Origin of the sequence: Salmonella sp. K21076, from assembly GCF_039650795.1 — a bacterium.
Lineage (GTDB): Bacteria > Pseudomonadota > Gammaproteobacteria > Enterobacterales > Enterobacteriaceae > Salmonella > Salmonella enterica.
On sequence record NZ_JBCLYA010000024.1, the window covers coordinates 115,344 to 230,686 of the forward strand.

Below are 115,343 nucleotides of genomic sequence, written 5' to 3' on the forward strand. Positions count from 1 at the left end.
TTCGCGGACGCGGAACACGTTAACCAGCTCTTTTAAATGTAACGCCTGTTCGTTCAGCGACGCTGCGGCGGCAACAGACTCTTCCACAAGGCAGGAGTTTTGTTGCGTGGCGGCGTCAATCAGGCCAATCGCGCTGTTAATCTGCGAAATACCGTCAGTTTGCTCGCGGCTGGCCTGCCCAATCTCACGTAATATCACATCCATCTCTTCGACGTTGTCCACCATGCCATTAATCAGGGCGCTGGCTTTCTCCACCAGGTGCATCCCTTCCTGAGTCTGACTGGTTGAATCTTCAATCAAATTACGGATTTCACTGGCCGACGAGGCGCTCTTTTGCGCCAACTGGCGAACCTCTCCGGCGACAACGGCAAAACCGCGCCCATGTTCGCCCGCGCGCGCCGCTTCAACCGCCGCGTTCAGCGCCAGAATATTGGTCTGAAAGGCAATGGAATCAATGATATTGATGATATCCGACATACGATTTGCCGTATCGTTAATGACGCGCATTTTCTGCGTCACTTGATTCATCATCTCCCCATTGTTTTTCACTACGCTGGCGGCGCCAGCAGAGAGTTTGGTCGCTTCACTGGTATGATCGGCTGTGTTTTTAACCGTGGCGGTAATCTGTTCCATCGACGCCGCCGTTTCTTCAACCGAGCTGGCCTGCTCTTCCGTACGCGCCGCCAAATCCTGGTTACCGGCGACAATTTGCGCCGCCGCCGTGGAGATACTCTCCGAACCGTTTTGCACTTCCTGTACGATATCCAGCAGACGCGTTTTCATCGCCATTAACGCTTGCAGTAGTACGCCTGTTTCATCTTTATAGTCGGTGGTGATATGGCGAGTCAGATCGCCATCGGCAATCGCCTCGGCAAAGCGTACCGCGTCATCAAGCGGTCGGGTAATAGAACGCACAATATACCATCCTATTACGCCTCCGGCGGCGATGCTTATCAGCGCCAAAGTGATTAACAACGTCCGATTATTTTTAAAATCCTCTTTGACCTGCACGCTCGCTTCATGCATCAGCGCGTCCTGAACAGCGATAAGTTCCTGGACTTTGTCCTTATAGACTTTTTGCACCTGCACCGTTCTGGTCATCATCTCCTGAATGGCCGCCTGACGATTATTGCTTTGAATATCTTTCAAAATACGGAATCTGGACTCCAGGTATTGCTGGCGCGCTTCACGGATTTCATTAATGATTTTCTGTGAATCCGCATCGTGACTATTTTCCCTGGAAAGCTCATCCAGTAACGCCGAAATGCGCTGGCTTATCTCACTGAGTTCTTTCTGCGAGCTCTGGCTCCAGCGCCCCTCTTCATCCAGTAACATGAGCTGCTGCGCGATGATGAAATCATTAAAATTATCGATTAACAGATTGGCTTTTACCGTGGTGGGATAATCATTGGTAATAATGTCCTGCATACCCGTATTAGCCCGATCAAGGCTAAACAAAGACAGAGCGGAACTCACCACCATGAGAACAATGAATAAGCCAAAGGCCATAAATAATTTTGAACGTATTTTAATGTTATGCAAAAACATATTTTCTCCCTGGGATCGCATATCCTCATACAGGAAGATTTATCGGCAATAATGTTACTAACTTTATGATATTGATCGCTTTTTATTTCGGAACATTATTAGTAATTAATATTTATTGTTCACAGAAAGATGAACCAAAAGTGACATAAATTGGCACTAATAATGAAAGAAATACGCTAAAAGGTTAACCATTTCTTATTTATCAACTGAGTTTATACCTATTAATAGGTAGACAAGGGAGAAGGAATAAATATCACATTATTTTTAACATCACAGGCCACTGGTACTCTCTATGATGGCAGGCACCGCCTTCTATCAGAGCACATCCGCCCGGTAAGCTTGTTGCTACCGGGCGGATGTCATTACCGTTGCTACCTACAAATAAACTTAATGCAGTACCGTGACCGCATCCTCCAGCCGGCTGGCACGGTGTTTTACCATCGCGGAGACTTGTGCGCTCTCTTCCACCAGCGCCGCATTCTTCTGGGTTATGCGGTTCAACTCGTCCACGGCGCGAGTCAGGCTGGAAAGCCCATCTGTCTGTTCCTGCGTCGACTGGCTGATCCGTGCGATAAGCAGGGTGACATTTTGCACCTGGGCTACAATGTCATCCATGGTACGGCCTGCGGCGTGAACCTGCTCGGAGCCTGACTGCACCTTTGTTGCGCTGGCATCAATTAATTTACGAATATCGTTCGCCGCGTTAGCGCTGCGGCTGGCAAGATGGCGTACCTCGCCAGCAACCACGGCAAACCCTTTCCCCTGCTCGCCCGCTCTCGCCGCTTCTACCGCCGCATTCAGCGCCAGGATATTCGTCTGAAAAGCGATATCGTTAATTAGCGTGGTGATCGTCCCGATACGTTGCGTACTGTGAGCGATATCATCCATCGTTTTAATCACCGTATCCATCGCCTCACCTCCCTGAGTCGCCGCGCTACTGGCCGCCATGGAAAGCTTATCCGCAGCGGAAGCCGTCTCGGAATTGAGCTTCACGGACTCCGCCATCTGGTTCATGGTCGTTACCGTTTCCTGAACATTCTCCACGGTCTGACGGGTGTGTTCGTTCAGATCATTGTTACCCTTCGCCAGCCTTTCACTGCCGTTTCTGACGCTGGACACCTGACTTGATACGTCATTGATCAGCCAACGGCACATCAAGCCAAGCTGCCCCACGGCCCTCAGCGTCAGCCCCAACTCATCGCTACGATTAAGGTGTTGTACGCTGTTGCGTTCGCCGGTCGCCACTTTCAGCGCCTGCGTCGCCACATTTTCAATGGGACGCACAATTTGCCATTCAAATAGCGCCGTACCTGCCAGCATCGCCAACGCGCCCAACAACAACGCCTGCCATGAGGCATCCGTACCGAACAGCGCCAACGCCAGCATTACGGCCATTAGCCCCATAATGCTACGCACTCGCCAGCGAACAGGCATCGCGGGCAGTTTGCCCAGCAAGCCCTGACGAACCACCAGGCCTTTATGAATACGTTTACTACACCGCCCTTCATTTAGCGCCTGATATAAAGGCTCGACGGCGGCAATCTCATCATCCGTGGCGCGGGTACGGATCGACATATATCCCGTCACACGCCCTTCACGTATCATCGGTACCGCGTTGGCCCGCACCCAATAATGATCGCCGTTTTTACGCCGGTTTTTCACAATGCCGCTCCACGGTTCGCCCTGTTTTAGGGTGTACCACATATCTGCGAAGGCAGCTTTCGGCATATCCGGATGACGCACCAGATTATGTGGCCGCGCCAGTAACTCGTTTAACTGATAGCCGCTCACCTGGACAAAAGTGTCATTGGCGTGAGTGATATAGCTTTCCAGGTCGGTCGTAGACATCAGAGTGGTATCATCATCCAGCGGGGTATTTAGCTGGCTGACGTAGGGATGAGAAGACATGATAGCGTCCTGTGCAGGTTATCTGGATGTTAATTTTTCGCTCAGATGTTATTTCGGCGCTAATCTATTTATCTTTAGTTGTTAAAATTGCTCTGGATCGCAATTTGCGATTAATCCTTAATATTTGTACGATTTTCACCTTATCCTGCGCCTTATTTTCATTATGAAATTGTTTAGCGTGGACAACCTTTTTCTTTAAAATCTGCCCTGGCTCACCTTTTTCTCACGCCGCCGCTAACGCAACACACCGTAAACCGTAAAACAAGATCTGCTCAAAATGCATCCAATTGTTAACGTATAACATTAAATGTTGTGTAAATGTGATTATTCCTGGTGTTTATCCCGATTTTCACTATGGGCTTAGACCCCCGCTAATCCCTGCAATACTTAATTCAGTATCATGTGATACACGGCCCTCTGGAGCTCATTTTGAACAGGTTACCTTCCAGCGCATCGGCTTTGGCCTGTAGCGCGCACGCACTGAATCTCATCGAGAAGCGAACGCTAAACCATGAGGAAATGAAAGCACTAAACCGAGAGGTCATTGACTACTTTAAAGAGCATGTAAATCCAGGATTTCTGGAATACCGGAAATCTGTTACCGCCGGCGGGGATTACGGAGCCGTAGAGTGGCAAGCGGGCAGTTTGAATACGCTTGTCGACACCCAGGGGCAGGAGTTTATCGATTGTCTTGGGGGGTTTGGCATCTTTAACGTGGGGCACCGTAATCCTGTTGTGGTATCCGCCGTCCAGAATCAACTCGCAAAACAACCTCTCCACAGCCAGGAGTTACTTGACCCCTTGCGGGCGATGCTGGCAAAAACGCTGGCGGCGCTAACACCGGGGAAACTCAAGTACAGCTTTTTCTGTAACAGCGGCACCGAATCCGTCGAAGCGGCGCTAAAACTGGCAAAAGCGTATCAGTCGCCGCGCGGCAAGTTTACCTTTATCGCCACCAGCGGCGCATTTCACGGCAAATCATTGGGCGCGCTCTCCGCCACGGCCAAATCCACCTTCCGCAGACCCTTTATGCCTTTACTGCCGGGCTTCCGCCATGTGCCGTTTGGCAATATCGACGCGATGAGCATGGCATTTAGCGAAGGCAAAAAAACGGGCGACGAGATAGCAGCCGTGATTCTGGAGCCTATTCAGGGTGAAGGCGGCGTGATCCTGCCGCCGCAGGGATACCTGACAGAGGTACGTAAGCTCTGTGATGAATTCGGCGCGCTGATGATTCTGGATGAAGTACAAACCGGCATGGGGCGTACCGGCAAGATGTTTGCCTGCGAGCACGAAAATGTGCAGCCTGATATTCTGTGTCTGGCGAAAGCCCTGGGCGGCGGCGTGATGCCAATTGGCGCCACCATCGCGACTGAGGAGGTGTTTTCGGTTCTGTTCGACAATCCCTTCCTGCATACCACCACTTTTGGCGGTAACCCGCTGGCTTGTGCTGCCGCGCTGGCGACCATTAACGTCCTGCTGGAACAAAACCTCCCGGCCCAGGCGGAACAAAAAGGCGATACGCTCCTGGATGGTTTTCGACAACTTGCGCGTGAATATCCCAATCTGGTACACGAGGCGCGCGGCAAAGGTATGTTGATGGCCATTGAATTTGTCGATAACGAAACGGGCTACCGTTTTGCCAGTGAGATGTTCCGTCAACGCGTGCTGGTCGCTGGTACGCTGAATAATGCGAAAACAATTCGTATCGAGCCACCGCTCACGCTAACCATTGAACTGTGCGAACAGGTATTGAAATCAGCGCGTAATGCGCTGGCGGCAATGCAGGTGAGCGTTGAAGAGGTTTAAAAACGATGCCGGATGGCGCTGTGCTTATCCGGCCTGTTTTCCCCGGGTCGCGGCCTCTTTTTTGAATCCCATCACAATCACCACATTCCCCTTTTCCCTTTTACCTCGCGACGGCTACAGTAGTAACTCATCCGACCACATAACAATAATTTTACATACTGGATACGCTTATGAGCTACCCGTCGCTGTTCGCCCCGCTCGATCTGGGCTTTACTACTCTCAGAAACCGTGTGCTGATGGGATCGATGCACACGGGTCTGGAAGAACATCCTGATGGCGCTGAGCGCCTGGCGGCATTTTATGCCGAGCGCGCGCGACACGGCGTAGCGTTAATCGTCACCGGCGGTATTGCGCCCGTTCCCTCCGGGGTCGTGATGACCGGCGGCGCGATGCTGAACGATGCCAGCCAGTTAAAGCCTCACCGCGTGGTGACCGATGCCGTACATGCGCAAGGCGGTAAAATCGCGCTGCAAATTCTGCACACCGGACGTTACAGCTATCAGCCGCACCTGGTCGCGCCGTCGGCAATTCAGGCGCCAATCAACCGCTTTATGCCACATGAACTGACGCATGATGAAATCTTGCAGTTAATCGACGACTTCGCACATTGCGCGCAGCTGGCGCGGGAAGCAGGCTACGACGGCGTAGAGGTGATGGGATCAGAGGGCTATCTGATTAATGAATTTCTCACGCGGCGAACTAACCATCGCGATGACGAATGGGGCGGCGACTATACCAGTCGTATGCGCTTCGCGGTTGAGGTAGTACGCGCGGTACGCCAGCGGGTAGGGAACGACTTTATTATTATCTATCGCCTGTCGATGCTCGATCTGGTGGAAAATGGCGGCACGTTCGACGAAACGGTACAACTGGCGCAAGCCATTGAAGCCGCAGGCGCAAGCCTAATTAATACCGGCATTGGCTGGCATGAGGCGCGAATCCCGACCATCGCCACGCCAGTACCGCGTGGCGCCTTTAGCTGGGTGACACGGAAACTCAAAGGTCATGTGTCGGTTCCGCTGATCGCGACCAATCGCATTAACGATCCGCAGGTCGCCGAGACGATCCTGACGCGCGGCGATGCCGATATGGTGTCGATGGCGCGTCCCTTCCTTGCCGATGCTGAATTCCTGACTAAAGCGCAATCCGGACGCGCAGATGAGATCAATACCTGTATCGGCTGTAATCAGGCCTGTCTGGATCGGATCTTCATCGGCAAAGTGACCTCCTGTCTGGTGACCCACGCGCCTGTCACGAAACCCACATGCCGATAACGCCGGCCATACGCAAAAAGAATCTGGCCGTTGTCGGCGCAGGCCCGGCGGGGCTGGCTTTCGCGATTAACGCCGCGTCGCGCGGCCATCATGTCACGCTGTTTGACGCCCAGAGTGAAATTGGCGGTCAGTTTACTATCGCCAGGCAGATCCCGGGTAAAGAAGAGTTTTACGAAACGCTGCGCTACTACCGTCGAATGATCGATGTTACTGGCGTTACGCTGAAACTGAACCAACGGGTGAACGCAGAGGATCTTCAGCCGTTTGACGAAGCGATCCTCGCCTGTGGAATAGTACCGCGCCGCCCGCCGATAGACGGTATCGATCATCCAAAAGTATTGACCTACCTGGAGGTATTGCGCGATAAAGCGCCGGTTGGTAAGCGAGTGGCGATCATCGGCTGCGGCGGGATCGGTTTTGACACGGCCATGTATCTGAGCCAGCACGGCGAATCCACCAGCCAAAATATTGCTGAATTTTGTACGGAATGGGGAATTGATACCAGCCTGCAACAGGCAGGCGGTCTGCGCCCGGAAGGCCCGCGCCTGGCACGTAGTCCACGGCAAATCGTCATGCTGCAACGCAAAGCCAGCAAGCCGGGCGAAGGGTTAGGTAAAACCACCGGCTGGATCCATCGCGCGACGTTACTGGCGCGCGGCGTGAAGATGATCCCGGCGGTCAGTTACTAGAAGATCGACGACGACGGATTACATCTCTTGATCGGCGGCGAACCGCAGTTGCTGGAAGTGGATCATGTGGTGATCTGCGCCGGACAGGAACCCCGCCGTGAACTGGCGGACCCGTTACGCGCCGCAGGTAAAACGGTACATCTTATCGGCGGATGCGATGTCGCGATGGAACTGGATGCCCGACGGGCGATTGCCCAGGGCACCCGACTGGCGCTGGAGATTTAACGACTTTGCCTGATGGCGCTGCGCTTATCGGGCCTATGCCGTCATACCGGTTTTATAGGCCGGTATGACGCTTGAGTGCCTTATCGACGGCGTCCCTGCTTCACCGCTTTCAGAATAACAAATTTATTGTTGGTTGCTATCGTCGCGCAATTACCGAAAATCTTCTTCAGCTTGTGGAAATAGTCCAGATGGCGGTTCGCCACAATATACAGTTCGCCGTTGATTTTCAGGCAGCGGCGGGCATGATGGAACATCTCCCAGGCGATATTATCCGTCAGCGCATGTTTCTGGTGGAACGGCGGATTGCAGAACACCGCGTTAAAACGGAACGGCTCCACGCCGGAGAGCGCGTTGTTGATCATAAATTCGCAGCGTTCGAACGCTTCCGGCAGGTTCGTTTCTACATTCAAACGGCTGGAATCTACCGCCATCGGCGATTCATCGACAAATACCACGTTCGCCTGCGGATTTTTCGCCAGTAAGCTCAGGCCAATCACCCCATTGCCGCAGCCGAGATCGACAATCTCCCCGTCGAGGTTTTCCGGCAAATGCTGCATAAAGAAGCGCGCGCCGATATCCAATCCGGTACGAGAAAACACATTCGCGTGGTTGTGAATCGTCCAGCCTGTATCTTCCAGTTTCCAGCTTAGCGTTTGCGGCGCGTTGGCCAGTTGCGGATGACTGAAGGTACAGTTAATCAGGCGCGCTTTCTTCCACGCCAGCGTCGTCGTGGTTGGGCCCAGCACTTTTTCAAACAGTTCCAGCGTAGAGGTATGAATATCACGCGCTTTCGCGCCGGCGATAATACGCGTTTGCGCCGTAACGACCTTACGCAAAGCGCGTAACTGCTGTTCCAGCAACGCCAGTGTTTTCGGTACTTTAATCAATACCACGCCCGGTGCCTGCGGGTAGTCAGCGGTACTGTCGAGAAACGTTACGCTGGACTCCGCGATGCCGTTATGGCGTAAATTCTCTCGCGTACCCAGTTCGCTTAAATATGAATCGCCAATACTGTATGGCGAATGCTCCGCCAGCGCACAGCTTAGCGCGCCAAACGTATCATTCAGGATCAGCACCGGGCCGCGAATTTCCGTCTCATCCAACTGTTGCAGCAGATACTCATCGGCCGCCTCCCACGCCAGAAGCGGGTTAACATCATCCGTTTGCGGAAAACGTTTCAGCGTCAGTGAACGGAAACCGTCGTCTACGTGGCTCATTAGGCCTCCTGAATGGTAAAATTGCGGCGTTATCCCTGAAAAGGGTGCGTGAGTATACACTTTTTATCGGCAACATGGAGCTTTGATGACCTCACTAACTTACCTTCAGGGGTATCCGGAACATCTCCTTGCCCAGGTGCGCGCCTTAATCGCCGAGCAGCGCCTGGGGGCGGTGCTGGAAAAACGTTATCCCGGCGCGCATGATTACGCTACTGACAAAGCGCTATATCACTATACTCAGGAACTGAAAAGTCAGTTTCTGCGCAATGCGCCGCCCATCAATAAAGTGATGTATGACAGCAAGATCCATGTGCTGAAAAATGCGCTGGGACTGCATACCGCTGTCTCGCGCGTTCAGGGCGGCAAGCTCAAGGCCAAGGCGGAGATCCGCGTCGCCACCGTGTTTCGCAACGCCCCGGAGCCATTCTTACGAATGATTGTGGTTCACGAACTGGCGCACCTGAAAGAGAAAGATCATAACAAAGCGTTTTATCAGCTCTGCTGCCATATGGAGCCGCAGTACCATCAACTGGAATTTGATACGCGCCTGTGGCTGACGCATCAGGCGCTGTCGGCACAATAAATTCTGAAAATGCCCCTTCCCCCGTATCTTTTTAACGGCGTGGGCATAAAATCGACGCGTTCACATTTCGCTCATTGCCTGCCGCCACCTCAAGGATGACGATCTGTAGAGGGTATTTTTTATCCACCGCCAACGGAACCGCGCAACAACCATGCTCTCACAATGTGCCCGTTTTATCCGCCGCCTCTGTTTTACACGCCGGGCGTTAACAGTGGCGTGTTTTCTGCTTGTCGCAGCAGGCGTCGCGCTTTTCTATTCCAACTGGCTTATCGTCAACGCCTCACAGCATCTGACATGGAATGACATTCAGACCGTTCCCGCCCGCAATGTCGGGCTGGTATTAGGCGCCAAACCCGGCAATCGGTATTTTACCCGGCGGATTAATACTGCCGCCGCGTTGTACCACGCCGGTAAAGTGAAGTGGCTGTTAGTCAGCGGCGATAACGGCAAAAAAGAGTACGATGAACCTTCGGCGATGCAGCAGGCGCTGATAGCGAAAGGTGTGCCGGAAGCGGCCATTTTTTGTGATTATGCCGGATTCTCCACGCTGGACTCCGTGGTTCGCGCCCGGAAAGTGTTTGGCGAAAGCCGCATTACGATTATCTCGCAAGCATTTCATAATCAACGGGCGATCTGGCTGGCGCAACAATATGGCATTGACGCTATCGGCGTTAACGCGCCGGATCTGAATAAAAGGCACGGAACCTACACACGACTTCGGGAAAAGCTGGCGCGGGTTAGCGCAGTGCTGGATGCCAAAATTTTGCATCGTCAGCCTAAATATCTGGGCGCTGGCGTCACTATTGGGGCTGATAGCGCACACGGGTGCCCTTCTCGCCAGTAAAATGCCAGAGTGCGTCGCAGCGCACTGGCAAGGGCGGAAAGGCGTGCTACATTGACGAAAATCCCTTTCTGGAGTCCGCTGACGTTTATGATACGTTTCGCTGTAATTGGGACTAACTGGATCACGCGCCAGTTTGTCGACGCCGCCCATGAAACCGGCAAATTCAGGCTCGCCGCCGTTTACTCCCGTAGACTTGAACAGGCGCAGTCTTTCGCAAATGATTATCCCGTCGAGCATCTGTTTACCTCGCTGGAAGCGATGGCGCAAAGCGACGCGATTGAGGCGGTTTATATCGCCAGCCCGAATTCCCTGCATTTCTCCCAGACGCAGCGCTTTTTGCAGCATAAAAAACATGTCATGTGCGAAAAGCCGCTGGCTTCTAACCTGGCGGAGGTTGATGCCGCTATCGCCTGCGCGCGCGATAATCAGCGGGTACTGTTTGAAGCCTTTAAAACCGCCTGCCTGCCCAATTTCCTGCTGCTGCGGGAATCGTTGCCGAAAATCGGCAGAATGCATAAAGCATTACTAAATTACTGCCAGTACTCTTCACGTTATCAGCGCTATCTGAACGGTGAAAATCCGAATACGTTTAATCCGGCCTTCTCCAATGGTTCGATTATGGATATCGGGTATTACTGTCTGGCGTCGGCGATCGCGCTATGGGGCGAGCCGCGCAGCGTTCAGGCGTCGGCGAATTTATTGGAAAGCGGAGTAGATGCACACGGCGTCGTGGTTATGGATTACGGCGATTTTAGCGTCACGCTACAGCATTCCAAAGTCAGCGACTCGGTACTGGCCAGTGAAATTCAGGGCGAGAGGGGATCGCTGGTCATTGAAAAGCTGTCGGAATGCCAGAAAGTGTGTTTTGCGCCGCGCGGCGCGCTGATGCAGGATCTGACCCAGCCTCAGCATATTAATACCATGCTGTATGAAGCCGGGGCGTTTGCCCAGCTTATTGAAAACCACGCCGTGGAACATCCGGGGTTGTCGCTAAGTCGCGCCACGGCAAAATGGCTGACAGAAATACGCCGTCAAACCGGGGTCATCTTCCCGGCGGACGATCTGACTCATCCCCCTACTGCGTAAAATTATGTAAATCGTATGTTACAGGTCATTGACTCTACGCGTGGCCTGTCATACTTTGTTACGCGCAAAGGGGAGTAACTTCATTGCCGGTCGATCGTCATTACGATGTGTGCAAAACCACATCCGGTCACCGGGCAGCCATAAAGGAATGCGTCAGCGTATTCCTTTATTGTTGTAAGTGAGACCTTGCCGAATGGCAAGGTCTATGCATAAAAGCAGCGGCTAATGCCATTCGGCATTAGCCGTTTTTTTGCATGGGGAGAAATAATGAATACTGTTGGTACGCCATTATTATGGGGTGGATTCGCGGTTGTTGTGGTGATAATGCTATCCATCGACTTGTTGTTGCAGGGACGCCGTGGCGCACATGCGATGTCGATGAAACAAGCGGCAGGATGGTCAATCCTGTGGGTAACGCTCTCGCTACTGTTTAACGCCGCTTTCTGGTGGTATCTGGCTGAAACGCAAGGGCGCGAAGTTGCTGACCCGCAGGCATTAGCGTTCCTTACCGGCTATCTGATTGAAAAGTCGCTGGCCGTAGATAACGTCTTTGTCTGGCTGATGCTGTTTAGCTATTTCTCCGTCCCTCCGGCTCTGCAACGCCGGGTGCTGGTGTATGGGGTTCTTGGCGCGATCGTGTTGCGTACTATCATGATTTTCGCCGGTACCTGGCTTATCACTCAGTTCGAATGGCTGCTGTATGTGTTCGGCGCCTTCTTGCTGTTTACCGGCGTAAAAATGGCGCTGGCGAAGGAAGACGAATCCGGCATTGGCGAAAAACCGATGGTGCGTTGGCTGCGCGGGCATCTGCGCATGACTGATACGATCGAGAACGAGCACTTTTTCGTACGTAAAAACGGCCTGCTATATGCCACGCCGCTGCTGCTGGTGCTGATTATGGTTGAGTTCAGCGATGTGATCTTCGCCGTTGACAGTATTCCGGCGATCTTTGCGGTCACCACCGACCCGTTCATCGTACTGACCTCTAACCTGTTTGCCATCTTAGGACTGCGCGCGATGTACTTCCTGCTGTCCGGCGTGGCGGAACGCTTCTCGATGCTGAAATATGGTCTGGCGGTCATTCTGGTCTTTATCGGCATTAAGATGCTGATCGTCGACTTCTACCATATTCCTATCGCGATTTCGCTGGGCGTAGTGTTTGGCATTCTGACCATTACGCTGGTGATTAACACCTGGGTTAACCATCAGCGCGATAAGAAACTACGAGCGCAATAATCTTTTATCGGGGTAAACCTGCCCCATCAAAAACGCCCGGCAGCGTACACCTGCCGGGCGTTTTTGTTTAACATGTCACAATACTGTTAATATAAAGTTATAAAACATGATCACAGCAAAAAATCCAGGATATTTCGCTTCCCGAACCTTCAACTTTCCTTATACTCAACCAGGCAAACACTTTGTTACATCCTGAAAGATGCGCCGTAAGAGCGTGCAGGGGATGACCAGCAACACAATACAAGGAATATGAAATGGCTACGCAACGAGCATCAGGGCTACTGCAGCGTTTAGCGCAAGGCAGTCTGGTTAAACAAATTTTAGTGGGTCTGGTACTGGGGATTTTACTGGCATGGATTTCTAAGCCTGTGGCAGAAGCGGTTGGCTTGCTTGGCACCCTGTTCGTCGGCGCCTTAAAAGCGGTCGCCCCCGTTCTGGTGCTGATGCTGGTAATGGCCTCGATCGCCAACCACCAGCACGGCCAAAAAACCAATATTCGCCCTATTCTCTTTCTTTACCTGCTAGGCACCTTTTCAGCCGCGCTGGCGGCCGTTGTGTTCAGCTTCGCCTTCCCTTCAACGCTGCATCTGTCCAGTAGCGCCCAGGATATCGTGCCGCCGTCCGGCATTGTAGAAGTCCTGCGCGGTCTGCTGATGAGCATGGTGTCGAACCCCATCGACGCACTGCTGAACGCTAACTATATCGGGATTCTGGTGTGGGCCGTCGGTCTGGGATTTGCCCTGCGTCATGGCAATGAAACCACCAAAAACCTCGTGAACGATATGTCTAACGCCGTGACCTTTATGGTGAAACTGGTGATCCGTTTCGCGCCAGTCGGTATTTTTGGTCTGGTTTCATCAACGCTTGCAACCACCGGCTTCTCCACCCTGTGGGGCTATGCGCACCTGCTGGTCGTCTTGATTGGCTGTATGCTGCTGGTCGCGCTGGTGGTCAACCCGCTGTTGGTATTCTGGAAAATTCGTCGCAACCCTTATCCGCTGGTGTTCGCCTGCCTGCGTGAAAGCGGTGTTTATGCCTTCTTTACCCGCAGTTCTGCCGCCAATATTCCAGTGAATATGGCGCTGTGCGAAAAACTGAATCTGGACAGGGATACTTACTCCGTTTCCATTCCGCTGGGTGCCACTATCAATATGGCCGGCGCGGCAATTACCATTACGGTTCTGACGTTGGCGGCAGTTCATACGTTAGGCGTCCCGGTGGATCTGCCTACAGCGCTGCTGCTGAGCGTGGTGGCCTCGCTGTGTGCTTGCGGCGCCTCCGGCGTGGCAGGCGGTTCATTGCTGCTGATCCCGCTGGCGTGCAACATGTTTGGCATCCCGAACGATATCGCGATGCAGGTAGTAGCGGTCGGCTTTATTATCGGAGTATTGCAGGATTCGTGTGAAACGGCGCTGAACTCATCTACCGATGTTCTGTTCACTGCGGCAGCCTGCCAGGCAGAGGACGAACGTCTGGCGAATAACGCCTTGCGTAGCTAAGTGATTATCAATGCCGGATGGCGCGTGCCATCCGGCGTGACGATAAATCAGAATCTCCCAATCCATAGGCTGTGACGGAAAGCGAATTGATGTTCACGCGCGACATCCTCGCGTAACGTTATATGTAGATGGCGTCTGCCGCAGCGCTCGGTCAGCGTAAAGTATAAAGTGTCAGCCTGTGTAAATCCTCTCGCCACCCTCCTTTGCGATAAGCAAAATCAAAGCTCAACGACGCGTAATTTCTATAACGGACTTCGTTGACCTTTGTTACAATTAGATGCATTTTGAATTTTTGTGTGTTAGTGCTTGCTTACTTCACAACTTAACAAGGAATAGTTCAGGCCGCGAATTTGCCGTTTCCGCAACGCTGATAAAAACTCCAACTCTGTTGCGGCAGTGCAAACCTCAGATCACCGGCGTGACGTTAACCGATTCTCCAGGAATACTGAATGGAACTACTGACTCAATTGCTGAATGCCCTGTGGGCTCAGGACTTTGAAACACTGGCCAATCCTTCCATGATTGGCATGTTATATTTTGTGTTATTTATGATTTTGTTTCTGGAAAATGGGCTGCTCCCTGCCGCCTTTTTGCCTGGCGACAGCCTGTTGATACTGGTCGGCGTGCTGATCGCCAAAGGCGCGATGGGTTTTCCACAAACCATTTTGCTGCTTACCGTCGCGGCCAGCCTGGGTTGCTGGGTCAGCTATATACAGGGCCGCTGGCTGGGGAATACCCGCACCGTGCAGAATTGGCTCTCTCATCTCCCCGCACATTATCATCAACGCGCCCATCACCTTTTCCATAAACACGGCCTGTCGGCATTATTGATAGGCCGTTTTATCGCGTTTGTCAGAACGCTGCTACCCACCATTGCCGGCATATCCGGCCTGAATAACGCGCGCTTTCAGTTTTTCAACTGGATGAGTGGCTTGTTGTGGGTGCTTATCCTGACGTCGCTGGGCTATCTGCTGGGCAAAACGCCCGTCTTTATGAAGTATGAAGATCAGCTAATGTCATGCCTGATGCTGCTGCCCGTGGTGCTGCTCTTTTTTGGCCTGGCGGGTTCACTGGTCATGCTGTGGAAAAAGAAGTATGGGAGCCGGGGATAACTTATGCTTAAACCACGCATAACTGCCCGACAACTCATTTGGATCAGCGCTTTTCTGCTGATGCTGACCATACTCATGATGACGTGGTCAACGCTGCGTCAGCAAGAGTCGACGCTGGCCATTCGCGCGGTTAATCAGGGCGCCAGTATGCCAGACGGCTTCTCAGTTCTGCATCATCTGGATGCGAACGGCATTCATTTTAAAAGCATTACGCCTAAAAATGACATGTTGCTCATTACCTTCGATTCCCCTGCGCAAAGCGCCGCAGCAAAAACAGTGCTTGATCAAACGTTACCACACGGTTATGTCGTCGCTCAGCAGGACGATGACAACGAAACGGTACAGTGGTTGTCCCGCTTACGGGAAAGCTCACACCGCTTTGGCTAATCTCCAGGAATCCGAATCATATCACTCACTTTGGTGATTTCATTGTTTAATGACTATGATTAATAAAGCGGTGCTTAACCCACCGCGTTATTATCGGGATCACCGCCCCGGACAACGGGTCCGAACATAAGGGAAAGTTCAGGAATGAAATACCGCATCGCTTTGGCTATCACGCTTTTTACGCTTAGCGCCGGCAGCTACGCTAATTCGCTTTGTCAGGAAAAAGAGCAGGATATACAAAAGGAAATTAGCTACGCTGAAAAGCACAACAATCAGCGCCGTATTGAGGGTCTGAACAAGGCGCTCAGCGAAGTACGCGCCAATTGTACTGACAGCAAGCTGCGCGCCGAGCATCAGAAAAAGATCGCTGAGCAAAAAGAAGAGGTAGCCGAACGCCAACGTGATTTAGCCGAGGCAAAAGCAAAAGGCGATGCGGATAAAATAGACAAACGTGAACGTAAGCTGGCCGAGGCTCAGGATGAGCTAAAAAAACTTGAGGCCAGAGACTACTAAATTAACGCCGAATGTAAATACTCACTCACCTGGAGAAAACTATGTCGAAAGATAACACTACGGAACATCTGCGCGCTGAGTTGAAATCCCTGACCGATACGCTCGAAGAAGTGCTGAGCTCTTCGGGCGAAAAGTCGAAAGAAGAGTTGAGTAAGATTCGTAGCAAAGCCGAGCGCGCGCTGAAAGAGAGCCGTTACCGCCTGGGCGAAACGGGTGATGTGATTGCCAAACAGACTCGCGTCGCCGCCGCCCGTGCCGATGATTATGTGCGCGAAAACCCCTGGACAGGCGTAGGCATTGGCGCCGCTGTCGGTCTGGTGTTGGGCGTACTGCTGACGCGTCGTTAATTATGGCGGACTCTCGACAGGCACAAGGACCAGGCAAAAGCGTACTGGGTATCGGGCAGCGGATTGTCACCATTATCGTTGAGATGGTGGAAACCCGGCTGCGACTGGCGGTAGTAGAACTGGAAGAAGAGAAAGCGAACCTCTTTCAGCTTTTGCTGATGGTAGGTCTTACCATGCTCTTCGCGGCGTTTGGCTTAATGAGCCTGATGGTTCTGGTCATCTGGGCTATCGATCCTCAGTACCGTTTGAACGCGATGATCGCTACCACAGTTGTACTGTTAGTGCTTGCGCTAATCGGCGGCATCTGGACTTTGCGCAAAGCGCGTCAGTCCACGCTATTGCGCCATACGCGGCACGAACTGGCTAACGATCGGCAAATTCTGGAGGACGATCAGTCGTGAGCAGCAAAGGCGAACGCGAAAAACGTAAAGCGCTGCTTCTCAGTCAGATCCAGCAGCAACGGCTGGATCTGTCCGCCAGCCGTCGCGACTGGCTGGAGACCACCGGCGCGTACGATCGCGGCTGGAATACGGTGTTAAGCCTGCGCTCCTGGGCGCTGGTCGGTAGCAGCGTAATGGCCATCTGGACCATCCGTCATCCTAATATGTTGGTACGCTGGGCGAAACGCGGCCTGGGTATCTGGAGCGCCTGGCGCCTGGTAAAAACTACCCTCCGTCAACAACAGCTCCGCGGTTAATATCTTTTCTTTTATAGCATCGCGCCATCAGGTTATCACCCGATTACACCTGGTGGCGCGATACTTTTATGCATATCGTCTCTTTATCAATCACTCAAATTTTTTGAAAAAATTTGGCAATTTTCCTTGCTAACAATTCCTGTACGCCACGTTTATGATTCTCTCCAGCGATAACAATGACGCGCTAAACCGCGCCATTGCTCATGAAAATAGCAGCAGCCGCCGAATCGGCCTCCTGGAGAATAAAATGAAAAAATTAGAAGATATTGGTGTACTGATAGCGCGTATTTTAATGCCAGTTCTGTTTATTACCGCAGGATGGGGAAAAATTAGCGGCTATGCGGGCACACAGCAGTATATGGAAGCGATGGGCGTACCAGGATTCCTGCTGCCGCTCACCATACTGCTTGAGTTCGGCGGCGGTCTGGCGATTCTGCTGGGGTTCCTCACCCGCACCACTGCGCTTTTCACCGCTGGTTTTACGTTGCTGACGGCATTGATCTTCCATAGCAATTTTGCAGAAGGTGTAAACTCGCTGATGTTTATGAAAAACCTGACCATTGCCGGAGGATTCTTATTACTGGCGTTAACCGGGCCTGGCGCGTTCAGCCTTGACCGTCTGCTGAATAAAAAGTGGTAAGCAATCTATACTCAATTAAAAAAGCGAGGGAATAGCGCCTCGCTTTTGTTATCTGAAGGAGAGAGACATGGGACAACTGATCGATGGCGTCTGGCACGATACCTGGTATGACACCAAATCTTCCGGGGGGAAATTTCAGCGTTCAGCGTCGGCTTTCCGCAACTGGCTTACCGCTGACGGCGCGCCCGGACCTTCCGGCGAAGGCGGATTCGCCGCAGAAAAAGATCGTTACCATCTGTACGTTTCCCTTGCCTGCCCCTGGGCGCATCGCACGCTCATTTTCCGTAAACTGAAAGGTCTGGAGCCGTTTATTCCGGTTTCTGTCGTGAATCCATTGATGCTGGAAAACGGCTGGACGTTTGATGATACTTTTCCGGCGGCCACCGGCGATACCCTCTATCAGCATGAATTTCTCTACCAGTTGTATCTGCACGCCGATCCACACTACAGCGGCCGCGTCACCGTGCCGGTCTTATGGGATAAAAAAAATCATACTATCGTCAGCAACGAGTCCGCCGAAATCATTCGTATGTTTAACTCCGCTTTCGATGGGCTGGGCGCTAAAGCCGGGGATTACTATCCCCCCGCGCTGCAAAGCAAAATTGACGAGTTAAACGGCTGGATTTATGACAACGTTAATAACGGCGTTTATAAAGCAGGCTTCGCCACTAGCCAGCAAGCGTATGATGAAGCGGTAGAAAAGGTGTTTACTGCGCTGGCGCGCCTGGAACAGATTCTCGGACAGCACCGCTATCTGACGGGCAACCAGTTGACCGAGGCGGATATCCGCTTATGGACGACCCTGGTACGCTTTGATCCGGTTTACGTGACTCATTTCAAATGCGACAAATACCGAATCAGCGACTACCTGAATCTGTACGGTTTCCTGCGCGATATCTATCAAATACCGGGCATTGCTGAAACCGTCAATATGGACCATATTCGTCACCACTATTTCCGTAGCCATAAAACGATTAACCCCACGGGTATCATTTCTGTCGGACCGTGGCAGGATCTGCTCGAACCTCACGGGCACGACGTGCGCTTTGGCTAATTTCAGGCGTCCTCCGGGACGCCTTATTAATAAATGCCACAAATATTTACCAGCATTTCATTCGCAGCTATTCTTAGTTTGATTACTTTAAAAACAAGTGATTGAACCATTATTGAGGCGAAAATGGATTGGTATTTAAAGGTTTTAAAAAATTATCTGGGATTTGGCGGCCGCGCGCGACGCAAAGAGTACTGGATGTTTATTCTGGTCAATATCATCTTTACCTTTGTGTTGGGCCTGCTGGACGCCATGCTTGGCTGGCAACGCGCCGGGGGTGAAGGCGTTCTGACCACCATTTACGGCGTTCTGATCTTTTTACCGTGGTGGGCCGTGCAGTTCCGTCGTCTGCATGACACTGACCGCTCCGCATGGTGGCTACTGTTGCTACTTATCCCCATTATCGGCTGGCTTATCATCATCGCGTTCAACTGCCAGAATGGTACACCGGGCGACAACCGCTTCGGCCCCGATCCGAAACGTTTTTCCTGAGGGCGGCGCGGCGCCGCTTTTAAAGCGCCGCGCGCTATTTATTTTCCGGCGAATAGCTTAGGTATTTCCCGCAGGCACCAGGCTTTTGCCTCCCCCATACTGTCGCGCCGCCAGGCCATAATAATATCGATTTCGCTGGTCGATTCCGGGCTGACTACGCGTAGCCGCCCTTCGGCAATATCCTGTTCCACCATCGAATATGGCATCGTCGCGACGCCAAGCCCGGCCAGCAGCGCCTGACGTTTATCTTCAATCGTGCTTACCGTCAGACGTGGCTGCTTATCCAGCAGTTGCACCGTTAATACCGGCCGCTCGCGCGCGGTATCCGCTACCGCTACGCCGCGGTATTTAACCCGCGTCACTTCCGAAAGCGGCTCCGGCTCCTGATGAATAGAGTGGTCAGGCGCGGCGACATACACATTCATTAACGTATACAACTTACGGGAGTTAATTTCCGACGACGATCGAAAATGCATATCCGGGGCGATAACGATATCCGCCCGTCCCTGCTCAAGCCGCTCCCATGCGCCAGCCAGTACTTCGGTAATCAATGAAAGCTGCGTATTGGCTTTAGCGGCCAGCCGGTCGATCAGCGGAAAAAAAGCAGGCGTCGGTACCAGAGCTTCAGTGACCAGCGTCAGATGCGTTTCCCAACCGCGGGCCAACGCTTCAGCATCCGTCGTTAACTTGTCTGCCGCTTCCAGCAATACCCGCCCGCGTTCCAGCAGCATACGTCCGACGTTGGTGAATTTTGTACGATGGCCGGAGCGATCGAACAGTACAACGTCCAACTCTTCTTCCAGCTTCTGCATGGTGTAACTCAGCGCGGAGGGCACCCGCCCCAACTCATCAGCCGCTGCGGCAAAACTGCCCCGGCGGTCAATGGCGTCCATCACACGCAATGCTTCAAGCGTCAGCGCTCTCTCTTTAGCCATAACGTTCTCATTCAGGAAATTTGAACATACCGGGCAGAATATCTGGCTAACAATGCAGCGTCCAGCCCCTTAACATAAAAGGAAGTAAAGAGAGGTTAATAACGATGATTACGACCCGAACCGCCAAACAATGTGGACAGGCAGACTACGGATGGCTACAGGCCCGCTATACCTTCTCCTTTGGACACTACTTCGACCCTACACTGCTGGGCTACGCGTCGTTGCGCGTACTGAACCAGGAAGTGCTGGCGCCGGGCGCCTCTTTTCAGCCTCGAACTTATCCAAAGGTGGATATTTTAAACCTGATTCTGGACGGCGAAGCGGAATACCGCGACAGCGACGGCAACCATGTACAGGCTAAAGCGGGCGAAGCGTTGCTGCTCGCCGCGCAGCCGGGCATTAGCTACAGCGAACATAATCTCAGCAAAGTTAAGCCGTTAACCCGAATGCAACTGTGGCTTGACGCCTGTCCTGAACGGGAAAACGCGCTGGTACAAAAAATCCCACTCTCGACGGCGCAACAACAGCTTCTTGCCTCGCCCGACGGTGAGCAAAACAGCTTACAACTGCGCCAACAGGTCTGGGTACATCATATTACGCTGGAGAAAGGCGAATCGCTTAACTTCCAGCTTCACGGGCCGCGCGCCTATTTGCAGTCGATTCACGGTACGTTCCACGCGATGACGCACAACGAAGAACGCGAGGCGTTAACCTGCGGAGATGGCGCATTTATTCGTGATGAACCTAACATTACGCTGGTTGCCGATACGCCGCTGCGCGCATTACTGGTAGATTTACCGGTGTAGCCAGCCAGAAAAGGAGTCGCAAGATGAGCAAAAAATCGGCGAAGAAACGTCAGCCCGTGGTAAAACCTGCCGTACAGGAGGCGATGAGCGCCGCTGTGCCGCTGGGCTATGAAGAGATGCTAACCGAACTGGAAGCCATCGTGGCGGACGCCGAAGCCCGGCTGGCAGAAGAAGAGGCCGCAGCCTGAAATCATGCCGGATGGCGGCGCAAGCGCCCGATCCGGCTGATAACGGGTAGACCCGATAAGCGCAGCGCCATCGGGCAACACGCTGCCCCGACGTCATGCCGGGGCGTTATTATTAATGCGCTTTACTGGCCATAATCTCGATGATCTGCTTGTCTGTCTGCTGCATTGAGCGACACGCCAGCGAACACAAATTCGAAATAGATTGTTCGACATTGTGCGCCACAATCCCTTCGTTTCCGGTCACCGCCGTATCATCCAACGCCATCAGTACGGCTTTCCACGCCGCCGACGCGCTGGTAGAGACTTTCATCGCGCAGCTATTCGACGCGCCATCGCAAATCATCCCGCTGACATCACCAATCATACTGCTGATAGCCATTGCGATAGTGTCGTAACGACCATCTATCAGCCACGCCATACCCGCTGCCGCGCCCATTGCCGCCGTAGTTGCCGCGCACAGCGCCGACAAACGCGGAAGCTGATGGTGAATATAGATAGCGCTCAAATGCGATAACATTAGCGCGCGCGCCAGGCACTCGTCATCGGCGCCGACATGTTCAGCAACCACCATGACTGGCACCGTGGCGGTAATCCCCTGGTTGCCGGAGCCGGAGTTGCTCATCGCGGGCAACGTGGCACCGCCCATTCTGGCGTCTGACGCCGCGCTGGTACGGATCAAAATCGCCGTGGAGAGATCTTTCGCCAGCAGACCGCGATCGCACTGTTTGGCCAGCGTCGAACCAATATGCAGCCCCCAGGAACCACGCAAGCCCTCCTGCGACAACGCGCCGTTTAGCCTGGCCGCATCGAGAATAAAGCGGATAGCGTCAAAGGGCACCGCATTCACAAACGCCAGGATCTCTTCCAGCGAGGTATGAGACAGCACTCCCAGTGGCGAGGTTTTTTCTTCTTCCTGCGCATTATCGGCTTGGGTAAATACCACGCCCTTGTCGGTTTCTATCCGCACAATATTTGTATGATCGCCGACGATCGTGACACATGCCCAGCTATCGCCGCTATACACTTTCGCCCGTGAAAACAGGATATCGTTACATGGCTCCTGCAACATCACTGCAACATGTCCGGCGGCCAGCATCGCTTTTGCATCGGCAACGGCTTTAGCGGAAGCGTCTTTTAACACCTCCAACCCGGCTTTCGCATCACCGCCCAACGCGCCAAGCGCCGCGGCGATCGGTAGCCCTACCATTCCCGTTCCTGGAACGGTAACGCCCATACCATTTTTCATCAGATTAGGCGAAACCCACGCGTCAATGCGTTCAACTGTGCCGTCAAGTTCAGCCGCCGCCGCCGCTGCTGCCAGCGCCAGTGAAATTGGCTCAGTACACCCCAGCGCCGGTTTTACTTCTTCCTGTACGGCCAGGATAAAACTTTGCCACAATGGATTTATTTTAGATTCAAACATAACAACAACCTTAATCTCAGGTATATCAAGAGAATGCCAGGAACGGAGAAACGCATAGCAGCAGACCGGTAATAATAATCAGGTACAACGAAGCGCCTTTATATTTGTGCAATGCGGGAACCTTGTAGACCAACCATGCCGGAATTAAACAGCCCACCATACCGAAGATAGGGCTACAAATAGAGGTGAAGCTCAGTACCGGCGCGTTGAGCACAATGGCGCTCCAGGCCAGCAAAATAGCGAAAATCATAATGCCGCGCTGTACCAGATTTTCCTTAATCTTCTCGGCGGGCATTTTGCGGCGCAGGATATTCATCACAATGCCTTGCGTCGCTTCGCGGAATCCTAAATAAACGCCAAAGAAGGCGGTCATGACGGCAAAGATGTTCAGAATTACGCTAACCACTTTGACCCAGCTAGCGCCATCGCCGCTAATAAATTGCGCGGCGATCGCCAGGGCGGAAATATTCTGCTCGTAGGCTTTCACCGCTTCGTCATGCCCCATCGCCAGGGTGAAGGAAACCGCATAGAAAAAGACGGTAACGAACAGGATGCCAAACGCGATATTCATGGCGCGCAGCGCTTATGGCGTGCGACCTCAATAGATTTTTCGCGTGAACGGTAAGAGATCACCATTGGGCTTAACGTCTGGATAAATAAAATCGAGGTCAGCGTAAATGGCAGGGTAATAATGGCGTTTTTAATCAGCAGGGCCATCGGCGGCAGCGCGCCAATGTTATACAGATGCCACATACCCACCATAGAGACGCCCAGCGCCGCCACTACCAGTAGCTTGGTCAGCACCATGCCGGTGGAAATTTTGAACAGTAATTTTTCACCGCGTGAGGAAATCGCCACCAGGATGCAGATCAGCACCAGACCATAAAATGGACTATCGGAAAGTAATCCTTCCGTTACGCCGAAAGTATGCAGATAAGAGGCGCTGTCGTTAGTAATCGCCGTAGAATAGACGAACATCCAGATGACGAGCATCACAAAGTACAGCGCGCCTAATAAAATACCCCAGTTTTTGCCCAGATAGCCGCTGATCACGCTGGGGTAGTCTTTACATTCCGGGGATTCCGCCAGCGTATTAATAAACAGCCGCTGGAACAGGTACATGGCCGGATAACCAATAATAGAAGAGAGTAAAAAGACCCAAAGTCCCATCAGGCCAACCTAGACAGGAAGAAAAACGATCCCTGCGCCGATCGCCATCCCGATACTCATAATGACCCAGCCGGTGTCGGTACTATCAAATTTGATGGCTTCACGCCATTCGCTTTCTGTCATCCCTGCCCGACGCGCCGGGGCTGATGCGTCGAGGATTACGCTGGTATTACTAGCCGATTCCATAAAATTCTCGCTCAATGTGTAGGTAGAGGTTTTTTTATTTTTCGTGCCGCAGCAAGGCGATATGCAGAACGTGAGGTGCAGGTACTTTCTTGTAATAAGAAAATCATACGCGCACGATAAGAGAAAAACTTACCAATAAAACGCCTGCATTTCTTGTGGGTTAAGAATTATTTTCTATTTACTATTTATTTAATATTGTTATTTTCTCTATTTGACGCGTATCACAACAAAAAAGGGCGCACTTTGGTGCGCCCTTTTCTCAGCTTCTGTCTTCTGCGTTATCCCATAGCCTGCTCACTCTGCGCCTGTCGGGCCTATCCACAAACGACTTTAATCGCCAGACCGCCGCGCGACGTCTCGCGATATTTGTCGTTCATGTCTTTACCCGTTTCGTACATGGTTTCGATCACTTTATCGAGCGAAACCCGCGGCTCAGAGGTACGGCGTAGCGCCATTCGCGCCGCATTTACCGCTTTAACGGCGTTAATCGCATTACGTTCAATACAAGGGATTTGCACCTGACCCGCCACCGGGTCACAGGTGAGGCCAAGGTTATGCTCCATCGCAATTTCCGCCGCAATACAGACCTGCGCCGGGCTGCCGCCCAGCAGTTCTGTCAGCCCCGCCGCCGCCATCGAACACGCGACGCCAACCTCGCCCTGACACCCCACTTCCGCGCCGGATATCGAGGCGTTCATCTTGTACAGCATGCCAATTGCCCCCGCCGACAGCAGATAACGGGCGATAGAGTTGGCATTGACCGGACGACGGAATTTGTCGTAATAGGCCAGCACCGCGGGAATAATGCCGCACGCGCCGTTGGTCAGCGCGGTGACCACTCGCCCGCCCGCCGCGTTCTCTTCGCTCACGGCCAGGGCGAACATGTTAATCCAGTCGATGACGTTCATCGGATCGCGGGAGAGATTATCGCTGGAGACCAGCAGACGCCGTAACGCTACCGCGCGGCGTGGGACGTTCAGCGGCCCCGGCAGCACGCCCTCAGTATTCATGCCACGTTCAATTCCGGTCGCCATCACCTGCCAAATGCGGGCAAAGCCAGCGTCAATCTGCTCTTTGCTCCGCAACGCCAGTTCATTTTGCATCATCAGGCCGGAAACCGAGAGCCCCTGCCTTTCACACAGCGTCAGCAGTTCGCTGGCGGAATGAAAATCATACGGCACCGATTTTTCTACGTCGTGCGACTGACCAAAACGTTCCTCTTCGACAATAAAGCCGCCGCCAATAGAGTAATACGTTTTGTGTAAAAGCGGCGTTTGCCCGTGCCAGGCGGTAATTCGCATACCGTTTTCATGGCGCGCCAGGGTTTCAGCGTGAAAGAGAATACTGTCGGCGACGGGAAAATCCACCACATGCGCGCCACCCGCCACCGATAAACGGCTGCTGCGGGCAACCTCCTGGATAAACGCCGGAATGCTATCAATATTGACATCCTGCGGCGTATTGCCCGCAAGACCCATAATGATGGCGGTATCGGTCGCGTGGCCTTTGCCCGTCAGCGATAGCGATCCGTAAAGATCAACCGTGATGCGCGTCGTTCGCGGCAGGTCGCCGCTGTCGATCAGCCGATCGATAAAACATTTTCCTGCATTCATTGGCCCTACGGTATGGGAGCTTGAAGGTCCAATGCCAATCTTAAAAATATCAAATGCGCTAATCATATCTCCCCCTAAGATTACCGTTCAGTGAAGATCCGTCGCGGGGCGATCCACACGATCGCCCCGTTCACGTTACATCGCCTGAGTAAAGGTGCGCGAAATAACGTCCTGTTGCTGCTCACGAGTCAGCGCATTGAAGCGCACGGCATAGCCGGAAACGCGGATCGTCAGGTTCGGGTAGTTTTCCGGATGTTCAATCGCATCCAGCAACATTTCACGGTTCATGACATTGACGTTCAGATGCTGCCCGCCTTCTACCTGTGCTTCATGATGGAAATAGCCGTCCAGCAGGCCGACAAGATTGGTTTTCCGCACCGCATCTTCTTTCCCGAGCGCCGCAGGCACAATCGAGAAGGTGTACGAAATACCGTCTTTGGCGTAGGTAAACGGCAGTTTCGCCACCGACGTCAGCGAGGCCACCGCCCCTTTGCGGTCACGACCGTGCATCGGGTTCGCCCCCGGCGCGAACGGCGTTCCGGCGCGGCGTCCATCCGGCGTATTGCCGGTCTTCTGCCCGTACACGACGTTCGAGGTGATGGTCAAAATGGACTGCGTCGGCACCGCATTGCGATACGTCGGCAACACGCTAATTTTTTGCATAAAGCGTTTCACCAGGTCGCAGGCGATGCTGTCCACGCGCTCATCGTTGTTGCCGTACTGCGGATACTCGCCTTCAATAGCAAAGTCGATGGCAAGGCCATTTTCGTCGCGAATCGGCTTCACCTGAGCGTACCTGATGGCGGATAGGGAATCCGCCGCCACCGACAGTCCGGCGATGCCGCACGCCATCGTCCGATACACATCACGGTCGTGCAGCGCCATCAGCGAAGCTTCATAGCTGTACTTATCGTGCATATAGTGAATGATGTTCAGCGCGCTAATGTACTGCACCGCCAGCCAGTCCATAAAATGGTCGAGGCTCTCCATTACTGCGTCATAATCCAGCACCTCATCCGTTAACGGCGCGGTTTTCGGCCCAACCTGGATTTTCAGTTTCTCGTCAACGCCGCCATTGATAGCGTACAGCAACGTTTTGGCAAGGTTGGCGCGCGCGCCGAAGAACTGCATCTGCTTACCGATGACCATCGGGCTGACGCAACAAGCGATGGCGTAATCGTCGCTGTTAAAGTCGGTACGCATTAAATCGTCGTTTTCATACTGCAAAGATGAGGTCACGATGGAGACCTGCGCAGCATATTTCTTGAATGCCACCGGCAACGCTTCTGACCACAGTATGGTCAGGTTCGGCTCCGGCGCTGGCCCCATCGTGTGCAGGGTATGCAGATAACGGAAAGAGTTCTTCGTCACCAGCGTGCGGCCATCAAGCCCCATCCCGCCAATAACTTCGGTGGCCCAGATCGGATCGCCGGAAAAGAGCGAATCAAATTCCGGCGTGCGCAGGAAGCGCACCATGCGGATCTTCATGATGAAATGGTCGATCAGCTCCTGCGCCTGCTGCTCTGTCAGAAGACCCGCGTTGAAATCGCGCTCAATGTAGATATCAAGGAACGAGGCGGTTCTTCCCAGCGACATTGCACCGCCATTTTGCGATTTTACCGCCGCCAGATAAGCGAAGTAGAGCCACTGTACCGCTTCCTGCGCGTTCCGCGCCGGGCGGGAGATATCATAGCCGTATTTCGCCGCCATCTCCTGCATTTGCAGCAGCGCGCGACGGTGCTCCGCCAACTCCTCACGCAGGCGAATCGTCGCCTCAAGATTCTGTCCCCGCTCCAGATTCGACTGCAGGTCGGCGAATTGCAGCTCGCGTTCGCGCACCAGATAACGGATGCCATACAGCGCGACGCGGCGATAATCGCCAATAATGCGCCCGCGACCATAACCATCCGGCAAACCGGTTAATACGCTGGATTTACGGCAGCGCAGCATATCCGGCGAGTAAACATCGAATACGCCCTGATTATGGGTTTTCCGCAGGTCGGTAAAGGTATATTCAAAATCGGCGTCCATTTCCCGGCCATAAGCGTGGAATGAACTTTTGATCATGTTAACGCCGCCAAACGGATGCAAAGCGCGTTTAAGCGGCTTATCCGTTTGTAAACCGACGATTTTTTCCAGCTCTTTTTCAATATACCCCGCATCGTGCGCGGTAATCGTCGTCGCGATGTTGGTATCGAAATCCACCGGCGCATGGGTCGCGTTCTCGATACGTATTCCCGCCATCACCTTTTCCCACAACGCTGTGGTCGCTGGCGTCGCGTCGGCGAGAAAAGATTCATCCCCCTCATAGGGCGTATAGTTATGCTGAATAAAATCACAGACATTAATTTCTTCTTTCCAGTCCGTACCTTTAAAATCACGCCATGCTTCGGCATACAGCATATCGCTGGTATCGATATTTACCTTCATGAAAAATAATCTCTCTACAGAACAGCCGTTAAGTTATGCAAATTCCACTGGTGCTTTCACGTTGCCTAAATGAATGGCATCAAGGGCAATCATTTTCTCTTCATTCGTGGGAATAACAGCGCAAATAACCTGAGAAGGGTTAACGGAAATAATGCGCTCGCCGTGAGAATTCGGCTGCTTATTCATTTCAACGTCTAACGTAAGCCCCAGTACGCCCAAATGTTCAATGACCAACTGGCGAATTAATACTGAATTTTCACCAATACCGCCGGTAAAAATAATGCCATCCAGCCGATGTAACGATGCCGCGTGTCCGGCAATGTGACGGGCGATACGGTGGACAAACGTTTTTATCGCTAACCGGGCGCGCTCATGTCCTTCGTGCCAGGCTTTTTCCAGGACTCTAAGGTCGGATGACAACCCGGAGATGCCGAGCAAACCGGACTCTTTATTCACCACTCGCTCCAGATCGCTCAACGTCTGCCCGGTTTCTTTGGCTATCCACGCCATCGCGCCGAAATCAACGTCGCCGCTGCGAGTGCCCATCATCAGCCCCTCAAGCGGCGTCATCCCCATTGAGGTGTCCACGCTCTGACCATTGCGTACCGCGCAGATAGACGCCCCATTGCCCAGATGCGCGACAATCAGACCCGAGTTTTTTTCATCGAGGTCAAGCAGTTCATACGCGCGCCGCGAAACATAGCGATGCGACGTACCGTGAAAGCCGTAGCGACGCACACCCAGGCTGGAAAAATATTCCCACGGCAATCCGTATAAATAGGCTTCCGGCGCCAGCGTCTGGTGGAAACTGGTATCAAATACCGCCACCTGACGCACGGCCGGGAAAAGGCGCCGCGCCGCGTCAATGCCGCTTAAATTAGCGTAATTATGCAGCGGCGCTAAAGGTGATACCCGACGAATATTATCGATAATCTCATCGGTAATAATGACGGACTGCGTAAATAGCTCTCCATCGTGCGCGATACGGTGACCAATTAATGCCACGCTATCCGTTAAATCACGTTTTTCCAGCTCAAAGGCAATGGCTTTTAACGCGTCCTCATAATTAGAGTGCGAGAGGTTTATCGGCTTATCGCCATTAATAGATAAAAAGGCGTTTTCAGTATTCATTCCATCTGCTATTCCCGCCATTAAAACATCACAGGTAGCGACATCCAGTACAGAGAATTTGATAGAAGATGATCCGCAATTAATGACCAGAACGACCGGAAATTCATTCATGTAGTGCCTCCGTCGATGTCAGCCTGCGTCCACGCCCTGGGGCGGAACGCAGGCTAAACGTGAGGATTAGAACAATTTGTAGACAATATTCAGGATGGTCAGCAGACCAATCAGGGTGACGAACACGTTATCCAGACGACCACGGTACTTCGCCAGCGACGGCGCTTTACGAATGGCGTACATCGGCAGCAGGCATAACAGTGAGGCGATAATCGGCGCGCCCATCGCTTCAATCAGGTCCAGAATGTTCGGGTTTGCGTAAGCTACGACCCAGGTAGATCCCATAATGAAGATCATGCTGATGGTATTAAGCTTGCCCATAGAGACTTTGGTTTTATCGCCTTTATAACCGAATTTCAGCACCAGGCCGTTCAGCCCTTCCAGCGTCCCCAGGTAGTGGCCGAAGAAAGATTTGAAAATAGCAACCAGCGCGATGATAGACGCGCCATACTCCAGCACCGTTGCAAAAGTGGATTTTGTCCCCGACAAAGAGGCGAAATGGTTGGCCAGGTAGGAAAGTACCGGAATGTTCTGCGCTTTCGCATCCGCCATGTTCTGCGGGGAGAGCGTAAACAGACAGCTAAAGGCGAAGAACATCACCACGGCGACCATCAGCATATGGCGCGCGAGATGATCTGTGAACATTTACGCTCGGTAAATTCGCGGCCAAACTCTTTCTCATACTCTTCACGCTTAGACACCACGAAGGAAGAGACGATGGGCGAAAAGTTAAAGGAGAACACCATAATAGAGATGCCCAGCCACACCGTAACCAGTATGCCATCGTGCCCGGTCAGCGCGATATTACTGAGATCAACCTGATCGATAACCGCCGAGTTCCAGTAAGGAATCAGCGATAATGAGATTAGCACCAGACTGGCGATAAACGGCCATACCAGGTAACTCATCACCTTAACCATCAGATCTTTACCAAACCAGATCACAAAGGCCATCAGCAGCAGCAAGAACAGCGCCACGAAACCGCGATTCAACGCTGGTATCTGCAACTGGTTTTCCCAAAACGTCATGAACGTGTTAGTAATGGTGACGCCATAAATCCACAGCAGCGGACAAATCGCAAAGAAGTAAAGGAACGTGATAACTACCCCGCCCGTTTTACCAAAGTGCTCTTCGACCGTTTCCGTAATATTGCCGGACGGATTAGACCCGGATAAACACAGACGCGCCAGCGCCCGGTGACAATAGAACGCAATGGGATAAGCTAAAACCAGCATCAGCAGAATGGGGATAAGCCCGCCAAACCCGGCGCGGATAGGGAAGAACAGCACCCCGGCGCCGATGGCGGTACCAAATAAACCCAGCGTCCACGTCGTGTCCGATTTACGCCATGACGACTGTTTTGCCTGGCTGGATACAATGCTATCAGTAGTACTCATATCCTATCCTCACGAAAAGATTAAGCGTCAACTAAACCCGTAATTTGTGATACACGAGAAAGATCGATATTGCCGCCAGAAATAATACTGACCGTTTTTCTGTTCTGAATATGGCTATCTAATTTCCCGCTTAATAGTGCGGCGCAGGCCAGTGCGCCAGCGCCTTCAGTAATAACCTTATTGCGCTGAATTAAAGCGATCATGCTGTTACGAATTTCATCTTCGCTAACCAGAACAATGTCATCGACTAATTCACGAACAATTTCATAGGTTAAATTACCCGGGCGGGAGACATCACAACCATCCGCCAGGGTGCCGGTCGTTCGGTGCGCGGTTATTTCGCCAGCGTAATAAGACGCCGCCATACCGTGAACATTTTCGGCCTGTACGCCGATAACTTTAATGGTCGGGTTAATCGATTTAATCGCAATGGCAATACCTGCAATTAAACCGCCGCCGCCAATAGGCACGATGACATTATCGACATCGTACAGATCTTCCATAATTTCCAGACCAATAGTACCCTGCCCGGCAATGACTTTTGGATCGTCGTAAGGCGGAATAAAAATGCGGCCTTCGGTTTCGACAATTTCACTCACCTTAGCAATGGTGTCATTGAAGTTGTCACCGTGGAGCACCACTTCCGCCGAATAATCACAGGTGGCCGCCACTTTTGACTTTGGCGCGCCCTTCGGCATCACGACTTTGCCGTCAATACCCAGCATTGCGCAAGAAAGAGAAACGCCCTGTGCATGATTACCTGTGGAACAGGCCACGACGCCTTTACGTTTTTCCGCCTCCGTTAACGAGCTAAGTTTGTTAAAAGCGCCACGAATTTTAAATGAACCCGTACGCTGCATATTTTCAAACTTGAGAAATATTTCGCCTTTGCAACGTTCACTAAAATAGTTAGAGCGAGGCATTCCCGTTTTATATATCTTCCCCGCCAGTCTTTTTTTCGCTTCGAGGATATCTTCAATTGCAACCGGGAGATCGTATGTAATGTGCATTATAACCTCTTAACCTGGGTATTAAAAATAAGTTACCGTTGCCCACTGTTCAAAAGAAACAGGTGGCGTCAATTTCGCTAAATATGTTTATTCCATATCATTCAATTTCTATTAACTGCCTGCGTCTGCATCCATTATATGATGAATATTGCTTAGCCAATTCTACTAATACTGAAGCGGCTTTTTTGATACGATAATTTTTAGACCATACCGCCGCATAACGTGCGACGGGTAATGTGTCTTTGATTGGTATCGTGATAAATTGATTAGAGCCAAAAGGCGTGGTCATATCGCAGGGAATAACAGTTAAGAAATCAGCATTGAGAACAAGATTATATATTGTGACAACGGAATCTGTTTTAACAATGTTTTCGATGCTGATGCCATTTCGTTGTAGAGTGGTGAGTAATTCGCTGTAGTAGCCCATATTCGTTTGCGGCAACGCCCACTGTTCGTCCTTTAACGATTCCAGTGTGATGGTGCCGGTGCATGTTCGGGACTTGCTGGCTACCAGGACAAACTCTGATTCAAACAGCGGCTCGACATGCAGATCCTGTAGCTGCATTTCATTACTGAGCGTACCGATAGCAAAGTCCAGCCGCCCGTCGCGCAGGGCCGGCAGGAATGAAGAGAGCTGGGCTTCGTACATGGATACCTGCGCTTTTGGAAATACCTCTTTGAACTTATGAATCATATCGGACATGAAGGTAAAGCCAATCAGCGAAGGAAAACCAAACGAGACGTCGACAACGGTATTGCACGTCATACTGTTCATCTCGTTGATCATGTTTTTCATTTCGCGGGTGATAGATTCAGACCAGGAAAGCAGTACCTGTCCCGCTTCGGTCAACGTAACGCCGGTATTTTTGCGTACAATTAGCTCAACGCCAAAATAGGCCTCAACATCGCTAATGATTTTACTGACGGCGGGTTGGGTTAACCCTAACGATTTTGCGGCAGAACCGATAGAACCACTTCTAATGACTTCCTGAAAGACCACCAAATGCTGTGTTTTAGGGAGAACAAGAGTATTCATATCTACCGCTCTGAAATAACATTGTGAACGGCAGGAAGTGTAGCAAATTAAATCTTAAAGGTTATGTGCGACCACTCACAAATTAACTTACCGCAATTTTTACATGGTCTTTATTAAATAAAGAAAACCTATTACTTCAATGAGTTACAAAAACAAGACAGTAACTTAGCCTGATTTCAATCAAAAAAAATGGTCGGGATAACGATATATTATGGCGATAACCAGCCTATTTTATCTCCTATTTTCGACATCCCATGAAGACGATATTTCAATCAATTACGGGACATTTTATCGACAATTCCAGCGTTAAATTTAAAACGTAATTTCTCAAATTTAAGTATAAACCGAAGGTAAATGCGCTTAAAAACCGTTACGCGTCACATTTTTTTACCTTATTTGTTTGTAAAGAAACATTTAATAAAATTTTAACCAAAATATTTCATACATTTAATTTTCATTTGCAACAAATAATTTACACCGTTTTCTTGCTGTTTTTCAGGATGTAATTTTGTGAAAGAAATCGATTGCTTTTCACTTCAACTAAAAAGAGCGCAATCCATAGCGTTTTGTGTTTCTCATCACAAAAACGAATAATATTATGTCACCACGGCTGTCAATTAATTGCCGGATGGTGACACTGGCGTCTTCTGCAACCTCTATACCCTTCACCGGCCTGATAAGCAAAAACCCGCCGAAGCGGATTTTATGAAGAGGTGAAACTGACCGATAAGCCGCTTTCTTTCGGGTATAGCGTCGTGGACAGTCATTCATCCTGCCGCCCTGTAAAAGCAAAAACCCGCCAGCTTACACTGACGGGGTTTATGAAGAGGTGAAACTGACCGATAAGCCGCTTTCTTTTGGGTATAGTGTTGTGGACAGTCATTCATCCTGTCGCCCTGTAAAAGCAAAAACCCGCCGAAGCGGGTTTTATGAAGAAGTGAAACTGACCGATAAGCCGCTTTCTTTTGGGTATAGCGTCGTGGACAGTCATTCATCCTGCCGCCCTGTAAAAGCAAAAACCCGCCGAAGCGGGTTTTATGAAGAAGTGAAACTGACCGATAAGCCGGGTTCTGTCGTGGACAGTCATTCATCTAGGCCAGCAATCGCTCACTGGCTCAAGCAGCCTACCCGGGTTCAGTACGGGCCGTACCTTATGAACCCCTATTTGGCCTTGCTCCGGGTGGAGTTTACCGTGCCACGGACTGTTACCAGCCGCGCGGTGCGCTCTTACCGCACCCTTTCACCCTTACCTGATCCCACTTGCGTGGGCCATCGGCGGTTTGCTCTCTGTTGCACTGGTCGTGGGTTTCCCCCCCCAGGCGTTACCTGGCACCCTGCCCTATGGAGCCCGGACTTTCCTCCCCTCCGCCCGTCTCCCCGAAAGGACGACGACGAAGCGGCGACTGTCTGGTCAGCTTCGGCGCGCAGTATAGAGGGTTCGCGCGACTTTGTCACCCTGCGCTGCGCATTCCTATCGCCAGAGCGGCAGCAACATTTCTGGATGCCCGATAAATATTGTCAAAAGCGCCCCGAAAAGCCTCCTCCAGCGTCACGATGCGCGTGAGTACGCTAAAGACAGCGTCGATGCCATAATGATGTACTATTCCTACATCGTGCGTCAGGCTGCCGGCAATGCCAATCACTGGCTTATGATATTTTTTCGCCACATTCGCGACGCCAATCGGCACTTTACCGCGAATGCTTTGGCTATCAATCCGCCCTTCTCCCGTCACCACCAGCGTACAGTCGTGGATATGCTCCTCCAGGTTCAGTGCCGCCGTGACAATTTCGATCCCGCTGCGTAATTCCGCACCGAGAAAAGCCATTAACGCCGCCCCCATACCGCCTGCCGCGCCTGCGCCGGGCGCCGCCTTTACGTCGACATTCAGCGATTTTTTTATGATGTCGGCATAATGAGCAAGATTCCTGTCCAGCTCAACAATGTTCTCTTCGGTCGCGCCTTTCTGCGGCCCAAAAATTCGTGATGCGCCATTGTCGCCGATAAGAGGATTGGAGACATCGCAAGCGACACGAATAGCGCAGAGTTTTAAACGGGGATCGAGCTCTGAAATATCAATGTTGCTTAGACAATGAAGGCTTCCGCCACCGTAACCAATATCCGCGCCGTTTGCATCGCGCAGTTTTGCGCCTAACGCCTGCATCATCCCTGCGCCGCCGTCATTTGTCGCGCTGCCGCCAATGCCTATAATGATATTGCTTGCGCCGCTTTCCAGCGCCTGCAATATCAGCTCCCCCGTTCCCCGCGAGGTAGTAATCAAAGGGTTGCGTTTTTCTGGCGGAACCAGCGCCAGTCCGCTGGCCGCCGCCATTTCAATAAACGCGGTTTTACCATCCCCGGACATTCCCCAGCAGGCTTTCACTTTTTCACCCAACGGCCCGGTCACCCATGCGGCGCGTTCAACGCCCTGCGTCGCGGCAATCATGGCTTCGACCGTTCCTTCGCCGCCATCGGCAACCGGAACAGAGACATATTGCGCATCGGGGAAAATTTCCCGAAATCCTTTTTCTATCGCCTGCGCTACCTCGGCGGCAGAAAGGCTTTCTTTATAGGAGTCGGGGGCAATTACGATTTTCATAGTGGTAGCCTGTTACTGCACAACGCCGGATGGCGTTTCACTTATCCAGCCTGAAATTCAGGCCCGGATCGCTACACGCCATCCGGGCACAACGTCGTTAGCGAGTGACTTCCACTTTCGCCAGTTTTTCGTAGTAGCACGCCAGCGCGCTATGGTCGTCATTACCGTGTCCATCCGCGCGTAACGCCTGCATCATTTCCATAACGGCGGCGGTCAGCGGGAGCTGCGCGCCAACGCCGTGGGAGGTATCCAGCGCATTCGCCAGATCTTTAATGTGCAGATCGATACGGAAACCTGGCTTAAAGTTTCTGTCCATGACCATCGGCGCTTTCGCATCCAGTACCGTGCTGCCAGCCAGACCGCCACGAATCGCCTGATAGACCAAATCCGGGTTGACGCCCGCTTTAGTCGCCAGCGTCAGCGCTTCAGACATGGCGGCGATATTCAACGCCACGATCACCTGGTTAGCCAGTTTTGTGACGTTGCCTGCGCCGATATCGCCGGTATGCACCACGGAACCCGCCATCGCTTTCATCAGGTCGTAGTACTTGTCGAAAATGGCTTTATCGCCCCCCACCATCACCGACAGCGTGCCATCAATCGCCTTCGGCTCGCCGCCGCTGACCGGCGCATCCAACATCTCAACGCCCTTCGCCTTCAGCGCATCGCTGATTTCACGGCTTGCCAGCGGCGCGATAGAACTCATATCAATCAATACGGTTCCCGGCTTCGCGCCTTCGATGATACCGTTCTCGCCCAGCGCAACCTCTTTCACATGCGGAGAGTTAGGCAGCATCGTGATGATGGCGTCACACTGTTCAGCGATCGCCTTCGCCGTAGAGGCCGTTTCCGCGCCTGCGGCAATGACGTCGGCAATCGCTTCAGGATTACGATCGGACACCACCAGCGAATACCCTGCTTTCAGTAAGTTTTTGCTCATGGGCTTACCCATGATGCCTAAGCCAATAAAGCCAACTTTCATCGTCATAGCGTTCTCTCTTTCCATACCAGGATTATTTTTTAAAGGTGTCGGCAAGCTTCTGCGTGCTGGCGCGGAATGCGCCTAAATCGCTGCCAACGGCGACAAAGGTCGCGCCCCATTCCAGATAACGGCGGGCATCCGCCTCTACCGGCGCCAGAATGCCGCACGGTTTACCGTGCGCTTTAGCGCGGGCGAAAATATGTTGAATCGTCTGCTGCACGTCAGGGTGAGAAGCATTGCCGAGATGACCCAGCGCGGCGGCCAAATCGCTAGGGCCGACAAAAATGCCATCAACGCCTTCCGTTGCGGCGATGGCATCAACATTGTCGACACCCAACTGGCTTTCGATTTGAACAATAATGGTGATGTTTTTGTTCGACTGCGCAAAGTAATCAGGCACCGTGCCGAACATATTCGCGCGGTGAGAAACGGAGACGCCGCGAATGCCTTCCGGCGGGTAACGCGTCGAGGCGACGGCGCGAGCCGCTTCCTCTTGCGTTTCAACAAAGGGGATCAGGAAGTTATAAAACCCAATATCCAGCATCCGTTTGATAATGACCGGTTCATTGGTTGGCACACGTACCACAGGCGCGCTGGCGCTGCCTTTCAATGCCATTAACTGCGGAATTAAGGTGGTCACATCGTTCGGCGCATGTTCGCCATCCAGCACCAGCCAGTCAAATCCCGCCAGACCGAGTACTTCGGTGGTGATTGGGCTTGCCAGTGCAGACCAGCAGCCAATCTGCACCTGTTGCGCCGCCAGCGCCGCTTTAAACTTATTCGGGAAAATAGCGTTATTCATCGCTTATACCTTCGCTTATTTCTTTAATTCTCTACATGTGATGCCGCCACCATGACTTATAGCAACGACAATAAAAATGCTTATTTGAAATCAGAATGGGTCTCCACATTCTATTTCTAATGTGGTACACATCCTGTAGCACAATATACCGTTCTGATATCTTTATCGTCTTTTATTATTATCATGATATTTTCAAATAACTCGTCAGATACACTGAATTCGCCATTCAGTATAAACAGCCTATGTCGGATAATCATTGTGCAAACGCTCATTAAAAAGGGTTTATTTAACGCTTATTTTTGAGCATACGCCCATGATACTGGGCGCTAATGCACACATTTACGCTTTGCCTGCCCTACATAAAAAATTTCATAATTTGCGGTGATCTGGATCACGTTCTTATATCTATACTCCTGTCATTCTTATTTCATTATGCATGAACTTTATTTCTTATATTGAGATTTAACGATTTAACCATAACCAAAATAGATAATCCTATTTCTATCATCCAGGCTGGAGAATGTTGAACAATGGCCAATATCGAAATTCGCCAGGAATCGCCATCGGCGTTTTATATAAAAGTACATGAAACCGATAATGTCGCAATTATTGTTAATGACCACGGCCTTAAAGCCGGAACACGTTTTCCGGATGGCCTGGAACTGACTGAACATATTCCGCAAGGCCATAAAGTCGCTCTGACGGATATCCCCGCTCACGGCGAAATCATCCGTTATGGCGAAGTCATCGGTTATGCGGTACGCGACATCCCGCGCGGAAGCTGGATCGACGAGTCGCTGGTTGAACTGCCAAAAGCGCCGCCGCTGAATACGCTACCGCTGGCGACCAAAGTACCGGAACCGCTGCCGCCGCTGGAAGGCTACACGTTTGAGGGCTATCGTAACGCCGATGGCAGCGTCGGCACCAAAAATCTGCTTGGCATTACCACCAGCGTGCACTGTGTGGCGGGCGTGGTCGATTATGTGGTGAAAGTGATTGAGCGCGATCTCCTGCCCAAATACCCGAATGTCGATGGCGTTGTAGGGCTAAACCATCTGTACGGCTGCGGCGTGGCAATCAACGCGCCGGCGGCGGTCGTGCCGATTCGCACAATTCATAATATCGCGCTCAACCCCAATTTTGGCGGCGAAGTGATGGTGATTGGCCTCGGTTGCGAAAAACTGCAGCCGGAACGACTGCTGGAAGGCACCGAGGATGTCCCCGCCATCGCCGTTGAAAACGCCAGTATTGTGCGTTTACAGGACGAGCAGCATGTTGGCTTTAAATCAATGGTCGACGATATTTTGCGGGTCGCCGAACGCCATCTGACGAAACTGAACCAGCGCCAGCGCGAAACCTGCCCGGCCTCCGAGCTGGTCGTCGGGATGCAATGCGGCGGCAGCGATGCGTTTTCTGGCGTCACGGCAAACCCGGCGGTGGGTTATGCTTCCGATCTGCTGGTACGCTGCGGCGCGACCGTCATGTTCTCGGAGGTCACCGAAGTGCGCGATGCCATTCATCTTCTGACGCCGCGCGCCATCAACGAAGCCGTGGGTAAACGCCTACTGGATGAAATGGCCTGGTACGATAACTACCTTGATATGGGGAAAACCGATCGCAGCGCTAACCCGTCCCCCGGCAACAAAAAAGGCGGCCTGGCGAACGTCGTGGAAAAAGCGCTGGGCTCTATCGCTAAATCGGGTAAGAGCGCCATTGTCGAAGTATTGTCGCCGGGCCAGCGCCCCACCAAACGCGGCCTGATTTACGCCGCGACGCCCGCCAGCGATTTCGTCTGCGGCACGCAGCAGGTCGCTTCCGGCATTACCGTACAGGTCTTTACCACCGGACGCGGCACGCCGTACGGGCTGATGGCGGTGCCGGTCATTAAAATGGCGACGCGTACCGAGCTGGCGAACCGCTGGTATGACTTAATGGATATCAATGCAGGCACCATCGCCACGGGTGAAGAGACAATCGAAGATGTGGGCTGGAAGCTATTTCACTTTATTCTCGATGTCGCCAGCGGCCGGAAAAAGACTTTCTCAGATCAATGGGGATTGCATAACCAGCTGGCAGTGTTTAACCCCGCACCTGTGACCTGATCTATTCTGGAAAGCGCCTCGCAAAACATGGCTTAAGGGCCATGTTTTCATATGTTTGATAAACTGCGCCATGTTCATACCGGATATGGCAAAAACACCTAACCCACCATAAAACCATTCAAATTCAATAAATTGAAATTCTATGCCAGGCGCAACCTTACGTTTCTCACTAATTTGAGTCGCAGCACATGCAATTTGAGGTATGTCGAATATAACGACAGCCTATTAATCACCTTTACTTAATTCTGCTGCCTCATCAATTCTTTAATTTGTGCCAGCGTGGACGTGCCTTCCATCGGCCCACGCGCAGAGATAGCCAGCGATCCTGCGGCATTAGCATGGGCTAAAGCATCGGGTACGGAATATCCCGCAAGAAACAGGCTGACAAAGGTTGCGCCAAAGCAATCGCCAGCGCCTGTAGGATCAACCACCTTCACCGGATACCCAGCCACATGATGTTGTTCGTCTTTTGAATAGTAACTGGCTCCACGGGCGCCACGTTTAATGATGACATGGGCAATTCCACGCTTGTGAAGCCTTGCGACAATTTTCTCTTCATCGCGGGATTTGCTCAGGCCGAAATAATCCAGTTCGCCATCGCTTGGCAGGAAGAAATCCGTGTAATCAAGAATATATTCAAAGGCCTGCGACATTTCGCGGATCTTTAGCATCTCTTTACGGATATTAGGATCGAAAGAAATTGTGCCACCATTTTCTTTTACAATGCTAATCGCCTTGCGTACGGCATCGATCAAACGAAAGGAAAATAATGACGATCCCATAATATGAAAGTGGCGATATTGCCTGAGTAATGTTTCATCAAGGTGGTCGGCACTCAGCAAACCGCACGCACTGTCCGGCATGTTGAAAATAAAATCTCGCTGGGCCTGGCTTCGGTAGCTGACAAAAGCACTACCTGTTGTGGCGTTCGGCAGTACGGAAATTCCCTGTACATTTACGCCATCGCGCGACAATCGGGTAATATTCATAACGCCAAAGGCATCGTTGCCAACACAGCTAAACAACAATGAACGAAAACCAAGTTTAGCAACCTGATCGGCAAATATGGCAGGCGCCCCACTGGGATACGGCCCCCAAAATTCCCCCGGTGAGGAAAATCCCTGGTTCTCTTTTTTTGCCAGAAACTCGACGAGCAATTCACTCAATGTTGCGATTGTTATGTTCATGCGTTGTCCTTCATCTTGCCTGATGCAGGGTCGGGTTTATCCAGGTCAGACATTCGTTATTGGTATAGCTGTTGGTTAAGCCGTCGGCCAGAAACCGTGAGTGGTACTCAGCGGCGACAATCTGTGGCGTAATAATCGCGCTCAGCGTATTCAGTTTTCCTACCGGATAACGCGCTATATCATGAATCGGACGCTGCGCCACCACGGCAATACTCTGTCCACTAAGGCGCAGGCATTCACTTAGCAAAGCAGCTGCACTTTCGTTTTTCACGTTGAGCGTGCCATCCTCGCTGATATGGTCCACCATCACCAGACAACATGACGGTTGAAATTGTTGCAAAGATTGGATGGCGATTTCGCCCCCCAGCGCCTGACCACTGCGCCCCAGTACACCGCCCAACAACACAATTTCACCATCGATATAATCACGGGCCGGTGCAACATGGCTAAGATCGTTGATGATAAGGCACAGATCCCGATAATCGCCCAGGAAAGGAAGCGCTTTACGCAACACCTCTCCGGCCCCCAGAAACACGGTATCGTCGTCGCAGACCAGACGGGCAACTTGCTTAGCCAGTTCAAGCTCGACGCTATGCTCTAACGCCTGCGACTGCACCACTTCATGGCTTACCGCTGCTCTGACGGGTTGGGCCGTGTAAATCGCTCCGCCAAAGGAGCGTTTCAGATAGCCTTGCTGCTCCAGGTAATTGAGATCATTACGGATCGTTACCCCTGAAACCGATAACATTTCAGCCAAATCGTCTACTTTTATTTCGCCGTTTTTACGGACGATTTCGGCAATGTCCAGACGCCTTTTCAACAGGCTGGTAGATGGTTTTGCCACAACATACCCTTTTTTTCCGCTTCGTCGGGAAGTTATCCCGTGCTTTAACTTTCATTTTTAAACTTCTGACAGGGGATGTCAATTTTGCACCACGTCACCGAATGCTCAATGGGAAACATCACAATAAAATCAATCACTTATAGAATTTTCACATCCCCTATTTACTTACAAAACAAAATTTAAATCCACATATTTGCTTTCATTTAAGAAAAATTATCCTGCTTTTGTGTTGATGATCACAATCATGTGTGGCAATGATCGTTACATTACTTTCAAAACGAAGGTTATTTTTATTTTGTACTTTAATTTCGAAAGTTATAAACGGAGACCACTATGTTCATTATTTCCAGTAAAAATATGCTCCAGAAGGCCCAGCATGCAGGCTATGCCGTGCCAGCCTTTAACATCCATAACCTAGAAACCTTGCAGGTGGTGGTAGAAACCGCCGCAGAAATGCGCTCACCGCTGATCGTTGCCGGAACACCAGGCACGTTTAGCTATGCCGGAATGGGTAACATTGTGGCGATCGCGGGCGATCTGGCTCGTGAATACAATCTGCCACTGGCCATTCATCTGGATCATCATGAATCGTTAGCCGATATTGAAAGCAAAGTTATGGCAGGGATCCGTTCAGTCATGATCGATGGTTCCCACTTTCCCTTTGAAGAGAATGTGGCGCTGGTGAAAAGCGTGGTCGATTTTTGCCATCGCTACGACACCAGCGTGGAGGCAGAACTGGGCCGCCTTGGTGGGATCGAAGATGATTTAGTGGTAGACAGCAAAGATGCCCTTTACACCAATCCACAGCAAGCACGTGAGTTTGTGGCGCGCACCGGCATTGATTCGCTGGCGGTTGCTATCGGCACGGCACACGGTATGTATGCCGCTGAACCTAAACTTGATTTTGAGCGACTGGCAGAAATACGCGCTCTGGTGGATATCCCTCTGGTATTGCATGGGGCATCTGGTTTGCCGGAAAGCGATATTCGCCAGGCCATCAGCCTTGGGGTATGCAAAGTCAATGTCGCCACCGAACTGAAAATCGCCTTCTCCGACGCCTTAAAAGAGTATTTCCTACAAAACCCGAAAGCCAATGATCCCCGCCACTATATGCAACCAGCAAAACAGGCGATGAAAGAGGTGGTACGCAAAGTAATTCATGTTTGCGGCTGTGAAGGGCAACTGTGAGGAATCGCCTGTGATCTACACGCTAACACTTAATAGCGCGATTGATATGAATATATTTAGCGATCCTTTACAGCCAAATATTGTCAATCGCACTCACCACACCGAGTTTTGCCCAAATGGTAAAGGGGTAAATGTTGCGCTGGTTCTGGATCACTTTCAAATACCTGCGCATATATTAGGCATTTTTGGTGGTTTCACCGGGCATTATATTGTAGAAAGCCTGCGTACCCGAAAAATGCCAGTCACACCAGCATGGGTAGAAGAACCCACGCGGATTAATATTTTCATTCATGACGGCAAGCAGGAATATAAACTGGTCAACCCTGGCTCATATATTCCAGATGAATGTAAAAAACAAATTATCACGATTATTTCGCAACTGCCCGATGCAGAATATCTGGTGATAAGCGGCAGCCTGCCACAAGGTATTGAAAGTCGCTTTTACGCAGAAATTATGCATATTTGTCAGCAAAAAAATATCGGCGTAATTTTAGATATTAGTCATCCGTCATTACGTCAGTTACTGGAGTTCAAACCGTTATTAATTAAACCAAATGATGAAGAGGTTAAAGCAATATTCGGTTTAACTGTCTCTGACGACAATGATGCGAAAAATACTCTAACCACTTTACATGCACTTGGTGCACAAAATGTTCTGCTAACCCTTGGCGCTAAAGGAATGTATTTCTCCAATGGGATTGATTACTGGTTTTGTAGCGCGCCAACGGTTGATTTGGTGAGCTCCGCCTGTGCAGGCGATGCTGCACTGGCCGCCTTTCTCAGCCAGTGGTTATCTACAGGAGAAGTGGAATATGCCTTATCTCTTGCCAGTGCAACAGGAGCTGATGTCGCAAGTTCTGCCGGACTAGGCCAACTTGCGGCAATAGAAACCTTACTTTCGCAAATCCACGTCAGAAAGCTGTAGGTTAAATTACAATATAAGTTCTGCTTATGAAAAAGATCATTGCAGTGACCGGCTGCCCTACCGGTATTGCGCATACATTTATGGCTGAAGAAGCCTTAAAAAATGCCGCGAAAAAATTATCTGTTGAAATAAAAGTTGAAACCAATGGTGCCAGCGGTGTTGAAAATGCCATTCAACCTGCTGATCTGGTAGATATTGCCGGAGTCATTATTGCGGCGGATAAAGATGTCTTACCTGATCGCTTTAATGGTTTACCGGTTATTGAAGTACCGGTAAAAGAAGCAATCCATCATCCTGCGGAGCTGATTAACAAAGTTATTAATGGTGAAGCCCCAATACGTAAAGGCGAATCAACCACCAGCACGGAAATTATCGAAAAAGAATCACTGGGGCGACAAATTTATAAGCACCTGATGAGTGGTGTTTCAAATATGCTACCTTTTGTAGTTGCCGGAGGCATATTAATTGCGGTGTCGCTTTTATGGGGGATTTATTCCGCTGATCCTAATTCAGCTGAATACAATGCAACCGCCGCAATGCTAATGAAAATCGGTCAGCAAGCCTTTTCGATTATGGTTCCGGTCTTTACCGCTTATATTGCATTCTCTATTTCTGGCAGACCAGGGATGGTGGCTGGGTTTGTCGGCGGCTTACTGGCAAATACTACCGGAGCAGGATTTCTCGGTGGGATAATTGCCGGATTCGCCGCCGGTTACCTGATGTTATGGGTAAAGAATCGACTCGAAGGCTTACCGCGTCAGTATGAAGGCCTGAAATCGATTTTTATTATGCCGCTCATTGGCGTACTGGTTATTGGCGTGTTGATGTCGCTGCTTGGGCAACCTGTCGCAGCTATCAATAATAGCATGATGAACTGGCTGGCATCGCTACAGGAAGCGAATCCAATATTGCTGGGTATTGTGGTGGGTGCAATGTGCTCTTTTGACTTTGGCGGCCCGGTAAACAAAGCCGCTTATGTCACCGGCACGCTTTTACTGGGCCAGGGCAACTTCTACTTTATGGCTGGTGTGTCTGCCGCATGTATTACTCCACCACTGGTAATTGCTCTGGCGACCACCTTCTTTCCAAAAGGTTTTAGCGAGGAAGAACGTGCCGCAGGCATGGTTAACTATATCCTCGGTTGTACACACATCACTGAAGGCGCGATTCCTTTCGCAGCGAAAGATCCTTTGCGTGTCATCCCGATGATGATGATTGCTTCCAGCATTTCCGCAGTACTTAGCTACAGCTTGCGTATTCAGGTTCCGGCTCCTCACGGCGGCTTCTTAATTTTACCTTTGGTGAGTCAGCCGCTGGCCTGGGTGTTATGTATCCTTGCGGGATCTGCATGTGGTGCGATGATGCTTGGCCTATGGAGATTGTGGGCTGTGCGCAAAAATTCAGTCAACACAACTCCTGTAGCAAAGGCTGGAGGTCAGAATGCAGCTCTGTGAACACGATATTTTTATCAGCGATGAGCGCCTCGATAAAGTCACCGCTCTGCACCGCGTGGTGGAAAAGTTATCTGCGGCTGGCAATACCACGCCTGACTATTTACGCGGCATGTTGGATCGCGAAGCACAGATTTCCACTTATCTGGGAAATGGAATCGCGATCCCACACGGTACGCCAGAATCTCGCGATGCGGTATTACAAACCGGTGTAAAGGTAATCGTTTTTCGCCACGGCGTTGACTGGGGTGACGGCAATACCGCGTATCTGGTCACCGGAATTGCCGCGCGCTCCAATGAACATCTTGAGATTTTGCGCCAACTGACTCGCGTGCTCAGCGATGACGCTATTCTGCAAGCACTGGCTAAAGCCGAATCCCCCAGTCAGGTTTTAGCGCTACTGACTGGCTCGACGACCAATACGCCAGCAGCCATGGAGTTGCACGAGGGTGAGCAGGCAACATTTGTCATCCATAATCCGCATGGTTTACATGCCAGACCCAGTGCGGTACTGGTGAAGTTTATCAAACAGTTTCAAAGCCACATTACGGTAGAAAATCTGGATAACGCCTCCGGCCCGGTGGACGGAAAAAACCTGATGCGAGTGGTGTCGCTCGGCGCGAAAAAGGGGCATCGCTTGTTGTTCCGGGCGCAGGGCGAAGATGCACAGCAGGCACTACGTGAAATCGGGGAGCTTATCGCCTCTGGTGCAGGCGAGATGATCACCGTTCCCGTTACCCCACCACCAGAAGTCATGCAGCCAAAGCGCAGTTGGCTATCTCGATTGTTTAATTAGCCTTCATTTGTTCCTCCGTGCCCGCTCCGGCGGGTACGGTTTTTCATGACAAAGTGAAGTTACAGACATTACACACCATTTCGTTACCTTACATTTTCTTTCGCAACTTTCATTTATCAGATCAAAATCACAAAACAACATTACGAAAGCCTATAAATTCTTTCGAAGAATAAAAACGAAAGAACTCGGAGATAAAAGTGAAAGAAATAATTGCTCGTCATAAAGCAGGAGAACATCTGGGCATCTGTTCAGTTTGTTCTGCTCATCCCCTGGTTATCGAATCAGCTCTGCTTTTCGATCTCAATACTGACAACAAGGTATTGATTGAAGCCACATCCAATCAGGTGAATCAGTTTGGCGGTTATACCGGAATGAAACCGGCTGATTTTCGTGATTTTATTTATGGCATTGCTCAGGAAGTGGGATTTCCACGTGAGCGGTTGATTCTTGGTGGCGATCATTTAGGGCCTAACTGCTGGCAGAACGAACCGGCAGCGGCGGCAATGGAAAAGTCGGTTGAGTTAATAAAAGCGTATGTCGCCGCTGGTTTTAGCAAAATTCACCTGGACGCGTCGATGTCCTGCGCTGACGACCCGACACCGTTGGATCCGATGGTCGTTGCACGCCGTGCCGCCGTGCTTTGTAAAGCAGCAGAAGAGACCGCAAACGAAGAACAAAAATGCCATCTGACTTATGTCATCGGCACGGAAGTGCCCGTTCCTGGCGGTGAAGCCAGTACCATCGGCAGCGTTCATGTCACCCGCGAGGTCGATGCTGCCCGTACGCTGGAAACTCACCAAATCGCGTTTCGTGAATCAGGTCTGGAAGAAGCACTGTCACGCGTGATCGCCATTGTGGTGCAACCGGGCGTTGAATTTGATCATACCCAGATTATTCATTATCAGCCGCAGGCGGCACAGGCGCTCTCCGCATGGATCAAAGAAACGCCGATGGTCTATGAAGCGCATTCGACTGATTACCAAACTCGCCAGGCCTACCGCGCCCTCGTTCGCGATCATTACGCCATTCTGAAGGTCGGCCCTGCACTCACTTTCGCCCTGCGCGAAGCCATTTTCGCACTTGCGCAAATGGAAAACGAGCTGATCTCCCCGGAACAACGTAGCCGCGTGATGGAAGTTATCGATGAAGTGATGCTAAACGAGCCAGGCTACTGGAAAAAGTACTACCGCCCCACCTAGAGCCAGGCGATGGTCGACATCCACTTTAGTTTGTCTGACCGTATTCGCTATTACTGGCCGCACCCGCGTATTCGTCAAAGCGTAGAGAAGTTAATCGCCAATCTGAATAACGTCACATTGCCGCTGGGATTAATTAGCCAGTTTATGCCCGTACAGTTTGAACGCCTGTCTGAGGGCGTGCTCACCCCCACGCCGCATAACCTGATTATTGACAAAATTCAGGATGTTCTGCGCGCTTATCGCTTCGGTTGCACGCCGGATGTCGCCTGAATAGTGGAGAATTTATGAGCCAATTATTTGTCCGAACCGGAATCACATTCGACTCGAGCCAACAGGCGCTGGCGCACATTGGCAAAGAGATGCTGGCGAAAGGCGTGGTACATGATAGTTATCCGCAGGCACTGGTGGAACGTGAAGCGTCCTTTCCCACCGGCATTGCGCTGGAGCGCCACGCCGTCGCTATCCCTCATTGCGAGGCAGTTCATGCGAAATCACCCGCTATCTATCTGATTCGTCCAGATAAGCCGGTCATGTTTCAACAGGCGGATGATGACGAAGAGATTGCCGTTTCGTTAATCATCGCCTTAATCGTTGAAAACCCGGCGGCACAGCTAAAACTTCTGCGCCGTCTGTTCGGGGCATTACAAATCCCGGACACCATAGAAGCCTTACTGAGCGCCCCGGATGCCGAACTGGCGTCGTGCTTTGAGCACAAAGTCCTTACGGCTGAGCAGTGCGTCCAGGTTTAATAATAAATTGATAATAATGAGGAATACCCTATGAAACGTAAAGTAATTGTGGCCTGTGGCGGTGCGGTTGCAACCTCAACGATGGCTGCGGAAGAAATTAAAGAGCTATGTGATGCCAACCATATTGAGCTCGACTTAGTGCAATGCCGGGTCACCGAAATCGAAACCTATATGGACGGCGCCGATCTTATCTGTACCACTGCCAGGGTCGATCGCGCCTTTGGCGATATTCCCGTCGTTCACGGTATGCCTTTTGTTTCCGGCGTGGGTATTGAAGCATTACAGCAAAAAATTCTGTCCATTCTCATGGGGTAACGTATGTTTAGCGAAATAATGCGTTATATCCTCGACTTAGGCCCAACGGTGATGTTGCCTCTGGTGATCATCGTGTTCTCTAAACTGCTGGGAATGAAGCTTGGGGATTGTTTTAAATCGGGTTTGCATATTGGTATCGGCTTCGTGGGTATTGGTCTGGTCATCGGCCTGATGCTGGATTCTATCGGCCCCGCGGCGAAAGCCATGGCGGAACATTTCCAAATCAATCTCCACGTTATTGACGTCGGCTGGCCGGGTTCATCGCCCATGACCTGGGCGTCACAAATCGCGCTGGTCGCGATCCCTGTCGCCATCGGGGTTAACGTCCTGATGCTGGTGACCCGCATGACCCGCGTGGTGAATGTCGATATCTGGAATATCTGGCACATGACCTTCACGGGCGCCATGCTGCATCTGGCGACCGGTTCATACTGGCTGGGGATTCTGGGCGTTGTGGTTCATGCCGCCTTTGTCTACAAACTGGGGGACTGGTTTGCCAAAGATACCCGCGACTATTTTGGCCTCGAGGGGATTGCTATCCCACACGGCTCATCCGCGTACCTGAGCCCCGTGGCGGTGCTCGTTGATACCATTATCGAGAAAATTCCGGGTCTCAATCGTATTCACTTTAGCGCAGACGATGTCCAGAAACGCTTCGGACCGTTTGGCGAGCCGGTGACTGTCGGCTTCGTGATGGGGCTGGTGATTGGTGTACTGGCAGGCTACGACACCAAAGCCGTTCTGCAACTGGCAGTCAAAACCGCAGCGGTGATGCTGCTTATGCCACGCGTCATTAAACCTATTATGGATGGCCTAACGCCTATCGCCAAACATGCGCGTAAACGTCTACAGGCCAAATTTGGCGGGCAGGAGTTCCTGATAGGCCTTGATCCAGCGCTACTGCTCGGTCATACCTCTGTTGTCTCCGCGAGCCTGATATTCATTCCGCTGACCATCCTGATTGCCGTCTTAGTACCGGGGAACCAGGTGCTGCCGTTCGGCGACCTCGCCACCATCGGTTTCTTTATTGCGATGGCGGTTGCGGTACACCAGGGCAACCTGTTCCGCACGCTGATTTCAGGTGTCATTATTATGGGTATCACCCTGTGGATAGCCACGCAGACGATTGGCCTGCATACCCAACTGGCTGCCAATGCCGGAGCGCTAAAAGCTGGCGCACAAGTCGCCTCGCTGGATCAGGGCGGTTCTCCCATCACCTGGCTGCTGATTCAACTTTTTACCTGGCAGAATATCGTCGGCTTCGCCGTCATTGCCATTATCTATCTGGCCGGCGTACTGCTGACCTGGCGTCGCGCCCGACAGTTTGTCGCGGCTGAGAAAGCCACGGCGCTACAGCAAAGTCAAATCGCCTCTTAATTTTAGGGGAGCAATCGCTCCCCTCACCTTCCTGGAGAATGTTATGAAATCAGTGGTTATTCACGCTGAGGGAGACGTGCGCGTTGAAGAACGTCCCTTACCACAACTGCAAGCCGAGGACGATGTGTTGGTCAAAGTCGTTAGCTCAGGGCTTTGCGGGTCGGATATCCCGCGTATTTTCGCGCAGGGCGCCCATTATTATCCTATTACGTTAGGCCATGAATTCAGCGGCTACGTTGAATCCTACGGCACAGGCGTAACGGATATGCAGCCTGGCGATGCCGTCGCTTGTGTCCCGCTTCTTCCCTGCTTTCACTGTCCGCAATGCGAACGCGGTTACTTTTCTTTATGCAAACAGTATCAGTTTGTAGGATCGCGCAGCGAAGGCGGTAATGCGGAATATGTGGTGGTCAAACGGGCCAATCTTTTCCGCTTGCCGTCTGATATGCCGATTGAAGATGGCGCGTTTATCGAACCGATTACCGTGGGCTTACACGCCTTTCATCTGGCGCAGGGCTGCGAGGGGAAAAACGTAATTATCGTCGGGGCCGGGACAATTGGCCTGCTGGCCTTACAGTGCGCGCGGGAACTGGGCGCGCGAAGCGTAACGGCGATTGATATCAATCCGCAGAAACTGGAACTGGCGAAAGCGCTCGGCGCAACGCATACCTGTAATAGCCGGGAAATGACCGCCGACGACATCCAGACCGCGTTGTCCGACATTCAGTTTGATCAACTGGTTCTCGAAACGGCAGGAACTCCCCAGACCGTCTCGCTGGCTATCGATATCACCGGGCCGCGCGCGCAACTGGCGCTGGTGGGGACGTTACATCACGATCTCACCCTGACGACGCGTACATTCGGGTTAATTTTGCGTAAAGAGCTCACGCTCCTCGGCAGTTGGATGAACTACTCCGCGCCATGGCCAGGAGAAGAATGGGAAACCGCAGCGCGCCTGTTGGCTGAAAAACGTCTTCAACTGACCCCTCTCATTGCCCATCGCGGCGATGCGGAAAGCTTTGCAGAAGCAGTCAAAGCGCTTAATGGCGCGCCCATGCAGGGCAAAATCTTACTTCAACTTTCCTGATGGTACGAGCCAGCAACCTGCGCTGGCTCACATTTCCTTTCGAAATTTAGCGTTCACCTTTCGCAATCCTTCGTTTAAACTAGTTACAGTTAATTATCAGGCAAATCAATATGAACTCATTTGAGCGAAGAAATAAAATTGTCGACCTGATTAATACGCAAGGCAGCGTGCTGGTGATGGACCTTTCAAATACCTTTGGTATTTCTGAAGTGACTATCCGTGCTGACCTGCGTCTGCTGGAAGAGAAAGGCCTTGTCACCCGTTTTCATGGCGGCGCGGCAAAACCGGGAAGTCATCTGGCGGAAGGCGACAATCAGGAAGTCATTCTGGAAGATCGGTATCAACTCGCCAGCGATCCGAAAAAGCGGATTGCCCAGGCGGCTGCGGCAATGGTTGAAGAAGGAATGACCATCATTCTGGATAGCGGGAGCACAACATTACTAATTGCGGAAGCGCTCGCGCGAAAAAGCAATATTACGGTGATCACTAACAGCTTGCCTGCCGCTTTTACGCTATCAGAAAATAAAGATCTCACGCTGGTGGTTTGCGGCGGTACGGTACGGCATAAAACCCACTCAATGCACGGCACGATTGCGGAACGATCGCTACACGGCATCAGCGCCGATGTCATGTTTGTCGGGGCGGATGGCATTGATGCGACAAACGGTATTACCACGTTTAACGAAGGTTATTCCATTAGCGGCGTCATGGCGGCGGCGGCGCACAAAGTTATCGCGGTACTGGACGCGACCAAATTTAACCGTCGCGGCTTTAACCAGGTATTGCCGATGGACAAGATCGACTGTGTGATAACCGATGACACCATCAGCAAACAGGATAAAGCGGCATTAGCGAAAACAGGCGTGGAATTAATGATCGTCTAAAAAGGAGTCGGTTATGCATTGCTGATCGCGAGAGTAAGCCCAAAGGAAAGGTCCGGCCCGCTATCACCGCCCAATGCCCCCATCACTTTACCCACATCAATCACCTGATTGAGTATTAACGTGATGGCGATAAAAGGCGGTTCCCGGGCGCTCGCTTTTACTCTTCCTGCTGCGCCAGCGCATACTTATACAGCGCATTTTTCTTCACGCCGTGAATTTCTGCTGCCAGCGCCGCCGCTTTTTTCAGCGGCAGCTCTGCCTGTAGCAGCGCCAGCGTGCGCAGCGCGTCGGCGGGCAGGTCGTCTTCTTGCGCTTTATGCCCTTCGACAATCAGCACCATTTCGCCTTTGCGACGGTTTTCATCTTCTTTGACCCACGCCAGCAGCTCGCCGACCGGCGCGCCGTGAATGGTTTCCCAGGTTTTGGTCAGCTCACGCGCCAGCACCACGTAACGGGATTCGCCCCACACGGCCACCATATCTTCCAGGCTATCCAACAGACGATGGGTGGACTCATAAAAAATCAGCGTTCGTGGCTCCGCTTCAATGGCTTTTAGCGCATCACGGCGGCCTTTTGATTTGGCAGGCAGGAAGCCTTCATAACAAAAACGATCTGATGGTAAACCTGCGGCGCTTAATGCAGTGATAGCAGCACACGGCCCTGGTAGCGGCACCACGCGAATCCCCGCTTCACGGCAGGTACGTACCAGGTGATAGCCGGGGTCATTAATTAGCGGCGTTCCGGCATCGGAAACCAGAGCAATGTTCTGCCCCTCTTTCAGCTTCGCGACCAGCGTTTCCGCTTTTTGTTGTTCGTTATGGTCGTGCAGCGCAAACAACCGGGCATTAATCCCAAAATGTTGCAGCAATAAACCGGTGTGACGAGTGTCTTCAGCGGCAATTAAATCAACGGCTTGTAAAACTTCCAGCGCGCGTTGGGTAATATCAGCCAAATTCCCGATAGGAGTAGGTACAATAAAGAGTTGGCCCTGAGAATTATCCGCCGATTCGTTTTGTTTCATTGTGTCGTCCGTATTGCCGATTTAATATTGAGCATTGCGTAAAAAAATATCACTGGATACAGTATGGTACCCTCAACATTTTCTCGTTTGAACGCCGCGCGCGCGCTGCCTGTCGTCCTGGCTGCGCTACTTTTCGCCGGGTGCGGCACCCAGGCGCCAGATCAAAGCGCAGCCTATATGCAGGGTTCAGCGCAAGCTGATTCCGCCTTTTACCTGCATCAGATGCAGCAAAGCGCAGATGATAGCAAGACCAACTGGCAATTACTCGCCATTCATGCACTGCTGAAAGAAGGAAAAAGCCAGCAGGCCGTCGAGTTGTTCAATCAACCCCCGCAAAATCTGAACGATACCCAGCGTCGCGAACAATCTTTATTAGCGGTAGAGATCAAACTGGCGCAGAAAGATGTGGCAGGCGCGCAGGCCTTGCTGGATAAACTAAAACCCGCCGACTTTGCGCCACATCAGCAAGCGCGTTACTGGCAGGCGCAGATCGTTGCCAGCCAGGGACGCCCGTCGCTTACCCTGTTGCGGGCGTTAATCGCCCAGGAACCGCTACTGGCGGCGAAAGAGAAACAAAAAAATATCGACGCCACCTGGCAGGCGCTCTCCGCCATGACGCCGGATCAGGCCAGGACGTTAGTTATCAACGCCGATGAAAATGTGCTTCAGGGCTGGCTGGATCTGCAACGCGTCTGGTTTGACAACCGCAACGATCCAGACATGCTGAAAGCCGGGATCGCCGACTGGCAAAAACGCTACCCGCAAAATCCGGGGGCGAAAATGCTGCCGACGCAGCTCGTCAATGTACAACGTTTTAAACCAGCTTCCACCAGCAAAATCGCTCTGCTGCTGCCGCTGAACGGTCAGGCTGCCGTGTTTGGCCGTACCATCCAGCAAGGTTTCGAAGCCGCGAAAAACCTCGGCACCCAGGCGGTGGAAATGCAGCCTGTCGCCGCGCCTGACGCGCCGGTCGAACCAAGCGTGGAGGAGACGCAACCACAAATGACCAACGGCGTCGCCAGTCCGTCGCAGGCCTCGGTGAGAGATCTGACTGATGACGCTCCATCCCAGTCTGCTACGCCAGTCAGCGCGCCACAAACTCCCCCTGCGCAGCCTGCTACAGCAAGCGCGCCGGCGGATCCCTCCGCTGAATTAAAAATCTACGATACCTCTTCCCAGCCGTTGGATCAGGTGCTCGCTCAGGTTCAGCAAGACGGCGCCAGTATCGTGGTCGGGCCGCTGTTGAAAAACAATGTGGAAGCGCTGATGAAAAGCAACACGCCGCTCAACGTGCTGGCGCTCAACCAGCCGGAAACGGTACGTAGCTTCCCTAATATCTGCTATTTCGCGCTCTCTCCAGAAGATGAAGCCCGTGACGCGGCGCATCATATTTATGAGCAGGGCAAGCAGTCGCCGCTGCTGTTGATCCCACGCAGCGCGCTTGGCGATCGCGTGGCGAATGCCTTCACCCAGGAGTGGCAAAAACTGGGCGGCGGCATCGTGTTACAGCAAAAATTCGGCTCCGTAGCCGAGCTGAAAATGGGCGTGAACGGCGGCGCGGGTATCGCGTTGACGGGCAGTCCGGTCGCCGCCAGCGTGCCTGCGCAGCCGGGCGTTACCATTGGCGGTCTGACCATCCCTGCGCCGCCGACCGACGCGCAAATCACCGGCGGCGGACGCGTAGACGCGGTCTATATTCTGGCTACGCCGGAAGAGATTGGCTTTATCAAACCGATGATCGCCATGCGTAACGGCACCCAGAGCGGCGCGACGCTGTATGCCAGCTCCCGCAGCGCGCAAGGCACCTCCGGCCCTGACTTCCGTCTGGAGATGGAAGGTTTGCAATACAGTGAAATTCCCATGCTGGCAGGCGGCAATACGCCGTTGATGCAGCAGGCGCTGAGTGCTGTACATAACGACTATTCTCTGGCGCGGATGTACGCCATGGGCGTGGATGCCTGGACGCTGGCGAACCACTTTTCGCAGATGCGTCAGGTGCAGGGGTTTGAGATCAATGGTAATACCGGCGCATTAACCGCCAGCCCGGATTGTGTGATTAACAGGAAGTTATCATGGCTCAAATACCAGCAAGGGGAGATTGTTCCCGCCAGCTAACACGTAAACAGGCTGGCGACGCGTGGGAAGCTGCCGCGCGTCTCTGGCTGGAAAGCAAAGGACTGCGGTTTATCGCCGCCAACGTGCGCGAGCGCGGCGGCGAAATCGATCTGATCATGCGCGACGGAAAAACGACGGTTTTTGTTGAGGTTCGCTATCGGCGCTCCGGGCTTTATGGCGGCGCGGCGGCTAGTGTGACCCGCAGCAAGCAACACAAATTATTACATACTGCCCGCTTGTGGCTCGCCCGCCAGAATGGGAGTTTTGATACTGTGGATTGTCGGTTCGATGTGTTAGCCTTCACCGGAAATGAGATTGAGTGGTTTCGGGATGCGTTTAACGACCACTCATAATTGAAGATTTTAAGGATTAGCGTGCTCGAAAGAATCAAAGTTTGCTTTACAGAAAGCATTCAAACTCAAATTGCTGCGGCGGAAGCGCTTCCGGATGCCATTTCCCGCGCCGCCATGACGCTGGTTCATTCCCTGCTTAACGGCAACAAAATCCTCTGTTGTGGAAACGGGACGTCCGCGGCCAACGCACAGCATTTTGCTGCCAGCATGATTAACCGCTTTGAAACGGAGCGACCCAGTTTACCCGCCATTGCACTAAATACCGATAATGTGGTCTTAACTGCGATCGCTAACGATCGCCTGCACGATGAAGTTTATGCAAAACAAGTCCGGGCGCTGGGACATGCAGGCGATGTTTTATTGGCGATCTCTACGCGTGGTAATAGTCGCGATATCGTAAAAGCCGTTGAAGCAGCCGTCACACGTGACATGACCATTGTGGCGCTAACCGGGTATGACGGGGGCGAGCTGGCCGGACTATTAGGGCCGCAGGATGTTGAAATTCGTATCCCTTCACACCACAGCGCGCGCATTCAGGAAATGCATATGCTGACGGTAAACTGCCTGTGCGGTTTGATCGATAACACGCTTTTTCCTCACCAGGATGATTAAGGAGTACACATGAAGGCATTTTCGCCGCTCGCAGTCCTTATTTCTGCGTTGCTATTGCAAGGTTGCGTCGCCGCCGCGGTAGTGGGTACGGCAGCCGTCGGCACCAAAGCCGCAACCGACCCGCGTAGCGTGGGCACCCAGGTGGATGACGGAACGCTGGAACTGCGTGTCAGCAGCGCGCTGTCGAAAGATGAGCAAATCAAAAAAGAGACGCGCATCAATGTCACTGCTTATCAGGGCAAAGTTTTGTTAGTGGGCCAGTCGCCAAACAGCGAACTCTCCGCACGCGCGAAACAGATAGCGATGGGCGTTGAAGGCACCACCGAGGTCTATAACGAGATTCGCCAGGGTCAGCCTATCGGCCTGGGGACCGCCTCTAACGATACCTGGATCACCACGAAAGTTCGCTCACAGCTACTGACCAGCGATCAGGTAAAATCGTCAAATGTGAAAGTCACCACCGAGAATGGCGAAGTGTTCCTGCTGGGCCTGGTGACTGAACGTGAAGGTAAAGCGGCAGCAGACATCGCCAGCCGGGTGAGCGGCGTGAAACGCGTGACCACCGCCTTTACGTATATTAAGTAACCGGTGTGCCGGGTGGCGATAAAAATGTGTAAATCGCGTCGCCATCCGGTAAATCATCCGGCTTCGCTACCCCGCTTTTTCCCGCAGTTGCGATGAGGTCAGAATCGTCACGCCTTCTTGTGCTGGCTCCAGCGCTTCCGCCAGCATGGCCCGCGCCACATCCCGCGCATCGATCGATTTCCAGTTTCCTGGCAGCAGCCGGAATAGCGGAGCGAAAAGCGTTTCATTCACCCGCCGCGTTGTTCTGTCGCCGAGCAGCATAGAAGGCCGGGCAATCGTCAAACGAGGCCAATTTTGCGCGATTAACGCCTCCTCCATTTCTCCTTTCACCCGATTGTAGAAAAACGGAGAGTGCGCGTTTGCTCCCATTGCGCTGACCACCAACATGTGCTGCGCGCCCAGTCGACGCCCGGTCAGCGCGGTATCAACCACCAGCGTATAATCCGCATGAATAAACGCCGCTTTACTTCCCGCTTCACGCCGGGTCGTGCCCAGGCAGCAAAAAACAATATCCACCGGGTCGGTCACCTGAGCTAACGCGTCGGTAAGCTGCGGATCGTGAGGGTTATAAACGCCGACAATATCCGTCAGCGGGCGACGCGTTGGCGCGGCGATCGCGCTCACCTGCGGCGTGTTGATTAACATTCTCAGCAGATGTCCGCCGACCAGTCCGGTCGCGCCGGTAATCAGTACCTGACTCATCCTCGCTCCTTTACAGATTTGTCCACCTTGCACTCTCGGCCCTATCGACCAGGCTTAATAGTCTACGAGGTAAGTATCCATCATTGTGGAAAATTTGCCTTACCCGACGCCACCACTGCGGAGGAAACGCATGAGTAAGAAAATTGCCGTTTTGATTACCGATGAATTTGAAGATTCAGAATTTACCTCGCCGGCTGCAGAATTCCGTCAGGCCGGCCATGAGGTCATCACCATCGAAAAAGAGGCGGGTAAAACGGTGAAAGGAAAAAAAGGCGAGGCCAGCGTCACCATTGATAAGGCTATTGATGACGTTCGTCCCGACGAGTTCGACGCCTTGCTATTGCCGGGAGGTCATTCGCCGGACTACCTGCGCGGCGACAGCCGTTTCGTGGATTTTACCCGCGATTTCGTTAACAGCGGTAAACCGGTTTTTGCCATTTGCCACGGCCCGCAGTTGTTGATCAGCGCCGATGTCATTCGTGGCCGCAAACTCACGGCGGTGAAACCGATTATTATCGATGTGAAGAATGCGGGCGCGGAATTTTACGATCAGGAAGTCGTCGTCGATAAAGATCAGCTGGTGACCAGCCGCACGCCTGACGACCTGCCGGCATTTAACCGCGAGGCGCTACGCCTGCTGGGCGCGTGAGTCACGTAACCAGTGCAGTTTTTTACCAAACCCCAGCGTGTTGTCGGTGAATTTAATTTCATCCAGCCGAATTTCCCATACCGGCGCTGGCAGCACCCTGGCGACCGGGAAGCGACGAAGGTAAGCTTTACGCGCGGCGTCGCTCTCCTGCCCCTCCAGACGGCGAATTTCCCCTTTAAACTGCACGCCGCGAATGCGCGCCACCGTTTTCGGCTGACCATTGACCGTTCCCGCAACTGGCGCGCACGCGCCGGACATTTGCGCATGGCGGGTTTTATCATCCGTTAACAGATACAGCGCGACGTTTTGCGCATCGAACAAATAAAACGCATTGGCGCACCACAGCTCTCCCTCATGGTGTACGCACCAGGTCACCACGTGTTGTTTCGCCAGCCAACGGCCAATAGCGGTAAGTGTGTCCATCTTTATTCTCGCTTATACTGGGAACCTGAAAATTATCATGCTGATGGCGACAATGACACCCTGGTATCTGTATCTGATTCGTACTGCAGACAATGCGCTTTACACCGGAATAACCACCGATGTGGCGCGTCGTTACAGGCAGCATCAAACGGGAAAAGGCGCAAAAGCATTACGGGGAAAAGGCGAGTTAACGCTGGCGTTTGCGGCGCAGGTCGGCGATCGCTCGCTGGCCCTGCGCATAGAGTATCGCATCAAACAGCTCACAAAGCGCCAGAAGGAGCGCCTTGTGACGGAACGCGAAGCGTTTGAGGCGCTGCTGTCCAGCCTGCAAACGCCGGTGCTTAAAAACGATTGAAGTGGTCGTGATACTCCACCAGCCCCGTCACGCCCTCCAGCGCATCCTCAGCCAAACGGTGTACCTGGAAAGCGCTTTCCGTACCGGGCCAACGGCAGTGAAGATCGTAATGTGCGGCCAGTTCAAAACCGAAGCGGCTATATAACGCCGGGTCGCCCAGCGTCACGACCGCCGCGTAGCCGAACTCGTTGAGCGAATCCAGCCCTTCATACACTAACTGGCGCGCCAGCCCTTGCCCGCGATACTTTTCATCGACCGCCAGCGGCGCCATGCCGACCCACTGTAAATCTTCGCCCTGCACATCAACCGGGCTAAAGGCGACATAGCCCACTACCTGGCCTTCATCATCCGTGGCCACCAGTCCGAGCGTCAGAAAACCATCTTCACGCAAATCGTGAACCAGCTTCGCTTCCGCATCGCTTTCGAATGAACGGCGTAACAGCGCATCAATACCAGGCGCATCAATGGGAATTTCTACTCGAATTAGCATGGTTCACCTACCGAGGTCTGTTTGGTTTCCGGCGAGTTTTTCATTCCCGCCTCAACAAAATCCGCCAGTTGCAGCAGCATAATGCGTAACGCTTTCGGCATCTGCTCCAGTTCGATGGCGTCCATCAGATTCTTCACATACAACCCTAACTCAGTATCGCCTTCAATGACCAGTCGACGCTGGAAAAAGAGCGTATCCGGATCCTGTTTACGGGCGGCGATCATTAGCAGATCGCTGGCGTCGGCGCTAAAACTGACGTCAGCATCCGCCTGCTGGCTAACGATCAGCTTTTCATTTTCAACCGTGGTATACCATTTTAAGTCGATGTCACGAACATGAATGCTTAACCAACGACCTTCGAGGAATTCCAGCTCTCCATCGGCCAGCGCCTGACGAAACTGCCAGCTCAGAACCTGTTCCAGAACCTGGCGCTTTAGCGCAAAGGGCGTCAGTTTAACCGGTACACTCATCAGAGACGGGCCAGCATGGACTAAGCGTGAACGCAGTTTATCTAACACGAGCTTTACTCCCTGTTTCAATAGTCCTGTTATTTTGCCATATCCAATAAATCACATGGCGGCGTAAATCAACAATTGGGTCTGATTTTCTACCCCATTATTGGTGTTACCAATACGCCTTTAACTGCCTTAAATCAAAAATTGTCGCAGCAAGGTTAACTAAAATCCCTGTTCGTTAACAATTTTGCGTCGCAGACGTAACCCTCAGGATAAATTATGGAGCTGCTCTGCCCTGCCGGAAATCTCCCGGCGCTGAAGGCGGCCATCGAAAACGGCGCTGACGCCGTTTATATCGGGTTAAAAGACGATACCAATGCCCGTCATTTTGCCGGCCTTAACTTTACCGAAAAAAAATTGCAGGAAGCGGTGAGTTTTGTTCACCAGCATCGCCGCAAATTACACATCGCCATTAATACTTTTGCGCATCCGGACGGCTATGCCCGCTGGCAGCGCGCCGTGGATATGGCGGCGCAGCTTGGCGCCGACGCGCTGATTCTTGCCGACCTCGCTATGCTGGAATATGCCGCAGAGCGTTACCCGCATATTGAGCGCCATGTTTCCGTTCAGGCCTCGGCAACCAACGAAGAAGCGATTCGCTTTTATCACCGCAACTTTGATGTCCACCGTGTAGTACTGCCGCGTGTACTGTCGATTCACCAGGTAAAACAACTGGCCCGCGTCACGCCGGTGCCGCTGGAGGTATTCGCGTTTGGCAGCCTGTGCATTATGGCAGAAGGTCGCTGCTATCTTTCTTCTTACCTGACGGGGGAGTCGCCCAATACCGTCGGCGCCTGCTCTCCCGCCCGCTTTGTCCGTTGGCAGCAAACGCCGCAGGGGCTGGAATCGCGCCTGAATGATGTCCTGATTGACCGTTACCAGGATGGCGAAAACGCAGGCTACCCAACGCTGTGTAAAGGCCGCTATTTAGTGGACGGCGAGCGCTATCACGCGCTGGAGGAGCCAACCAGCCTGAACACGCTGGAACTGCTGCCGGAGCTCATGGCGGCGAACATCGCTTCGGTGAAGATCGAAGGCCGCCAGCGCAGCCCGGCCTACGTCAGCCAGGTGGCGAAAGTGTGGCGCCAGGCGATAGATCGCTGCAAAGCCGCCCCGCAAAACTTCGTTCCACAGCGCGACTGGATGGAGACGCTCGGCGCGATGTCCGAAGGCACTCAAACCACGCTTGGCGCATATCACCGTAAATGGCAGTGAGAGGAGCTATGAAATATTCCTTAGGACCGGTGCTTTATTACTGGCCGAAAGAGACGCTGGAAGATTTTTATCAGCAGGCCGCAAAAAGCAGCGCTGATATCATTTATCTGGGCGAAGCGGTGTGCAGCAAACGTCGCGCGACTAAAGTCGGCGACTGGCTGGAAATGGCGAAATCCCTCGCTGCCAGCGGTAAGCAGGTGGCGCTCTCCACCCTGGCGCTGGTACAGGCGTCATCTGAATTAAGCGAGCTGAAACGCTATGTGGACAACGGCGATTTTCTGCTGGAAGCCAGCGATCTTGGCGTGGTGAATCTGTGCGCCGAGCGCAAACTGCCGTTTGTCGCCGGCCATGCGCTGAATTGCTACAACGCGGTCACGCTGCGCCGGTTGCTGAAAGAAGGCATGGTACGCTGGTGTATGCCGGTGGAGCTCTCCCGCGACTGGCTGGTGAATTTGCTTAATCAGTGCGATGAACTGGGCATCCGCAATCAGTTTGAAGTGGAAGTGTTGAGCTACGGGCATCTGCCGCTGGCCTACTCCGCTCGCTGCTTTACCGCCCGTTCGGAAGACCGCCCGAAAGATGAATGCGAAACCTGCTGTATCAAGTATCCAAACGGTCGTGACGTGCTCTCGCAAGAGAATCAGCAGGTGTTTGTGCTTAACGGTATTCAGACCATGAGCGGCTATGTCTATAACCTTGGCAACGAACTGACGTCGATGCAGGGATTGGTCGATATCGTGCGGCTGTCGCCGTTGGGGACGGAGACATTTGCCATGCTTGATGCCTTTCGCGCTAACGAAAACGGCGGCGCGCCGTTACCGCTTGCCGCCCATAGCGACTGTAACGGCTACTGGAAGCGGCTGGCCGGGCTGGAGCTACAGGCCTAGCCGGATGGCAGCATCAATACCTTATCCGGCCTACAAATAGCGCTCCCGAAGGCCCGATAAGCGCAGCGCCATCGGGCATTGTTTTTGCCATTAGTCTCATAAAGCTCACTTTGTTAACAACATTCGCTAATCTTTAATGCAGTATTAAAAGATTAATCGGTAACAAAGTGAGCCGTTATGACTGACAAAACTATTCCGTTCTCGGTGCTGGATCTGGCGCCGATCCCTGAAGGATCTTCGGCAAAAGAAGCCTTCACGCACTCGCTTGATCTCGCACGGCTGGCTGAAAAGCGTGGCTATCACCGCTACTGGCTGGCGGAACATCACAACATGACCGGTATCGCCAGCGCGGCGACCTCGGTATTGATTGGTTATCTGGCGGCCAATACCACAACATTACATCTTGGCTCCGGCGGCGTGATGCTGCCTAACCATTCACCGCTGGTGATTGCCGAGCAGTTCGGCACGCTGAATACGCTCTACCCGGGACGTATCGACTTAGGATTGGGACGCGCGCCGGGTAGCGATCAGCCGACGATGCGCGCGCTGCGTCGCCATATGAGCGGCGATATCGATAACTTTCCACGCGATGTCGCAGAGCTGGTGGACTGGTTCGACGCTCGCGATCCTAATCCGCATGTGCGCCCGGTGCCCGGCTACGGCGAGAAGATCCCGCTCTGGCTGTTGGGCTCCAGCCTGTATAGCGCGCAACTGGCGGCCCAGCTTGGCCTGCCGTTCGCCTTTGCTTCGCATTTCACGCCGGATATGTTGTTCCAGGCGCTGCATCTGTACCGTACTCAGTTCAAACCTTCAGCGCGGCTGGAAAAACCGTACGCGATGGTGTGTATCAATATTATCGCCGCCGACAGCAACCGCGACGCCGAATTCCTGTTTACCTCCATGCAGCAGGCTTTTGTGAAGCTACGCCGTGGAGAAACCGGCCAACTGCCGCCGCCGATTGAGAATATGGAAACCTTCTGGTCGCCATCCGAGCAGTATGGCGTGCAGCAGGCGCTGAGTATGTCGCTGGTCGGCGATAAAGCGAAAGTCCGCCACGGGCTGGTGTCCATTCTGCGGGAAACCCAGGCGGATGAAATTATGGTAAACGGGCAGATTTTCGACCACCAGGCACGCCTGCATTCGTTTGATTTAGCGATGGATGTGAAGCAGGAATTGTTGGGGTAGCGCATTGTTTTGCCCGGTGGCGCTTCGCTTACCGGGCCTACAGCATCAAGTAGGCCGGATAAGGTGCAACCGCCATCCGGCACAATAACGTTACTGGTACACCGGCAGCAAATTAAAGCTCGACAGAATATGGATAACCGCGTTGCCGACACCGAAGACCAGAATCAGGGCAATCATCGGTTTACCGCCCCAGACGCGAAATTTTGGGCTGCCGAAACGTTCGCGAGATTTGCGCGCCAACAGCGCAGGCACAATGGCCGCCCAGATAGTTGCAGCTAAACCTGCATAGCCAATGGCGTACAGAAAACCGTTCGGGTACAGCAGGCCACCAATCATCGGCGGCAGGAAAGTCAGCAGCGCCGTTTTAAAACGTCCCATTGCCGAGTCATCAAAACCAAACAGATCCGCCAGATAGTCAAACAGCCCCAGCGTCACGCCAAGGAAGGAACTGGCGACCGCAAAGTTAGAGAACACCACCAGCAGCAGATCCAGGCTGCGGCTGTTCAGCACGCCGCTCAACGCCTGTACCAGCACATCAATATTGCCGCCTTTCTGCGCAATGCCGATAAATTCCGGACGTGGGATGTTGCCCATCGTCCCCAGCAGCCAGACGGAATAGAGCGCCAGCGCCAGTAACGTCCCATAAATCAGGCATTTCACGATGGTGCGCGGATCTTTGCCGTAATATTTCATCAGGCTCGGTACGTTACCGTGATAACCAAAAGAGGCCAGACAAAATGGCAGCGTCATCAGCAGGTACGGCGTATATGACGCGTGGCTTTCAGCCACGTTAAACAACGTGGTCGGCTGAACGTGCCCTAACAGGCTGCCGAAGGTCAGGAAGAAAGTAATCACTTTCGCGCCCAGCACAATCGCCGTCATCCGGCTGACCGCCTTCGTACTCAGCCACACGACAAACGCCACCAGCAGCGCAAAGGCAAAACCTGCCGCTCGCGCCGGAACGTTCAGCGACATCTCAGCAAAGGTATGATGCAGAATTGAGCCGCTCGCCGAGATATAGGCGTAAGTCAGGATGTAGAGCACAAAGGCAATAGAGATGCCATTTACCACGTTCCAGCCTTTCCCCAACAGATCTTTGGTGATGGTGTCGAAACTCGAACCAATGCGGTAGTTAAGGTTAGCTTCGAGGATCATCAGCCCGGAGTGCAGCATACAAAACCAGGTAAAGACCAGCGCCGCCATCGACCAGAAGAACCACGCCCCGGACATGACCACCGGCAGGGAGAACATCCCCGCGCCAATGATGGTGCCGCCGATAATCACCACGCCGCCAAGCAGCGAAGGTGACGTTTGGGTGGTGGTAAGTGTTGCCATTCAGCTCTCTCTCCAGTCATTTATAGTGTGACTATCTCTCAATACGTTGCACTGTACCAGTACACGAGTACAAAAGAAATAAAAAAAGCCCCGATTGTGACGATCGGGGCTGTATATTTTACTTTACGCTGTGAATGCGCAGGTCAGCGTGAGTTACGCATCACCGCCGAAACGACGGCGACCGGTAGAGTCATCACGACGCGGACCACGGCTTTCACGACGTTCGCCGCTGAAGCGACGACCATCACCACGACCACCTTCACGACGTTCGCCGCTGAAATTACGACCGCCTTCACGACGTTCGCCACTGAAGCTACGACCACCGCCGCGACGTTCGCCGCCCGCGTGCGGAACCGCATCACCCAACAGCTGCATATTCATCGGCTTGTTCAGAATGCGAGTACGCGTGAAGTGCTGGAGCACTTCGCCCGGCATACCTTTCGGCAGCTCGATGGTGGAGTGAGACGCGAACAGCTTAATGTTACCAATGTAACGGCTGCTAATGTCGCCTTCGTTAGCGATAGCGCCCACGATATGACGAACTTCAACGCCGTCATCACGGCCCACTTCAATGCGGTATAACTGCATATCGCCAACGTCACGACGTTCACGACGCGGACGTTCTTCACGATCGCCACGCGGGCCACGGTCATTACGATCGCGCGGACCACGGTCGTCACGGTCACGGAATTCACGCTTAGGACGCATCGGCGCATCCGGCGGCAGAATCAGCGGACGCTCGCCCTGCGCCATTTTCAGCAGTGCGGCGGCCAGCGTTTCGAGATCCAGCTCTTCACCTTCGGCAGACGGCTGGATTTTCGCCAGCAGCGCACGGTACTGATCCAGATCGCTGCTTTCCAGTTGCTGCTGAACTTTCGCGGCGAATTTTTCCAGACGGCGTTTACCCAGCAGTTCTGCGTTCGGCAGTTCCACTTCTGGAATGGTCAGCTTCATGGTGCGTTCGATGTTGCGCAGCAGACGACGCTCGCGGTTCTCAACGAACAGCAGCGCGCGACCGGCGCGACCCGCACGACCGGTACGACCGATACGGTGAACGTAGGACTCGGAGTCCATCGGAATATCGTAGTTCACCACCAGGCTGATACGTTCAACGTCCAGACCACGTGCCGCAACATCGGTGGCGATCAGGATGTCCAGACGACCATCTTTCAGGCGTTCCAGAGTCTGCTCACGCAGCGCCTGGTTCATATCGCCATTCAACGCGGCGCTGTTGTAGCCGTTACGTTCCAGCGCTTCTGCTACTTCCAGGGTCGCGTTTTTGGTACGTACGAAGATAATCGCCGCATCAAAGTCTTCCGCTTCCAGGAAACGCACCAGTGCTTCGTTTTTACGCATACCCCAGACAGTCCAGTAGCTCTGGCTGATGTCAGGACGGGTAGTCACGCTGGACTGAATGCGCACTTCCTGCGGCTCTTTCATAAAGCGGCGGGTAATGCGACGAATCGCTTCCGGCATGGTGGCGGAGAACAGAGCGGTTTGATGACCTTCCGGGATCTGCGCCATAATAGTTTCAACGTCTTCGATGAAGCCCATACGCAGCATTTCGTCGGCTTCATCCAGCACCAGACCACTCAGTTTAGAGAGGTCGAGGGTGCCGCGTTTTAAGTGATCAAGCAGACGTCCCGGCGTACCGACAACGATCTGCGGCCCCTGACGCAGGGCGCGTAACTGCACGTCATAACGCTGACCGCCGTACAGGGCAACCACGTTTACGCCGCGCATGTGTTTAGAGAAATCCGTCATGGCTTCGGCAACCTGTACCGCCAGTTCGCGGGTTGGCGCCAGCACCAGAATCTGAGGTGCCTTCAGCTCAGGATCAAGATTGTTGAGCAGCGGTAAAGAGAACGCTGCGGTTTTGCCGCTACCGGTCTGGGCCATGCCCAGCACGTCGCGACCGCCCAGCAGATGCGGAATGCACTCTGCCTGGATTGGAGATGGTTTTTCGTAACCCAGATCGGTAAGGGCTTCAAGGATAGGAGCCTTCAGCCCCAGATCTGCAAAAGTGGTTTCGAATTCAGCCATGTAGTACGTGTGCCTCAAAATTAATGGCGGCCAGTCTACATAACTCATCATGAAATTGATCTGCAATTTTCATTGAAAAGTGTGAACCGGCTCAAAGTAGGTGTATTAACGAACAACAACGCCCTCACCCGCGAAGGTGATGGCAATCAAAAAGATTACGGGCTGATATGTTCGTCAGCTATTGCTGGTCCGATTCTGCCAGGTCATCTTGGTCCTGGCCCAGGAGCGATAATTCCAACAATGCGTATCGGTGCTCAACAAAGTTATGAACGTTGTTGGCCACCGCCAGTTTGAACAGAGCCGTGGCGCTGTCCAAATCCCCCAGACTTAGGTAATACTTACCTAAATAGAAGTTGGTTTCACTGAGATGCTCAGCGAGCGAGGTGTTATCCGTTGCGTCCGCCTTGAGCCTTTCCATCAGCGTTGCTTCGCTAATGTCGCCCAGGTAGAACTCGACAATGTTCCATCCCCATTGCTCTTTATCCGATTTTTCGAAGCGTGCTTTTAACGCTTCTTTCGCCTGCTTCTCATTAAGCTTCTGCTCAACAAGATACAGCCACAGGCTGCGGTAAGGATCATTGGGATCGTCTTGATAAAACGCCAGCAGATCATCTTGCGCTAACTTATCACGGCCGCCGTAATACAATGCGATACCGCGGTTTAAGTGCGCGTAGTTGTAAGTTGGATCAAGCTCTAGTACAGAATCAAACGCTTCATAGGCAGCATCAAAATTGCCTGCCTGCGTTAAATAAATGCCTAAGTAATTGAATACTTCAGGCATATCCGGTCTGATTGCCAGCGCTTGTGAAAAATCATTTCGCGCTAATGCCCTCAAACCAAGACTATCATACAACACTCCGCGCTCATATAAAAGCTGTGCGCGTTCGTCATCGGTTAAAGCCCGACTGGCAAGAATCTGTTCCATACGCGCCAGAATCACTTCCTGCTGTAAAGTCGGTTGCAATGGTACTGCGAGGACTTCACTTTTACGCCAGGCGGAATTACTGCATCCTGCAAGCGTAAGTGCTGTCGCAACGAAACACCAGCGCAAAAAAGGCTTCATTTCCCACTCCCGAAGACAACGATTGAATGAACGTCCTGTTCCCCGGTGGCTCAACAAGGCGTCCAGCCAGGTCTAAAGCCCCCCGCACTGCGGAGGGCAAAAGGCTACCTTACTCGGCCTGTTCGCTCGCCGGAGCTTCCGGCGCAGCCGCAGGTTGAGACTGCTCGGTTGCTTCTTTAATGCTCAGACGTACACGGCCCTGGCGGTCAACTTCCAGAACCTTAACCGGGACTTCCTGACCCATCTGCAGATAATCGGTCACTTTCTCTACACGCTTATCCGCGATTTGAGAGATGTGAACCAGACCTTCTTTACCGCCGCCGATGGCAACAAACGCGCCAAAGTCAACGATACGGGTCACTTTACTATTGTAGATACGGCCGACTTCGATCTCTGCGGTGATCTCTTCGATACGACGGATAGCGTATTTCGCTTTTTCACCGTCGGTCGCCGCGATCTTCACAGTACCGTCATCTTCAATTTCGATGGTGGTGCCGGTCTCTTCAGTCAGCGCGCGGATCACAGAACCGCCTTTACCGATCACGTCTTTGATCTTGTCCGTGCTGATCTTGATGGTATGGATACGCGGCGCAAATTCAGAGATATCGCCGCGCGGCGCGTTGATCGCCTGTTCCATCACGCCCAGGATGTGCAGACGCGCACCTTTAGCCTGGTTCAACGCAACCTGCATGATCTCTTTGGTGATACCTTCAATTTTGATATCCATCTGCAGCGCAGAGATACCGTCGCGGGAACCCGCCACTTTGAAGTCCATATCGCCCAGGTGATCTTCGTCGCCCAGAATGTCAGACAGTACAACGTAGTTGTCGCCTTCTTTCACCAGACCCATAGCGATACCTGCTACGGCGGCTTTAATTGGCACGCCAGCGTCCATCAGCGCCAGAGAAGCGCCGCACACGGAAGCCATAGAAGAAGAACCGTTGGATTCGGTGATTTCAGACACCACGCGAACGGTGTACGGGAATTTATCCATGTCCGGCATCACTGCCAGCACGCCGCGCTTCGCCAGACGACCGTGACCAATTTCACGACGCTTCGGAGAACCGACCATGCCGGTTTCGCCTACGGAGTACGGAGGGAAGTTGTAGTGGAACAGGAAGCTGTCAGTGCGCTCGCCCATCAGTTCATCAAGCACCTGCGCGTCACGGGCAGTACCCAGAGTCGCGGTAACCAGCGCCTGCGTTTCACCACGGGTAAACAGAGCGGAACCGTGAGTTCGCGGCAGTACGCCAGTGCGCACGTCCAGACCACGGATCATGTCTTTTTCACGGCCATCAATACGCGGCTCGCCTGCCAGTACGCGGCTACGTACCACGTTTTTCTCGATGGCGTGCAGGATTTCACCCAGCTCGTTAGCATCCAGAGTTTCATCTTCTGCAATAAGCTGCTCGATGGTTTCGGATTTGATTACGTCAACCTGAGCATAGCGCTCTTGTTTATCGGTGATGCGGTACGCGTCGCTCAGACGAGATTCAGCCAGCGCAGCAACACGCGCGTTCAACGCGTCGTTGACGGCTTCCGGCTGCCAGTCCCAACGCGGTTTACCGGCTTCTTTCACCAGATCGTTGATCGCCTGGATAACAACCTGCTGCTGCTCGTGACCGAATACCACCGCGCCCAGCATAGTGTCTTCGCTCAGCAGTTCAGCTTCGGATTCCACCATCAGCACAGCCGCTTCGGTACCGGCAACCACCAGGTCCAGCTTGCTTTCTTTCAGCTCGTCCTGGGTCGGGTTCAGTACGTACTGGTCATTGATGTAACCTACGCGCGCCGCGCCGATTGGGCCGTTGAACGGAATGCCGGACAGCGACAGCGCAGCGGATGCGCCGATCATCGCCACGATATCCGGGTTAACCTGCGGGTTAACGGAAACGACGGTCGCAATAACCTGCACTTCGTTAACGAAACCTTCCGGGAACAGCGGACGAACCGGGCGGTCAATCAGACGCGCGATCAGGGTTTCGCCTTCGCTTGGACGGCCTTCACGACGGAAGAAGCTGCCCGGGATACGACCAGCAGCGTAGGTACGCTCCTGATAGTTAACGGTCAGTGGGAAGAAGTCCTGGCCTGGCTTGGCTTTTTTCTGGCCGACAACGGTAACGAATACGGCGGTGTCATCCATGCTTACCATAACAGCGGCAGTGGCCTGACGCGCCATCATGCCAGTTTCCAGCGTAACGGTATGCTGGCCGTACTGGAATTCACGAACGATCGGATTAAGCAAAATAATATCCTTTCCAATTTTTGACGGCACAATACGCGCCGTCGTTAATACCCGATCTTCTGCGCATCCTCGCGACTAATGACAACCCTAACCCTGATATGGGTAAAGCCTCTCATTAGCCGCGCGAACCTCTGCAACGGAAGATCATTCATAGCAACAATACATTAGTTTCCAGCGAATTGCTGCCATCTGCTGGAAAAAAGGGGCCATGAAGGCCCCCTCTTTCTGAAACTCGAAAGAATTAGCGACGCAGACCCAGACGCTCAATCAGCGCGGTGTAGCGTGCAACATCTTTACGTTTCAGGTAGTCGAGCAGTTTACGACGCTGAGAAACCATACGCAGCAGACCACGACGGCTGTGGTGATCTTTTTTATGCTCTGCAAAGTGACCCTGCAGGTGGTTAATCTGTGCAGTCAACAGAGCAACCTGAACATCGGTAGAACCGGTGTCGTTTGCGTCACGACCGAACTCAGAAACGATTTTAGCTGTAGCTTCAGTACTTAGAGACATTTTAAAACTCCAAAGTATTTAAGAATGAGAGGACGCCGATCTCTAATTCAGCGATCCCAGTGTACGCCGCGTAAACTGTTAAATAATTTACGCGACGTTAAGCGGCGGTATTCTACTCGCAGCGCTCTCTTATCGCAAGACGAAGCGACATTACGCCGGGTACTCTACTACCAGCCGACGAGGCGCGACACGGCCTTCGTCGTCAATTTCGCCCATACCGATAAATTTATCGTCTTCACCTTCCGTCACACGAACCAGTCCCTTCAACGGCGCGCCCGTGGTACGAACCGGGTTGCCATTTTTGAAGTATACCGAAGATGTTAACGGCAGATTAACAACAGGATAGTCCGAAGCCGGACTATCCATTGGCATCAATAATGGATCGAGCAACTGCGCCGCCGGAACGCCCTGCTGTTCCGCCTGTGCTACCAGCGTCTGCAAGTGCTCCAGCGTCACCATACGATCCACCGGATACTTGCTGACCGTCAGACGACGCAGGTACGTTACGTGCGCGCCACAGCCCAGTTTCTCACCTAAATCATCAATAATAGTGCGAATATAGGTGCCTTTGGAGCAATGAACTTCCAGCTCCAGCTCGTTACCTTCATGGCGAATAAACAGCAGCTCATAGACGGTAATCGGGCGGGCTTCGCGCGGCACTTCGATACCCTGGCGGGCATATTCGTACAGCTTCCTGCCCTGATACTTCAGCGCCGAATACATCGAGGGAATCTGTTCGATATCCCCACGAAAGGTCTCCAGCGCGCTCGCAAGCTGCTCAGCGCTGAAAGTCACCGGACGCTCCTGCACGATTTGACCATCGGCGTCAGAGGTATCTGTGCGCTGCCCCAGACGGGCAATAACACGATAGCGTTTGTCAGAATCCAGCAAGTACTGCGAAAATTTTGTCGCTTCGCCGAGGCAAATCGGCAACATGCCGGTCGCCAGCGGGTCCAGCGCGCCGGTATGCCCGGCGCGGTTGGCATTGTAGATGCGCTTAACTTTCTGCAGCACGTCATTGCTGGACATACCCTGCGGCTTATCCAGCAACAGAACGCCGTGAATGTCGCGGCCACGACGACGAGGACGACTCATCAGTCCTCCTTGCTGTCGTCCGGGTTCACACGACGTTCTTCGTCATGTTTCACCACGTTAGTCACCAGGTTGGACATACGCATCCCTTCCACCAGCGAGTTATCGTAGAAGAAGGTTAGTTCCGGCACGATGCGCAGACGCATCGCTTTACCCAGCAAGCTGCGGATGAAACCAGACGCTTCCTGCAGGGCCTTAATGCCGTTTTTCACAGCCGCTTCGTCCTGATCGTTGAGGAACGTCACGAATACTTTGGCGTATGCCAGATCGCGGGACATTTCAACACCCGATACGGTGGTCATCATACCTACACGTGGATCTTTGATTTCGCGTTGCAGGATGAGCGCGATCTCTTTCTGCATCTCTTGCGCTACGCGCTGCGGGCGACCAAATTCTTTCGCCATAATAAATTCTCCAGAATAAAGACAAAAAAGGGGCCATAAGCCCCTTTTTAAATTTCTTGCCGGGTGGCGCTTCGCTTACCCGGCCTACGCCTAATCATCTTCTAAGGATTTTGGATTGCAACAAGGCGGCAAGCTCGTAAATCCCCGGGAGCATAGATAACTATGTGACCGGGGTGAGCGAGCGCAGCCAACGCCGTTGCGGCCCAAAAGACGACGAAGATTAAGCGATGGTACGTTGGATCTCGATAATCTCGAACACTTCAATCATATCGCCAACGCGAACGTCGTTGTAGTTCTTCACGCCGATACCACATTCCATGCCGTTACGGACTTCGTTAACGTCATCTTTGAAGCGGCGCAGGGATTCCAGCTCGCCTTCATAGATAACCACGTTGTCGCGCAGTACGCGGATTGGATTATGGCGTTTAATTGTACCTTCGGTAACCATACAGCCCGCGATCGCGCCGAATTTCGGCGATTTGAACACATCGCGCACTTCAGCCAGACCGATGATCTGCTGTTTCAGTTCCGGAGACAGCATGCCGCTCATCGCCGCTTTCACTTCGTCGATCAAGTTATAGATGACGGAGTAGTAACGCAGATCCAGACTTTCGGATTCAATCACTTTACGCGCAGAAGCATCAGCACGAACGTTGAAGCCCACCAGAATCGCGTTGGACGCCGCAGCCAGGGTCGCGTCGGTTTCGGTGATACCACCTACGCCAGAACCGATGATCTTCACTTTCACTTCGTCGGTAGACAGTTTCAGCAAGGAGTCGGAGATCGCTTCCACGGAACCCTGTACGTCAGCCTTCAGCACGATGTTCACTTCGTGAACTTCGCCTTCGGTCATGTTGACGAACATGTTCTCGAGTTTAGATTTCTGCTGACGAGCCAGTTTAACTTCACGGAATTTACCCTGACGATACAGAGCAACTTCACGCGCTTTCTTCTCGTCGCGAACCACGGTCACTTCGTCACCGGCAGCCGGAACGCCGGACAGGCCGAGGATTTCCACCGGAATGGACGGACCCGCTTCCAGCACTTCCTGACCCAGTTCGTTACGCATCGCACGCACGCGGCCGTATTCGAAGCCACACAGCACGATATCGCCCTTATGCAGCGTACCTTCGCGTACCAGAACGGTAGCCACCGGACCACGACCTTTATCCAGGAAGGATTCGATCACCGCGCCGCTCGCCATACCTTTACGAACCGCTTTCAGTTCCAGAACTTCGGCCTGCAGCAGGATAGCGTCAAGCAGTTCGTCGATACCGGTGCCCGCTTTCGCAGACACGTGAACGAACTGGCTCTCGCCGCCCCACTCTTCCGGCAGAATGCCGTACTGGGACAGTTCGTTCTTCACACGATCCGGATCCGCTTCCGGCTTATCGATTTTGTTCACCGCAACCACGACCGGCACACCTGCCGCTTTCGCGTGCTGGATAGCTTCGATAGTCTGCGGCATCACGCCGTCGTCTGCTGCAACAACCAGAACCACGATATCCGTTGCCTGAGCACCACGAGCACGCATGGAGGTAAACGCGGCGTGGCCCGGGGTGTCCAGGAAGGTGATCATCCCGTTGTCAGTTTCAACGTGGTAAGCACCGATGTGCTGGGTAATGCCACCCGCTTCGCCAGAGGCCACTTTCGTGGAACGAATGTAGTCCAGCAGAGAGGTTTTACCGTGGTCAACGTGGCCCATGATGGTCACAACCGGTGCGCGCGGTTCAGCCGCAGCGCCGGTATCACGGTCGCTCATTACCGCTTCTTCCAGTTCGTTTTCACGACGCAGGATAACTTTGTGGCCCATCTCTTCGGCAACCAGCTGTGCGGTTTCCTGGTCGATGACCTGGTTGATGGTGGCCATGGCGCCCAGCTTCATCATCGCTTTGATGACCTGAGAACCTTTCACCGCCATCTTGTTCGCCAGTTCGCCGACGGTGATGGTTTCACCGATCACCACGTCACGGTTAACGGCCTGAGCGGGCTTCTGGAAGCCTTGCTGTAAAGAAGACCCTTTACGCTTGCCGCCTTTACCGCCGCGAACCGCAGCACGCGCTTCTTCGCGATCGGCTTTGGATTCGGCATGTTTGCCTTTTTTCGCCGGACGCGCCGCTTTTGCATTACGGCCACGACCACGACCACCTTCTACTTCACGATCGTTTTCGTCTTCGGCCTGGCGCGCGTGCTGAGAAGTGGTGACATGATAGTCACTGGTGTCTTCTACTGGCTCAGGCGTTGCGGTCCATTTGTTTTCTTCCGCCATGCGGCGAGCTTCTTCTGCTACACGACGCGCTTCTTCTTCGAGTTTGCGACGTGCTTCTTCTTCCGCTTTACGCTTCAGCTCTGCAGCTTCATTCTCACGGCGGGCTTTTTCGGCCTGGGCGGTTTTGGTCATATCGTCAGTCTGTTGATTGCTCACTTTGTCTTTTTCCGCAGCTTCACGTTTCGCTTTTTCAGCGGCTTCACGCTTAGCTTGTTCTGCGGCCTCGCGTTCAGCTTTTTGTTGCGCCTCGCGTTTGGCCTGTTCTTCTGCCTCACGACGGGCTTGCTCTTCCGCTTCACGCTGCGCCTGCTCTTCCGCGGCCAGGCGTTCAGCCTCTTGCGGATCGCGTTTCACAAAGGTGCGCTTCTTGCGGACTTCGATTTGTACCGATTTACTTTTTCCACCGGTACCAGGAATATTCAGGGTGCTGCGCGTTTTACGCTGCAGCGTCAATTTATCGGGGCCAGAAACCGCTTCGCGGTTCAGGTGCGCCAGTAAAGTCTGTTTTTCTTGTGCGGACACAGAGTCGTCAGCAGATTTCCGGATACCTGCATCAGCAAACTGCTGTACCAGGCGATCCACGGAAACCTGTCTCTCTGCGGCCAGCGCTTTTAGGGTTAAATCTGTCATGCTGTTCCTTCCTGCTACAGTTTATTACGCTTCGTCGCCGAACCAGCAAATATTACGGGCAGCCATAATCAGCTCACCGGCTTTTTCGTCGGTCAACCCTTCGATATCAGCCAGATCATCAATGCCCTGGTCGGCGAGATCTTCCAGCGTACAAACACCACGAGCCGCCAGTTTGAAAGCCATATCGCGATCTAATCCTTCCAGATTCAGCAGATCGTCAGCCGGTTTGTTATCACCTAGGCTTGCTTCCTGGTCCTGCGCCAGAGTGGCCAGTGCGTTTTTAGCACGCTCGCGCAGTGCTTCAACGGTCGGCTCATCAAGGCCGTCAATTTCCAGCAGTTCTTTCATTGGCACATAGGCCAGTTCTTCGAGCGTGGAGAAACCTTCTTCTACCAGAACGGTCGCGAACTCTTCATCAATATCAAGATATTTAGTAAAGATCTCGATAGCGGCATGTGCTTCAGCCTGATGTTTAGCCTGCAAGTCATCAACGGTCATTACGTTGAGTTCCCAGCCGCTCAATTGCGAAGCCAAGTGGACGTTCTGACCATTACGTCCGATCGCCTGCGCCAGATTACCGGCTTCAACGGCGATATCCATGGTATGTTTATCTTCGTCCACCACGATAGACGCGACATCTGCCGGCGCCATCGCATTAATGACGAACTGCGCCGGGTTATCATCCCACAGCACGATATCGATACGCTCACCGCCCAGTTCGGTAGAGACCGCCTGAACGCGCGCGCCGCGCATCCCCACGCAAGCGCCGACCGGATCGATACGCTTATCGTTGGTTTTCACTGCGATTTTCGCACGAGAACCCGGATCGCGAGCCGCCGCTTTAATTTCAATCACTTCTTCGCCGATTTCCGGCACTTCGATGCGGAACAGCTCGATCAGCATTTCCGGCTTGGAACGGGTGACGAACAGCTGCGCGCCACGCGCTTCCGGGCGAACAGCATACAGCACGCCGCGAATACGGTCGCCAGGGCGGAAGTTTTCGCGCGGCAGCATATCTTCACGCAGAATCACCGCTTCAGCGTTACCGGCCATCCCTTCGGATTTAATTTCCAAAGAGATATTGTCGCGGTTCACTTTCTTCACCACGCCAGTGACGATTTCGCCTTCCTGGTCGCGGAACTGATCGACAACCATCGCGCGTTCAGCTTCACGGACTTTCTGCACGATAACCTGTTTCGCAGTCTGCGTGGTGATACGGTCAAAGGTGACAGATTCAATCTGATCTTCAACATAGTCGCCGACATTCAGGCTTTCGTCTTCAAAGCGCGCCGCTTCCAGCGTAATTTCCTTCGTCGGCATGGTCACTTCTTCAACGATCAACCAACGGCGGAAAGTATCAAAATCACCGCTTTTACGATCGATTTCTACACGAACATCGATCTCCTGCTCATATTTTTTCTTTGTTGCTGTCGCCAGCGCACTTTCCAGCGCTTCAAAAATTTTTTCGCGTGGCAGCGCTTTTTCGTTGGAGACGGCTTCAACAACAGCCAAAATTTCTTTGTTCATCGCGGGCTTTTCACCTCATCCAGACTGTTAAAAGTGGGGAACCAGGTTCGCCTTCTGGATATTACTCAGCGCGAACACTTCATCTTTGCCTTCGACTGTGACGGTAATCATTTCACCGTCCACCGCTTTGATAATGCCCTGCCACTTGCGACGGTTCTGTACCGCCATGCGAAGAACCAGCGCGACCTCTTCACCCTGGAAACGCGCATAATGATCGGCAGTGAACATAGGACGGTCGAGACCCGGTGACGAGACTTCAAGGTTGTAAGCCACGGAGATAGGATCTTCAACGTCCAGCACCGCGCTTACCTGGTGGCTCACATCAGCACAATCATCAACATTGATGCCATCTTCACTATCAATATAGATGCGCAGTGTGGATGTGCGACCGCGAATAAATTCGATGCCGACCAGCTCGTAGCCTAAGGCTTCAACTGGCGCTGTAATCATCTCTGTTAATTTTTGCTCTAATGTGGACAAGCCCACCCCCAAGACATAAAAAAAGGGCCTAAAGCCCAGTTATTCTGTAGTCAGATAACAAAAAACCCCGATAAATCGGGGCTTTAGATAACTGAACCCTATAACCGCAACGGCGGTCTGGTGTACCTTCCGAAAGAATTTTTTTCAAATCCAGCTACGAAGGACATAATCTTCACAGTATATTTGAAAAAGAACTCTAAGGGAAAGTGGTTGCGGGGGCCGGATTTGAACCGACGACCTTCGGGTTATGAGCCCGACGAGCTACCAGGCTGCTCCACCCCGCGCCTGAAACGTGGCAAATTCTACTCGTTTTGGGCAAAATTTGCAAATACTGCTGGGATTTGGTACCGAGGACGGGACGTAAAATCTGCGCACAGTATAGTGACCAGGCATGAGTTATGTCAACCCTATTCCCAATATGCAGATGAATGAATATCACTCTTCGTTATACTCATCCCACCTCTCCTGCTTATACACGCATTTCACAACGTTATTTCAGTAAACCTTCACTAAATGCTTCCTGTCTCTGCTAAAAGATGATTAAATGAAAACTCATTTATTTTGCATAAAAATGCACTAAAGCAGAAACCGATCTCATTATCAGTCAATCAAGCAGGGTTCTATTCTATGACGACGATTCTTAAGCATCTTCCAGCAGGTCAACGTATTGGTATCGCTTTTTCCGGCGGTCTGGACACTAGCGCCGCGCTGCTGTGGATGCGACAAAAAGGAGCTGTCCCATATGCCTATACTGCGAATCTGGGACAACCGGATGAGGATGACTATGACGCCATTCCTCGTCGCGCAATGGAGTATGGCGCAGAGAATGCCCGCCTGATTGATTGCCGCAAGCAGTTGGTTGCAGAAGGGATCGCAGCGATTCAGTGCGGCGCTTTCCATAATACGACTGGCGGACTGACCTATTTCAATACCACGCCGCTGGGCCGTGCCGTGACCGGCACGATGCTGGTCGCCGCAATGAAAGAAGACGGCGTGAATATCTGGGGCGACGGCAGCACCTATAAAGGCAACGATATTGAACGTTTCTATCGTTACGGCCTGCTGACCAACGCCGAGCTGCAGATTTACAAACCGTGGCTGGATACCGACTTTATCGATGAGCTGGGCGGCCGTCATGAGATGTCTGAATTTATGATTGCCTGCGGTTTCGACTATAAGATGTCAGTCGAAAAAGCCTACTCCACCGACTCCAACATGCTCGGCGCGACGCACGAAGCGAAAGATCTGGAGTTTCTTAACTCCAGCGTCAAGATCGTCAACCCGATTATGGGCGTGAAGTTCTGGGACGAAAGCGTGAAGATCCCGGCAGAAGAGGTGACCGTCCGTTTCGAACAGGGACATCCAGTGGCGCTGAACGGTAAAACCTTCAGCGATGATGTTGAGATGATGCTGGAAGCGAACCGCATCGGCGGACGTCACGGCCTGGGCATGAGCGACCAGATCGAAAACCGTATCATTGAAGCGAAAAGCCGCGGTATTTATGAAGCCCCCGGAATGGCACTGCTGCACATCGCTTACGAGCGTCTGTTGACCGGTATTCACAACGAAGACACCATTGAACAGTATCATTCTCATGGTCGTCAGTTGGGTAAACTGCTGTATCAGGGTCGCTGGTTCGACTCTCAGGCGCTGATGCTGCGTGACGGCCTGCAACGTTGGGTCGCCAGCCAGATTACCGGTGAAGTGACGTTGGAGCTGCGTCGCGGCAACGACTACTCCATCCTGAACACCGTGTCAGACAACCTGACCTATAAGGCTGAGCGTCTGACCATGGAGAAAGGCGAGTCCGTGTTCTCGCCAGACGATCGTATCGGTCAGTTGACCATGCGTAATCTGGACATTACTGATACCCGCGAGAAACTGTTCGGCTACGCGAAAGCGGGTCTGTTAACCGCCTCTTCCGCGACCGGTCTGCCGCAGGTTGAGAATCTGGAAAACAAAGCGAAGTAAACATTTATCATTCTAAGGCCGCGAAAGCGGCCTTTTTTATGCGCGGAATATAAGGTGTCTATAGGCCTGATAAACGTAGCGTCATCAGGCGTTGTAATAATGTCGGATGGCGGCGTAAACGCCTTATCCGACCTACAGAAAATCACAAATAACAGACGAAAAAAAAGACGCTTTTCAGCGTCTTTCTTTCGGAATATTGGTACCGAGGACGGGACTTGAACCCGTAAGCCCTATTAGGCACTACCACCTCAAGGTAGCGTGTCTACCAATTCCACCACCTCGGCACGGATACTGCTATTAGCGCGGGATATCGCTGGTCGGCTGGGCCGGTGCAGCAGGTTGAGTCTGCTCGGTTTTCGCCGGCGCGCTCAGATTTTCCCACTCGCTTCCTTTATTGGTTTTGTTGCTATTGATATTACCCAACACCAGACTGATGATGAAGAACAGCGTCGCCAATACCGCCGTCATTCGAGTCATGAAGTTACCAGAACCACTTGAACCAAATAGCGTAGCGGAAGCGCCTGCTCCGAAGGAGGCTCCCATATCAGCGCCTTTACCTTGCTGCAGCATGATCAGACCTACAAGGCCAATTGCCACAATAAGGAAAACAACTAAAAGAGCTTCGTACATAATCAACCTGTTCCTTGCGGAGTTGCCGCGTACCAATGCTTCTACCAATAAAGCGGGATTTTTACTGTTTCCCACTGAAGCGGGTGTGAATACTAACCAAAGCGAATGACCTTCGCAAGGGCAATTTAAGCGCATTGTATCAACTGCGGAAAAAAACAGCAAAAGCGTTGTTTTTTGCGGGCAGTAAGGCGGCAACCGCCGCCTTTTTAGTCACTTAAACGCTTAAACGGCTTTTACCGCATCCGCGATACGATGGGCGAAAGCCGTAACCTGCGCTTCATCCTCGCCTTCAACCATCACGCGAATCAGCGGTTCGGTACCGGATTTACGTAGCAGTACCCGCCCACGATTGCCGAGCGTGGCTTCTACGTCCGCCGTTACCGCTTTCACCGCTTCATTTTCCAGCGGATCGCCGCTACCAGCGGTGTAACGCACGTTAACCAGAATCTGCGGGAACATTTTCATTCCGCTGCACAGATCGTGCAGACTCATATGATTACGCACCATCGCCGCCAGAACTTGTAGCCCCGCCACAATACCGTCGCCAGTGGTCGTTTTATCCAGCAGAATAACGTGACCAGAGTTTTCCGCGCCGATGCGCCAGCCTTTTTCCTGCAATTTTTCCAGCACATAGCGGTCGCCCACTTTCGCCCGGGCAAACGGAATGCCAAGCTGCTTGAGCGCCAGCTCCAGCCCCATATTGCTCATCAGCGTCCCCACCGCGCCGCCGCGCAGTTGCCCCTGGCGCAGCCCTTCGCGCGCGATGATATACATGATCTGATCGCCATCGACTTTATTGCCTTCATGGTCAACCATGATGACCCGGTCGCCGTCGCCGTCAAGCGCGATGCCGAGGTCCGCCTTCTCCGCCAACACGCGCGCCTGCAACGCGCGCACGTCGGTCGCGCCCACTTCTTCATTAATGTTGACGCCGTTTGGCTCACAGCCGATGGCGATCACGGTCGCGCCCAGCTCGCGCAGCACATTCGGAGCGATGTGGTAGGTAGCGCCGTTGGCGCAATCCACAACCACTTTCAGGCCGTTGAGGCTCAGTTCGTTCGGGAAGGTGCCTTTACAGAACTCAATATAGCGTCCGGCGGCGTCGACGATGCGGCTGGCTTTCCCCAGCTCGGCGGAGTCTACGCAGGTGATCTCTTTTTCCATTTCGGCTTCGATGGCTTCTTCCACATCGTCAGGCAGTTTCGTACCGTCGATAGAGAAGAATTTAATGCCGTTATCATAGAACGGGTTATGGGAAGCCGAGATAACGATACCCGCCTCCGCGCGGAAAGTCCGCGTCAGATAGGCGACGGCTGGCGTTGGCATAGGTCCGGTAAACGAGGCCGACAGCCCCGCAGCGGCAAGGCCTGCCTCCAGCGCGGATTCCAGCATATAGCCGGAAATACGCGTATCTTTACCGATAATGATTTTACGCGAACCATGACGCGCCAGCACTTTTCCGGCAGCCCAACCCAGTTTAAGCACGAAATCAGGTGTAATGGGGGCATTGCCTACACGTCCGCGAATCCCATCGGTACCGAAATATTTACGATTACTCATAGCGTTTGTTTCCCTTTGCAGACAGAGTGGCTTCCACCACCCGCATCGCCTCTACGGTTTCTTTGACGTCATGGACGCGAATGATCTGCGCGCCCTGCATCGCAGCAATTACCGCGCACGCAAGGCTACCGTTCAGACGGTCTGATGGTCCCACGTTAAGTAACTGACCAACCATCGTTTTACGTGACATGCCCACCAGCAGCGGCAGGTTAAAATGATGAAACTCACCCAGTCGCGCCAGTAAGGTATAATTGTGAGAGAGATTTTTACCGAAACCGAATCCTGGGTCGAGCAACAATTTCTCTTTTGCGATGCCGGCCTTCTCACAACGTGCTATTTGCTCAATAAAGTAGCGATTCACCTCGGCAAAGACATCGTCATATTTCGGCGCCTCCTGCATGGTTTTGGGGTTGCCCTGCATGTGCATAAGACTGACCGGCAAGCCGGTTTCCGCTGCCGCTTCCAACGCGCCGGGTTCGGAGAGTGAACGGACATCATTGATAATATGCGCGCCCGCCCTTGCCGCTTCACGGATCACCTCGGGTTTAGAGGTATCCACAGAAATCCACACTTCAAAACGTTGCGCGATTGCTTCCAGTACCGGAATAACGCGATCCAGCTCTTCTTCCACGCTCACTTCTGCCGCGCCTGGTCGCGTTGATTCCCCCCCCACATCAATAATTGTCGCCCCGGTATTCACCATTAAATTCGCATGTTTCACCGCCTCAATCAGCGTGTTATGCGCGCCGCCGTCGGAGAACGAATCCGGCGTTACGTTCAGGATCCCCATAACATGCGGATGAGTGAGATCGAGCGTGGCGCCCTGAGCGAAGAGTTTCATGGTCAAAATCCCTGTTTTATTTATGGTGAGTTAAAAAAAGAAAAACCCCGGGGCAAGCCCCAGGGTTTCGGTGAGCGCTAAACATAATGTTGTAAAACAAATGCTTATTTGTCGCCCAGCTGCTCTGACATCGTGTTGCCCGGGTTCGGCGTGCGTGGTTCATCAACCGGACGCGGCGCCTGAGGCGTACCATTGCTGTCAGAGTTATTGGTGCCGTTTGGATCTTCCCAGCCCGCAGGCGGACGCACTTCACGACGCGCCATCAGGTCATCAATCTGCGGCGCATCGATGGTTTCATATTTCATCAGCGCATCTTTCATCGCGTGCAGAATATCCATATTGTCAGTCAGGATCTGACGAGCGCGATTGTAGTTACGTTCAATCAGCGCTTTCACTTCCTGGTCGATGATACGCGCAGTTTCATCAGACATATGTTTCGCTTTTGCGACGCTACGGCCGAGGAACACTTCGCCCTCTTCTTCCGCGTACAGCAACGGACCGAGTTTCTCCGAGAAGCCCCACTGGGTGACCATGTTACGCGCCAGGTTAGTCGCGACTTTAATGTCGTTCGACGCGCCGGTAGAAACATGCTCAACGCCGTAGATAATCTCTTCCGCCAGACGGCCGCCGTACAGCGTGCTGATTTGGCTTTCCAGCTTCTGACGGCTGGCGCTGATCGCGTCGCCTTCAGGCAAGAAGAAGGTCACGCCCAGCGCACGACCACGCGGGATAATCGTCACTTTGTGCACCGGATCGTGTTCCGGCACCAGGCGACCGATAATCGCGTGGCCCGCTTCGTGGTACGCGGTCGACTCTTTCTGCGCTTCCGTCATCACCATGGAGCGACGTTCGGCGCCCATCATGATTTTGTCTTTCGCTTTCTCGAACTCAACCATCGACACTACGCGCTTGTTGCCGCGTGCGGCAAACAGCGCCGCTTCGTTGACCAGGTTCGCCAGGTCCGCACCGGAGAAGCCCGGCGTACCGCGCGCAATGATCGCCGCATCAATGTCCGTCGCTAACGGTACGCGACGCATATGCACCTTCAGAATCTGCTCACGACCGCGAACATCCGGCAGGCCTACCACCACCTGACGGTCAAAACGGCCAGGACGCAGCAGCGCCGGGTCAAGGACGTCCGGACGGTTAGTTGCGGCGATAACGATGATACCTTCGTTACCTTCGAAGCCGTCCATCTCAACCAGCATCTGGTTCAACGTCTGCTCACGTTCATCGTGACCACCGCCCAGACCAGCGCCACGCTGGCGACCTACGGCGTCGATTTCATCGATGAAGATAATGCACGGTGCCGCTTTCTTGGCTTGTTCGAACATGTCACGCACACGAGATGCGCCGACACCCACGAACATTTCCACAAAGTCAGAACCGGAAATCGTAAAGAATGGCACCTTCGCTTCACCCGCAATGGCTTTTGCCAGCAGGGTTTTACCGGTACCCGGCGGGCCGACCATCAGGACGCCTTTCGGAATTTTACCGCCCAGCTTCTGGAAACGGCTCGGTTCACGCAGGTATTCAACCAGTTCCGCCACTTCTTCTTTCGCTTCGTCACAACCCGCAACGTCAGCAAACGTGGTTTTGATCTGATCTTCCGTCAGCATACGCGCCTTGCTCTTACCGAACGACATGGCGCCTTTGCCACCGCCGCCCTGCATCTGACGCATGAAGAAGATCCAGACGCCGATCAGCAACAGCATCGGGAACCAAGAGATGAAGATAGAAGCCAGCAGGCTTGGCTCTTCAGGTGGTTCGCCAACAACCTTGACGTTTTTAGTCAGCAGGTTATCAAGCAGCTTCGGATCATTAATCGGAATGTAAGTCGTGTAACGGTTACTATCTTTCTTGGTAACGTTGATCTCACGTCCGTTGATACGCGCTTCGCGAACCTGGTCCTGATTGACCTCTTGCAGGAAGGTAGAGTAATCCACCTTACGGCCATTAGACTCGCTGGGCCCAAAGCTCTGGAATACTGACATCAGCACAACGGCAATGACCAGCCAGAGTATTAGGTTTTTCGCCATGTCACTCAAGGGATTAACCTCTTATTACAACTGTGTTAAAAACAGCGTCAGGATACTCTATATCCAGTTTCTTTCAAACCTTACGTCTGAAATCTGCCGGTTATCACTTTCGCCCGGTCGCTACAATGTACACTTCACGCGAACGCGCGCGCGAAGAGTCCGGCTTACGAACTTTAACCTTCGTAAACAGGGAGCGAATTTCCCTTAGATACTCATCGAAACCTTCGCCCTGGAACACCTTCACTACAAAACTTCCGCCTGGCGCCAGCACATCGCGGCACATATCTAACGCCAGCTCCACCAGATACATGGCGCGGGGGATATCCACCGCCGGTGTTCCGCTCATGTTTGGTGCCATATCCGACATGACAACTTGTACTTTACTGTCACCCACGCGTTCCAGTAACGCTTTCATGACAAGTTCATCACGAAAATCGCCCTGAAGAAAGTCCACACCAACGATAGGATCCATAGGTAAAAGATCACAAGCGATGATGCGGCCTTTGCCGCCAATCTGCGTGACCACATACTGTGACCACCCTCCTGGCGCAGCGCCGAGATCGACTACCGTCATTCCCGGCTTAAAAAGTTTGTCACTTTGCTGTATTTCATCAAGTTTAAACCAGGCACGGGAGCGTAGCCCCTTTTTCTGCGCCTGTTGAACATATTTATCGCTAAAGTGTTCCTGAAGCCAGCGGCTTGAGCTGGCAGAACGCTTTTTACCTGTCATTTAACTTTCCCGTCGGGGCAGTTCATCGTAGCCAATGGCGTAAATTTCTACACGCCTATTTGGCGATATAAGGGAGATGGCGGTAGAATGACCCGTTTTCAATCCCAACGTAAGCAAAAATATACGATGAATCTGAGTACTAAACAAAAACAGCACCTAAAAGGTCTGGCACATCCGCTCAAGCCTGTTGTTATGCTTGGCAATAATGGTTTGACCGAAGGGGTACTGGCCGAGATTGAACAAGCGTTAGAGCACCATGAACTTATCAAGGTGAAAATCGCCTCGGAAGATCGCGAAACAAAAACCTTGATCGTGGACGCTATCGTGCGCGAAACCGGCGCCTGTAACGTACAGGTCATCGGTAAAACGCTGGTGCTGTATCGCCCAACTAAAGAGCGTAAAATCTCGCTGCCGCGTTAAGGATATCCTAAAGTCGAACACAAAATCTGTGTAAAACGAGGGGTTTTCCACGAGCAGGAGAGCAAAATGCCACGCTCTCTCCGTTGATAAAAGGCCGCTATGCGGCCTTTTTCCTTTCTTTACAATACACCAACAATTTGCGTATTGAGTACTGCTTAAAGGTATTCCACTTTAAGCACTTCGTATTCCACATCGCCGCCAGGCGTTTTGATCACCACGACGTCATCCTGCTCTTTGCCAATCAGGCCGCGAGCGATTGGCGAGTTTACCGAAATGAGATTTTGCTTAAAATCCGCCTCATCATCGCCAACAATACGATAGGTCTGCTCTTCGTCGGTGTCCAGGTTCAGCACCGTGACGGTAGCGCCGAAAATCACGCGACCATTGTTCGGCATTTTGGTGACGTCAATCACCTGCGCATTCGACAGTTTTGCTTCGATATCTTTAATGCGCCCTTCGCAGAAACCCTGCTGTTCGCGTGCAGCATGATACTCCGCGTTTTCTTTTAAATCGCCATGTTCGCGCGCTTCGGCGATAGCGGCGATGATTTCAGGACGGCGCACAGATTTCAGAAAATCCAGCTCTTCGCGCAGTTTTTCGGCTCCGCGTAAGGTCATCGGAATAGCTTGCATTTGTTATACCTCTTGAACATTCCTGTAGGGGGCAATGAACTCTACCCCGGCTGCTAAGCCAGCCCCGGCATATGCCATACCAGGGTCAGAAGCAAAAAAACACCAACCCGGGCGCGCAGTCCCAGGTCAGCTACAATTTCCTCTTTGATAACCATTTTACCCTGGAGTTCCCTATGGGTCATCGTTTACTTTTTAGGGCGTTGCGCCGTAGTATGACGGCTTGTTTCCAGGGTGTTAGCGCGAGATTATGCGATTTTCCAGATTTATCATCGGATTGACCACCAGTATAGCGTTCAGCGTTCAGGCCGCGAATATTGACGAATACATCAAACAGCTTCCGGCCGGCGCCAACCTCGCGCTGATGGTGCAAAAGATTGGCGCGCCCGCGCCGGCTATTGATTATCATAGTCAGCAGATGGCGCTTCCCGCCAGTACCCAAAAGGTGATTACCGCGCTGGCGGCGCTGATTCAACTCGGCCCGGATTTCCGTTTTACGACCACGCTGGAGACTAAAGGCAACGTCGATAACGGCATCCTGAAAGGTGACTTAATTGCGCGATTCGGTGGCGATCCAACGCTAAGACGTCAGGATATTCGCAATATGGTCGCGACGCTGAAAAAGTCAGGCGTCACGCAAATCGACGGCAATGTGCTTATCGACACGTCGATTTTCGCCAGCCACGATAAAGCGCCAGGCTGGCCGTGGAACGACCTGACGCAGTGTTTCAGCGCGCCTCCCGCCGCCGCCATTGTTGACCGCAACTGTTTTTCTGTGTCGCTTTATAGCGCGCAAAAACCAAACGATTTAGCTTTTATTCGCGTGGCCTCTTATTATCCGGTAACGATGTTCAGCCAGGTACGGACTCTGCCGCGCGGTTCGGCAGACGCGCAGTATTGCGAGCTGGATGTTGTGCCTGGCGATTTGAACCGTTATACGCTTACCGGCTGTTTACCACAGCGCGCCGACCCGCTGCCGCTGGCCTTTGCTATTCAGGACGGCGCCAGCTACGCGGGCGCGATCCTCAAGCAGGAACTGAAAGAGGCCGGGATAACTTACCGCGGCACGCTGCTGCGCCAGACGCAGGTTAACGAGCCCGGAACGATCGTCGCCAGTAAACAGTCGGCGCCACTGCACGATCTGCTTAAGATTATGCTGAAAAAGTCAGACAACATGATCGCCGATACTGTTTTTCGGATGATTGGTCATGTCAGGTTTAACGTGCCTGGCACCTGGCGGGCGGGATCGGATGCTGTTCGCCAGATCCTGCGCCAACAGGCGGGAATTGATATCGGCAATACCATTATTGCCGACGGTTCCGGTCTTTCTCGCCATAACCTGATCGCTCCCGCCACGATGATGCAGGTGCTGCAATATATCGCCCAACACGATAACGAGCTGAACTTTATCTCTATGCTGCCGCTGGCGGGCTATGACGGTTCATTGCAATACCGCGCCGGCCTACATCAGGCGGGCGTAGACGGTAAGGTTTCGGCGAAAACCGGGTCACTGCAGGGCGTGTACAACCTGGCGGGCTTTATTACCACCGCAAGCGGGCAGCGGATGGCATTTGTACAGTATTTGTCCGGCTACGCGGTTCCACCTGCCGATCAGCGTAATCGACGTATTCCGCTGGTACGCTTCGAGAGTCGATTGTACAAGGATATTTATCAGAATAACTGAGTGCATTATTGCCGGATGGCGGCGCTAACGCGTCTTATCCGGCCTACAAAGAACATAATAAAACGGGCCGCAAATGCGGCCCGTTGGCTTTTGTAGGCCGGATAAGCGTAAGCGCCATCCGGCTACGAGATTAACGTTTGTAGATGAACTCGACGCCTTCTTCGTCGTCTTCATCCCAGTCGTCATCCCAGTCATCGTCTGCGTCTTCTTCCACTTCAGCCAACTGCTGGCGATGATAATCGTCCCACATGAACTCGACTTTTTCCGGCTGTTTTGCTTCTTCAGCCTGCGCGATCGGATTCTCGATGATAAAGGTCATCACATCCCAGCAGAGATCTTTCACCCCTAGCTGACTGGCAGCGGAAATCAGATAGTATTTCCCTTCCCAGCCCAACGCTTCGGCGATCGCTTTCGCTTTCTCTTCCGCTTCGGATTTATCCATCAGATCGATCTTGTTGAACACTAACCAGCGCGGTTTAGCCGCCAGATCCTGGCTGTATTTTTCCAGTTCGCCAATAATGATACGGGCGTTTTCCACCGGATCGGAACCATCGATCGGATCGATATCAATGAGGTGCAGCAGTACGCGGCAACGTTCGAGGTGCTTCAAGAAGCGAATCCCCAGGCCCGCGCCTTCCGCCGCGCCTTCGATCAACCCCGGAATGTCGGCCACCACAAAACTCTTTTCGCTGTCCATACGTACCACGCCCAGGCTCGGCACCAGCGTGGTAAACGGATAGTCCGCGACTTTCGGTTTTGCTGCCGATACCGCGCGAATGAACGTTGATTTACCGGCATTTGGCATCCCCAGCATCCCGACATCCGCCAGCAGCATCAGTTCCAGCAGCAGGTCGCGCTTATCGCCCGGCGTACCATTGGTTTTCTGGCGCGGCGTACGGTTAACCGAGGATTTAAAACGGGTATTGCCTAACCCATGCCAGCCGCCCTTCGCGACCAACAGACGCTGACCGTGTTTGGTCATGTCGCCCATCGTTTCACCGGTTCCTTGGTCGATAACGCGCGTACCGACCGGCACTTTGATGGTCACGTCTTTACCGCGTTTACCGGTACAGTCGCGGCTCGCGCCATTCTGACCACGTTCAGCGCGGAACGATTTTTCAAAGCGGTAATCGATCAGCGTATTCAGGTTTTCATCGGCTTCCATCCAGACGTCGCCGCCGTCGCCGCCATCACCGCCGTCCGGGCCGCCTTTCGGGATATATTTTTCGCGGCGGAAGCTCACACAGCCATTACCGCCATCGCCTGCAACGACCAGAATCGATGCTTCATCAACAAACTTCATTTTATTCTCCGTAAATCATTCGCCTGAGCGGGGTTGCGAAACCACCGTTTCATGCTTGCGTAAACCGCCCCAAATACGATGACCAATGGCGGAATACATCGCGCCCGCAACCACGACAAACGCACCGAGATAACCTAAAAGGTTTAACATCGGTCTGGCGAAGAAATCGGGCCAGGCCATAGATAAAAGATCTGAAAACAGCAGGGTAAATAGCGGTGTAAGCGTGATTATCGCGCTCACCTGCGCCGCCTGCCAACGCGCCATCGCTTCCGCCAGGGCGCCATATCCTACCAGCGTATTTAGCCCGCAGAAAATCAAACAGGCGAGCTGCCAGTCGCTCAGTTGCGCTATCACCATCGGTTTTGCCAACGGCAAAAGCGCTATCGTACATAAAGTGTACAGTAAAAACAGGATCTGCTGCGAGGCCAGACGTCGCAATAATACTTTTTGCGCCACGCCATAGCTCACCCACACCATCGCCGCGCCTACGCCAAAAATAACGCCCCAGGTGTAGTCGGTCAGTCGGGTAAAAATCTCGATCAGACTGGTGTTAAAAAACATTACCAGCCCGCTCAATAACATCAGCGCGCCAATCACCTGCGTACCGCGCATCTTTTCTTTCAGAATAAAGACGCTGGCGACCATCATGCCAACCGGCGAGAGCTGGCCGATAACCTGCGACGCGGTTGGGCTTAAATATTGCAGGGAAGAACTGAACAAAATGAAATTACCGAACAGTCCGCAGGTCGCTATCGCCAATAACACCAACCAGCGCGGCTTACGAAAAATACGCAGCGGCGGCAGCTTTCTTTTTACTGCCAGTATCGCCCCGAGGCCAATACTGGCCATTAAGAAGCGGTAGAAGACAATGGTTGAAGGCTCCATCACCTCCAGCACTTGCTTCATTGCTATTGGCAACGCTCCCCAGCACATCGCGGTAGTGAGCGCTAAAAGAATGCCAATGCCTGCCTGCTGCTTCATGCCGTGTTCCCTGCAAAGACCCGTTAACGGCATTCACACAGCCACACGGGTATATTTTAGTCGGCCATCGAATGTAAAAAGCCCCGCAACAGGTGCGGGGCTTTCATCCGTTACCGGACCACAAAAAACTTACTCAGCAACGATGCTGATGTATTTACGGTTTTTCGGGCCTTTAACTTCGAATTTCACTTTACCGTCTGCTTTAGCAAACAGAGTGTGGTCACGACCGCAACCAACGTTGGTGCCAGCGTGGAATTTAGTACCACGTTGACGAACGATGATGCTGCCTGCCAGAACTGCTTCACCGCCAAAGCGTTTTACGCCCAGACGTTTAGCTTCAGAATCGCGACCGTTACGAGTCGAGCCGCCAGCCTTTTTATGTGCCATTTAATCTGCTCCCCTAATCTTAAGCGCTGATGCCGGTAATTTTCACATCAGTGAACCACTGACGATGGCCCTGCTGCTTACGGTAGTGTTTACGGCGACGAAACTTAACGATTTTAACTTTCTCGCCACGACCGTGGGCAACAACTTCAGCTTTGATTACGCCGCCATCAACGAAAGGAACGCCGATTTTGACTTCTTCACCGTTTGCGATCATCAGAACTTCAGCGAACTCGATAGTTTCGCCAGTTGCGATGTCCAGCTTTTCCAGGCGAACGGTCTGACCTTCGCTTACTCGGTGTTGTTTACCACCACTTTGGAAAACCGCGTACATAAAAAACTCCGCTTCCGCGCACACCTTTCAATGATTCAGAGCGCGCTATAAATATTCACAATAGGGCGCGAATATTACGCAAATTGCACGGCTTTGACAAGTGCTACCATCAATACATGAAGAAAAAAAAACACAACGCATACGGTAACGTTTATCTGCGGCGTTTTTTCAGTACAATCAGGGTATATTTCTAACCATAAACCCTACGTTACCTCATTCAGACATGGGATAATCGGAGCGATAAGCCCGGCTTTTGCGATGAATTTAGAAAAAATCAACGAGTTAACCGCGCAAGATATGGCGGGTGTCAATGCGACAATCCTTGAACAGCTTAATTCCGACGTTCAACTGATTAATCAGCTAGGATATTACATTATTAGCGGCGGCGGAAAACGCATTCGTCCGATGATTGCCGTTCTTGCCGCGCGTGCGGTGGGTTATCAGGGTAACGCGCACGTGACTATCGCCGCTCTGATCGAGTTTATCCACACGGCGACGCTGCTACATGATGATGTGGTGGATGAATCTGATATGCGTCGCGGCAAAGCGACGGCAAATGCCGCTTTCGGTAATGCCGCCAGCGTGTTGGTCGGCGACTTTATCTATACCCGCGCCTTCCAGATGATGACCAGCCTCGGCTCGTTAAAAGTGCTGGAAGTGATGTCGGAAGCGGTCAATGTGATTGCAGAAGGCGAAGTGCTGCAATTGATGAACGTGAATGACCCGGACATTACCGAAGAAAATTACATGCGGGTGATTTACAGTAAAACGGCCCGTCTGTTCGAAGCCGCCGCCCAGTGCTCCGGTATTCTTGCCGGTTGTACGCCTGAGCAAGAGAAAGGGTTGCAGGACTATGGCCGCTACCTTGGTACGGCTTTCCAGCTCATTGACGATCTGCTGGATTACAGTGCCGACGGCGAGCATCTCGGTAAAAATGTGGGTGATGACCTCAATGAGGGCAAACCTACCTTACCGTTGCTTCACGCCATGCGCCACGGTACGCCAGAACAGTCAGCGATGATCCGTACCGCTATTGAACAAGGTAATGGCCGTCATCTTCTGGAACCGGTTCTGGAAGCGATGACCACCTGCGGCTCGCTGGAATGGACGCGTCAGCGAGCGGAAGAAGAAGCCGACAAAGCGATATCCGCGTTGCAGATATTGCCGGATACCCCATGGCGTGAGGCGCTAATCGGTCTCGCACACATCGCGGTGCAGCGCGATCGTTGATGCCATTCTCTTATCCCGCGCACTGCGCGGGATATCCCATTAAGTTCTAATAAACTCCAGATACCCTATTGCCTGTCTTTTCGTATATTCATATACGGCTTCCCCTGGCATATTCTGAATATTGCCGCCACTTACATGAACTTTTTAGAACATTCCTTCACGAAGCGTTATAGTATCGAACGTCGTCGGGTTGTTAAAACCGTAAGTGATTAATCTAAGGAGTGATGGATGTATGGAAAGCAAGCTTATTGACTGGCATCCGGCCGATATCATTGCCGGACTACGTAAAAAAGGGACTTCAATGGCCGCTGAGTCACGCCGGAATGGATTGAGTTCATCCACGCTGGCCAATGCATTAACGCGCCCGTGGCCGAAAGGAGAGTTGATTATCGCGAAAGCATTGGGAACGGAACCCTGGGTTATTTGGCCATCGCGTTATCACGATCCGCGCACGCATGAGTTTATCGACAGAACGCGGCTTATGAGAGCGCGTAATAAAGACAAACAGAATGTAGAGTAAGTGCCTGTAAAACAACCCCCGCAATCGCGTTCGCGGGGGTTATTCAGCGTACAGAAGGTTATTCGCCTTTCACGCGTTCAATATTCGCGCCTAGCGCGCGCAGTTTGTCTTCGATGCGCTCATAACCGCGATCGATGTGATAAATGCGATCCACAATCGTCGTGCCTTCCGCAATACAGCCCGCCAGCACCAGGCTCGCAGATGCCCGCAGATCTGTCGCCATGACCTGGGCGCCAGAGAGCGTTTCTACGCCATGGCATATGACGGTATTGCTTTCAATTTCCGCACGCGCGCCCATGCGGCTGAGTTCAGGCACGTGCATAAAACGGTTTTCAAAGACGGTTTCAGTGATAAAGCCCGTCCCTTCCGCCACCAGGTTCAGCAACGTGAACTGCGCCTGCATATCGGTCGGGAATGCCGGGTGCGGCGCTGTACGGACATTGACCGCTTTCGGTCGTTTGCCGTGCATGTCCAGACTAATCCAGTCCTCGCCCACTTCGATATCCGCGCCAGCATCGCGCAGTTTCGCCAGTACCGCGTCCAGAGTGTCCGGTTGCGCGTTACGGCAGAGGATTTTGCCGCGAGAGATCGCTGCCGCCACCAGGAAAGTCCCCGTTTCGATACGATCCGGCAGCACACGATAAACGCCGCCGCCCAGACGCTCTACGCCCTCGATCGTAATACGATCGGTGCCCTGCCCGGCGATCTTCGCCCCCAGCGTAACTAGGAAGTTAGCGGTGTCGACAATTTCCGGCTCGCGCGCGGCGTTTTCAATGATGGTCGTCCCTTCCGCCAGCGTAGCGGCGCACATAATGGTGACGGTCGCGCCGACGCTGACCTTATCCATCACGATATGCGCCCCTTTAAGACGTCCTTCGACGGAGGCCTTTACGTAGCCCTCTTCTAGCTTGATGGTCGCACCCAGTTGTTCCAGACCGGTAATATGTAGATCAACCGGACGCGCGCCGATAGTACAGCCCCCCGGCAGAGAGACTTGTCCCTGACCAAAACGGGCAACCAGCGGCCCCAGCGCCCATATCGAGGCGCGCATGGTCTTAACCAGATCATAAGGCGCGCAGAACACGTTCACCTGGCTGGCGTCAATGTGTACCGATCCATTGCGTTCCACTTTCGCGCCTAATTGGCTCAGGAGCTTCATCGACGTATCCACGTCTTTCAGTTTTGGAACGTTTTGGATCTCTACCGGTTCTTCTGCCAGCAGAGCGGCGAACAGGATCGGCAGCGCGGCGTTTTTGGCGCCGGAAATTGTGACTTCGCCCTGGAGCGTCGTTGGCCCCTGTACACGAAATTTATCCATTATTGTATTCTCAGTTAAGCATTCATCTCCGCTACCGGCAGGTTACCCGTAGCTTAAAATCCGTTAAGTTTACGATCGCGCGCCCATTCCGCCGGGGTATATGCTTTGATCGATACGGCATGGATACGGTTGTCCGCAATGTACTCCATTAGCGGCCCATAGACCGTTTGCTGTTTCTTGACCCGGCTCATGCCGTCAAACATCTCGCCCACGGCAATAACCTGAAAGTGACTGCCATCGCCGGAGACGTGGACTTCCTGGAGGGAGAGGGCATTCATCAGCACACTCTGAATTTCATGATTTTCCATGGGTTCTTTATTCGTCAAATAGTGAAAACAGCCCAACATCTTAGAGCAAAGTCGCGCCGTCTTAAATAAGCAAAAGATTACGCTGATAAATCAGCGCGGTAAAAGTGCCGGATGGTGCTGCTAACGCAATTTATCCGGCCTACGGGGATCATGCGAAGTGTAGGCCGGATAAACCATCCGGCATTCATTACATACGGGGAAGTACGTCTTCAGGCAAGTTATATAATTGCGCCAGCGCGTAAACCTTGTCGTTAACGCCAGACAGCGACACGGCATTGCCCTGCTTTTTTGCCTGGTTCACAAGGTGCGCCAGCAGCGCCAGTCCCCCCGTATCTACCCTGGAGATCTGGCTCAGGTCGATACGGGTAACGCCATTCATCGCTTCTACGCGCGCGTCCCATAGCGGCGCCAACACGTCCTGATCCAGCTCTCCCGCCAGCACCAGAGTGTCCGCCTCACGCGTCCAGGTGAGTTGCGGCGTCATTACTGTTTCTCGTCCAAAGTAATTTTCTGTTGAGAGATAGATTTCAGTTGTGCGGTCAGGCCGTCGATGCCTTTAGTACGCAGCAGATCGCTCCACTCATTTTGCTTGGTGGTGATCATGCTGACGCCTTCCGCAATCATGTCATACGCCTGCCAGTTGCCGGTCTGAGTGTTTTTGCGCCACTGGAAATCCAGGCGTACCGGCGGACGACCGTTGGGATCGATAATCGTTACACGGATAGGCACAATGGTCGCATCGCCCAGCGGTTGCTCAGGCGCTATCTGGTAAGTCTGGCCGTGGTACATCGCCAGCGCCTGACCGTATGCCTGTTTCAGGTATTCGCGAAACGCTGCAAAATAGGCTTCACGCTGCGCCGGGGTCGCCTCTTTGTAGTAGCGGCCCAACACCAGCGCGCCGGCATATTTTACCTGCACGTACGGCAGAAGTTCCTGATCAACAACGTCTCGCAGGTAATCCGGATTGGCACGAATTTTCGGCTGTTCGTTTTTCAGGCGATCAAAAGTTTTCTGCGCCGCCTCGTTCATCAGTTTATAAGGATTGCTCTGATCCGCTGCCGTTGCTGCGCTTAATGGCGCAATGACCAGCAGGGCCACCATCATCAGTCGTTTAAACATGCCTCAATTCTCCTGAGATTATTTCGTTTCGCCCGCGGGCGTTGTGGCTTCAGTATGGCCTTCCGTTGCGGCTGGCGCATCGCCAGAATTCTTATTGTCGTCGCCTTTGCTGTTATAAAGGAACTGGCCAATCATATCTTCCAGCACCATTGCAGACTTGGTGTCCTGAATCGTACTCCCATCTTTGAGGATAGACGTTCCCAGCTCAGGATCTTCAAAACCGACGTTTAATGCCAGATATTGCTCCCCCAGCAGCCCGGAAGTACGAATACTCAACGAGCTGGTATCGGGAATATGGTTATAACGCTCTTCGATGTCGAGCGTTACGCGCGGCAGGTATGTTTTCGGATCAAGCGAGATATCTTCAACCCGCCCGACAACCACCCCGCCGATGCGTACCGGGGAACGCACTTTCAGACCGCCGATGTTATCGAAGGTCGCATAAACCTTATAGGTCGGCTCCGTGCGCATAGAGGTCACATTTGCCGCCTTCAGGCAAACAAACAGCGCCGCCAGCAACGCTACCAGCAAAAAAACGCCTACCCAAATTTCATTTTTTTTCGTTTGCATGAACTCAATTCCCAAACATCAGTGCGGTCAGCACAAAATCCAGCCCCAGAACGGCCAACGATGCGTGAACCACGGTACGCGTCGTTGCCCGGCTAATCCCGGCAGAAGTCGGTATTGCGTCATAACCGTTGAATAACGCAATCCATGTTACCGTAATGGCGAACACCACGCTCTTTATCAGACAGTTCACCAGGTCCATACGCCAGTCGACGGCATTCTGCATCGCGGACCAGAAGAACCCGGCGTCGATTCCCTTCCAGCTTACGCCGACCAGCGAGCCGCCCCAGATACCGACCGCCACAAAGATAATGGTCAGTAGCGGCAATGAAATCACGCCCGCCCAAAAGCGCGGCGAAATCACCCGGCGCAATGGATCGACCGCCATCATCTCCATACTGGAGAGCTGCTCCGTCGCCCGCATCAGGCCGATTTCCGCCGTCAACGCCGACCCGGCCCGCCCGGCAAACAGCAACGCCGCGACCACCGGCCCCAGCTCGCGCAGCAGCGAAAGCGCCACTAACATGCCAAGACTGGTCTCCGCGCTGTAAGTGGTCAGAACCAGATAGCCTTGCAGCCCCAGCACCATACCGATGAATACGCCGGAGACAATAATGATAAGCATCGACAAGACGCCCACATTATAAAGCTGGCGCACCAGCAGCGGCGCATGTTTGCGAAACTCCGGCTTACCGATAATCGCATTGAATAACATTAACCCGGCGCGCCCGAACGTCCTGACGGTTTTGATCCCGCTGTGTCCGAGTGCTGCCAGCGCATTTAACAGCATGAGTGGCTTAACTCCCTGTTTCGAGTAAATCAAGGTGATAGTCGCCCGCCGGATAGCGGAACGGAACCGGCCCGTCGGCAATACCGTCAAGGAACTGACGCACGCGCGGGTCCGTATTCTCCTGCAACGCCTGAGCGCTACCGTGAGCGACGATTTTTTTGTCCGCCATGATCCAGGCGTGATCCGCAATACTGAGCACCTCTGGCACATCATGCGAGACCACCACGCAGGTCACGCCCAGCGCGCTGTTCAATTCTGAAATCAGCTTCACCAGAACGCCCATGGTAATCGGGTCCTGGCCAACAAACGGCTCATCGAACATGATGAGATCCGGTTCCAGAGCGATGGCGCGCGCCAACGCGGCGCGGCGCGCCATCCCACCGGAGAGCTCGGAAGGCATCAGTTTTGCCGCGCCGCGCAGCCCGACAGCTTCCAGTTTCATCATCACGACGCTTTTTAGCAGCGGCGCGGGTAAATTGGTGTGCTCCCGTAGCGGATAGGCCACATTGTCAAACACGTTCATGTCGGTAAACAGCGCTCCCGACTGAAACAGCATACTCATACGTTTACGGACGGTGTAGAGCCGCGAACGGGACATGGCCGGCACATTCTCGCCATCAAATAAGATCTCGCCCTTATCCGGCGGGATCTGTCCGCCAATCAGGCGCAACAGCGTGGTTTTACCGATGCCCGACGGCCCCATGATCGCCGTGATCTTCCCGCGCGGCACCGTCAGGGAAATATTATCGAAAATGCAGCGTTCGCCACGGCAAAAGCTGACGTCGCGCATATCGACTAAATTGGCCGCAGACTGACCCATTGATTCATCCTTCGTATTGCCTTGTTGAGGTAACCATGGCGCTGAATTTAACCATGGGTTCGACATAATTACAGAATATTAACTGACAGGGTTAGCGAAAGCTGGCATTCGTTTTACTTTTTAGCCGCATAAAGTCAAAATTAGGACTTCGTTACGGCTTCCAGATATCCCTTCCAGGGGACCGGCGAGTATACCTGAAGAAAGGACTTTAGATGCTTTTAGCGATGGCGCTACTCATAATTGGTTTGCTTCTGGTGGCCTACGGCGCCGATCGTCTGGTGTTTGCGGCCTCTATTTTATGCCGTACATTCGGTATTCCCCCGCTGATCATCGGGATGACGGTCGTGAGTATCGGCACCTCGCTGCCGGAAATTATTGTGTCGGTCGCCGCATCGCTACACGGTCAGCTCGATTTGGCCGTCGGCGCGGCGCTCGGTTCTAACATCACCAATATTTTGCTGATCTTAGGGCTGGCGGCGCTGGTTCGTCCATTTACCGTGCATTCCGATGTTCTACGTCGCGAATTGCCATTAATGTTATTTGTTAGCGTGGTAGCCGGTTCCGTACTGCATGACGGACAGTTAAGTCGCAGTGATGGTATCTTTCTCCTGCTTCTGGCTGTGCTATGGCTGTTATTCATTGTTAAAATCGCGCGTCTGGCCGAACGCCAGGGGAATGACAGCCTCACCCGCGAACAACTGGCGGAGCTGCCGCGCGAAGACGGGCTCCCCGTCGCGTTCTTATGGCTGGGCATTGCGCTGGTCATCATGCCGATGGCGACGCGCATGGTAATCGATAACGCTACGGTGCTGGCGAACTATTTCGCCATGAGTGAATTAACGCTCGGTCTGACAGTCATCGCCGTCGGCACCAGTCTGCCAGAACTGGCGACGGCGATTGCCGGCGTGCGAAAAGGCGAAAATGATATTGCCGTTGGTAATCTCATTGGCGCCAATATTTTTAATCTCGCCATCGTGCTGGGACTGCCTGCGCTGATCGCGCCGGGGGAGATCAACCCGCTGGCGTTTGGGCGTGATTATAGCGTGATGTTGCTGGTTAGCGTGGTTTTCGCTTTACTTTGCTGGCGGCATCCGCGCCAGATTGGCCGGGGCGCAGGTATACTGCTGACCGGCGGGTTTATCGTATGGCTGGCGATGCTCTATTGGCTATCGCCACTTCTTGTTGGATAACTGGAAACGGATTATGTCGCATTTAGCGTTGCAACCGGGGTTTGACTTTCAGCAGGCAGGCAAAGAGGTCCTGGAAATTGAACGTGAAGGCCTGGCGGAGCTTGATCAATATATCAACCAGCATTTCACGCTGGCCTGTGAAAAAATGTTCAACTGCACCGGAAAAGTGGTGGTCATGGGGATGGGGAAATCCGGCCATATCGGACGGAAAATGGCCGCCACGTTCGCCAGTACCGGCACCTCTTCCTTTTTTGTACATCCAGGCGAAGCCGCGCACGGCGATTTGGGGATGGTTACGCCGCAGGATGTGGTTATCGCTATCTCCAACTCCGGCGAATCCAGCGAGATCGCGGCGCTAATACCGGTGCTTAAACGGCTGCACGTACCGTTAATTTGCATTACCGGGCGACCGGAAAGCAGCATGGCGCGTGCGGCAGATGTGCATCTATGTGTTAAAGTGCCCAAAGAAGCGTGTCCGTTAGGCCTGGCGCCTACCAGTAGTACCACCGCAACGCTGGTGATGGGCGACGCGCTCGCCGTGGCGTTGTTAAAAGCGCGCGGCTTTACCGCCGAGGATTTCGCTCTGTCGCATCCTGGCGGCGCGCTGGGACGTAAGCTACTGCTGCGCGTAAGCGATATTATGCATACTGGCGATGAGATCCCGCATGTTAATAAACATGCCACCCTGCGTGATGCGCTGTTAGAAATTACGCGTAAAAATCTCGGTATGACCGTCATTTGCGATGAATCCATGAAGATCGACGGTATCTTCACCGACGGCGATTTACGTCGCATGTTCGATATGGGCGGCGATATGCGCCAGTTGGGGATCGCCGAGGTGATGACGCCAGGGGGCATTCGCGTGCGTCCCGGTATTCTCGCTGTCGATGCGCTGAATTTAATGCAGTCCCGCCATATCACCTCCGTACTGGTTGCTGATGGCGACCAGTTACTCGGTGTGTTACATATGCATGATCTCCTGCGTGCAGGCGTCGTGTAGAAACTCAAGGATAATTAACGATGAGTAAAGCAGGTGCGTCGCTTGCGACCTGTTATGGCCCCGTCAGCACCCATGTCATGACCAAAGCGGAGAATATCCGCCTGCTCATCCTGGACGTGGATGGCGTATTGTCTGACGGCCTGATTTATATGGGCAATAACGGCGAAGAGCTGAAGGCTTTCAACGTTCGTGACGGCTATGGTATTCGCTGTGCTTTGACCTCCAATATCGAGGTTGCCATTATTACCGGACGAAAGGCTAAACTTGTAGAAGATCGCTGCGCCACGCTGGGGATTGTCCATCTTTATCAGGGACAGTCGAATAAGCTGATCGCCTTTAGCGATCTGCTGGAAAAACTGGCCATTGCGCCGGAAAATGTTGCCTATGTCGGCGATGATCTGATTGACTGGCCAGTGATGGAAAAAGTGGGGTTAAGCGTTGCCGTTGCGGATGCGCATCCGCTGCTGATCCCCCGCGCTGACTATGTGACGCACATTGCCGGCGGGCGCGGCGCGGTACGTGAGGTGTGCGATTTGCTGCTGCTGGCGCAGGGCAAGCTGGATGAGGCCAAAGGGCAATCGATATGAGTAAAACCAGACGTTGGGTTATCATTCTACTGTCGCTGGCTATTCTGGTACTGATTGGTATCAATCTGGCGGATAAAGACGATCCTGCTGCCGTGATGGTCAACAGCAACGATCCCACGTATAAAAGCGAGCACACGGATACCGTCGTGTACAGTCCGGAAGGCGCGTTGAGCTATCGTCTGATCGCGCAGCACGTTGAATATTTTTCCGATCAGGCGGTCTCATGGTTTACGCAACCGGTATTAACCACCTTTGATAAGGATAAAGTGCCGACATGGTCGATCAAGGCCGATAAAGCCAAATTGACTAACGATCGGATGCTCTATCTGTATGGCCATGTTGAAGTCAACGCCCTGGTGCCTGACGCTCAATTACGCAGAATTACCACCGATAACGCGCAGATTAATCTGGTGACGCAGGATGTTACCTCGAACGATCTGGTGACGTTATACGGCACAACATTTAACTCCAGCGGACTGAAAATGCGCGGTAACTTACGCAGCAAGAACGCCGAGCTGATTGAAAAGGTTAGAACCTCTTATGAAATTCAAAACAAACAAACTCAGCCTTAATCTTATGCTTGCCGGCTCGCTGCTGGCCGCCAGCATTCCGGCCTTCGCCGTCACGGGCGATACCGAACAGCCTATTCATATTGACTCGGATCAACAGTCACTGGATATGCAAGGCAACGTCGTGACCTTTACGGGCAACGTGGTAATGACCCAGGGCACGATTAAGATCAACGCCGATAAAGTCGTGGTTACCCGCCCTGGCGGCGAACAGGGGAAAGAGGTGATCGACGGTTACGGCAATCCGGCCACCTTCTACCAGATGCAGGACAACGGTAAGCCGGTGAAAGGCCACGCTTCCCATATGCATTACGAGCTGGCGAAAGATTTTGTGGTGCTGACCGGCAACGCTTATCTGGAGCAGCTTGACAGCAACATTACCGGCGACAAAATCACCTACCTGGTGAAAGAGCAGAAAATGCAGGCCTTCAGCGAGAAAGGCAAACGCGTCACCACCGTTCTGGTGCCGTCGCAGTTGCAAGACAAAAACAAAGGCCAGACTCCGGCGCAAAAGAAGAGTAACTAATTCGTTATGGCAACATTAACTGCAAAGAATCTGGCGAAGGCCTATAAAGGCCGTCGCGTAGTGGAAGATGTCAGTCTGACCGTTAACTCCGGGGAGATTGTCGGGCTGCTCGGTCCAAACGGCGCGGGTAAAACCACCACCTTTTATATGGTCGTCGGTATCGTGCCGCGTGACGCGGGCAATATCATCATCGATGATGAAGATATCAGTCTGCTGCCGCTGCACGCGCGCGCGCGCCGCGGTATCGGCTATTTGCCGCAGGAAGCCTCTATTTTCCGCCGTCTCAGCGTATTTGATAACCTGATGGCGGTACTGCAAATTCGTGACGATTTGACCGCAGAACAGCGAGAAGACCGCGCCAACGAGCTGATGGAAGAGTTTCATATCGAGCATCTGCGCGACAGCATGGGACAGGCGCTGTCCGGTGGTGAACGCCGTCGTGTAGAAATAGCCCGCGCGTTGGCCGCTAATCCCAAATTTATCCTGCTGGATGAACCCTTTGCCGGCGTCGACCCGATTTCCGTTATCGACATAAAACGCATTATCGAGCATCTGCGCGATAGTGGGCTCGGCGTGCTGATCACCGACCATAACGTCCGTGAGACGCTGGCAGTCTGTGAACGTGCCTATATCGTGAGCCAGGGCCACCTTATTGCCCACGGTACGCCGACAGAAATCCTGCAAGACGAACACGTTAAGCGTGTATATCTTGGGGAAGACTTCAGACTCTGATAGGGTAGAGGGCTATGCTGCTCTAGCGGGAGAAAACGACTCTGAATATGAAGCAAGGTTTGCAACTCAGGCTTAGCCAACAACTGGCGATGACGCCTCAGCTACAACAGGCCATCCGTCTGTTGCAGTTGTCTACGCTGGAACTTCAGCAGGAACTCCAGCAAGCGCTGGAAAATAACCCGCTGCTTGAGCAAACCGATCTTCATGACGAAATCGACACTCAGCAACCTCAGGATGACGATCCTCTCGATACCGCCGACGCGCTCGAACAAAAAGAGATGCCGGAAGAGCTGCCGCTTGACGCCAGTTGGGATGAAATTTACACCGCCGGGACGCCGTCCGGCCCCAGCGGCGATTATATCGACGATGAGCTGCCCGTCTATCAGGGCGAAACGACGCAGTCGTTGCAGGATTATCTGATGTGGCAGGTTGAGCTAACGCCCTTCTCGGACACCGATCGCGCTATTGCGACATCCATTGTCGACGCGGTAGATGATACCGGCTATCTCACCGTATCCCTGGACGAAATTCGCGAAAGCATGGGCGATGTAGAGGTGGATCTCGATGAGGTCGAAGCCGTCCTGAAGCGTATTCAGCGTTTTGATCCGGTAGGCGTCGCGGCAAAAGATCTTCGCGACTGTCTGCTGATCCAGCTTTCACAATTCGACAAATCCACGCCGTGGCTGGAAGAGGCGCGGCTTATTATCTGCGATCACCTTGATCTGCTGGCCAACCACGATTTCCGCACGTTGATGCGCGTTACCCGACTAAAAGAAGAGGTGCTGAAAGAGGCGGTAAACCTGATTCAGTCGCTCGATCCCAGACCCGGTCAATCGATCCAGACCGGCGAGCCGGAGTACGTTATCCCGGATGTGCTGGTACGCAAGCATAACGGTCGCTGGACGGTGGAGCTTAATAGCGACAGTATTCCCCGTTTACAGATTAACCAGCACTATGCCGCCATGTGCAATAGCGCGCGCAACGATGCCGACAGCCAGTTCATCCGCAGTAATTTACAGGATGCGAAATGGCTGATAAAAAGCCTTGAAAGCCGTAACGACACGCTGCTGCGCGTCAGTCGCTGCATCGTCGAGCAACAGCAAGCCTTTTTTGAACAGGGCGAAGAATATATGAAACCGATGGTACTGGCGGATATCGCCCAGGCCGTCGAGATGCACGAATCCACTATATCCCGCGTGACCACGCAGAAGTATTTGCACAGCCCGCGCGGTATTTTTGAACTCAAATATTTCTTTTCCAGCCACGTCAATACCGAAGGCGGAGGCGAAGCCTCTTCCACCGCGATTCGCGCGCTGGTGAAGAAGTTAATTGCGGCGGAAAACCCCGCGAAACCACTGAGCGACAGCAAGTTAACCTCTCTGCTGTCAGAACAAGGTATCATGGTGGCACGCCGCACTGTTGCGAAGTACCGAGAGTCTTTATCCATTCCGCCGTCAAACCAACGCAAACAGCTGGTTTGACCCAACCGATAAGGAAGACACTATGCAGCTCAATATCACCGGACATAACGTCGAAATTACTGAAGCCCTGCGTGAATTTGTGACGACGAAATTCGCCAAACTTGAACAGTATTTTGAGCGGATTAATCAGGTATACGTGGTGTTGAAAGTGGAGAAGGTCACGCACATCTCGGATGCGACGCTACACGTTAACGGCGGCGAAATTCACGCCAGCGCGGAAGGCCAGGATATGTATGCCGCCATTGACGGCTTGATTGATAAACTGGCAAGGCAGTTAACCAAGCATAAAGATAAACTGAAACAATACTAATTGTCCGGGCAGTTAGCCAGTGCAGGACGGCCTGTTGTGTGACACAACGGGCCATTTGTACAGTTAGCGCTCCGAACCTGGCCATCAACCTGACAGGACAGGTTCTTAGGTGAAATTATGATAAATAACGATACGACTCTACAACTGAGCAGTGTACTTAACCAGGAGTGTACGCGTAGCGGCGTTCATTGTCAGAGTAAGAAACGCGCGCTGGAAATCATCAGCGAACTGGCGGCAAAACAGCTCAGTTTACCTCCTCAGGTCGTGTTTGAAGCCATTCTGACACGCGAAAAAATGGGCAGTACCGGTATTGGTAATGGTATCGCCATCCCGCACGGGAAACTGGAAGAAGATACCTTACGCGCCGTCGGCGTGTTCGTTCAGCTCGAAACGCCGATCGCGTTCGACGCCATCGATAACCAGCCGGTCGATCTCCTCTTCGCTCTGCTGGTGCCCGCCGATCAAACTAAAACGCATCTGCACACGCTGTCGCTGGTGGCGAAACGTCTGGCGGATAAAACGATCTGCCGCCGCCTGCGCGCGGCGCTGAATGATGAAGAGCTGTATCAAATCATTACTGACACCGAAGGTGAGCAGAATGAGGCATAACAACTCAATGGCATTTATTTCTGTCGTTGTGAGGAGAAACGGTACATGGTACTGATGATCGTCAGCGGGCGTTCCGGATCAGGTAAATCTGTCGCTCTGCGCGCGCTGGAAGATATGGGATTTTACTGCGTGGATAACCTCCCCGTCGTGCTGTTGCCCGATCTGGCGCGAACGCTGGCCGATCGCCAGATTTCCGCCGCCGTCAGCATTGATGTGCGCAATATACCTGAATCACCTGAGATTTTTGAACAGGCGATGAATAATCTGCCTGGCGCTTTCTCGCCGCAATTGCTGTTTCTTGATGCCGACCGCAATACCTTGATTCGCCGCTACAGCGACACGCGCCGTTTGCATCCGCTTTCCAGCAAAAATCTTTCTTTGGAGAGTGCGATCGATAAAGAGAGTGACTTGCTGGAGCCGTTACGCTCACGTGCGGATCTGATCGTCGACACTTCAGAAATGTCCGTCCATGAGCTGGCGGAGATGCTGCGTACCCGGCTATTGGGCAAACGCGAGCGCGAACTGACGATGGTATTTGAGTCCTTCGGCTTTAAACATGGTATCCCGATTGATGCGGACTATGTGTTTGATGTCCGCTTTCTGCCCAACCCACACTGGGACCCAAAACTGCGCCCCATGACCGGGCTTGATAAGCCGGTAGCCGCGTTTCTTGACCGACACACAGAAGTTCACAATTTTATCTATCAGACTCGCAGCTATCTTGAGCTATGGTTACCGATGCTGGAGACCAACAACCGCAGCTACCTTACCGTCGCTATCGGTTGTACCGGCGGGAAACACCGTTCGGTGTATATTGCAGAACAGCTGGCAGACTACTTCCGCTCGCGCGGTAAAAATGTCCAGTCTCGCCATCGCACGCTGGAAAAACGCAAAACATGACCGTAAAGCAAACTGTTGAAGTCACCAATAAGCTGGGCATGCATGCCCGGCCTGCCATGAAGCTTTTCGAACTGATGCAGGGTTTTGACGCCGAGGTGCTATTACGCAATGACGAAGGCACCGAAGCGGAAGCAAACAGCGTCATCGCTCTGTTAATGCTCGACTCCGCCAAAGGGCGTCAGATCGAAATTGAAGCCACCGGCCCGCAAGAAGTTGAAGCGCTGGCGGCGGTTATCGCGCTGTTCAATTCCGGCTTTGACGAAGACTAAACCTCCCCCTCTATACCCTATTTACCCCAACGCCGTCCCGGTATTTGATGGCAGTCCCCCCAAAACCGGACGTGTTACGCCTGCCTCTTGTCCCGCAGCCCCACCCTTTCGTAAGGTTTGTACATTTCGTGCGCTTTAATTATGCATAAAAACATTAAGAAAACCTTAAAAAATTTCGTTTAGGTTTTATTTAAGTTCTTTGTCCATACTAAATTTATGTGAATAAATTTTTCCAGGACTTGCCATGATCCTTTTATCCAAACAGACTCCGCTGGGCGCTGGTCGACATCGTAAATGCTATACGCATCCGGATAATGCCCGGCGTTGCATAAAAGTTATTTACAACCGTGACCACGGCGGTGATAAAGAGATTCGGCGTGAACTGAGCTACTATGCGCATCTGTCCCGCTACCTGACGGACTGGAGCGCTATCCCCCGTTATTACGGCACGGTAGAAACCGATTGCGGCACCGGCTATGTCTACGACATGATTACCGATTTCAACGGCGCGCCCTCTATTACCCTGACCGAGTTCGCCGCGCAATGTCGTTATGAAGAGGATGTCGCTGTCCTGCGGCGGCTACTGAAAAAACTGAAACGTTACCTGCTGGATAACCATATTGTGACGATGTCGCTGAAGCCGCAAAATATCCTGTGCCAGCGTATCAGCGAGTCAGAAGTGGTTCCGGTGGTTTGCGACAATCTGGGGGAAAGTACCTTTATCCCGCTGGCGACCTGGTCAACATGGTGCTGTGAACGCAAACTGGAGAGAGTGTGGCAGCGGTTTATCGCCCAGCCTGCGCTGGCCGTTGCCCTGGAGAGGGACGCGCAGCCAAAAGACAAGAAACGGCTGGCGCTTACTTCTCACGAAGCTTAATGGCCTGTGCTTATCAGGCCTGGACGACACAGATCGCAGGCCGGATAAGGCGTTCGCGCCGCCAATCGGCAAAATTAATTAAGCTGGTTGCGCGTCATAAAAGATTCCCCGCCCAGTTGGCGCATCTGGCGCATAATCCACGCCTGCCGGCTACGCACATAGCCAGAAGGCGCATTCGCCTTATAGCGTAACGGATTTGGCAATACCGCCGCCAGCAACGCGGCTTCAGACACACTCAAGCGACTGGCAGGTTTATGAAAATACCGTTGTGCCGCAGCCTCCACGCCAAAAATACCATCGCCAAACTCCGCGATATTCAGATAAACCGTGAGGATGCGCTTTTTGCTCCAGACAGTTTCAATGCCCAGCGTTAGCCCGGCCTCCAGACCTTTGCGCACCCAACTGCGTCCATCCCATAAAAAGAGATTTTTCGCCGTTTGCTGCGAAAGCGTAGAGGCGCCGCGAATACGGCTCTCATTCCGCTCATTATGCGCCAGCGCTTTTTCAATCGCCGGAACATCAAAGCCCCAGTGCTCAGGGAACTTCTGGTCTTCCGCCGCAATTACCGCCAGCCCCATCCACGGCGAGATATCCGCCATACTGACCCAGTCAGAATGCGCCACATAACCGAACTCTCCGCCGAGCCAGGCGCTAATCTGCCGTTCCGCCATCACCGCCGAAAAAGGCACCGGAACCACGCTAAACAGCGCAATGCCGCCGCCCCAAAAGACGGCGAGCGCAGCAAGGATACGTAAAAGTAGACGGCGCAAAAACGTTAACGGCGCGATGCGTCGTTTGCTCATTCCGCCAGAACCAGCACGCGCGACACTAATTTATCAATGCCGCTTGCCGCCTGGGCGATATCCTGCGCCAGCATATAGGCAGGGGTGGTCACGACCTTGTTATCCTCGTCCACAACGATATCATCAACCGGGCAAGGTACGTGTTCGGCCCCCATCTCTTCAAGTACTTCAGCGGTATCAATATCCGTCCCTATTGTCAGACGTAGCGGGAAGTCAAAGATTTTCGGCAACATTGCGGGCGCGATACAGATGAATCCCAGCGGCTTGCCGGACTGGTGCATGGCCTTCGCCAGCGCGACGACATCGCTATCCACCCGGCATTCGCTCCCCTTGCTGGCGAAATTACTCAGGTTCTTCGCCGCGCCGAAACCACCAGGCACAATGAGCGCATCCAGTTCCTCTGGCTGAGCCTGGGACAGAGGACGAATATCGCCCCGCGTAATACGCGCCGCCTCAATCAGGACGTTACGCGTTTCCGCCATAGCTTCGCCGGTCAGGTGATTAATAACATCCGCTTGTGGTTTATCCGGCGCGAAGCAGATAGCCTGCGCGCCGCTGCGGGCAATGGCCAACAGCGTCAGAACGGCCTCATGAATTTCGGTGCCGTCATAGACGCCGCATCCGCTGAGCACTACGCCAATTTTTTTCATGGTGAACATCCTCCTGCAACCGACTCAAGCCCATTAATAATTTTGATTAAAATGCTACGCTTCACACATTTAAATGATTCATGTAACAAATCATTTAGGATTTGCTATCTTAACTGCGTGCGGCCTGAAAACAGGACTGCGCCTTTGACATCATCATAATAAGCACGGCGCAGCCACGATTTCCCTGGTGTTGGCGCAGTATTCGCGCACCCCGGTCAAACCGGGGTCATTTTTTTTCCGCGTTTGCCACCCAGGCTTTCAGCACCGCGACATCGTGCTGCCACTCCTGCTTCATCTCTTCAATCCATTCCACGACATTATCTTCCCAGGCGGGAAGATCCGGCGACTGGATTTGCTGGCCAAGTTGTTGCAGATGACGCAGCCCTACCGAACCGGCGGCGCCTTTAATCTTATGCCCTTCCTCAACGACGCCTTTTTTGTCACGCGCCGTCAGATTGGACTCCAGCACGCTTAAATAGCCAAGCATCATTTTTTCAAACACCGCGAGGCCGTCGGTGATCAATTTAGGCCCAACCAACTCGATGTATTGTTCCAGCATCGGGATATCCAGCAGCGCTTGCGCTTTATCGCTCTCTTCAGGCGTCACGGTACTCTCCTCTTTATCGGTGGCATCCCAGAATTTTTTAATCATCGCGGTTAAGGCTGGCACCGACAGCGGCTTACTCAGCACATCGTCCATACCAGCGTCCAGATACTCTTTTTTATCTTTCAGAACGTTAGCCGTAAGCGCTACCAGCGGCGGTAAATCTTCCCGCGTGTGGCGACGGGTCAGTTCTCTGGCAATATCCAGACCCGTCATATCCGGTAGCTGAATATCCAGTAAGACCAGGTCATATTCGCCTGGCGCGAACATCTCCAGCGCCGCCTTGCCGGTCATCGCGACATCCACGCTGTTCCCCAGTTTTTCCAGTACTGAACGCGCCACAATCACGTTCAGTTCAATATCTTCGACCAGCAGAACATGCAGCGCGGGCAGCGGCATGTCGTCTTCATCAAAGGCGTCCTCCACCTCTTCCGCCACCGCTGGCGCATGAACCGTTAGCGTAAAGGTCGATCCTTTGCCCGGCAGACTGGAAACGGTAATATCGCCGCCCATATTTTTCGCCAGCCGACGGGAGACCGCCAGCCCGATACCGGTCCCCGTCGCCGGCTTACCGCCATGACTGTCTTTTACCTGATAATACATGGCGAAAATTTTATCCTGCTCATCCTGCGGAATGCCGATCCCGGAATCTTCCACTTCAAAGTGCAGCATGTCGCCTTCATCATAGCGCGCCCGCACCGTCACCTGGCCCTGCTGAGTAAACTTCACCGCATTGCTGATCAAATTCCATAAAATCTGGCGCAGACGCGTTCCGTCGGTAATGACTTTGTGCGGCAGCGGCAGCGTCGGCTCAAGCACAAAACGTAGCCCTTTTTGCTGCGCCTGCAAACCGGAAAGGTTTTCCAGATCGGCCATAAAGCTGGTGAAATCAACCGGTTGGTTATCAAGCTGAACCTTACGCCGCTCCATCTTATCCATATCAATGATATCATTGAAAATATTGCCTAACGTCACGGCGGAGACATGGATTGTCTTAAGGTATTTTTCCTGTTCGGCGGTAAGATCGGTATCCAGCAGGATGCGGCTTAAACCGACGATACCGTTAAGCGGGGTGCGCAGCTCATGACTGATGGTAGAGATAAATGTGGTCTTGTCGCGACTGGCGCGCTCCAGCGCGTCCTGATAACGCTTACGTTCGGTAATATCACGACCAAATCCCATCAGGCCATGACGTTTACCGACACGGTCGTAATAAGGCACTTTACGAATTTCAAAGCAGGCCTTTCGTCCGTCCGGATAATCCAGCCACTGTTCGTAGGTCAGGGAGACGTTATGGCGGAATACTTTTTCATCGGTTTCAATGACTTTCTCCGCCGCTTCGGGAGAGTACACATCTTCCGGCTTCAAATGCACCAGCTGTTTTTCGCTCTTGCCGGTTAGCAATTCCATTGCGCGGTTACAGCCGGAAAACTCTTTATCCTCATTACGATAAAAAACCAAATCCGGCGAGGCGTCCAGAAAGGAGCGCAGAAAAGAGGATTGCTGTTCTAGCTGGATTTGCGCCTCTTCACGCTCTTTAATTTCTACTTTTAGCTGTTCAAATGTCTCTTGCAGCTCCGCTTCCGCTTTTTCGCGATCGGCAATTTCCTGATTAAGCTGGGCAATATTGTCCTTCAACTGTACGTTAAGCTTGAGATCGCGCTCGCGCATCTCCTCCAGCTTTTGCACCAGACGCGACAGTCGCTGCCTTGACTCTTCCAGTTGTTCAACAACAACGGATAAGAAATAGACCGCCCAGGGCGTAATTAACAGGCCAAAAAAGATGGAACGAATAACGTCGATACTTTCAACCTGACCATGCAGCACCATGGTCACCGCCATCTGCACGACAATCGCCAGCACCACCAATGCCAACGCCAGGAGCATGGAAAAGCGCACCAGACCCAATTTCATCATCAGGTCGACATAGTATTGCGCCAGCATACGAATTTGCTTCATAGAGGATTCCTTCACCACAACTTCGCACATAATACCCAATTATGGGAACCGCGTTGAATATTGTGCGAAATATGCGTAGCCCCCTCATCACGCTACGCTACAGGTGGTATCCAGGGACGGGCCAGCGCAGAGCCCTGCACGCCATGCTCATTCAGGTATTTGTCCAGCTCAACCATCCCCGTCCAGCGATTCTCGCACCACAGCGGGGCAAGCAGCGTCGGACGGCGAGCGCTGGCTGAAATTCGGTGATAAATTACCTCCGGCGGCGTATGACGAATCATCTCACCTGCCGTTAGCGTGTAGTCGTCCAGTTCGATGCCGTTCAGCCGCCCCGCTTCCCAGGCTTTGGCCATCGTACTGCCTTTCACAATATGCAGCGGATGCAGTTTAATACCGTCAACGCCCGTCTCCACCACACGCTCCATGGTTTGCAGGCATTCTGCCTGCCCTTCTCCCGGCAGCCCCACAATCAGATGCGCGCACACTTTCAGCCCGCGCTCCCGGGCAATCCGGGTGGTACGCTGATAGCAGGCGAAGTCATGCCCGCGGTTAATTCGGCGCAGGGTTTTATCGTGCGCGGTTTGCAATCCCAGTTCCAGCCACACCTCGTAGCCTTGATCTTTATATTCACACAGTAAATCTACTACTGCCTGCGGGACGCAATCCGGACGCGTACCGACGCATAACCCGACGATACTGGCCTGGCTGACCGCCTGTTGATACATGGAACGCAGCACCTGCACTTCTGCAAAGGTGCTGGTGTAGGCCTGGAAATAGGCCAGATAGCGTTTAGCGCGGTTCACCAGATGCGCCTGATGCGCAAGCTGCTCGGCAATCGAATGATGCTGCTGCGCCTCATCGGCAAAAGAGGCGACATTACAGAAGGTGCAACCGCCACGCCCGATGGTGCCGTCGCGATTAGGGCAGCTAAAACCGCCATGAAGCGTCAGCTTATGAACCTTTTGCCCATACCGACGTAAAAGATCCCCACCAAACATATTGACTAATTTCTGTAACTGCATAATCTGATAGACCGCCTCTTAAAAAGAGGCCAAAGCCTGCCATTTTTAGTCTCCTTTGGCGATGACCTGGATCAATCGTCCCGGAAGGCTTTTATCCATTGCATAATCAAGCAAAATAAACGATATTTCATTCATAATCCCGCTGATGATTTTTCCTGATATTCCCCTCTTTTTTCAGCGTCTGCTGGGTCATCGATAAAAACAGTAGCATTCAATGCTGTTCACGCTTAAAACAGCATAAAATGCCAAGATTTTTGAAAAAGCAAGGTCAGATAACTCCTGGCGAGCGGCTCTTATAGTGAGACAGATCACAGGCTTTCTGCCGCTCCGTATTAGCAACCACTCTATAAAAAACCTTTTAATTTCAATAGATTAAAAAGTTATCTGTGCTACAGCACACTTTTGCATAAATCAGTTTGCCATTTGACCTGGGTGTGGATTCCCGATAAGTTGGGGATCCGCTGGAAGCTTTCTGGATGAGCCGTCTGCTCATCATATTTATGCAGTAATTGAGATTCCCTCTTAACCGTATTTACCAATGCGCAAAGGACACAAAGAGGGCGAATGCGAGGTAAGCGTATGATGCGCCAGCCCCGTCGCCATGCTCTTGCTGTGCCCGCGCGCCGTCGGTTGGGAGAGCGTCCCGTAGAGCCTGGGGAGGTTCACTGATATGTTGTACGATAAATCCCTTGAGAAGGATAACTGTGGTTTCGGCCTGATCGCCCACATAGAAGGCGAACCTAGCCACAAGGTAGTGCGTACCGCCATACACGCGCTGGCCCGGATGCAGCACCGTGGCGCGATCCTTGCCGACGGTAAAACCGGCGACGGTTGCGGCTTGCTGTTACAAAAACCTGACCGTTTCTTTCGCATCGTGGCCGAAGAGCGCGGCTGGCGCTTAGCCAAAAACTACGCCGTCGGGATGATCTTTTTGAATAAAGATCCTGAACTGGCCGCCGCGTCACGCCATATTGTCGAAGAAGAATTACAGCAGGAAACCCTGTCGATTGTCGGCTGGCGCGATGTGCCAACCAATGAAGGCGTGCTCGGTGAAATCGCCCTCTCCTCCCTGCCGCGTATTGAGCAGATTTTTGTCAACGCTCCGGCGGGCTGGCGTCCGCGCGATATGGAGCGCCGTCTGTTTATCGCCCGCCGACGCATTGAAAAACGTCTGCAGGACGACAAAGATTTCTACGTATGCAGCCTGTCGAACCTGGTCAACATTTATAAAGGTCTGTGTATGCCGGCGGATCTGCCGCGCTTCTACCTGGATCTTGCGGATCTGCGTCTGGAATCGGCCATCTGCCTGTTCCACCAGCGCTTTTCCACTAACACCGTGCCGCGTTGGCCGCTGGCGCAGCCGTTCCGCTACCTGGCGCATAACGGCGAGATTAACACCATCACCGGCAACCGCCAGTGGGCGCGCGCCCGTACCTATAAATTCCAGACGCCGCTGATCCCGGATTTACAATCCGCTGCGCCGTTTGTTAACGAAACCGGTTCGGATTCCAGCTCGCTGGACAACATGCTGGAACTGCTGCTGGCAGGCGGGATGGACATTATCCGCGCCATGCGCCTGTTGGTGCCGCCCGCCTGGCAGAACAACCCCGATATGGACCAGGATCTGCGCGCCTTCTTTGACTTTAACTCCATGCATATGGAGCCGTGGGACGGTCCGGCAGGCATCGTGATGTCCGACGGGCGCTTCGCCGCCTGTAACCTTGACCGTAACGGCCTGCGCCCGGCACGCTATGTCATTACCAAAGATAAGCTGATCACCTGCGCCTCCGAAGTCGGTATCTGGGACTATCAGCCGGATGAAGTGGTCGAGAAAGGCCGCGTCGGCCCAGGCGAGCTGATGGTGATCGACACCCGCGGCGGACGTATTCTGCATTCCGCGGAAACCGATGACGATCTGAAAAGCCGCCATCCGTATAAAGCGTGGATGGAAAAGAATGTTCGCCGTCTGGTGCCGTTTGAAGAGTTGCCAGATGAAGAAGTCGGTAGCCGCGAACTGGACGATGACCTGCTCGCCAGCTATCAGAAACAGTTTAACTACAGCGCCGAAGAGCTGGACTCCGTTATCCGCGTGTTGGGCGAAAACGGCCAGGAAGCCGTCGGTTCAATGGGCGACGATACCCCCTTTGCCGTGCTCTCCAGCCAGCCGCGTATTATTTACGACTACTTCCGCCAGCAGTTCGCGCAGGTTACTAACCCGCCTATCGACCCGCTGCGGGAAGCGCACGTCATGTCGCTCGCCACCAGCATCGGTCGCGAAATGAACGTCTTCTGCGAAGCGGAAGGTCAGGCCCATCGCCTGAGTTTTAAATCGCCAATTCTGCTGTACTCCGATTTCAAACAGCTCACCACCATGAGCGAGCATCACTACCGCGCCGACTGGCTTGACATTACCTTTGATGTCACCGAAACCACACTGGACGCGACGGTTAAGGCGCTGTGCGATAAAGCGGAACAGATGGTGCGCAACGGCACCGTGCTGCTGGTCCTCTCGGATCGCAATATCGGTAAGAATCGCCTGCCGGTCCCCGCGCCGATGGCGGTGGGCGCGGTGCAGACTCGTCTGGTCGATCAAAGCCTGCGCTGCGACGCCAACATCATCGTAGAAACCGGAAGCGCCCGCGATCCGCATCACTTTGCGGTACTGCTCGGCTTTGGCGCAACGGCCATCTATCCGTACCTGGCCTACGAAACGCTGGGGCGTCTGATTGATACCCAGGCCATCGCTAAAAACTACCGTACCGTGATGCAGAACTACCGTAACGGCATCAACAAGGGGCTGTACAAGATTATGTCCAAAATGGGCATTTCGACCATTGCCTCTTACCGCTGCTCCAAACTGTTTGAAGCGGTCGGGCTGCACGATGATGTGGTAAACCTGTGCTTCCAGGGCGTGGTCAGCCGTATCGGCGGCGCGAGCTTTGATGACTTCCAGCAGGATCTGCTGAATCTCTCCAAACGCGCCTGGCTGGCGCGCAAACCCATTAGCCCGGGCGGCCTGCTGAAGTACGTCCACGGCGGCGAATATCACGCCTATAACCCGGATGTCGTGCGTACCCTGCAACAGGCGGTACAGAGCGGCGAGTACAGCGATTATCAGGAATACGCCAAACTGGTCAATGAGCGTCCGGCTGCAACGCTGCGCGATCTGCTGGCGATACATCCAGACGGCGAGGCGGTGACTATCGACGAGGTTGAGCCCGCCAGTGAGCTGTTTAAACGCTTTGATACCGCAGCCATGTCTATCGGCGCATTAAGTCCGGAAGCGCACGAAGCGCTGGCGGAAGCGATGAACAGCCTCGGCGGCAACTCCAACTCCGGCGAAGGCGGCGAAGACCCGGCGCGCTACGGCACCAATAAAGTGTCGCGTATCAAGCAGGTGGCTTCCGGCCGTTTTGGCGTGACGCCAGCGTACCTGGTCAATGCCGATGTGATTCAGATTAAAGTCGCGCAGGGCGCGAAACCGGGCGAAGGCGGTCAGTTGCCGGGGGATAAAGTCACTCCGTATATCGCTAAACTGCGCTATTCAGTGCCGGGCGTGACGCTGATCTCCCCGCCGCCGCACCACGATATTTACTCTATCGAGGACTTAGCGCAGCTCATTTTCGACCTCAAACAGGTCAACCCGAAGGCGATGATCTCCGTGAAGCTGGTGTCCGAACCGGGCGTCGGCACCATCGCGACCGGCGTGGCGAAAGCCTATGCAGACCTCATCACCATCGCTGGCTACGACGGCGGTACCGGCGCAAGCCCGCTCTCTTCGGTGAAATACGCTGGCTGCCCGTGGGAACTAGGACTTGTTGAAACCCAGCAGGCGCTGGTCGCCAACGGTCTGCGTCACAAGATTCGTCTGCAGGTGGACGGCGGTCTGAAAACCGGCGTCGATATCATCAAAGCGGCGATTCTCGGTGCAGAAAGTTTCGGCTTCGGCACCGGCCCGATGGTGGCGCTGGGCTGTAAATACCTGCGCATTTGCCATCTGAACAACTGCGCAACCGGCGTGGCGACGCAGGATGAAAAACTGCGTAAGAACCACTATCACGGCCTGCCGTTCAAAGTGACCAACTACTTTGAATTTATCGCCCGCGAAGTGCGCGAGCTGATGGCTTCGCTTGGCGTGACCCGCCTGGTGGATTTGATTGGCCGCACCGACCTGCTGAAAGAGCTGGAGGGCTTCACCGCTAAACAGCAGAAGCTGGCGCTGTCTCGTCTACTGGAAACCGCTGAACCTCATCCGGGTAAAGCGCTGTACTGCACCGAGAATAACCCGCCGTTTGATAACGGTGTGCTGAATGCGCAACTGTTGCAGCAGGCGAAGCCGTTTGTCGATGCGCGCCAGAGCAAAACCTTCTGGTTCGACATCCGCAACACCGATCGTTCCGTGGGTGCGTCGCTTTCCGGTTACATCGCACAGACCCACGGCGATCAGGGGCTGGCTTCCGATCCGATTAAAGCGCACTTCAGCGGTACCGCAGGCCAGAGCTTTGGCGTGTGGAACGCGGGCGGCGTGGAGTTATATCTGACTGGCGATGCCAACGACTATGTCGGTAAAGGTATGGCAGGCGGTTTGATCGCCATCAGACCACCGGTAGGTTCCGCCTTCCTCAGCCATAAAGCCAGCATCATCGGCAACACCTGCCTGTATGGAGCGACCGGTGGCCGTCTGTACGCGGCGGGGCGCGCGGGCGAACGTTTCGGCGTGCGTAACTCCGGGGCGATTACCGTAGTAGAGGGCATCGGCGACAACGGCTGTGAATACATGACCGGCGGCATCGTCTGCGTGCTGGGTAAAACCGGCGTTAACTTCGGCGCGGGGATGACCGGCGGCTTCGCCTATGTGCTGGACGAAGATGGCGAATTCCGTAAACGCGTGAACCCGGAACTGGTAGAAGTACTGGACGTTGATTCGCTGGCTATCCACGAAGAGCATCTGCGCGGCCTGATCACCGAGCACGTGCAACATACTGGTTCGCAACGCGGCGAAGAGATCCTGTCCAGGTGGTCAAGCTTCTCAACCCAATTCGCGTTAGTTAAGCCCAAGTCCAGCGATGTCAAAGCCCTGTTGGGCCACCGTAGTCGTAGTGCGGCAGAATTGCGCGTGCAGGCGCAGTAAGGAATTGAAATGAGCCAGAATGTTTATCAATTTATCGACCTGCAGCGCGTTGATCCGCCGAAGAAACCGCTGAAGCTCCGTAAGATCGAGTTTGTTGAAATCTACGAACCGTTTTCTGAAGGTCAGGCGAAAGCCCAGGCGGATCGCTGTTTGTCCTGCGGG

107 protein-coding genes, 2 tRNA genes, 1 other RNA gene and 4 pseudogenes (2 of these 114 cut by a window edge) are annotated in these 115,343 nt (G+C 53.0%); 57 read left to right on the forward strand and 57 right to left on the reverse strand.

Annotated elements, in window-relative coordinates:
* Together AAYN39_RS08425 and AAYN39_RS08430 are read right to left on the reverse strand one after the other, a co-directional pair.
* Positions 1-1,548 carry the 5' portion of a methyl-accepting chemotaxis protein gene (locus AAYN39_RS08425; RefSeq protein ID WP_000478457.1) on the reverse strand. 21 nt of this gene lie to the left of the window's left edge, so only the first 1,548 of its 1,569 coding nucleotides appear in the window; the start codon lies at positions 1,546-1,548; its stop codon lies beyond the left edge, outside the window.
* 387 nt (positions 1,549-1,935) lie between these two features.
* Positions 1,936-3,456 carry a PAS domain-containing methyl-accepting chemotaxis protein gene (locus AAYN39_RS08430; RefSeq protein WP_000094656.1) on the reverse strand — a complete coding sequence of 507 codons (1,521 nt, stop codon included), beginning with the start codon at positions 3,454-3,456 and terminating at the stop codon, positions 1,936-1,938.
* A 429-nt stretch (positions 3,457-3,885) separates the two neighbouring features.
* Here AAYN39_RS08430 and ygjG point away from each other — a divergent pair, with 429 nt between their 5' ends.
* Positions 3,886-5,265: a putrescine aminotransferase gene (gene ygjG / locus AAYN39_RS08435; protein WP_001536702.1), complete on the forward strand. Its 1,380-nt coding sequence runs from the start codon at positions 3,886-3,888 to the stop codon at positions 5,263-5,265.
* 170 nt (positions 5,266-5,435) lie between these two features.
* Positions 5,436-7,453, forward strand: a pseudogene (locus AAYN39_RS08440) (NADPH-dependent 2,4-dienoyl-CoA reductase).
* Positions 7,454-7,533: 80 nt separating this feature from the next.
* Here the strand turns inward: AAYN39_RS08440 and rlmG are convergent.
* Entirely contained in the window at positions 7,534-8,670 is a 1,137-nt protein-coding gene (gene rlmG / locus AAYN39_RS08445; RefSeq protein ID WP_000019992.1) for a 23S rRNA (guanine(1835)-N(2))-methyltransferase RlmG, read from the reverse strand.
* 85 nt (positions 8,671-8,755) lie between these two features.
* Here rlmG and AAYN39_RS08450 point away from each other — a divergent pair, with 85 nt between their 5' ends.
* The 14 genes from AAYN39_RS08450 (at position 8,756) to AAYN39_RS08515 (ending at position 19,157) form a co-directional block, all read left to right on the forward strand.
* A complete protein-coding gene (locus AAYN39_RS08450; protein WP_000202966.1) occupies positions 8,756-9,253 on the forward strand; it encodes a M48 family metallopeptidase in 498 nt (165 codons plus the stop codon).
* A 151-nt stretch (positions 9,254-9,404) separates the two neighbouring features.
* A complete protein-coding gene (locus tag AAYN39_RS08455) occupies positions 9,405-10,097 on the forward strand; it encodes a vancomycin high temperature exclusion protein (protein WP_000951045.1) in 693 nt (230 codons plus the stop codon).
* 87 nt (positions 10,098-10,184) lie between these two features.
* Positions 10,185-11,183: a Gfo/Idh/MocA family oxidoreductase gene (locus tag AAYN39_RS08460; RefSeq protein ID WP_024131215.1), complete on the forward strand. Its 999-nt coding sequence runs from the start codon at positions 10,185-10,187 to the stop codon at positions 11,181-11,183.
* Positions 11,184-11,450: 267 nt separating this feature from the next.
* Complete coding sequence (locus AAYN39_RS08465; protein ID WP_001098834.1) at positions 11,451-12,419, forward strand: TerC family protein; 969 nt, start codon at positions 11,451-11,453, stop codon at positions 12,417-12,419.
* Between the two features lie 254 nt (positions 12,420-12,673).
* A complete protein-coding gene (sstT, locus tag AAYN39_RS08470; RefSeq protein ID WP_000235369.1) occupies positions 12,674-13,918 on the forward strand; it encodes a serine/threonine transporter SstT in 1,245 nt (414 codons plus the stop codon).
* A gap of 449 nt (positions 13,919-14,367) precedes the next feature.
* Positions 14,368-15,030, forward strand: coding sequence for a DedA family general envelope maintenance protein YqjA (gene yqjA / locus AAYN39_RS08475; protein ID WP_000422141.1), 663 nt, complete (start codon positions 14,368-14,370; stop codon positions 15,028-15,030).
* A 3-nt stretch (positions 15,031-15,033) separates the two neighbouring features.
* On the forward strand, positions 15,034-15,417 hold the full coding sequence (gene mzrA / locus AAYN39_RS08480; protein ID WP_000917516.1) for an EnvZ/OmpR regulon moderator MzrA: 384 nt from the start codon (positions 15,034-15,036) through the stop codon (positions 15,415-15,417).
* Positions 15,418-15,561: 144 nt separating this feature from the next.
* The gene (locus AAYN39_RS08485; RefSeq protein ID WP_000877297.1) at positions 15,562-15,930 is read left to right on the forward strand and encodes a DUF1090 domain-containing protein; all 369 of its coding nucleotides are present in this window, start codon (positions 15,562-15,564) and stop codon (positions 15,928-15,930) included.
* Between the two features lie 41 nt (positions 15,931-15,971).
* Positions 15,972-16,277 carry a YqjD family protein gene (locus AAYN39_RS08490; protein WP_000031219.1) on the forward strand — a complete coding sequence of 102 codons (306 nt, stop codon included), beginning with the start codon at positions 15,972-15,974 and terminating at the stop codon, positions 16,275-16,277.
* Between the two features lie 2 nt (positions 16,278-16,279).
* Complete coding sequence (locus AAYN39_RS08495) at positions 16,280-16,678, forward strand: phage holin family protein (protein ID WP_000785626.1); 399 nt, start codon at positions 16,280-16,282, stop codon at positions 16,676-16,678.
* Positions 16,675-16,974 (forward strand): YqjK family protein, encoded by a 300-nt coding sequence (locus AAYN39_RS08500; protein ID WP_000095496.1) that lies wholly within the window; start codon positions 16,675-16,677, stop codon positions 16,972-16,974. The genes AAYN39_RS08495 and AAYN39_RS08500 overlap by 4 nt, the downstream gene beginning before the upstream one ends.
* Before the next feature lie 247 nt (positions 16,975-17,221).
* Positions 17,222-17,614 (forward strand): DoxX family protein, encoded by a 393-nt coding sequence (locus AAYN39_RS08505; RefSeq protein ID WP_024131216.1) that lies wholly within the window; start codon positions 17,222-17,224, stop codon positions 17,612-17,614.
* A 67-nt stretch (positions 17,615-17,681) separates the two neighbouring features.
* The gene (locus tag AAYN39_RS08510) at positions 17,682-18,668 is read left to right on the forward strand and encodes a glutathione S-transferase family protein (RefSeq protein ID WP_000531164.1); all 987 of its coding nucleotides are present in this window, start codon (positions 17,682-17,684) and stop codon (positions 18,666-18,668) included.
* A gap of 123 nt (positions 18,669-18,791) precedes the next feature.
* Positions 18,792-19,157 (forward strand): DUF805 domain-containing protein, encoded by a 366-nt coding sequence (locus AAYN39_RS08515; RefSeq protein WP_000384139.1) that lies wholly within the window; start codon positions 18,792-18,794, stop codon positions 19,155-19,157.
* A 38-nt stretch (positions 19,158-19,195) separates the two neighbouring features.
* Here AAYN39_RS08515 and yhaJ read toward each other — a convergent pair whose 3' ends face one another.
* Positions 19,196-20,092: a DNA-binding transcriptional regulator YhaJ gene (gene yhaJ / locus AAYN39_RS08520; protein ID WP_001041028.1), complete on the reverse strand. Its 897-nt coding sequence runs from the start codon at positions 20,090-20,092 to the stop codon at positions 19,196-19,198.
* Positions 20,093-20,196: 104 nt separating this feature from the next.
* Here yhaJ and AAYN39_RS08525 point away from each other — a divergent pair, with 104 nt between their 5' ends.
* Positions 20,197-20,898 (forward strand): pirin family protein, encoded by a 702-nt coding sequence (locus tag AAYN39_RS08525; protein WP_000633552.1) that lies wholly within the window; start codon positions 20,197-20,199, stop codon positions 20,896-20,898.
* Between the two features lie 23 nt (positions 20,899-20,921).
* Entirely contained in the window at positions 20,922-21,086 is a 165-nt protein-coding gene (locus AAYN39_RS08530) for a hypothetical protein (RefSeq protein WP_000039324.1), read from the forward strand.
* A 112-nt stretch (positions 21,087-21,198) separates the two neighbouring features.
* Here the strand turns inward: AAYN39_RS08530 and AAYN39_RS08535 are convergent, their stop codons facing one another.
* From AAYN39_RS08535 to garL, 12 genes and pseudogenes are all read right to left on the reverse strand, one after another.
* Complete coding sequence (locus AAYN39_RS08535; RefSeq protein WP_000463069.1) at positions 21,199-22,509, reverse strand: serine dehydratase subunit alpha family protein; 1,311 nt, start codon at positions 22,507-22,509, stop codon at positions 21,199-21,201.
* 25 nt (positions 22,510-22,534) lie between these two features.
* Positions 22,535-23,865 (reverse strand): annotated as a pseudogene (locus AAYN39_RS08540) (hypothetical protein).
* A gap of 314 nt (positions 23,866-24,179) precedes the next feature.
* Complete coding sequence (tdcG, locus tag AAYN39_RS08545) at positions 24,180-25,544, reverse strand: L-serine ammonia-lyase (RefSeq protein ID WP_000622070.1); 1,365 nt, start codon at positions 25,542-25,544, stop codon at positions 24,180-24,182.
* A 69-nt stretch (positions 25,545-25,613) separates the two neighbouring features.
* A complete protein-coding gene (gene pflB / locus AAYN39_RS08550; RefSeq protein WP_000867312.1) occupies positions 25,614-27,908 on the reverse strand; it encodes a formate C-acetyltransferase in 2,295 nt (764 codons plus the stop codon).
* Between the two features lie 33 nt (positions 27,909-27,941).
* Positions 27,942-29,150 (reverse strand): propionate kinase, encoded by a 1,209-nt coding sequence (tdcD, locus tag AAYN39_RS08555; RefSeq protein ID WP_001001859.1) that lies wholly within the window; start codon positions 29,148-29,150, stop codon positions 27,942-27,944.
* Between the two features lie 66 nt (positions 29,151-29,216).
* Positions 29,217-30,547 (reverse strand): annotated as a pseudogene (gene tdcC / locus AAYN39_RS08560) (threonine/serine transporter TdcC).
* Between the two features lie 20 nt (positions 30,548-30,567).
* A complete protein-coding gene (tdcB, locus tag AAYN39_RS08565) occupies positions 30,568-31,557 on the reverse strand; it encodes a bifunctional threonine ammonia-lyase/L-serine ammonia-lyase TdcB (protein WP_000548373.1) in 990 nt (329 codons plus the stop codon).
* Between the two features lie 97 nt (positions 31,558-31,654).
* A complete protein-coding gene (gene tdcA, locus AAYN39_RS08570; protein ID WP_001094904.1) occupies positions 31,655-32,593 on the reverse strand; it encodes a transcriptional regulator TdcA in 939 nt (312 codons plus the stop codon).
* A gap of 1,043 nt (positions 32,594-33,636) precedes the next feature.
* Positions 33,637-34,012: RNase P RNA component class A (gene rnpB / locus AAYN39_RS08575), an RNA gene on the reverse strand.
* A gap of 32 nt (positions 34,013-34,044) precedes the next feature.
* The gene (gene garK, locus AAYN39_RS08580; RefSeq protein WP_000706461.1) at positions 34,045-35,190 is read right to left on the reverse strand and encodes a glycerate 2-kinase; all 1,146 of its coding nucleotides are present in this window, start codon (positions 35,188-35,190) and stop codon (positions 34,045-34,047) included.
* A gap of 97 nt (positions 35,191-35,287) precedes the next feature.
* A complete protein-coding gene (gene garR / locus AAYN39_RS08585) occupies positions 35,288-36,178 on the reverse strand; it encodes a 2-hydroxy-3-oxopropionate reductase (protein ID WP_000178103.1) in 891 nt (296 codons plus the stop codon).
* Positions 36,179-36,203: 25 nt separating this feature from the next.
* Entirely contained in the window at positions 36,204-36,974 is a 771-nt protein-coding gene (garL, locus tag AAYN39_RS08590) for a 2-dehydro-3-deoxyglucarate aldolase (RefSeq protein ID WP_001057715.1), read from the reverse strand.
* Between the two features lie 530 nt (positions 36,975-37,504).
* On the opposite strand from garL, the gene garD reads away from it, so the two are divergent.
* Positions 37,505-39,076, forward strand: coding sequence for a galactarate dehydratase (garD, locus tag AAYN39_RS08595; protein WP_001273719.1), 1,572 nt, complete (start codon positions 37,505-37,507; stop codon positions 39,074-39,076).
* A gap of 239 nt (positions 39,077-39,315) precedes the next feature.
* Here the strand turns inward: garD and AAYN39_RS08600 are convergent, their stop codons facing one another.
* Positions 39,316-40,263 carry a sugar kinase gene (locus AAYN39_RS08600; protein ID WP_001027808.1) on the reverse strand — a complete coding sequence of 316 codons (948 nt, stop codon included), beginning with the start codon at positions 40,261-40,263 and terminating at the stop codon, positions 39,316-39,318.
* A 10-nt stretch (positions 40,264-40,273) separates the two neighbouring features.
* Positions 40,274-41,107, reverse strand: a complete 834-nt coding sequence (locus AAYN39_RS08605; RefSeq protein WP_001118366.1) for a DeoR/GlpR family DNA-binding transcription regulator — start codon at positions 41,105-41,107, stop codon at positions 40,274-40,276.
* A gap of 333 nt (positions 41,108-41,440) precedes the next feature.
* Here AAYN39_RS08605 and AAYN39_RS08610 point away from each other — a divergent pair, with 333 nt between their 5' ends.
* The 10 genes and pseudogenes from AAYN39_RS08610 (at position 41,441) to AAYN39_RS08655 (ending at position 51,078) form a co-directional block, all read left to right on the forward strand.
* Positions 41,441-42,295: a tagatose bisphosphate family class II aldolase gene (locus AAYN39_RS08610; protein WP_000469985.1), complete on the forward strand. Its 855-nt coding sequence runs from the start codon at positions 41,441-41,443 to the stop codon at positions 42,293-42,295.
* A 10-nt stretch (positions 42,296-42,305) separates the two neighbouring features.
* Positions 42,306-43,220: a 1-phosphofructokinase gene (pfkB, locus tag AAYN39_RS08615; protein ID WP_001763021.1), complete on the forward strand. Its 915-nt coding sequence runs from the start codon at positions 42,306-42,308 to the stop codon at positions 43,218-43,220.
* A gap of 26 nt (positions 43,221-43,246) precedes the next feature.
* Entirely contained in the window at positions 43,247-44,674 is a 1,428-nt protein-coding gene (locus AAYN39_RS08620; RefSeq protein WP_000719918.1) for a PTS fructose transporter subunit IIBC, read from the forward strand.
* Positions 44,661-45,467, forward strand: coding sequence for an HPr family phosphocarrier protein (locus tag AAYN39_RS08625; protein WP_001175238.1), 807 nt, complete (start codon positions 44,661-44,663; stop codon positions 45,465-45,467). Before AAYN39_RS08620 ends, AAYN39_RS08625 begins: the two co-directional genes overlap by 14 nt.
* A 197-nt stretch (positions 45,468-45,664) precedes the next feature.
* Positions 45,665-46,936, forward strand: a pseudogene (gatZ, locus tag AAYN39_RS08630) (tagatose-bisphosphate aldolase subunit GatZ).
* Between the two features lie 14 nt (positions 46,937-46,950).
* A complete protein-coding gene (gatA, locus tag AAYN39_RS08635) occupies positions 46,951-47,415 on the forward strand; it encodes a PTS galactitol transporter subunit IIA (RefSeq protein WP_000080443.1) in 465 nt (154 codons plus the stop codon).
* 30 nt (positions 47,416-47,445) lie between these two features.
* Positions 47,446-47,730 (forward strand): PTS galactitol transporter subunit IIB, encoded by a 285-nt coding sequence (gatB, locus tag AAYN39_RS08640; protein ID WP_000824293.1) that lies wholly within the window; start codon positions 47,446-47,448, stop codon positions 47,728-47,730.
* A gap of 3 nt (positions 47,731-47,733) precedes the next feature.
* A complete protein-coding gene (locus AAYN39_RS08645; RefSeq protein WP_000490608.1) occupies positions 47,734-49,107 on the forward strand; it encodes a PTS galactitol transporter subunit IIC in 1,374 nt (457 codons plus the stop codon).
* A gap of 43 nt (positions 49,108-49,150) precedes the next feature.
* On the forward strand, positions 49,151-50,194 hold the full coding sequence (gene gatD, locus AAYN39_RS08650) for a galactitol-1-phosphate 5-dehydrogenase (RefSeq protein ID WP_000844177.1): 1,044 nt from the start codon (positions 49,151-49,153) through the stop codon (positions 50,192-50,194).
* 110 nt (positions 50,195-50,304) lie between these two features.
* A complete protein-coding gene (locus tag AAYN39_RS08655; protein ID WP_001083899.1) occupies positions 50,305-51,078 on the forward strand; it encodes a DeoR/GlpR family DNA-binding transcription regulator in 774 nt (257 codons plus the stop codon).
* 157 nt (positions 51,079-51,235) lie between these two features.
* On the opposite strand, the gene rsmI is transcribed toward AAYN39_RS08655, so the two are convergent.
* On the reverse strand, positions 51,236-52,099 hold the full coding sequence (rsmI, locus tag AAYN39_RS08660; protein WP_000812294.1) for a 16S rRNA (cytidine(1402)-2'-O)-methyltransferase: 864 nt from the start codon (positions 52,097-52,099) through the stop codon (positions 51,236-51,238).
* 63 nt (positions 52,100-52,162) lie between these two features.
* Between rsmI and AAYN39_RS08665 the strand changes: the two genes are divergently transcribed.
* The 4 genes from AAYN39_RS08665 to dolP are packed head-to-tail and all read left to right on the forward strand — an operon-like array spanning position 52,163 to position 55,764.
* Positions 52,163-54,214 carry a penicillin-binding protein activator gene (locus AAYN39_RS08665; protein WP_000249248.1) on the forward strand — a complete coding sequence of 684 codons (2,052 nt, stop codon included), beginning with the start codon at positions 52,163-52,165 and terminating at the stop codon, positions 54,212-54,214.
* A complete protein-coding gene (locus AAYN39_RS08670; protein WP_000057282.1) occupies positions 54,172-54,567 on the forward strand; it encodes a YraN family protein in 396 nt (131 codons plus the stop codon). Before AAYN39_RS08665 ends, AAYN39_RS08670 begins: the two co-directional genes overlap by 43 nt.
* Positions 54,568-54,588: 21 nt before the next feature.
* On the forward strand, positions 54,589-55,179 hold the full coding sequence (gene diaA, locus AAYN39_RS08675) for a DnaA initiator-associating protein DiaA (protein ID WP_000893483.1): 591 nt from the start codon (positions 54,589-54,591) through the stop codon (positions 55,177-55,179).
* A 9-nt stretch (positions 55,180-55,188) separates the two neighbouring features.
* On the forward strand, positions 55,189-55,764 hold the full coding sequence (gene dolP, locus AAYN39_RS08680) for a division/outer membrane stress-associated lipid-binding lipoprotein (protein WP_000643280.1): 576 nt from the start codon (positions 55,189-55,191) through the stop codon (positions 55,762-55,764).
* Between the two features lie 66 nt (positions 55,765-55,830).
* Here the strand turns inward: dolP and AAYN39_RS08685 are convergent, their stop codons facing one another.
* Entirely contained in the window at positions 55,831-56,466 is a 636-nt protein-coding gene (locus AAYN39_RS08685) for an NAD(P)H-binding protein (protein WP_001638995.1), read from the reverse strand.
* Between the two features lie 130 nt (positions 56,467-56,596).
* Here AAYN39_RS08685 and yhbO point away from each other — a divergent pair, with 130 nt between their 5' ends.
* Positions 56,597-57,115 (forward strand): protein/nucleic acid deglycase, encoded by a 519-nt coding sequence (gene yhbO, locus AAYN39_RS08690; RefSeq protein WP_000037599.1) that lies wholly within the window; start codon positions 56,597-56,599, stop codon positions 57,113-57,115.
* Here yhbO and AAYN39_RS08695 read toward each other — a convergent pair.
* Positions 57,095-57,538 carry a YhbP family protein gene (locus AAYN39_RS08695; RefSeq protein WP_000380404.1) on the reverse strand — a complete coding sequence of 148 codons (444 nt, stop codon included), beginning with the start codon at positions 57,536-57,538 and terminating at the stop codon, positions 57,095-57,097. The two genes, yhbO and AAYN39_RS08695, sit on opposite strands and share 21 nt — an antisense overlap.
* A gap of 37 nt (positions 57,539-57,575) precedes the next feature.
* Between AAYN39_RS08695 and AAYN39_RS08700 the strand changes: the two genes are divergently transcribed.
* Positions 57,576-57,893, forward strand: coding sequence for a GIY-YIG nuclease family protein (locus tag AAYN39_RS08700; RefSeq protein ID WP_000928379.1), 318 nt, complete (start codon positions 57,576-57,578; stop codon positions 57,891-57,893).
* Here AAYN39_RS08700 and AAYN39_RS08705 read toward each other — a convergent pair.
* Both AAYN39_RS08705 and AAYN39_RS08710 read right to left on the reverse strand, forming a co-directional pair.
* Positions 57,880-58,383, reverse strand: coding sequence for an N-acetyltransferase (locus AAYN39_RS08705; RefSeq protein WP_000908562.1), 504 nt, complete (start codon positions 58,381-58,383; stop codon positions 57,880-57,882). The two genes, AAYN39_RS08700 and AAYN39_RS08705, sit on opposite strands and share 14 nt — an antisense overlap.
* A complete protein-coding gene (locus tag AAYN39_RS08710) occupies positions 58,377-58,901 on the reverse strand; it encodes an SCP2 domain-containing protein (protein ID WP_000884720.1) in 525 nt (174 codons plus the stop codon). Before AAYN39_RS08710 ends, AAYN39_RS08705 begins: the two co-directional genes overlap by 7 nt.
* Positions 58,902-59,117: 216 nt before the next feature.
* On the opposite strand from AAYN39_RS08710, the gene AAYN39_RS08715 reads away from it, so the two are divergent.
* From AAYN39_RS08715 to AAYN39_RS08725, 3 genes are all read left to right on the forward strand, one after another.
* Positions 59,118-60,113: a peptidase U32 family protein gene (locus tag AAYN39_RS08715; protein WP_000421309.1), complete on the forward strand. Its 996-nt coding sequence runs from the start codon at positions 59,118-59,120 to the stop codon at positions 60,111-60,113.
* Positions 60,104-61,000, forward strand: a complete 897-nt coding sequence (locus AAYN39_RS08720) for a U32 family peptidase (RefSeq protein ID WP_077905076.1) — start codon at positions 60,104-60,106, stop codon at positions 60,998-61,000. The genes AAYN39_RS08715 and AAYN39_RS08720 overlap by 10 nt, the downstream gene beginning before the upstream one ends.
* Positions 61,001-61,177: 177 nt before the next feature.
* Positions 61,178-62,185, forward strand: a complete 1,008-nt coding sequence (locus AAYN39_RS08725; protein ID WP_000130428.1) for an LLM class flavin-dependent oxidoreductase — start codon at positions 61,178-61,180, stop codon at positions 62,183-62,185.
* Positions 62,186-62,275: 90 nt separating this feature from the next.
* On the opposite strand, the gene mtr is transcribed toward AAYN39_RS08725, so the two are convergent.
* The 12 genes from mtr to AAYN39_RS08785 form a co-directional block, all read right to left on the reverse strand.
* Positions 62,276-63,520 carry a tryptophan permease gene (gene mtr / locus AAYN39_RS08730; RefSeq protein WP_000224390.1) on the reverse strand — a complete coding sequence of 415 codons (1,245 nt, stop codon included), beginning with the start codon at positions 63,518-63,520 and terminating at the stop codon, positions 62,276-62,278.
* Between the two features lie 153 nt (positions 63,521-63,673).
* Positions 63,674-65,563, reverse strand: coding sequence for an ATP-dependent RNA helicase DeaD (deaD, locus tag AAYN39_RS08735; protein WP_000807240.1), 1,890 nt, complete (start codon positions 65,561-65,563; stop codon positions 63,674-63,676).
* Positions 65,556-65,636 carry a protein YrbN gene (gene yrbN, locus AAYN39_RS08740; RefSeq protein WP_010723222.1) on the reverse strand — a complete coding sequence of 27 codons (81 nt, stop codon included), beginning with the start codon at positions 65,634-65,636 and terminating at the stop codon, positions 65,556-65,558. Before yrbN ends, deaD begins: the two co-directional genes overlap by 8 nt.
* 105 nt (positions 65,637-65,741) lie before the next feature.
* Complete coding sequence (nlpI, locus tag AAYN39_RS08745; RefSeq protein ID WP_000802069.1) at positions 65,742-66,626, reverse strand: lipoprotein NlpI; 885 nt, start codon at positions 66,624-66,626, stop codon at positions 65,742-65,744.
* A 109-nt stretch (positions 66,627-66,735) separates the two neighbouring features.
* Positions 66,736-68,871 (reverse strand): polyribonucleotide nucleotidyltransferase, encoded by a 2,136-nt coding sequence (pnp, locus tag AAYN39_RS08750; protein WP_010989243.1) that lies wholly within the window; start codon positions 68,869-68,871, stop codon positions 66,736-66,738.
* 241 nt (positions 68,872-69,112) lie between these two features.
* Complete coding sequence (gene rpsO, locus AAYN39_RS08755; protein ID WP_000059465.1) at positions 69,113-69,382, reverse strand: 30S ribosomal protein S15; 270 nt, start codon at positions 69,380-69,382, stop codon at positions 69,113-69,115.
* A 150-nt stretch (positions 69,383-69,532) separates the two neighbouring features.
* The gene (gene truB, locus AAYN39_RS08760; protein ID WP_000089682.1) at positions 69,533-70,477 is read right to left on the reverse strand and encodes a tRNA pseudouridine(55) synthase TruB; all 945 of its coding nucleotides are present in this window, start codon (positions 70,475-70,477) and stop codon (positions 69,533-69,535) included.
* Entirely contained in the window at positions 70,477-70,878 is a 402-nt protein-coding gene (gene rbfA, locus AAYN39_RS08765; protein ID WP_001040208.1) for a 30S ribosome-binding factor RbfA, read from the reverse strand. The genes truB and rbfA overlap by 1 nt, the downstream gene beginning before the upstream one ends.
* Positions 70,879-71,098: 220 nt before the next feature.
* Positions 71,099-73,777: a translation initiation factor IF-2 gene (gene infB, locus AAYN39_RS08770; protein ID WP_000131175.1), complete on the reverse strand. Its 2,679-nt coding sequence runs from the start codon at positions 73,775-73,777 to the stop codon at positions 71,099-71,101.
* A 24-nt stretch (positions 73,778-73,801) separates the two neighbouring features.
* Positions 73,802-75,304, reverse strand: coding sequence for a transcription termination factor NusA (nusA, locus tag AAYN39_RS08775; RefSeq protein ID WP_001031036.1), 1,503 nt, complete (start codon positions 75,302-75,304; stop codon positions 73,802-73,804).
* Between the two features lie 27 nt (positions 75,305-75,331).
* Entirely contained in the window at positions 75,332-75,784 is a 453-nt protein-coding gene (rimP, locus tag AAYN39_RS08780) for a ribosome maturation factor RimP (RefSeq protein WP_000105461.1), read from the reverse strand.
* A 207-nt stretch (positions 75,785-75,991) separates the two neighbouring features.
* Positions 75,992-76,068 (reverse strand) — tRNA-Met (locus tag AAYN39_RS08785).
* Between the two features lie 343 nt (positions 76,069-76,411).
* Between AAYN39_RS08785 and argG the strand changes: the two genes are divergently transcribed.
* Positions 76,412-77,755, forward strand: a complete 1,344-nt coding sequence (gene argG / locus AAYN39_RS08790) for an argininosuccinate synthase (RefSeq protein ID WP_000207645.1) — start codon at positions 76,412-76,414, stop codon at positions 77,753-77,755.
* Between the two features lie 197 nt (positions 77,756-77,952).
* Here argG and AAYN39_RS08795 read toward each other — a convergent pair.
* From AAYN39_RS08795 to rlmE, 6 genes are all read right to left on the reverse strand, one after another.
* Positions 77,953-78,039, reverse strand: a tRNA-Leu gene (locus tag AAYN39_RS08795).
* Between the two features lie 13 nt (positions 78,040-78,052).
* Entirely contained in the window at positions 78,053-78,385 is a 333-nt protein-coding gene (gene secG / locus AAYN39_RS08800) for a preprotein translocase subunit SecG (protein WP_000272680.1), read from the reverse strand.
* Between the two features lie 222 nt (positions 78,386-78,607).
* Entirely contained in the window at positions 78,608-79,945 is a 1,338-nt protein-coding gene (gene glmM / locus AAYN39_RS08805) for a phosphoglucosamine mutase (protein ID WP_000071169.1), read from the reverse strand.
* Positions 79,938-80,786 carry a dihydropteroate synthase gene (gene folP / locus AAYN39_RS08810; protein WP_000764715.1) on the reverse strand — a complete coding sequence of 283 codons (849 nt, stop codon included), beginning with the start codon at positions 80,784-80,786 and terminating at the stop codon, positions 79,938-79,940. The genes glmM and folP overlap by 8 nt, the downstream gene beginning before the upstream one ends.
* A 104-nt stretch (positions 80,787-80,890) precedes the next feature.
* Entirely contained in the window at positions 80,891-82,825 is a 1,935-nt protein-coding gene (ftsH, locus tag AAYN39_RS08815) for an ATP-dependent zinc metalloprotease FtsH (protein WP_001107481.1), read from the reverse strand.
* Positions 82,826-82,928: 103 nt separating this feature from the next.
* Positions 82,929-83,555, reverse strand: a complete 627-nt coding sequence (gene rlmE, locus AAYN39_RS08820; protein ID WP_000145971.1) for a 23S rRNA (uridine(2552)-2'-O)-methyltransferase RlmE — start codon at positions 83,553-83,555, stop codon at positions 82,929-82,931.
* Positions 83,556-83,681: 126 nt separating this feature from the next.
* On the opposite strand from rlmE, the gene yhbY reads away from it, so the two are divergent.
* Positions 83,682-83,975 (forward strand): ribosome assembly RNA-binding protein YhbY, encoded by a 294-nt coding sequence (gene yhbY, locus AAYN39_RS08825; protein WP_001592995.1) that lies wholly within the window; start codon positions 83,682-83,684, stop codon positions 83,973-83,975.
* Between the two features lie 155 nt (positions 83,976-84,130).
* On the opposite strand, the gene greA is transcribed toward yhbY, so the two are convergent.
* Complete coding sequence (gene greA, locus AAYN39_RS08830) at positions 84,131-84,607, reverse strand: transcription elongation factor GreA (RefSeq protein ID WP_001148008.1); 477 nt, start codon at positions 84,605-84,607, stop codon at positions 84,131-84,133.
* 247 nt (positions 84,608-84,854) lie between these two features.
* Between greA and dacB the strand changes: the two genes are divergently transcribed.
* The gene (gene dacB, locus AAYN39_RS08835) at positions 84,855-86,288 is read left to right on the forward strand and encodes a serine-type D-Ala-D-Ala carboxypeptidase (protein WP_001212675.1); all 1,434 of its coding nucleotides are present in this window, start codon (positions 84,855-84,857) and stop codon (positions 86,286-86,288) included.
* 130 nt (positions 86,289-86,418) lie between these two features.
* Here dacB and cgtA read toward each other — a convergent pair whose 3' ends face one another.
* The 4 genes from cgtA to rplU form a co-directional block, all read right to left on the reverse strand.
* The gene (gene cgtA / locus AAYN39_RS08840; protein WP_000673554.1) at positions 86,419-87,591 is read right to left on the reverse strand and encodes an Obg family GTPase CgtA; all 1,173 of its coding nucleotides are present in this window, start codon (positions 87,589-87,591) and stop codon (positions 86,419-86,421) included.
* A 15-nt stretch (positions 87,592-87,606) separates the two neighbouring features.
* Positions 87,607-88,572, reverse strand: coding sequence for a DMT family transporter (locus AAYN39_RS08845; RefSeq protein ID WP_000813052.1), 966 nt, complete (start codon positions 88,570-88,572; stop codon positions 87,607-87,609).
* A gap of 129 nt (positions 88,573-88,701) precedes the next feature.
* Entirely contained in the window at positions 88,702-88,959 is a 258-nt protein-coding gene (gene rpmA / locus AAYN39_RS08850) for a 50S ribosomal protein L27 (RefSeq protein ID WP_000940593.1), read from the reverse strand.
* Between the two features lie 19 nt (positions 88,960-88,978).
* Positions 88,979-89,290, reverse strand: a complete 312-nt coding sequence (rplU, locus tag AAYN39_RS08855; protein WP_000271396.1) for a 50S ribosomal protein L21 — start codon at positions 89,288-89,290, stop codon at positions 88,979-88,981.
* A gap of 258 nt (positions 89,291-89,548) precedes the next feature.
* Between rplU and ispB the strand changes: the two genes are divergently transcribed.
* Positions 89,549-90,520, forward strand: coding sequence for an octaprenyl diphosphate synthase (ispB, locus tag AAYN39_RS08860; protein ID WP_001047354.1), 972 nt, complete (start codon positions 89,549-89,551; stop codon positions 90,518-90,520).
* 232 nt (positions 90,521-90,752) lie between these two features.
* Entirely contained in the window at positions 90,753-91,040 is a 288-nt protein-coding gene (gene sfsB / locus AAYN39_RS08865) for a DNA-binding transcriptional regulator SfsB (protein WP_000444167.1), read from the forward strand.
* 58 nt (positions 91,041-91,098) lie between these two features.
* Here sfsB and murA read toward each other — a convergent pair whose 3' ends face one another.
* The 7 genes from murA to mlaF all read right to left on the reverse strand — a co-directional run bounded on the left by murA (position 91,099) and on the right by mlaF (position 95,962).
* The gene (murA, locus tag AAYN39_RS08870) at positions 91,099-92,358 is read right to left on the reverse strand and encodes a UDP-N-acetylglucosamine 1-carboxyvinyltransferase (protein ID WP_000357288.1); all 1,260 of its coding nucleotides are present in this window, start codon (positions 92,356-92,358) and stop codon (positions 91,099-91,101) included.
* Between the two features lie 53 nt (positions 92,359-92,411).
* The gene (gene ibaG, locus AAYN39_RS08875) at positions 92,412-92,666 is read right to left on the reverse strand and encodes a BolA family iron metabolism protein IbaG (RefSeq protein ID WP_001518349.1); all 255 of its coding nucleotides are present in this window, start codon (positions 92,664-92,666) and stop codon (positions 92,412-92,414) included.
* Between the two features lie 187 nt (positions 92,667-92,853).
* Complete coding sequence (mlaB, locus tag AAYN39_RS08880) at positions 92,854-93,150, reverse strand: lipid asymmetry maintenance protein MlaB (RefSeq protein WP_000188843.1); 297 nt, start codon at positions 93,148-93,150, stop codon at positions 92,854-92,856.
* Positions 93,150-93,785, reverse strand: coding sequence for a phospholipid-binding protein MlaC (gene mlaC / locus AAYN39_RS08885; RefSeq protein WP_000476475.1), 636 nt, complete (start codon positions 93,783-93,785; stop codon positions 93,150-93,152). Before mlaC ends, mlaB begins: the two co-directional genes overlap by 1 nt.
* Before the next feature lie 18 nt (positions 93,786-93,803).
* Positions 93,804-94,355 carry an outer membrane lipid asymmetry maintenance protein MlaD gene (gene mlaD / locus AAYN39_RS08890; protein ID WP_001193591.1) on the reverse strand — a complete coding sequence of 184 codons (552 nt, stop codon included), beginning with the start codon at positions 94,353-94,355 and terminating at the stop codon, positions 93,804-93,806.
* 4 nt (positions 94,356-94,359) lie between these two features.
* The gene (gene mlaE / locus AAYN39_RS08895; protein WP_000925786.1) at positions 94,360-95,142 is read right to left on the reverse strand and encodes a lipid asymmetry maintenance ABC transporter permease subunit MlaE; all 783 of its coding nucleotides are present in this window, start codon (positions 95,140-95,142) and stop codon (positions 94,360-94,362) included.
* A 7-nt stretch (positions 95,143-95,149) separates the two neighbouring features.
* The gene (gene mlaF, locus AAYN39_RS08900; RefSeq protein WP_000531560.1) at positions 95,150-95,962 is read right to left on the reverse strand and encodes a phospholipid ABC transporter ATP-binding protein MlaF; all 813 of its coding nucleotides are present in this window, start codon (positions 95,960-95,962) and stop codon (positions 95,150-95,152) included.
* Positions 95,963-96,174: 212 nt separating this feature from the next.
* Between mlaF and AAYN39_RS08905 the strand changes: the two genes are divergently transcribed.
* The 12 genes from AAYN39_RS08905 to yrbL all read left to right on the forward strand — a co-directional run bounded on the left by AAYN39_RS08905 (position 96,175) and on the right by yrbL (position 105,012).
* Positions 96,175-97,152, forward strand: a complete 978-nt coding sequence (locus AAYN39_RS08905) for a calcium/sodium antiporter (protein WP_000922739.1) — start codon at positions 96,175-96,177, stop codon at positions 97,150-97,152.
* Positions 97,153-97,165: 13 nt separating this feature from the next.
* Complete coding sequence (gene kdsD / locus AAYN39_RS08910) at positions 97,166-98,152, forward strand: arabinose-5-phosphate isomerase KdsD (RefSeq protein ID WP_000018616.1); 987 nt, start codon at positions 97,166-97,168, stop codon at positions 98,150-98,152.
* Between the two features lie 20 nt (positions 98,153-98,172).
* On the forward strand, positions 98,173-98,739 hold the full coding sequence (gene kdsC, locus AAYN39_RS08915; protein WP_000030029.1) for a 3-deoxy-manno-octulosonate-8-phosphatase KdsC: 567 nt from the start codon (positions 98,173-98,175) through the stop codon (positions 98,737-98,739).
* Positions 98,736-99,311, forward strand: a complete 576-nt coding sequence (gene lptC / locus AAYN39_RS08920) for an LPS export ABC transporter periplasmic protein LptC (RefSeq protein ID WP_000047845.1) — start codon at positions 98,736-98,738, stop codon at positions 99,309-99,311. Before kdsC ends, lptC begins: the two co-directional genes overlap by 4 nt.
* Entirely contained in the window at positions 99,280-99,834 is a 555-nt protein-coding gene (lptA, locus tag AAYN39_RS08925) for a lipopolysaccharide ABC transporter substrate-binding protein LptA (RefSeq protein ID WP_000669770.1), read from the forward strand. The genes lptC and lptA overlap by 32 nt, the downstream gene beginning before the upstream one ends.
* A gap of 6 nt (positions 99,835-99,840) precedes the next feature.
* Positions 99,841-100,566 (forward strand): LPS export ABC transporter ATP-binding protein, encoded by a 726-nt coding sequence (lptB, locus tag AAYN39_RS08930; RefSeq protein WP_000224104.1) that lies wholly within the window; start codon positions 99,841-99,843, stop codon positions 100,564-100,566.
* Positions 100,567-100,613: 47 nt separating this feature from the next.
* The gene (gene rpoN, locus AAYN39_RS08935) at positions 100,614-102,047 is read left to right on the forward strand and encodes an RNA polymerase factor sigma-54 (protein ID WP_000809012.1); all 1,434 of its coding nucleotides are present in this window, start codon (positions 100,614-100,616) and stop codon (positions 102,045-102,047) included.
* A 22-nt stretch (positions 102,048-102,069) separates the two neighbouring features.
* A complete protein-coding gene (gene hpf, locus AAYN39_RS08940; protein ID WP_001176588.1) occupies positions 102,070-102,357 on the forward strand; it encodes a ribosome hibernation promoting factor in 288 nt (95 codons plus the stop codon).
* 117 nt (positions 102,358-102,474) lie between these two features.
* Entirely contained in the window at positions 102,475-102,966 is a 492-nt protein-coding gene (ptsN, locus tag AAYN39_RS08945; protein WP_000609332.1) for a PTS IIA-like nitrogen regulatory protein PtsN, read from the forward strand.
* Between the two features lie 45 nt (positions 102,967-103,011).
* Positions 103,012-103,866: an RNase adapter RapZ gene (rapZ, locus tag AAYN39_RS08950; protein WP_000243746.1), complete on the forward strand. Its 855-nt coding sequence runs from the start codon at positions 103,012-103,014 to the stop codon at positions 103,864-103,866.
* Positions 103,863-104,135, forward strand: coding sequence for a PTS phosphocarrier protein NPr (gene npr / locus AAYN39_RS08955; protein ID WP_000216797.1), 273 nt, complete (start codon positions 103,863-103,865; stop codon positions 104,133-104,135). The genes rapZ and npr overlap by 4 nt, the downstream gene beginning before the upstream one ends.
* Positions 104,136-104,379: 244 nt before the next feature.
* A complete protein-coding gene (gene yrbL / locus AAYN39_RS08960) occupies positions 104,380-105,012 on the forward strand; it encodes a PhoP regulatory network protein YrbL (RefSeq protein WP_000602196.1) in 633 nt (210 codons plus the stop codon).
* A 74-nt stretch (positions 105,013-105,086) separates the two neighbouring features.
* Here yrbL and mtgA read toward each other — a convergent pair whose 3' ends face one another.
* The 4 genes from mtgA to AAYN39_RS08980 form a co-directional block, all read right to left on the reverse strand.
* Complete coding sequence (gene mtgA, locus AAYN39_RS08965) at positions 105,087-105,815, reverse strand: monofunctional biosynthetic peptidoglycan transglycosylase (protein WP_000044653.1); 729 nt, start codon at positions 105,813-105,815, stop codon at positions 105,087-105,089.
* Complete coding sequence (gene elbB / locus AAYN39_RS08970; protein ID WP_000719819.1) at positions 105,812-106,465, reverse strand: isoprenoid biosynthesis glyoxalase ElbB; 654 nt, start codon at positions 106,463-106,465, stop codon at positions 105,812-105,814. The genes mtgA and elbB overlap by 4 nt, the downstream gene beginning before the upstream one ends.
* A gap of 226 nt (positions 106,466-106,691) precedes the next feature.
* Complete coding sequence (gene arcB / locus AAYN39_RS08975; protein WP_000809818.1) at positions 106,692-109,028, reverse strand: aerobic respiration two-component sensor histidine kinase ArcB; 2,337 nt, start codon at positions 109,026-109,028, stop codon at positions 106,692-106,694.
* Positions 109,029-109,120: 92 nt separating this feature from the next.
* Positions 109,121-110,050: a TIGR01212 family radical SAM protein gene (locus tag AAYN39_RS08980; protein ID WP_001176887.1), complete on the reverse strand. Its 930-nt coding sequence runs from the start codon at positions 110,048-110,050 to the stop codon at positions 109,121-109,123.
* A gap of 670 nt (positions 110,051-110,720) precedes the next feature.
* Here AAYN39_RS08980 and gltB point away from each other — a divergent pair.
* Together gltB and gltD are read left to right on the forward strand one after the other, a co-directional pair.
* Positions 110,721-115,181, forward strand: a complete 4,461-nt coding sequence (gene gltB / locus AAYN39_RS08985) for a glutamate synthase large subunit (RefSeq protein ID WP_000965014.1) — start codon at positions 110,721-110,723, stop codon at positions 115,179-115,181.
* A gap of 9 nt (positions 115,182-115,190) precedes the next feature.
* Positions 115,191-115,343: the beginning of a glutamate synthase subunit GltD gene (gene gltD, locus AAYN39_RS08990; protein ID WP_000081705.1), read on the forward strand. 1,266 nt of this gene lie beyond the right edge of the window; the window shows 153 of its 1,419 coding nt (coding positions 1-153); the start codon lies at positions 115,191-115,193; its stop codon lies off the right edge, out of view.

What these genes read in the sequence shown, in the direction of transcription:
- nusA (WP_001031036.1), bottom strand. Translation starts at nt 75,304, where the DNA reads ATGAACAAAGAAATTTTGGCTGTTGTTGAAGCCGTCTCCAACGAAAAA.
- AAYN39_RS08725 (WP_000130428.1), top strand. Translation starts at nt 61,178, where the DNA reads ATGACTGACAAAACTATTCCGTTCTCGGTGCTGGATCTGGCGCCGATC.
- gltB (WP_000965014.1), top strand. Translation starts at nt 110,721, where the DNA reads ATGTTGTACGATAAATCCCTTGAGAAGGATAACTGTGGTTTCGGCCTG.
- ibaG (WP_001518349.1), bottom strand. Translation starts at nt 92,666, where the DNA reads ATGGAAAATCATGAAATTCAGAGTGTGCTGATGAATGCCCTCTCCCTC.
- yhaJ (WP_001041028.1), bottom strand. Translation starts at nt 20,092, where the DNA reads ATGGCTAAAGAGAGAGCGCTGACGCTTGAAGCATTGCGTGTGATGGAC.
- kdsC (WP_000030029.1), top strand. Translation starts at nt 98,173, where the DNA reads ATGAGTAAAGCAGGTGCGTCGCTTGCGACCTGTTATGGCCCCGTCAGC.
- sfsB (WP_000444167.1), top strand. Translation starts at nt 90,753, where the DNA reads ATGGAAAGCAAGCTTATTGACTGGCATCCGGCCGATATCATTGCCGGA.
- AAYN39_RS08685 (WP_001638995.1), bottom strand. Translation starts at nt 56,466, where the DNA reads ATGAGTCAGGTACTGATTACCGGCGCGACCGGACTGGTCGGCGGACAT.
- ispB (WP_001047354.1), top strand. Translation starts at nt 89,549, where the DNA reads ATGAATTTAGAAAAAATCAACGAGTTAACCGCGCAAGATATGGCGGGT.
- mlaD (WP_001193591.1), bottom strand. Translation starts at nt 94,355, where the DNA reads ATGCAAACGAAAAAAAATGAAATTTGGGTAGGCGTTTTTTTGCTGGTA.
- AAYN39_RS08455 (WP_000951045.1), top strand. Translation starts at nt 9,405, where the DNA reads ATGCTCTCACAATGTGCCCGTTTTATCCGCCGCCTCTGTTTTACACGC.
- AAYN39_RS08530 (WP_000039324.1), top strand. Translation starts at nt 20,922, where the DNA reads ATGAGCAAAAAATCGGCGAAGAAACGTCAGCCCGTGGTAAAACCTGCC.
- mtr (WP_000224390.1), bottom strand. Translation starts at nt 63,520, where the DNA reads ATGGCAACACTTACCACCACCCAAACGTCACCTTCGCTGCTTGGCGGC.
- AAYN39_RS08655 (WP_001083899.1), top strand. Translation starts at nt 50,305, where the DNA reads ATGAACTCATTTGAGCGAAGAAATAAAATTGTCGACCTGATTAATACG.
- pflB (WP_000867312.1), bottom strand. Translation starts at nt 27,908, where the DNA reads ATGAAGGTAAATATCGATACCAGCGATATGCTGTATGCCGAAGCATGG.
- mlaC (WP_000476475.1), bottom strand. Translation starts at nt 93,785, where the DNA reads ATGTTTAAACGACTGATGATGGTGGCCCTGCTGGTCATTGCGCCATTA.
- greA (WP_001148008.1), bottom strand. Translation starts at nt 84,607, where the DNA reads ATGCAAGCTATTCCGATGACCTTACGCGGAGCCGAAAAACTGCGCGAA.
- AAYN39_RS08905 (WP_000922739.1), top strand. Translation starts at nt 96,175, where the DNA reads ATGCTTTTAGCGATGGCGCTACTCATAATTGGTTTGCTTCTGGTGGCC.
- dacB (WP_001212675.1), top strand. Translation starts at nt 84,855, where the DNA reads ATGCGATTTTCCAGATTTATCATCGGATTGACCACCAGTATAGCGTTC.
- rpoN (WP_000809012.1), top strand. Translation starts at nt 100,614, where the DNA reads ATGAAGCAAGGTTTGCAACTCAGGCTTAGCCAACAACTGGCGATGACG.
- tdcG (WP_000622070.1), bottom strand. Translation starts at nt 25,544, where the DNA reads ATGATTAGCGCATTTGATATTTTTAAGATTGGCATTGGACCTTCAAGC.
- AAYN39_RS08600 (WP_001027808.1), bottom strand. Translation starts at nt 40,263, where the DNA reads ATGAACATAACAATCGCAACATTGAGTGAATTGCTCGTCGAGTTTCTG.
- rsmI (WP_000812294.1), bottom strand. Translation starts at nt 52,099, where the DNA reads ATGAAACAAAACGAATCGGCGGATAATTCTCAGGGCCAACTCTTTATT.
- AAYN39_RS08845 (WP_000813052.1), bottom strand. Translation starts at nt 88,572, where the DNA reads ATGAAGCAGCAGGCAGGCATTGGCATTCTTTTAGCGCTCACTACCGCG.
- AAYN39_RS08665 (WP_000249248.1), top strand. Translation starts at nt 52,163, where the DNA reads ATGGTACCCTCAACATTTTCTCGTTTGAACGCCGCGCGCGCGCTGCCT.
- AAYN39_RS08625 (WP_001175238.1), top strand. Translation starts at nt 44,661, where the DNA reads ATGCAGCTCTGTGAACACGATATTTTTATCAGCGATGAGCGCCTCGAT.
- AAYN39_RS08700 (WP_000928379.1), top strand. Translation starts at nt 57,576, where the DNA reads ATGCTGATGGCGACAATGACACCCTGGTATCTGTATCTGATTCGTACT.
- nlpI (WP_000802069.1), bottom strand. Translation starts at nt 66,626, where the DNA reads ATGAAGCCTTTTTTGCGCTGGTGTTTCGTTGCGACAGCACTTACGCTT.
- rlmG (WP_000019992.1), bottom strand. Translation starts at nt 8,670, where the DNA reads ATGAGCCACGTAGACGACGGTTTCCGTTCACTGACGCTGAAACGTTTT.
- AAYN39_RS08720 (WP_077905076.1), top strand. Translation starts at nt 60,104, where the DNA reads ATGGCAGTGAGAGGAGCTATGAAATATTCCTTAGGACCGGTGCTTTAT.
- AAYN39_RS08525 (WP_000633552.1), top strand. Translation starts at nt 20,197, where the DNA reads ATGATTACGACCCGAACCGCCAAACAATGTGGACAGGCAGACTACGGA.
- AAYN39_RS08715 (WP_000421309.1), top strand. Translation starts at nt 59,118, where the DNA reads ATGGAGCTGCTCTGCCCTGCCGGAAATCTCCCGGCGCTGAAGGCGGCC.
- AAYN39_RS08980 (WP_001176887.1), bottom strand. Translation starts at nt 110,050, where the DNA reads ATGCAGTTACAGAAATTAGTCAATATGTTTGGTGGGGATCTTTTACGT.
- gatD (WP_000844177.1), top strand. Translation starts at nt 49,151, where the DNA reads ATGAAATCAGTGGTTATTCACGCTGAGGGAGACGTGCGCGTTGAAGAA.
- AAYN39_RS08495 (WP_000785626.1), top strand. Translation starts at nt 16,280, where the DNA reads ATGGCGGACTCTCGACAGGCACAAGGACCAGGCAAAAGCGTACTGGGT.
- ptsN (WP_000609332.1), top strand. Translation starts at nt 102,475, where the DNA reads ATGATAAATAACGATACGACTCTACAACTGAGCAGTGTACTTAACCAG.
- gatA (WP_000080443.1), top strand. Translation starts at nt 46,951, where the DNA reads ATGAGCCAATTATTTGTCCGAACCGGAATCACATTCGACTCGAGCCAA.
- rpsO (WP_000059465.1), bottom strand. Translation starts at nt 69,382, where the DNA reads ATGTCTCTAAGTACTGAAGCTACAGCTAAAATCGTTTCTGAGTTCGGT.
- murA (WP_000357288.1), bottom strand. Translation starts at nt 92,358, where the DNA reads ATGGATAAATTTCGTGTACAGGGGCCAACGACGCTCCAGGGCGAAGTC.
- lptB (WP_000224104.1), top strand. Translation starts at nt 99,841, where the DNA reads ATGGCAACATTAACTGCAAAGAATCTGGCGAAGGCCTATAAAGGCCGT.
- AAYN39_RS08510 (WP_000531164.1), top strand. Translation starts at nt 17,682, where the DNA reads ATGGGACAACTGATCGATGGCGTCTGGCACGATACCTGGTATGACACC.
- AAYN39_RS08535 (WP_000463069.1), bottom strand. Translation starts at nt 22,509, where the DNA reads ATGTTTGAATCTAAAATAAATCCATTGTGGCAAAGTTTTATCCTGGCC.
- rpmA (WP_000940593.1), bottom strand. Translation starts at nt 88,959, where the DNA reads ATGGCACATAAAAAGGCTGGCGGCTCGACTCGTAACGGTCGCGATTCT.
- AAYN39_RS08610 (WP_000469985.1), top strand. Translation starts at nt 41,441, where the DNA reads ATGTTCATTATTTCCAGTAAAAATATGCTCCAGAAGGCCCAGCATGCA.
- AAYN39_RS08485 (WP_000877297.1), top strand. Translation starts at nt 15,562, where the DNA reads ATGAAATACCGCATCGCTTTGGCTATCACGCTTTTTACGCTTAGCGCC.
- dolP (WP_000643280.1), top strand. Translation starts at nt 55,189, where the DNA reads ATGAAGGCATTTTCGCCGCTCGCAGTCCTTATTTCTGCGTTGCTATTG.
- mlaB (WP_000188843.1), bottom strand. Translation starts at nt 93,150, where the DNA reads ATGACGCCGCAACTCACCTGGACGCGTGAGGCGGACACTCTGGTGCTG.
- lptC (WP_000047845.1), top strand. Translation starts at nt 98,736, where the DNA reads ATGAGTAAAACCAGACGTTGGGTTATCATTCTACTGTCGCTGGCTATT.
- AAYN39_RS08515 (WP_000384139.1), top strand. Translation starts at nt 18,792, where the DNA reads ATGGATTGGTATTTAAAGGTTTTAAAAAATTATCTGGGATTTGGCGGC.
- arcB (WP_000809818.1), bottom strand. Translation starts at nt 109,028, where the DNA reads ATGAAGCAAATTCGTATGCTGGCGCAATACTATGTCGACCTGATGATG.
- mzrA (WP_000917516.1), top strand. Translation starts at nt 15,034, where the DNA reads ATGCTTAAACCACGCATAACTGCCCGACAACTCATTTGGATCAGCGCT.
- sstT (WP_000235369.1), top strand. Translation starts at nt 12,674, where the DNA reads ATGGCTACGCAACGAGCATCAGGGCTACTGCAGCGTTTAGCGCAAGGC.
- yrbL (WP_000602196.1), top strand. Translation starts at nt 104,380, where the DNA reads ATGATCCTTTTATCCAAACAGACTCCGCTGGGCGCTGGTCGACATCGT.
- mlaF (WP_000531560.1), bottom strand. Translation starts at nt 95,962, where the DNA reads ATGGGTCAGTCTGCGGCCAATTTAGTCGATATGCGCGACGTCAGCTTT.
- hpf (WP_001176588.1), top strand. Translation starts at nt 102,070, where the DNA reads ATGCAGCTCAATATCACCGGACATAACGTCGAAATTACTGAAGCCCTG.
- AAYN39_RS08705 (WP_000908562.1), bottom strand. Translation starts at nt 58,383, where the DNA reads ATGCTAATTCGAGTAGAAATTCCCATTGATGCGCCTGGTATTGATGCG.
- yrbN (WP_010723222.1), bottom strand. Translation starts at nt 65,636, where the DNA reads ATGAAAATTGCAGATCAATTTCATGATGAGTTATGTAGACTGGCCGCC.
- gatB (WP_000824293.1), top strand. Translation starts at nt 47,446, where the DNA reads ATGAAACGTAAAGTAATTGTGGCCTGTGGCGGTGCGGTTGCAACCTCA.
- tdcB (WP_000548373.1), bottom strand. Translation starts at nt 31,557, where the DNA reads ATGCACATTACATACGATCTCCCGGTTGCAATTGAAGATATCCTCGAA.
- AAYN39_RS08620 (WP_000719918.1), top strand. Translation starts at nt 43,247, where the DNA reads ATGAAAAAGATCATTGCAGTGACCGGCTGCCCTACCGGTATTGCGCAT.
- elbB (WP_000719819.1), bottom strand. Translation starts at nt 106,465, where the DNA reads ATGAAAAAAATTGGCGTAGTGCTCAGCGGATGCGGCGTCTATGACGGC.
- AAYN39_RS08695 (WP_000380404.1), bottom strand. Translation starts at nt 57,538, where the DNA reads ATGGACACACTTACCGCTATTGGCCGTTGGCTGGCGAAACAACACGTG.
- garL (WP_001057715.1), bottom strand. Translation starts at nt 36,974, where the DNA reads ATGAATAACGCTATTTTCCCGAATAAGTTTAAAGCGGCGCTGGCGGCG.
- AAYN39_RS08505 (WP_024131216.1), top strand. Translation starts at nt 17,222, where the DNA reads ATGAAAAAATTAGAAGATATTGGTGTACTGATAGCGCGTATTTTAATG.
- AAYN39_RS08490 (WP_000031219.1), top strand. Translation starts at nt 15,972, where the DNA reads ATGTCGAAAGATAACACTACGGAACATCTGCGCGCTGAGTTGAAATCC.
- glmM (WP_000071169.1), bottom strand. Translation starts at nt 79,945, where the DNA reads ATGAGTAATCGTAAATATTTCGGTACCGATGGGATTCGCGGACGTGTA.
- mlaE (WP_000925786.1), bottom strand. Translation starts at nt 95,142, where the DNA reads ATGCTGTTAAATGCGCTGGCAGCACTCGGACACAGCGGGATCAAAACC.
- AAYN39_RS08645 (WP_000490608.1), top strand. Translation starts at nt 47,734, where the DNA reads ATGTTTAGCGAAATAATGCGTTATATCCTCGACTTAGGCCCAACGGTG.
- AAYN39_RS08465 (WP_001098834.1), top strand. Translation starts at nt 11,451, where the DNA reads ATGAATACTGTTGGTACGCCATTATTATGGGGTGGATTCGCGGTTGTT.
- AAYN39_RS08460 (WP_024131215.1), top strand. Translation starts at nt 10,185, where the DNA reads ATGATACGTTTCGCTGTAATTGGGACTAACTGGATCACGCGCCAGTTT.
- secG (WP_000272680.1), bottom strand. Translation starts at nt 78,385, where the DNA reads ATGTACGAAGCTCTTTTAGTTGTTTTCCTTATTGTGGCAATTGGCCTT.
- cgtA (WP_000673554.1), bottom strand. Translation starts at nt 87,591, where the DNA reads ATGAAGTTTGTTGATGAAGCATCGATTCTGGTCGTTGCAGGCGATGGC.
- yqjA (WP_000422141.1), top strand. Translation starts at nt 14,368, where the DNA reads ATGGAACTACTGACTCAATTGCTGAATGCCCTGTGGGCTCAGGACTTT.
- rapZ (WP_000243746.1), top strand. Translation starts at nt 103,012, where the DNA reads ATGGTACTGATGATCGTCAGCGGGCGTTCCGGATCAGGTAAATCTGTC.
- deaD (WP_000807240.1), bottom strand. Translation starts at nt 65,563, where the DNA reads ATGGCTGAATTCGAAACCACTTTTGCAGATCTGGGGCTGAAGGCTCCT.
- infB (WP_000131175.1), bottom strand. Translation starts at nt 73,777, where the DNA reads ATGACAGATTTAACCCTAAAAGCGCTGGCCGCAGAGAGACAGGTTTCC.
- garK (WP_000706461.1), bottom strand. Translation starts at nt 35,190, where the DNA reads ATGAAAATCGTAATTGCCCCCGACTCCTATAAAGAAAGCCTTTCTGCC.
- rlmE (WP_000145971.1), bottom strand. Translation starts at nt 83,555, where the DNA reads ATGACAGGTAAAAAGCGTTCTGCCAGCTCAAGCCGCTGGCTTCAGGAA.
- yhbO (WP_000037599.1), top strand. Translation starts at nt 56,597, where the DNA reads ATGAGTAAGAAAATTGCCGTTTTGATTACCGATGAATTTGAAGATTCA.
- argG (WP_000207645.1), top strand. Translation starts at nt 76,412, where the DNA reads ATGACGACGATTCTTAAGCATCTTCCAGCAGGTCAACGTATTGGTATC.
- AAYN39_RS08670 (WP_000057282.1), top strand. Translation starts at nt 54,172, where the DNA reads ATGGCTCAAATACCAGCAAGGGGAGATTGTTCCCGCCAGCTAACACGT.
- AAYN39_RS08450 (WP_000202966.1), top strand. Translation starts at nt 8,756, where the DNA reads ATGACCTCACTAACTTACCTTCAGGGGTATCCGGAACATCTCCTTGCC.
- AAYN39_RS08430 (WP_000094656.1), bottom strand. Translation starts at nt 3,456, where the DNA reads ATGTCTTCTCATCCCTACGTCAGCCAGCTAAATACCCCGCTGGATGAT.
- mtgA (WP_000044653.1), bottom strand. Translation starts at nt 105,815, where the DNA reads ATGAGCAAACGACGCATCGCGCCGTTAACGTTTTTGCGCCGTCTACTT.
- truB (WP_000089682.1), bottom strand. Translation starts at nt 70,477, where the DNA reads ATGAGTCGTCCTCGTCGTCGTGGCCGCGACATTCACGGCGTTCTGTTG.
- tdcD (WP_001001859.1), bottom strand. Translation starts at nt 29,150, where the DNA reads ATGAATGAATTTCCGGTCGTTCTGGTCATTAATTGCGGATCATCTTCT.
- ftsH (WP_001107481.1), bottom strand. Translation starts at nt 82,825, where the DNA reads ATGGCGAAAAACCTAATACTCTGGCTGGTCATTGCCGTTGTGCTGATG.
- rplU (WP_000271396.1), bottom strand. Translation starts at nt 89,290, where the DNA reads ATGTACGCGGTTTTCCAAAGTGGTGGTAAACAACACCGAGTAAGCGAA.
- folP (WP_000764715.1), bottom strand. Translation starts at nt 80,786, where the DNA reads ATGAAACTCTTCGCTCAGGGCGCCACGCTCGATCTCACTCATCCGCAT.
- kdsD (WP_000018616.1), top strand. Translation starts at nt 97,166, where the DNA reads ATGTCGCATTTAGCGTTGCAACCGGGGTTTGACTTTCAGCAGGCAGGC.
- npr (WP_000216797.1), top strand. Translation starts at nt 103,863, where the DNA reads ATGACCGTAAAGCAAACTGTTGAAGTCACCAATAAGCTGGGCATGCAT.
- rbfA (WP_001040208.1), bottom strand. Translation starts at nt 70,878, where the DNA reads ATGGCGAAAGAATTTGGTCGCCCGCAGCGCGTAGCGCAAGAGATGCAG.
- yhbY (WP_001592995.1), top strand. Translation starts at nt 83,682, where the DNA reads ATGAATCTGAGTACTAAACAAAAACAGCACCTAAAAGGTCTGGCACAT.
- tdcA (WP_001094904.1), bottom strand. Translation starts at nt 32,593, where the DNA reads ATGAATACTCTTGTTCTCCCTAAAACACAGCATTTGGTGGTCTTTCAG.
- garD (WP_001273719.1), top strand. Translation starts at nt 37,505, where the DNA reads ATGGCCAATATCGAAATTCGCCAGGAATCGCCATCGGCGTTTTATATA.
- garR (WP_000178103.1), bottom strand. Translation starts at nt 36,178, where the DNA reads ATGACGATGAAAGTTGGCTTTATTGGCTTAGGCATCATGGGTAAGCCC.
- lptA (WP_000669770.1), top strand. Translation starts at nt 99,280, where the DNA reads ATGAAATTCAAAACAAACAAACTCAGCCTTAATCTTATGCTTGCCGGC.